Raw genomic sequence first — 115,343 nt, 5'->3', positions numbered from 1 at the left:
GCGCCAGGCGCAGGCTTATCCGATCCTGGTGGTGGTGGAGGCCGAGCAAGTGGTCGGTTATGCCTCGTTCGGCGACTGGCGGCCCTTCGACGGCTTTCGCCATACCGTCGAGCATTCGGTGTACGTGCGCAATGACCAGCGCGGCAAAGGCCTGGGCCCGCTGCTGATGCAGGCCCTGATCGAACGGGCCAGGGCCTGCGACAAGCACGTGATGGTCGCCGCCATCGAAAGCGGCAACCAAGCCTCGATCCGCCTGCATGAGCGCATGGGCTTTGGCATCACCGGGCAGATGGCCCAGGTGGGCACCAAGTTTGGTCGCTGGCTGGACCTGACCTTTATGCAACTGATGCTCAACCCTGGCGCCCAGCCGCCGGCGGTTCACAAGGAGTAACAGCGATGAGCGCCGCCCAACTGCGTCGAGTGAATACCGAAAGTTTTGCCCATTACCGCCAGGGCTTGATTGAACTGTTGCTGGACGCCGTGCAGCACGGCGCATCGGTGGGTTTCATGGCCGATCTCGACGCGGCCCAGGCCCGCGACTATTTCGACGGCGTACAGGCCGGCATCGAGGACGCCAGCCTGCTGCTGTGGGTGGTGGTGCGCGATGAACAGGTGCTGGCCAGCGTACAACTGGCGCTGTGCCAGAAGGCCAACGGCCTCAACCGTGCCGAGGTGCAAAAGCTGCTGGTGCGCAATGACGCCCGACGCCACGGCCTCGGCCAGCAATTGATGAGCGCCCTGGAGCTGTGCGCGCGCCAGCACAAGCGCGGCCTGCTGTACCTGGACACCGAAGCCGGCTCCCCCGCCGAAGCCTTCTACCAGGCGCTGCGCTACACCAAGGTCGGCGAATTGCCGGACTACTGCCAAAGCCCGGACGGGCGCTACAGCCCGACCGCCATCTACTACAAGACCCTGGGGCAACCTGCATGATTCCTGGCCAATACCAGATCCAGCCTGGCGACATCGAACTGAACCTGGGCCGGCGCACCTTGAGCCTGAGCGTGGCCAACAGCGGCGACCGGCCGATCCAGGTCGGCTCCCACTACCACTTTTTCGAGACCAACGACGCACTGACCTTTGATCGCGCCCTCAGCCGCGGCATGCGCCTGAACATCCCGGCAGGCACGGCGGTGCGGTTCGAGCCGGGGCAGAGCCGCGAGGTGGAGTTGGTGGAGCTGGCGGGGTTGCGCCGGGTGTTCGGGTTTGCCGGGAAGATCATGGGTGATCTTTAGGGCCTCATCGCAGGCAAGCCAGCTCCCACATGGGAATGCATTTCAAATGTGGGAGCTGGCTTGCCTGCGATAGCGGATTCACATTCAACACAAATTCTTCAGGACACCCCTATGAAAATCAGCCGCCAAGCCTACGCCGACATGTTCGGCCCCACCGTCGGCGACAAGGTCCGCCTGGCCGATACCGAGCTGTGGATTGAAGTGGAACAGGACTTCACCACCTACGGCGAAGAAGTGAAGTTCGGCGGCGGCAAAGTTATCCGCGACGGCCAGGGCCAGGGCCAACTGCTGGCCGCCGACGTGGTCGACACGGTGATCACCAACGCGCTGATCATCGATCACTGGGGCATCGTCAAGGCCGACGTGGGCCTGAAGAACGGGCGTATCGCCGGGATCGGCAAGGCCGGCAACCCGGATATCCAGCCCGGCGTGACCCTGGCCATCGGCGCCAGCACCGAAGTGATTGCCGGCGAAGGCATGATCCTCACCGCCGGCGGCATCGACACCCATGTGCACTTCATCTGCCCGCAGCAGATCGAAGAAGCGCTGACCAGTGGCGTCACAACCATGATCGGCGGCGGCACCGGCCCCGCCACCGGTACCAATGCCACCACCTGCACCTCGGGCCCATGGCACCTGGCGCGCATGCTGCAGGCCAGCGATGCGTTCCCGATGAACATCGGTTTTACCGGCAAAGGCAACGCCAGCCTGCCTGAGCCTTTGATCGAACAGGTCAAGGCCGGGGCAATTGGCTTGAAGCTCCATGAAGACTGGGGCACCACCCCGGCAAGCATCGACAATTGCCTGAGCGTGGCCGACGAATACGATGTGCAAGTGGCGATCCACAGCGACACCCTCAACGAGTCCGGTTTTGTCGAAACCACCCTCGCCGCACTCAAGGGCCGCACCATCCACACCTACCACACCGAAGGCGCTGGCGGTGGGCATGCGCCGGACATCATCAAGGCCTGTGGCTTCGCCAACGTGCTGCCCAGCTCCACCAACCCGACCCGGCCATTCACCCGCAATACCATCGACGAGCACCTGGACATGTTGATGGTCTGCCATCACCTGGACCCGAGCATTGCCGAAGACGTGGCCTTCGCCGAAAGCCGCATCCGCCGCGAAACCATCGCCGCCGAAGATATCCTGCACGACCTTGGCGCATTCTCAATGATCAGCTCCGACAGCCAGGCCATGGGCCGTGTGGGCGAGGTGATCATGCGCACCTGGCAAACCGCCGACAAAATGAAAAAACAGCGCGGGCCGCTGCCGGGGGACGGGGCAGGCAACGATAATTTCCGCGCCAAGCGCTACATCGCCAAGTACACCATCAACCCGGCGATCACCCATGGCATCAGCCATGAAGTGGGTTCGATCGAGGTGGGCAAGTGGGCCGACCTGGTGCTGTGGCGCCCGGCGTTCTTCGGGATCAAGCCCACGTTGATTCTCAAGGGCGGGGCGATTGCTTCAAGCCTGATGGGCGATATCAACGGCTCGATCCCTACGCCACAGCCGGTCCACTACCGCCCGATGTTCGCCAGCTTCGGCAGCGCGCTGCACGCCACCAGCCTGACGTTTATCAGCCAGGCCGCGCTGGCCGAGGGCCTACCGCAAACCTTGGGCCTGAAGAAGCAGATCGGGGTGGTCAAGGGTTGCCGCCAGGTGCAGAAAACCGACCTGATCCACAACGACTACCTGCCGCAGATCGAGGTCGACCCGCAGACCTATCAGGTCAAGGCCGATGGCGAGTTGCTGTGGTGCGAACCGGCGGATGTTTTGCCGATGGCCCAGCGATACTTTCTATTCTGACCGTTCATCGGCATTAACCCTACGCGCCAGTGAAGCGAAGAGGCGTAAGGCGCTACGATGCGCGTCTTTACTGTCTTGCACTTGGGAACCTGGCTATGGGCCTATCCGAATTCATCGTGTTGCATGCCGAGCGAATCGTCGATGAGTGGGAGCAGTTTGCCGAAACGTTGACTCCGGCGGCCGACAGCCTGAACCGCACGCAACTGCGCGACCATGCCCATTCGATCCTGCTGGCTGCTGCGCAGGACATGAACTCCCGCCAAAGCGCCAGCGAACAGGCGGCCAAGGCCAGGGGCGAAGGCCCGGAAAAAACCCCCAGCCTCGACGCAGCCGCCGCCAGCCATGGCGAACTGCGTCATACGGTAGGCTTTGACCTGGTGCAGATGACCTCCGAATTCCGTCACCTGCGCGCTTGCGTGATCCGGTTGTGGGTCGACAGCTTGACGTCACCGGACCTGGACTATTTCCAGGACATGATCCGCTTCAACGAAGCCATCGACGAAGCCCTGGCCGAATCCACGGCGGCCTACGCCGAGCAGGTCAATCGCTCGCGGGATATTTTCCTCGCCATCCTTGGCCACGACCTGCGCGCACCGTTGCAGGCGGTGAACATGTCCACCGAGATGTTGTTGCGCAAAGTCCCGCTGGACAGCCAAGGCTTGAGCCTGGTGGGCAATATCAAAAATGGCGCCCGGCATATGGGGGCAATGGTCCGAGACCTGTTGGAGTTTGTACGCAGCCGACTGGGCAACAGCCTGCCGATCGACCCCAAGCCGATGAACCTGGCCGACGCCGCGCAGGCCGCCATCGACGAAGCATGTGCCGGCCGCCCGGATTGCCAGGCCCACTTGCATGTCCAGAACGACACCCAGGGGCAGTGGGATCGTGGGCGCATCGATCAAATGTTGCAGAACCTGATTGGCAACGCGTTGCAGCATGGCCTCAACAGTCAGGCCGTGACCCTGACCCTCAAGGGCACGCCCGACTCTGTGGAACTGAGCGTGCACAACTACGGCACCCCGATTCCCCAGGCAGCGCTGGGCACCGTCTTCGACCCACTGGTGCGCAGCGCCACTGAAGAACTGGGCAACACCTCGACCAGCCTCGGGCTGGGGTTGTTTATCGTCAAGGAAGTGGTAGACGCCCATCAGGGCACGATTGAAGTGACGTCCAGCGAGGCGGCGGGCACCACATTTACCGTGGTGCTGCCGCGCCAGAGCTAATGCAATTATTGTGACTAGTGGGCTTGTTGTGGAGAGCGGGCTTGCCCCGCGCTGGGCTGCGAAGCAGCCCTATACCCTGCCACTGAGGTGTATCTGCAAGAATACGGTGGCCTTTATTGGGGCTGCTTCGCAGCCCAGCGCGGGGCAAGCCCGCTCGCCACAACAAGCCCACTCATCACAACAAGCCCGTCTGCCACAACAAGCAAGCCCGCTCGCGCCCTTAGCGGCCCCAGTTTTCCCGCGGATCAAAATCGGCCTTTTTCGCCAGCTCCTGCCACAACGCCTTGACCTCGTCGTCGCTGCTTTTAGGCATCACGGCCTTGAGCTGCACAAATAGATAGCCGCGCTGCCCGGTCTTGTTCAGTAAGCCATGGCCCTTGGCCCGCATGCGCTGGCCATTCTGGCTGCCGGCCGGGACCTTGAGGTTGATCTTGCCGGTCAACGTCGGCACCGCGACTTCCGCGCCCAACGCCAGCTCCCAGGGTGCCAGGGGCAGGTTGATGATCAGGTTTTCGCCGTCGACTTCGAACTTGGGATGCGGCGCAAACTTGATGATCAGGTACAGGTCGCCATTGGCCCCACCGCCAATCCCCGGCGCGCCCTGGCCCTTGAGGCGAATGCGCTCGCCATCGGCCACGCCGGCCGGGATCTTCACGTTCAGGCTCTTGGTGGTGTTGCTGACGTGCTGGCCCGCCGCGTTGTATTGCGGCACCTGGAAGCTGATCGCCTTGGACTCGGTAGACAAGGTCTCTTCCAGGAACACCGGCAGCTCCATCTCCACATCCTGGCCGCGACGACCGGGGCTGCGCCCTTGGGCACCGCCAAAGCCGTTGCCACGGGAGCCAAAGATCGAGCTGAAGAAGTCCGAAAACTCGCCCGTATCCTGGCCACCGCCAAACCCGCCGCGGCTCTGCCAGCCTGGCGGCCCCTGGAAGGGTTGACCGTGCTGGCCATAGCGGCGCAACTCGTCGTATTCGGCGCGCTTGTCGGCACTTTTCAGCGCTTCATAGGCTTCCGAGGCGTCCTTGAACTTCGCTTCCGCGTCTTTTTCCTTGCTGACGTCGGGATGATACTTACGGGCCAGCTTGCGATAAGCGGCCTTGATCTGCTTGTCATCGGCCGTCGGCTCGACACCAAGAATCTTGTAATAGTCTTTGAAATCCATGGGGGCATCACCATCCGTTATCGAGATCGCACGGTCGGGCCCTGCCTGCCGGGGCATCGCGGGGCGATTCGAGGTGCGTCAGAAAATTATCGGCGGCTTGCAGGACAAACTTGATCCTTTCGACAGCCACCAACCGTATGCACAGGAGTTGGGGGCAAAGAGCCGACCTTTCAAGGTAACAAGTCTGCTGTATTTAGCGGATAGTCGGCCTACGCATCTGCACGCGAGTGACATACACTGCGCGGCCGTTTTTTAACCGGAACCTGTTAGACATGAACAACACCTCCCCAGCCCGTGCCTGCGGCATCGACTTCGGCACGTCCAACTCCACTGTCGGCTGGATCCGTCCCGGCATGGAAACGCTTATCGCGCTGGAGGACGACAAGATCACCCTGCCGTCAGTGGTGTTCTTCAACTTCGAAGAACGCCGCCCGGTCTATGGCCGCCTGGCGTTGCACGAGTACCTGGAAGGCTACGAAGGCCGCCTGATGCGCTCGCTCAAGAGCCTTTTGGGCTCCAAGCTGATCAAGCACGACACCAGCGTGCTGGGCACGGCCATGCCGTTCAAGGACCTGCTGGGGTTGTTTATCGGCCAGCTCAAGAACCGCGCCGAAGCCACCGCCGGCCGTGAATTCGAAGAAGTGGTGTTGGGCCGCCCGGTATTCTTCGTCGACGACGACCCGATGGCCGACAAAGAGGCCGAAGACACCCTGGTGGACGTGGCCCGCAAGCTCGGCTTCAAGGAAGTTTCGTTCCAGTACGAGCCGATTGCCGCAGCCTTCGACTACGAGTCCACCATTGAAAAAGAAGAGTTGGTACTGATTGTCGACATCGGCGGCGGTACGTCCGACTTCTCCCTGGTGCGCCTGTCGCCTGAGCGGCGCCAGCACGACAACCGCCACGACGACATCCTCGCCACTGGCGGTGTGCATATCGGCGGTACCGACTTCGACAAACAGCTCTCGCTGGCCGGCATGATGCCGCTGTTCGGCTACGGCAGCCGCATGAAAAGCGGCGCCTACATGCCCACCAGCCACCATATGAACCTGGCCACCTGGCACACCATCAACTCGGTGTACTCGCAAAAATCCCAGATTGCGTTGGGCAGCATGCGCTACGACATCGAGGACACCGGTGGCATTGACCGCCTGTTCAAGCTGATCGAACAGCGCGCCGGGCACTGGCTGGCGATGGAGGTGGAAGAAACCAAGATCCACCTCACCCACGACGACAGCCGCCATGTGCCGCTGGACCGGGTAGAACCAGGCCTGAGCGTGGAACTGAGCCGCGCCCTGTTCGAGTCCTCCATCGACAACCTGTTGGAACGGGTGCGCAACAGCGTGACCCAACTGCTCGACGACGCCTCGGTGGACGTGGCCCAGGTCGACACGGTGTTCTTCACCGGCGGCTCCAGCGGCATCCCGGCCCTGCGCCAGAGCATCTCGGCGATGCTGCCCAATGCTCAGCATGTGGAAGGTAATATCTTCGGCAGCATCGGCAGTGGGTTGGCGATTGAGGCCAGTAAGCGCTACGGCTACTGATCTTTAGTTAAGACCGTGGTGCGCCCTTCGCGAGCAAGCCCGCTCCCACATTTAGACTGCATTCCCAAGGTGGAACTCGGTCTAAATGTGGGAGCGGGCTTGCTCGCGAAAGCGCCAGTCCAGGCCCCCTCAATCCTCAGACCATCCCGCCCAGCTTCAACTCACTCTTCAAATACGCATAGTAGATCGGCCCCGCCACCACGCCCGGCAGGCCGAATGCGGCTTCAAATACCAACATCGCCAACAGCAACTCCCACGACTTGGCACTGATCTGCCCACCGACGATGCGTGCGTTGAGGAAGTACTCGACCTTGTGGATCACGATCAGATAACCCAGCGCCGCCACCGCCACCCAGATCGACATCGACAACGCGACGATGGTGATCAGGGTGTTGGACATCAGGTTGCCGATCACCGGCAGCAGGCCCAGCAGGAATGTGAGGACGATCAGGGTCTTGGTCAGCGGCAGGTGGATCCCCGCCAACGGCAGCACCACCGCGAGGAATATCCCGGTGAACACGGTGTTGAGGGCGGCGATTTTGATTTGCGCGAAGACAATATTGCGAAACGCCTGGACCAGCAGGTGCAAACGATCGAATAGCGCGGCGGCCAGGGGTTTGCGTTTGGTCAGGTCGGGGACCCGCTGCAGGGCGATAATCGCCCCCAGGACCATGCCGATCAGCAGGGTCACGAACATATGCGCTGCGTCCTTGCCCACCAGTTGCAGGTCGCTCAGGTGCTTGCTCAACCATTCGCCGATGGCTACGCGAAACTCGGCGGCGCTGGCCGGCAGGTAGGCGTCGAGGAACGGCGGCAACTGGCCGCGCGCGCGGTCGACCACGCCCATGAATTTATCCAGGGAGGCCCCGGGGTTTTCCGCTTCATGCAGCAAAAAGCTGATGGCGCCGGCGAAGATCAGGGTCAGCACGCTGACAATCACAGTGCCGAGCAATGCCACCGCCAGCCAACGGGCGCGTCGGCCCTCGATCAAGCGCTGCAGCTGTGGGGTGAGCATGTTGACCAGTTCGAAAACCAACAGGCCGGCCAACAGGCTGGGCAGCAGTTTTAACGGTAGGACCAGCAACAACCCGCCGAAAATGATGATGTAGCTGGCCAGCAACAACACATGACGCGAAGAAAACGTTGGCATACAGCCTCTAAACGAACGGCGTTAAAGGACATGTAGGAGCTGGCTTGCCCGCGAAAAACGTCCAGACAACCCGGTCATCCAGAGTGCCGGCGTTATCGTCAACGTTCTTCGCGAGCAAGCTCGCTCCTACAGGGTAAGGGCTGTGCGAGTGTCGCAGCCTTAGGTAGTCCGGGGCTATTAATTCTTCAGGCAGGTGCTCATAAAGGTTTTACGCGCATCGCCGGTCAACGCCTTGGTTTTCGCCGACGCGTTGCAGTCCTTCATTTTTTGCTGCTGCGGGGTCAGGGTCTTGGCGTCGTTGGCGGCCGGGGCCGAGAGGCAGGTTTTCATGAAGGCCTTGCGCTCGTCGCCCTTCAAGGTCTTGGTGGAGGCTTCGGCGTTGCAGGTGGTCATTTTGTTTTGCTGGGCAGTGGCCGCAAACCCTTGGGAACAGAGCAGCAGACCGATCATCAACAACGGAATACGCAACATCTTCATGGAGTTTTCTCCCTGTTACCACGCCGAGGGGCGCGGCCTCCCCTGCAGTGTAGACAAAGCCTGTTACACCTTCACCTGCTTCGTAGATTCGTTCGCCGATACTGCTCCGGTGTGCTGCCGGCCTGGCGCTGGAACATCGCAATAAACGCCGAGGCGGTGCTGTAGCCCAGGTCAAAGGCCACTTCCTGCACGCTGCGGCTGCTTTCCAGTGCTTCGATGGCCGCCAGAAAGCGCAGGCGCTGGCGCCACTCGCCAAAGCTCATGCCCAGTTCGCGGGCAAATTGCCGGGCCAGGGTGCGTTCGCTGACGTGCACCTGCTGCGCCCACTGCGCCAGTGCGCGGTTGTCCCCAGGATCAGCCTGCATGCCTTCGAGCACGCTGAGCAGGCCGGGACTGCTGGCATAGGGCAGGAAACAATCGTGCACCGGCGCCTGGCGCAGTTGGTCCACCAGCACTTGGGCCAGGCGCACGTCGGCTTCGTTGGCCGGGATGTTGACGTCGCGCTCGGCAAAATCACTGAGGATGGCCTTGAGGATGTTGCTGATGGTCAGGGTGCAGGGTTGCGCAGGCAATTGCTCGCACAGCGACGGCGCCAGGTACACCGAGCGGTAGACAATCGCCTGGGCGTTGTAGGAACTGTGCTGGGTGTTGGGCGGGATCCACACCGCGTATTGCGGTGGCGACATAAACCGGTTGCCGCCCACTTCAAAGCGCATCACGCCACGGGCCGAGTAATCCAGGGAGCCCCAGGCATGCTGGTGGCGGGAGGCGCGGCTGTCGGCGGCAAATTCCGAGTAGCGGAAGTACACCGGGGCCGGCAGTACGTCGAAATCGGGCAGGTTGATGTAGGTTTTGGACATGTTGTCTGGATCCAAAGGTGGCTTGGCCGGATCGAAGTATAGGCTTCGATCCAGACAAAGGATAATCAGCCTTCACTAACGTTCCTGGTTCCTTGCAATGCAATACGCTTATCCGCTGCTGGCCATCTTTATCTGGGCCGGCAATACCGTGGTCAACAAACTCGCCGTGGGCTCGATTTTCCCCGCCGAGATCGGTTTTTATCGCTGGTTGCTGGCCGCCATCCTGTTTACCCCGTTCATGCTCAAGCCGGTCATCGCCAACTGGGCACTGATCCGCCCCAACCTGGGCAAGATCGCCGTGCTCGGCGTGCTCGGCATGGCGGTCTACCAGAGCCTGGCGTACTACGCCGCGAGCCTGACCAGCGCCACCAATATGGGGATCATCCTCTCGCTGATGCCGTTGATGGCCCTGACTGCGGCCATTATCAGCCTCGGCCAGCGCCTGACCTTTGGCGCCCTGACCGGTGCGGTACTGTCGTTTGCCGGGGTTGCGGTGGTCGTATCGTCCGGCAGCCTCGGCGCGCTGCTGCAACACGGGGTGAACCTGGGCGACGCGATGATGCTGGTTGCCACCCTGGCCTATGCGATCTACAGCACCCTGCTGAAAAAATGGCAACTGCGCCTGCCGCCGCTGGTGTTGCTGTATTTGCAGGTGTTGGTGGCGGTGGTGGTGCTGTTTCCGCTGTTCCTGGCCTCGGACAAGGTCGGCCTGGGCCCGTCGAATATCGGCCTGGTGGTATACGCCTGCCTGTTGGCCTCGATGATCGCGCCACTGGCGTGGATGCACTCGGTGAAAAATCTGGGACCGAGCCGGACCACGCTGTTTTTCAATCTGCTGCCGTTGATCACTGCGCTGATTGCCGCGGTGGTGCTCAAGGAACAGTTGGCGCTGTATCACTTGGTGGGAGGTGTGCTGACGTTGGGTGGGGTGATTTTGTCGGAGCGGTGGACGACACCGGTCAGGCGCGCTGCCTAGACCCCGGCCGCCTTCAGCCGCTGCGCATGCTCGACAAACAGGCGAATCGGCTCGGCGCCCTTGCCCACCAGGCCCAGGGACTGATTGACGATATCGAAATGGTCCAGCGCATAGTCATCGCCGATCACCGTACCCAGGTGTGAGCTGTAGCGCCCGACCATGCCGTCACACTGGCCCTTCTCCTTGACGAAGGTCCGCGCAAACAGCCGGCAACTGCGGTTTGTGCCGTCCAGCAGGTTGCGCCCGCGATCGGTTTTGCCCGGCTGCAACGTGCCGGACCAGGAGTAATAGCGCACACCGTTCACTTCCTCGGCGCCCTGCCCGCCCCAGGTGTCTGGCAGGCCTTGGGGGTATTGGCGATTGAACAGCGCCACCCCCTCGCTGGTCAGGGATTGATGGGAGGCGTGGATATCCGCCGCAAAACGCGGGCCGCGATAACCGGTTTCGAGCAGGCCCATCACCATGCCCACCAGGCGCAACAGCGCACTCATGATGCGGCCCTTGGCGCTGTCGGCCGGGTAGTGGGTGTGCAGGTAGTCGGCCAATTCCGAACCGTGGTTGGGGCCCGCCACCGAAGTGACCGAGGCCACCCATTCCGGGCGTTTGGCGGCGGCGTAACGGGCAGTGAGCGAGCCCTGGCTATGGCCGATCAGGTTGACCTTGTCGGCGCCGGTCTGGCGGCGTATCTGCTCGATCTGCACCAGCAACTGCTCGCCGCGCACCTCACTGGAGTTGAGCGGCGCCACCTGCACCGCAAACACCCGCGCCCCGCCGGCACGTAAGGCCGGGACGATGCCGTACCAGTAGGGGTACAGCAGCAGCCGCACAAACCCGAGCATGCCCGGCACCAGGACCAGGGGATAACGTGTAGCCAATGTCTGCGCCATGGCGGCGAACATCCTTGAAAGGGGCGATTGAACTGATCCTAGACCAGCCCTGGGGCAATCGATATGACACCCGGCAACATCCAATAAAACTTTTTGCGCCGCGCAGCACTCACAACTTTGAGCGATCACACCCCGAGAGTGTGGCGCAACACCGGATTAGCCTCAGGAGATTGAAATGACCGACAAGCATCTGTCTGACGTAAGCACCCTTCGCGAACGTGCGCGCAAGAATGTGGAAAACGGCGCAGTGACCGAAGGCTACAGCGCCGACCGTGAAGAGATCCTGCGCCTGCTCAATGAATCGCTGGCCACCGAACTGGTCTGCGTCTTGCGCTACAAGCGCCACTACTTCATGGCCAGCGGCCTGAAAGCCAGCGTCGCCGCCGATGAGTTCCTGGAGCACGCCAACCAGGAGCTGGAACATGCCGACAAATTGGCTGAGCGCATCGTGCAACTGGGTGGTGAGCCCGAGTTCAACCCGGACTTGCTGTCCAAGAACTCCCACGCCCAATACGTGGCCGGCAAGACCTTGAAGGAAATGGTCTACGAAGACCTGGTGGCCGAGCGCATCGCGGTGGACAGCTATCGCGAGATCATTCAGTACATCGGCGAGAAAGACCCGACCACCCGCCGGATCTTTGAAGACATCCTGGCCCAGGAAGAAGAGCACGCTGACGATATGGCGGACATTCTCAAAGACCTGTAAGCCTGCCAGCAGCACTCACTAATGTGGGAGCGGGCTTGCTCGCGAATGCGGTGTATCAGTCAACATATTCATCACTGATCTACCGCATTCGCGAGCAAGCCCGCTCCCACCTTTAGCCCTTCACCGTCTTCGGCGCCTTGCCTTCCCTCATCTGCTGCAACAACGGCACGCACTGGTTCGGCTCATCCCCGCTGGGCGCCACCAGCGCCAGCAAGCCCGCCGCTGGTGCGACGATCACACCCAGCGCCACCATCCCCGCGCCACGTAGCAACAGCGGCACTGTCTTGACCCCGGCATTGGGCTTGATGAACGGCCCGTTGACGTACAACGGCGAACGCAGTGAGAACAAGCGAAAGCCCTTGGACTCTGGCGTGATGGTCAGGTCCAGTTGTTCGCTGGCCATGTTTGCGGTGCCGTCGATATAGATGATCGCGTTCTCGGTATCGAACACAAACAGCCGGCTGGTGGCCAGGCCGGTCTTGATCCCGAAGTCTGCCGCCGCGCAGTTGATCTTCACTTCCTTGTCGCCAAACAGCTTGCCGATCACATAGTTGCCCACGTTCAACCCGGCAATTTCCATCAGGCTGCGGCTGATCGCGCCGTCGTTGATGAGCATTTTCAGATCGCCATTGGCACTGCCCAACAGCGCCGCCACCGAGTTGCCGCGCCCGGCGATATCCGCATCGCCGTTGAGCTCGCCGAAGCTGGTCTTCATCGGTTCGAAGGTGGGGAAAAGTTGCTTGAGCTTGAAGTTGCGCGCCGTCAGTTTCGCTCGGCCTTCCAGCGGGGTGATGCGGCCATTGAGGCGGATCTGCGCATCCAGCTTGCCGCCCGCCACGCCGAAGCGCAGGGGTTCGAGGCTCAGTTGGCCATCGTTGAGCACCAGGTGGGTGTAGAGGTCGGTAAAGGGCAGTTCGGCGCTGTGGACGATGCGTTTGCCGGTGAACTCCACATCGGCGTCCATATCGCGCCAGCGCTCGGTGCGAAACTCCTCCACGGGCAGCACTTTGGTCGCCGGTTGCTTGCTTTCACCGCCACGGGCCTTTTGCTTGGCGTTGGAGTCGGCACCGATCAGCGGTGCCAGGTCGGCCAGCAGCAGTTGATTGGACACCAGCGCGCCACTGAGCTTGGGCCGTGGCTGGCTGGCGACATAGGCGAGGTCGCCGTGGATATCGCTGTTGCCGATCTTGCCGTTGAAGTTTTCATAGCGGAACGACGCGCCGCCGGCTTCATGCAACTTGGCGATCAAACGACCATCGGTGGAGTAGGCCGGCGAATCCGGCAGGGTCACGCCGGTCAGCGGGTAAAGGTTGCCCAGGCTGGTGCCGGACAGTTTCAGGCGCAGATCCAGGGCGCCGAGGTTCAGAGGGTCGGTCAGGGTGCCGGCCAGGGCGATGCTGGTATCACCGACTTTTGCCTGGGCCTGCAAGGGGAATGGCTTGGCCGCATCTTGCAAGGCCAGCAGCCCGCCGATCTTGCCGCTACCGGCCAGTTTCTGCCCGTGGTACTGGCCGCTGACCTTGAGGCCGAACGCATAGTCCTGGGGTGTGGCGCCCTGCTCCAGAGCTTTTTTTGCATCGCCCTCGCCGACGATCTCACTGAACGCAATCGGCTTGCCCAGGGGGTCGATCAGCACATCGAGGCGGGTCTTGAGGGTCTGGTCGTCGAGAGTCACATGGCCCTTGTCGAAGCCAATAGCGCCGATATCCACCACCCAGTTGGACGGTTCGGCATTCGGGTCCTTGGGATCAAACGTGAACACCCAGTTGGCGCGGCCATCGGCCAGGCGCTGCAACTCGGCGCTCGGCTGCGTCAGGTCGATGCGCGGGATCACCACGCGCTGGGCCAGCAAGGCCAATGGCGAGATGCGCAGTTCGACGCGTTTGAGGGTGACCATCTGCGGCTGTTTCGACCACTCGGGGTTGCCCAGGCTCAAATCCTCGGCCACCACATGGGGCCACGGCACCCAGGCCCGCCAACCGCCCTCGTCCGGCTCGCGCTGCCAGACCACAGCCAGGTTGCCATTGATGGCAAAGGCGCGGTGCAGCTCTTCGGAAACTTTGGCATTGATTTGCGGCTTGATCCGGTTCCAGTCGAAGAACACCAGGATCAGTACGATTGCGGCGATTAACACAGCGAAGCAGGCACTGCTCCAGGCGAGAATTTTACGAGTGCGCGTCATTGCACAGGGCTCCTGATTACGACTGCGCGTGCCACCGGCAACGCGCGCAAGGACTAAAGCTTATATGGCTACGACTGGCAAATGGCCTGGGGGTTTAACCGCCGCGTGGAATTAACCGCGAAAAGCACTTTTCCTGACTCATCCGCCAGCTTCTTTGATCGACGGCGCACCGTTGTTACCCATCCTCGTGTCGAAAATACCCACCTCGGTGCAAACGCCCGTGCTTGAGAGCCGCGAGTTAGAGCCTCAGCGCAGAACAATCAATTCTGTTGATTATTACCATTGTGTTTATGAACTTTTATATCGAGTTATCGAGAGTAGCATTGGCTCCGTACCCACTTTATCGCCCTCCCAAGGAGCAACTCATCATGAAACGCCAATTACTGCTCAGTGTTGCACTCTCCGTCCTGGCCACCAGTGCTTTTGCCCTGCCAGCCGCAGAACAAGCCATTCCACAAATCAAATCTGACGCTGCACACATCAGCCAGACCGTTGCCGAAGGTGGCCGCGATCGCCTGGAACAAAAAGGTCTGGTTGAAGGGGGTTCCGAGCGTCTGCAACAACGCGAATTCGTCGCCGAAGGTGGCCGTGATCGCCTGGAACAAAAAGGCCTGGTTGAAGGCGGTTCCGAGCGTCTGCAACAACGCGAATTCGTCGCCGAAGGTGGCCGTGATCGCCTGGAACAAAAAGGCCTGGTTGAAGGTGGCTCGGACCGTCTGCAACAACGCGAATTCGTCGCCGAAGGCGGTTCCGACCGTCTGGATGAAATGCACAAAGCAACGAGCTAAGCCGGTGCTGGCCCTGAAAAAAGGTTCTTCACGGATTACCGGGAAAGACGCTCTTGATCTTCATGAAAAAGAATTCGCTGTCCCGGTAGCCGTACGCCATGCGCTTGATGACCTTTATTCGGTTGTTTATTCCTTCCAACTGCCCCGTGTGCATCGGCCAGCGAACTCGGCTTATGACGCCTCTCCAGTAGTTTTTCAGCCTTTTGGCGAACTGGATCAGAGCAGGTATCTCGCTTTCATGGGCGTGACGCAACCATTGCTTCCAGGCCGATCTCCAGTCCCAGGCAGTACTCGGCGACCACAGCGTTTTGAGTTCAGCCTTCATCAAGTAGACCGTCATCAACGATTGATTGGCCGCCAGCAAATCATGCAAGTGAACCTGCTGCTCCGGCTTTTTCAGGTTCTCCGGGTTGCGTAGCAACAGCCATCGCGCTTGTTTGATGACCTTTCGAGCGGGCTTGTCATGACGTAGCCGGTTAGCTTCATCGACACGGACTCGATCAATCACCTCTCGGCCATATTTGGCCACCACGTGGAACAGGTCATAGATCACTCGCGCTTTTGGACAATGTTGGCGAACTTCCAGATCAAAGGCCGTGTTCATGTCCATCGCCACCGCTTCGATTCGAGCACAACCCTCTGGCCCCAGTTCTTCGAAAAAGGGTCTGACCGCCGCCCGGCTGCGGCCTTCGCCGATCCACAGCACCCGCCGCGTATCCGCATCCAGCACCACACTCGCGTAACGATGACCTTTGAACAGCGCGAACTCATCCATCACCAGACGTCGCGGTTGCGCCTTCGGCAGGGCACTTAATGCCGCTTGCAAGGCTCGACGCTCTAGCAACCGAACGGTGTCCCAATGCAGTCCGAACATCTGCGCCACGTGTAGCGTGGGAAGACGCTCACAGGCTTGAATGACCGCCTCTGCCAGACGCCGCGTCATGCGGGCATAGCGATCCAACCAACTGACAGCTTCCATGCGTTTGCCACAGTCGCGACAACCAACGCGCCGGAGCAAAACGTTCAGGCGAACTGCGTGACCGAGAATGGGCAAATCGCGAATGACTCGCTTGCAATACTCATGCGTGGCTGAACAGGGTTTCTGGCACACGCCACAGGACGGGAATCGGTTGGCGTTGGGTGTCAGATCGATCTGGAGGTCGTCACCATCAGGCTTGATCGTGACGATAGAAAAGCCCTCCCAAAAGGGAAGGAAAGTATTAATATCGCGCATAAGAACGCCGGTTTGTTAGATGTGTTTGCTCGCACGAACATCATCAATCAAATCGGCGTTCTTGTTTCTGTGTTTCCCGGGATTCCGTGAAGAACCTGAAAAAAGCCCGATCCCCTGAGATCGGGCTTTGACTTTGTACAACCGGCAGCACCTTTGTCCTGTTTCAAGTTCGACGCCGGCAAAGTTGTTTTGCTAGAGTGCGTCGCTGTCCTTGTCTACAAAGCCCACCCGCCCATGCTCCCCCCGCGCCGAACAGAAGCAACAGACCCGCCTTGCCTTGATGGACGCAGCCCGCCATCTGATGGAGGGTGGCCGAGGGTTTGGCAGCCTGAGCCTGCGGGAAGTGGCCAAGAGCGCTGGGATCGTGCCCACCGGTTTTTACCGACACTTTGCCGATATGGACCAACTGGGCCTGGTGCTCGTCAGTGAGGTCGGCCAGACCTTTCGCGCAACCATCCGCCTGGTACGCCACAACGAATTTGTCATGGGTGGCATCATCGACGCCTCGGTGCGCATCTTCCTCGATGTGGTGACGGCCAACCGTTCGCAATTTTTGTTCCTGGCCCGCGAGCAATACGGCGGCTGCCTGGCCGTGCGCCAAGCCATCGGCGCCTTGCGCGAAGACATCACCTCGGACCTGGCGGCCGACCTGACGCTGATGCCCAAACTCCAGCACCTGGATGCCGAGGGCCTGCATGTGATGGCCGACCTGATCGTCAAGAGCGTGTTCGCCACCCTGCCCGACATCATCGACCCACCCGCCGCGGCCCTGCCGGCGCACCTGACGCCACAGGCCAAGATCACCCAGCAACTGCGCTTTATCTTTATCGGCCTCAAGCACTGGCAAGGCCTGGGCAGCACCGAGTAAAGCGATCAACGCACCGCGTGGAAACGCTTGGCCGTGGTGTAGTTTTTCTTCCAGTAATTGTTGGCCAGCGAGTCGATGCGCACGCTCTTGCCCTTGCGCGGCGAATGAATAAATTTACCCTCGCCCACATACAGGCCGACATGCCCGATCTGGCGACTGCCATTGGCCCGGAAAAACACCGCATCGCCGGGTTGCAGCGCGTTGCGCTTGATCGTCGCCGCCGTTGAACGGTGCATCGCCGCCGTGGTGCGCGGGATGACAATGTTGGCTTCGGTCTTGAACAGATAGACCAGCAAGCCGCTGCAATCAAACCCCTGCTCCTGGGAGGTGCCGCCCCAGGTGTAGGCGGTGCCCAGCAATTGATGGGCGCGGTCGATCACGTTCTCGATGGTCGGTTGCGGCACGGCCTGCAGCGAGGAACCGAACGGCGCCAGGCCAGTGTTGTTGCGCTTATTGAAGTTGGCCGAGGCCGATGAAGTGATGCCAAACAGACCGACAAGAACGACACATAAAAGTGACTTGAACATAATGAACGTCGCAATGGATTAAACACGGGGCGAAATCCTAGTAAAACGACGCGTAGCATGATGAACGGAAAATCCAAGATGCTCGTAGGACAAATCCCAAACATCACCACCGATAAATACCCCACGTTCAAATCGCCCAATTGGAGTGCCTGCACACCCCGTCGCGCACCAAATTGGATCACCCCCTTCCAGAACCCTCGCCCCGTTTAGTGGCGCAACGCCCCGCACCTACGGCGTTTTCCTACATTCAGCCTGGTTGGCAAGCCCCTTGCTCTAGCCTGTTTATCGCTCATAGCTGGAAACTTCCCGATGCTGGTGATCCACCGCAAAATTGCGCCCCAAAACACCTGGGCTGCGGAGTTGCTGCTGAACTTCGAGGCCCGCAGCAAAAGCCGCCTGCGCTGTTTCAGTGCCGAAGGCGAAGACGTCGGCCTGTTTTTGGAGCGTGGCCAGCCGCCGCTGCATGATGGTGAATTCCTACAGGCTGAAGACGGACGTGTCGTACGTGTCTGCGCGCGTCCTGAACAACTGCTGCACGTCACCTGTAGCAGCGCCTTCGAGTTGACCCGTGCGGCCTATCACCTAGGCAACCGCCATGTGGCCCTGCAAGTGGGTGACGGCTGGCTGCGCCTGCTCGATGACTACGTGCTCAAGGCCATGCTCGAGCAATTGGGCGCCCATACCCAAACCCTCGAAGCACCGTTCCAGCCAGAGCACGGCGCCTATGGTGGCGGTCATCATCACTCGCGCCATGGTGATGAAGACTTCAACTACCCGCCCAAACTGCACCAGTTCGGCGTGCGCCTGTGAACCCGGCCTGGGCGCTGCTGCGTCTGGCCAGTCCGCAATTGCCGATTGGCGGCTACAGCTACTCCCAAGGCCTGGAAATGGCCGTGGACAACGCCCGTGTCAGCAATGCCGCCAGCGCCCGACGCTGGATCAGCGACCAACTGTTGCTCAACCTCGCGCGCTTCGAAGCGCCGCTGCTGCTTGCCCATTGCCAGGCCGCTGCGGACCAGGACTGGGAGGCGCTGCGCCAACTGTGTGAAGAACACCGCGCCAGCCGCGAAACCCGCGAGCTGTTCCAGGAGAGCCGGCAAATGGGCTACTCCCTGCAACAACTGCTCAGCGGCCTGCCGGAGCTGGATGAGCCGGCCCGCCGTTTTCTCGACGCCACCCACGAACCCCATCTGGCCCTGGGCTGGGCACTGGCTGCACGCGCCTGGGCGATCAGCCCCGACGATGCCCTGGCCGCCTGGCTGTGGAGCTGGCTGGAAAACCAATTGGCGGTGCTGATGAAGACCCTGCCCCTGGGCCAACAGGCCGCCCAACGCCTGACCAGCGAACTGCTGCCGTTGCTGCAACAGGCCCAGCAGGACGCCAGCCAGCGCGATCCCCATCACTTTGGCAGCGCCGCGTTCGGCCTGTCCCTGGCATGCATGGCCCACGAGCGCCAGTACAGCCGCCTGTTCCGTTCCTAGGAGAGCCCCATGAACACACAACCCCTGCGCGTCGGTATCGGCGGCCCCGTTGGCTCCGGCAAGACCGCCCTGACCCTGGCGCTGTGCCTGGCCCTGCGTGATCGCTACAACCTGGCGGTGGTCACCAACGATATCTATACCCGCGAAGATGCCGATTTCCTGGTGCGCAACCAGGCACTGGCCCCCGAGCGGATCATCGGCGTAGAAACCGGCGGTTGCCCGCACACGGCCATTCGCGAAGACGCGTCGATCAACCTGGAAGCGGTGGACCAGTTGAACCGGCGCTTTCCAGGCCTCGACCTGATTCTGGTGGAGTCGGGCGGCGACAATCTGTCGGCCACCTTCAGCCCCGAACTGTCGGACCTGACGATCTACGTGATCGATGTGTCGGCCGGCGACAAGCTGCCGCGCAAGGGTGGGCCGGGGATCTGTAAGTCGGACCTGCTGGTGATCAACAAGATCGACCTGGCGCCGCTGGTCGGCGCCTCGCTGGAACTGATGAACAGCGACACCCAGCGCATGCGCGGCGGCAAGCCGTTTGTCTTCAGCAACCAGAAAACCGGCGTCGGCCTGGAAGAAATCGTCGCCTTTATCGAACGCCAAGGCCTGCTGAGCGCAGCCTGATCCCCTTACCAAGGAGCTGTTTATGAGCCTCAACAAACTGTTTGCCGCCGCCACCCTGCTACTGGCCCCGGCCCTGGCCTTTGCCCATCCGGGTCATGGCGACAATGGCCTGGTGGCCGGTATCAGCCATCCACTGGGCGGGCTGGACCATTTGCTGGCGATGCTGGCGGTTGGCCTGTGGGCGGCGCAGCAACAAGGCGCAGCGCGCTGGGCGCTGCCGTGTACTTTTGTCGGCACCATGCTGCTCGGCGGCGTGTTGGGTTTTGAAGGGTTGGCCCTGCCGGCCCTGGAAAGCGGGATTGCTGCGTCGGTGCTGGCCCTGGGCCTGGCGGTGGCCTTGGCGATTCGCCCACCGGTGGCGGTGGCCGTGGTTGCCACAGCCGTGTTTGCCCTGTTCCATGGCGTGGCACATGGCCTGGAGCTGCCGGACATGACCAGCCCTTGGGCGTATGCGGCCGGGTTTGTCGGGGCCACTGCTGTGCTGCACGCCGCCGGTTATGCCGTGGTGCGCTTGCTGCCAGCAGCCGCTGCGCCGCTGGTGCGGGTGGCGGGGGGCGGCTTCGGCGGCGACTGGGGTTTGGTTGCTGGCGGGCTGAATCATACAGTGCCTGTAAGGCACTCATCGCAGGCAAGCCAGCTCCCACATTTGAATGGGTTAACACTTCAAATAGGTGGGAGCGGGCTTGCCCGCGATAGCGGTCGCACAGACACCACCGATCACAAGCCTGCTACCATGCGCGGCAAACACCCCTGCCGTGACGACGCCAGCCGATGCCCATCGCTCCAAGCTCTGCCAACAAGCCTCAATTGAACGCTGTGCTCACGCACTTCAACGACCTGATCGTGCCGCTCTGGCAAGGTCCTGGCTGGAATGCCGAGCTGGCGTTGCCCTATGAGGCACTGGATGCCGATCACCGCCCCTTGCCCCCACAGCGCTACCGCGCCATGGCCTGTGCCCGGCAGTTGTACGTGTTTGCCAGCCTGATCGGCGAGCCGGGCCAGGATTTTGCCGAAGAACGTGCAGCGGCATTGTTTCGCTCGCTACAGCGGCACTTCCACGACGCCGAGCATGGCGGCTGGTTCTACAGCATCGACCCGCACGGCAAACCGCTGGACAAGCGCAAAGACCTGTATACCCACGCGTTTATCATCTTCGCCTGCGCCCATTACTGGGCCAAGGTCCGTGAGCCGCTGGTGGAGTCGGTGCTCAATGCTGCCCTGGAAGTCGTCGCCGAACGCTTTGCCACGGGCGACGGCCTGTATGAAGCGGTAGTGGAGCGCAACTGGTCGTCCCTCAAGTCCGGCCCGCTGCAGAACCCGCTGATGCATCTGGCCGAAGGCTTCCTCGCCACCCTCGCGGTGCGTGAAGACGCGGCGGTGCAACAGGCGCTGCTGGCATTGGCGACGGCCATGCAGCAGCGTTTCATCGAGCGCCAGCATGGCGTGATGATGGAGAAGCCGCTGGGCGCTGTGGATAACTGGTTCGAACCGGGGCACCAGTTCGAGTGGTTCTTCCTGCTCGAATCCTCGCCCGTACTGCGTGGCACAGCGCTGCATGCGTCGCTGAGCCGGGCATTTGCCTATGCCGAGCAAACCGGTGTGGATAACTTGAGCGGCGCCGTCAGTGGCATGTTGGCGCTGGACGGTACCGTGCGTGACGGCACCCAACGCATCTGGGCCCAGGCCGAGTATTTGCGCGCGCTGACGCTGCGGCCAGGCAGCGAAGCGGTGCTGGAGCGCCAGTTGCTGGCGTTGCAGCAGCATTTCTTGCATGCCAGGGGCTGGAATGAGTGCCTGGATGCCAAGGGAGAGGTGAGCCGGCGGGATATGCCTTCGACTACGCCCTACCATTTGGCGACGTGCTATCAGGGCCTGATCAAACATCAGGGCTGATCTTTGCGGCCCTATCGCAGGCAAGCCAGCTCCCACACTTGACCGAGTTCCATCTTTGGAATGCAGTCGAATGTGGGAGCTGGCTTGCCTGCGATGGCCGCACCGCGGTCTAACTGACTATCAGGCAATCCACTTGCGATCGCCGGTAAAGCTGATGGTCAACCAACGCGCCTTGTCCGCCGCGCCCAGCCCTGTGGATATCTCTTCACGCAGCTCATCGAGCGTTGCGACTTTATCCAGCGGGTAGTCAGCTGGCAGCACCACATGAATCTCGATAAACCGTGCCCGCCCGTGTTTCTGCACGTAGGACACGTAGTCCTCGAAACCGTGCCGGGCCTGGACCGCGTCCATCACTTCGCGCACTTTGTCGTCCAACTGGTCCGGGGCAATCCCCAGCACATCGCGCAAGGCCGGGCGCAGGATCTTCAAGGCCGGCGCCAGCATGCTCAGGGCCAGTAGAATCAGGATCAAGGGGTCGACATACACCGCCCACTCGCCATAGCCCTGGGACTTGAGCAGCAGCGCGGCCAGGAAGCTCACCAGCAAGCCCACGGAGAGCATCGCGTCCACCAGCCAACTGATGTTGTCGAACTGGATCAGCGACGACTGCAGCGTGCGGTTGCGGTGGCGCACATAGAAGAAATAGGCGAACTCGACCACGGTAAACACCGCGGCATAGATGATCACCAGCCCCAACTCGATCTCGCGCCCGCCATTGATAATGCCGAACACACCGTTGAGAAACGCGTAGATGGCGATCAACAGCAGGAAACTGCCCTCGATCAGCAGCACCATGGGTTCCAGGTGCCAGTAGCCGAACTGGAAGCGGTCGTTGCTTTTCTTGGCGATGAGCTTGGCCGTAATCAGCATCAGCACTTTGATAAAGGTCGCGATCAGCGAGAAAAAGCCATCGAATAAAATGGATTGGGCGCCTGATATCACACCCGTGACAATCCCGGCGATCGCCACGGCGAACATCAGGATGGTCGATTGTTTGAGCAGTGCCTGCTCACCTCGGTTACTCACATATCCTCCTGTCAAAACCTTTAAACCGCTGGGTGCGGTGGGGTTTTCAGGGGCGGAGTGTACCTTATGCCCTGTTTTGACCGATCTGACGCCTTCGTGGGCAAGTCGAATCGTCGCACCAAAGGTGCCACTACTCGACTTGCCCACGAAATAGGCGACGCGGTCTCAAGCCTTACTTGGCCCCACGCTCAATCGCAAACCCCGCCCAGGTCTGGCTCACGGGCATCAGTTCCAGACGGTTGATGTTCACGTGCGCCGGGGTGTTCATCACCCAGAAGATGGTGTCGGCAATGTCCTGTGGCTGGATCGGCTCGGCGCCAGCGTAGGTGGCGTCGTAACGCGCCTGGTCGCCACCAAAGCGCACCAGGGAGAACTCGCTCTCGCACAGGCCCGGTTCGATGTTGGTCACCCGCACGCCGGTGCCTTGCAGGTCGCAGCGCAGGTTCAGGGAGAACTGTTTGACGAATGCCTTGGAGCCGCCATACACATGGCTGCCCGGGTACGGGTAGTTGCCGGCGATGGAGCCCAGGTTGATGATCCCGGCACCACGGCCATGGGCGATCAGGCGCGGCAGCAGCAGGCTGGTGGTGGTCAGCAGGCCCTTGATGTTGGTGTCGACCATGGTTTCCCAATCGTCGAGGCTGCATTTAGGCGCCGGGTCAGTGCCCACCGCCAGGCCGGCGTTGTTGATCAGCCCGCGCAGTTTGCTGAACGACGGTGGCAGGTTGGCAATTGCCTCTTCCATGCCCTTGCGGTCACGCACGTCCACTACCAGGCCATGCACCTCGGTCTGCTTGGAAAGCTCTTCGACCAGGGCATTCAAGCGCTCGGCACGCCGACCGGTGAGCACCAGTTTCCAGCCGGCCTCAGCGAAGCGACGGGCACAGGCTTCGCCGAAACCTGAGGTTGCGCCAGTAATAAACAGCGTGTTGGACATGGTGTTCTCCTTGCGGGCATCGAGAAAAAATCAGCCAGCAGAATGCCCTTACGCCGCCGTCGCGGCAACCGCTATGCACACAATCCCATGCACACCTGGTCATTTTTTAACCACCCAACGTAAAGCCTTATGAACCGTGGCTTACAGCCATGTGCGCGCAGGTTATCCACAGCTGCGCCCACAGTCTTTGGGGGCAACTGCAAAACCCTCCAGGCCGCTATGTACAAGGCTTTCAGCGCGATTCAAAAAGTTTTTTGCTTGACCTTGGAACCGCCCTATGTAGGCCTGTGCAAAGCAACGCGCCGAGGGACATGGCTCCAGACCAGTAAATCCGGCCCCTACGAAGGTCTTTCCAGAGTTTAACCACAGACTTATCCACAGGCTTGGCGGTCATGTTTCAGTCATATACCTGTGTCTATGAACAGGTTGACAAAACCTGCGACCCGCCACAAAAAAGCGCCTGCTCAAAAAACAACCACCACGCTGCAGGCCACGTAAATAAAGGCGTGCAGCCAGCTACTCCCATGTTACCCACAGCCGGTTCCACAGTGGATGGGGACAAGTCATTTGTGTGACAAAACAGGGATTTGCGGCGGCTATATGTCGCGCTTTGGCAGGTGTGTGGATTTGTTTTCCACAATTTGCTGGTGTGCTTGAGAACACCCTAAAACACTGTGGGAGCGGGCTTGCTCGCGATAGCGGTGTGTCAGCCGAATAAGAGCTCAACTGACACACCGCTATCGCGAGCAAGCCCGCTCCCACAGGGGTCTTGCGTACAGCTTGTGATTATCTAGTGCCCGCCGAGGTAGGCGTTGCGCACTTCCTCGTTCACCAGCAGATCCTTGCCAGTACCGGTCAGGCGGATCTCACCGTTGACCATCACATACGCCCGGTCAGACAGGCGCAGCGCATGGTTGGCGTTCTGCTCGACCAAAAAGATGGTCATCCCGGTGGCGGCCAACTCGCGCAGCGTGGCAAAAATCTGCTTCACCACGATCGGCGCCAACCCCAGGCTTGGCTCATCGAGCAGCAACAGCTTGGGCCGGCTCATCAGCGCCCGAGCGATGGCAAGCATTTGCTGTTCGCCACCGGACATGGTCATTGCACGCTGGTTGCGCCGCTCCTTGAGGCGTGGAAACAGCTCGAACATGCGTTGCATATCTTCGCTGGCGTGCTTGTCACCAATGGGGATGGTGCCCATCAGCAGGTTCTCCTCGACGGTCATGTCGGGGAACACCCGCCGCCCTTCCGGGGACTGGGCGATACCGTTGGAGGCGATGTAGTGGGACGACTTGTGGGTAATGTCCACGCCCTGATACAGGATCTGCCCGGACTCGGCGCGCGGCTGGCCGAAGATCGACATCAGCAGCGTGGACTTGCCCGCGCCGTTGGAGCCGATCAGGCTCACGGTCTCGCCTTCGTCGATGTGCAGCGAGACTTTCTTCAGGGCCTGGATCGGGCCGTAAAACACGTCCAGGTCCTTCATTTCGAGGATAGGTGTGCTCATACCAACTCCTCTTCATCGGCACCCAGGTAGGCCGCGATCACTTTCGGGTCGTTGCGGATCGCTTCCGGCCCACCCTCGGCGATGACGTTGCCGTGGTCCAGCACCACAATGTGGTCGGAAATACTCATCACCATGCCCATGTCGTGCTCGATCAGTACCACTGTGAGGTCGTGTTCGTCGCGCAGCAGGCGAATCATCGCGCTGAGGGCTTCGGTTTCCTGGGGGTTGAGGCCCGCTGCCGGTTCGTCCAGACAGATGATCTGCGGCCGGGTGCACATGGCGCGGGCGATTTCCAGGCGCCGCTGCTGGCCGTAGGAGAGTTCTCCAGCCAGGCGGTTGGCGCAGTCCACCAGATCCACCACTTCCAACCAGTAGAAGGCGTGGTCCAGTGCATCGCTTTCGGCCTTGCGGTAGCCCTTGGTGTTGAGGATGCCCGCCAGCATGTTGCGGTTGACCCACATGTGCTGGGCCACCAGCAGGTTTTCCACTACAGACATTTCCTTGAACAGGCGAATATTCTGGAACGTGCGGGCCAGGCCCGCGCGGTTCACCAGGTGGGTGCCGCCGAACATTTTGTAGTACACCCGGCTGAAAAAGCTCTTGGGCGAAACGAAGTCGGTGGGTTTGAAGCGCTCGCCGAGCAACTGGATCACGTTGGTCTGCTTGCCGCGTATGTTGAGTTCGATCTTGCCGCCGCTGGCCGTATAAAAACCGGTCAGGCAGTTGAACACCGTGGTCTTGCCGGCGCCGTTGGGGCCGATCAGGGCGAAGATCGAGTTGCGTTCGACCTTGAGGCTCACATCGCTCAAGGCCTTGATGCCACCGAAGTGCATCATCAGGTGTTCCACGTTGAGAACGACTTCCTTGCTCATGGAGCCACCCCCTTGCGCGGTGTCACACCGGTACGGCTGATCCGGATCAGGCCCCTTGGCCGCCAGATCATCATCACCACCATCAGCACGCCAAACAGCAACACCCGGTATTCGGAGAAGCTGCGCAGCAACTCAGGCGCGACAGTCAGCACGAAGGCGGCAATCACCACGCCCACCGTCGAGCCCATGCCGCCCAGCACCACAATGGCGAGGATCAACGCCGACTCGAAGAAGGTGAACGAAGACGGGTTGACGAAGCCCTGGTAGCTGGCAAAGAACACACCGGCCAGGCCAGCAGTGGACGCACCAATGGTGAACGCCGAAAGCTTCACCAGCACGTGGTTCAAGCCCATGGAGCGGCAGGCGATCTCATCTTCACGCAAGGCTTCCCAGGCGCGGCCCACCGGCATGCGGGTCAGGCGATGCTTGATGTACAGCACCAGCAGCACTACCAGAAACAGCACGATGTAGATGAACAGGAACTTCACGTTGGGGTTATAGGCAATGCCGAAGAACTCATGGAACGGCACCCCGCCCTCCTTGGCCCGCCGGCCGAATTCCAGGCCGAGGAACGTCGGCGATGGCACCGGCATGCCGTTCGGCCCACCGGTAAACGACAGCCAGTTATTGAGTACCAGGCGGATGATCTCACCAAAACCCAGGGTCACGATGGCCAGGTAGTCACCGTGCATTCGCAACACCGGGAACCCGAGGATGCACCCCGCAAGCGCCGCAGCGATGGCCGCCAGTGGCAGCACCGTCCAGAATCCCAGGCCCAGGTATTGGTAACCCAGGGCCAGGCCATAGGCGCCGATGGCGTAGAACGCCACGTAACCCAGATCAAGCAACCCGGCCAGGCCGACCACAATGTTCAGGCCCAGGCCCAGCAACACGTAGATCAGCCCGAGGATCACCACGGTCAGCAGGTACTTGTTGGCAAAGAACGGGAACACGATGGCGATCACGATCAACGCCGGGATGATCCAGCGCAGCCGCGACTTGTAGTCCGGCGCCAGCACATGCACGCCGGAGCCCGAGGTTTCAAAACCCTGGAGAATCTTCAAGCCCTTGGGGGTTTGCAGGAACAGGCTCATGACCAGGCGCCCGGCCATGACAATGGCAACCAGCAGGCCCACGCGGGCCGGTTCCAGGTTGAAGCTGTAGCCGTCCAGGACCACGCCGACGATAGGACCGAACACGATCAGGGAAATCAGCCCGGCGAGGACCGCATCGACCACACTTTTCTTGATATCGATAGATTTGGCAGCAGACATGTTTACACCTTCGCCACGAGCGGGCGACCAAGCAGGCCCTGGGGACGGAAAATCAGAATCACCACCAGCAGGGAGAAACTGAACACGTCTTTGTAGTCAGAGTTGATCAACCCCGAGAACAGCGACTCGGAAATCCCCAGGATAATCCCGCCCAACATCGCCCCAGGCAGGGAGCCGATGCCGCCGAGTACCGCTGCGGTAAATGCCTTGATGCCGATGATAAAGCCGGCATAGAAGTCGAACGTGCCGTAGTTCAGGGTGATCAGCACACCGGCCAGGGCCGCCATGGCCGCACCGATGACAAACACGTAGGAGATCACGCGGTCGGTGTTGATTCCCAGGATCGAGGCCATCTTGCGGTCTTGCTGGGTCGCGCGGCACATGCGGCCCAGCTTGGTGTACTTGATGATGTAGGTCAGCAGCGCCATGCCGGCAAAGGCCGCGACCAGGATAAACACCTTGGTGTAGGTCAACTGTACGAACCCGGTGCCGATATCGACGCGCCAGGCGCCGGCCAGCAGGGTGGGAATGCCTTGTTGCTTGGCGCCCTGGGCGATCTGTGCATAGTTCTGCAGGATCAACGAGATCCCGATGGCACTGATCAGCGGGGCCAGGCGGGTGGAGTTGCGCAACGGTTTGTAGGCGACACGTTCGATGACCCAGCCGTAGACGCCGGTGACGACGACGGTGAATATCAGGGTGCCGAGAATGAGCAGCGGGAAGGATTCGAGGCCGAAGTAAGCCAGCAGTGCCAGACTGATCGCCGCGAGGTAAGCGGAAATCATATAAACCTCGCCGTGGGCGAAGTTGATCATGCCAATGATGCCATAGACCATTGTGTAGCCGATGGCGATCAGGCCATAGACCGACCCGAGGGTCAGGCCGTTGACCAGTTGCTGCAGGAAAATACCATCCATAACGCAATCTCACGCGGTGAGAACCTGCACACCATCAGGTGTGCGGCCCTTCTGGAGGAAAACAGAGGATTAGCCACGTTCCTTGTAGGAGCGAGCTTGCTCGCGAAAAACCCGAGAGCGATGCGGACATTCAGGATGCCTGCGTCATCGTTAACGCTCTTCGCGAGCAAGCTCGCTCCTACAGGAAGATGCCGTCAGTTCGGATTACTTCTGTTTTTCCAACTGGTGGTATTTGCCGTCCTTGTCCCACTGGTACACCACGTAGTCGGAGACCTTCAGGTCGCCCTTGGTATCCCATTCTTTCTTGCCCATCACGGTTTGCACCGGATTGGCCTTGAGCCACTTGGCCGCGTCTTCACCCTTGTTGGACTTGGCGCCATTGAAACCGGCCGCCAGGGCCTGGATCGAAGCGTAGGCGTACAGGGTGTAGCCTTCAGGCTCAGTGCCGTTTTTACGGAACTCTTCGACCACCGCCTTGCTGTCTGGCAGCAGGCGCGGGTCGGCGCCGAAGGTCATGTAGACGCCATCGACGTACTGCGCACCGCCGGCGGTCGCCACCAGTTCGTCGGTCACGACACCATCGTCGGACATGAACTTGACGTCCTTGAGGCCGGCTTCACGGATCTGGCGTACCAGTGGACCGGCTTCCGGATGCAGGCCGCCGAAGTACACCACGTCAGCACCCAGGGAGCGGATCTTGGTGACCAGGGCGCTGAAGTCTTTCTCGCCACGGGTCAGGCCTTCTTCCAGCACCGGTTTGACGCCGCGCTTGGTCAACTGGGCTGCGGTGGCATCGGCCAGGCCTTTGCCGTAGGTGTCCTTGTCGTTGATGACGGCGACTTTCTTGCCCTTGAGCACGTCGACAATGTAGTCACCGGCCACGATGCCCTGCTGGTCGTCACGCCCGCACATACGGAACATGGCGCCTAGGCCACGTTCGGTGACTTGTGGGTTGGTGGAGCCTGGAGTGATGGCGATGATGCCCGCTTCGTCGTACACCTCGGAGGCTGGAATGGTGTTCGAGGAGCAGAAGTGCCCGACCACGCCGATCACTTTGTCCTGGTCAGCCAGGCGGTTGGCCACGGCCACGGCCTGCTTGGGTTCGCACGCATCGTCGCCCGCCACCAGCTTGATCTGCTCGCCGTTGATCCCGCCCGCCTTGTTGATCACATCGGCTGCCGCCTGGGCACCTTTCATGTACTGCTCACCGAAGGCTGCGTTGGCGCCCGTCATCGGCCCCGCCACGCCAATCTTCACATCAGCTTGAACAAACGTAGAAACACCCAGCGCGGCAGCTACCGCGAGGGCCAGGAAACCTTTCTTGTAAAACGTCTGGGACATGAGTGGTGCTCCGAGTTTTTTATTGAATGGGCACTGCAATTTCACTTCAAACTTTCACTTGAAACCTTCACTGGAAAGCTGAGAGCAAGCAGCGTGCCATTGCGTTTTTTTATTTCAGAAAGACACGGTGTCATTGTTATTACAGGTGTTTCGGTGCCTTTTTGGCGGGACGTGCAACCCTCTAACTCACAGAGGTGCAACCAAGGTGAAAAAAAGGTAAAACCCGCTCGATGAACTGATGTCAGCCAGCCATCAAGCGCGCCTTAGAGCATCTGTAACCATGTGCGTAACGGAAGTGCACATTTACAGTGCGTCATTGCTACGACTCGCACCAATACAGATTAGTAGCCGGCTAAGAAAATGCCGGCTTCTGAAGGGTATTTCGCTGATCAGATGACAATTCGCAGGCATTGGCCGGCGTGGTACAGCGAAAAACCAGCCTCGTACAGGCAACTGCGCAGGCCCACGCCGGCCAGCGGCTGCATCGGCGCAAACGGAATCGGCAGGGCCTGGGGATCCTGGTGACACAAATAGTCGGCAAATGCCTTGCCGACCACGCTGCCGGTGGTCACGCCACGTCCGTTGTAGCCAGTGACCGCCACCAAGCCGGGCGCGGGTTCGAAAAGACGCATCAAATGGTCTGGGGTAAAGGCGATGCAGCCGGTCCAGGTGTATTCCCAGTCCACCGCCTTGAGGAACGGGAAGTAGTGCTGCTGCACACGGTCAGCCCAGGCCTTGAGGAACCACACAGGTTTCTGGTTGCCATTGCCCAGGCTACCGAGCAACAAGCGCCCCTCGGCATCGCGGCGGATGCTGCTCAGCACTTGACGTGTGTCCCAGGAACCCTGGCCGCCCGGCAGGATTTGTTGCGCAGCGTCATCACTCAATGGCGCCGAAGCCACCTGGTAGTAATAGCCGGGGAAAAAATTGCGCCGCAGCTCGGTCCACTCGCCTTCGGTGTAGGCATTGGAGGCGATCACCACTTGTGCAGCCTGCACCGCGCCCTGGGCAGTTTGCACCGACCACTGCTGGCCCTGGCGTTCCAGTTGCGTCACCGGGGAATGGTCGAACAACTGCCCGCCCAGGCTCATCGCCGCATTGGCCAGGCCGCTGGTGTAGGCCATCGGGTTCAAGGTGCCTGCACGCCGGTCGAGCAAGGCCGCAGCGATCTTTTTGGTGCCGGTGGCCTGCTCGCACGCAGCGCCGGTCAACAACTCCACGGGCGCACCACGGCGCTTCCATTGTTCTTCGCGGCTGCGCAGGTCGGCTTCGCCACGGGCGTTGTGCGCCATGTGCAATGTGCCCTCGCGGCGCAGTTGGCAATCAATCTTGTACTTGTCGATCAAGCTGAACACCAGGGACGGCGCGGCGCCGAGCATACGGTTGAGCTGGCTGCCCACCGCCGGGCCGAAACCGGCCTCGATGTCGTCCGGGGGAATCCACATCCCGGCGTTGACCAAACCCACGTTACGCCCCGAACCGCCATGGCCGGTGCGATGGGCCTCCAGCACGCAGACACTTTTGCCTTGCTCCAGCAGGTGGATGGCCGCCGACAATCCGGTGATACCGGCGCCGATCACACACACATCCACCTTGACCTCGCCCGTGAGCGCGGCGCGATCTGGCCGGCCAGGGGTCAGTTGTTCCCACAAACACGCTTCGCGTAATGGCATTGCCAGACTCCGGGATGAGACCTAACAAACAATTGTTGAACTGCAAACCCGATCAACTATGGGAGCTGGCTTGCCTGCGATAGCGGTATTGGATTCGCCATCGCAGGCAAGCCTGCTCCCACATTGACCGCATTTCGGCTGGAGGCTCAGTCGAAGGTAATGCCCTGGGCCAACGGCAATTCCAGCGAATAGTTCACGGTATTGGTCTGCCGGCGCATGTACCCGCGCCACGCATCCGAACCCGATTCACGCCCTCCGCCGGTTTCTTTCTCACCGCCAAACGCGCCACCGATCTCCGCACCACTGGGGCCGATATTGACGTTGGCGATCCCGCAATCGCTGCCTACCGCCGACATGAACTGCTCGGCCTCGCGCACATCGGTGGTAAAGATGCACGACGACAAGCCCTGCGGCACCGCGTTGTTCAGGCGCAAGGCCTCGGTAAAGTCCTTGTAGCCGACCACATACAGAATCGGCGCGAACGTTTCATTGCACACCACGTCGCTCTGCTCGGGCATTTCCACAATGGCCGGCGACACGTAGTAAGCGTCGGGGAACTGCTCCTGCAACTGGCGCTTGCCACCAAATACCTTGCCGCCTTCGCTCAGGGCCTGCTCCAGGGCGTCCTGCATGTTTTCAAAGCTGTGTTTGTCGATCAGCGGGCCGACCAGGTTGCCTTGCAGCGGGTGGCCGATGCGCACCTTGGAATAGGCAGCCTTGAGGCGTGTGACGATTTCTTCTTTGACCGACTCATGGGCGATCAACCGGCGCAGGCTGGTGCAACGCTGGCCGGCGGTGCCCACCGCACTGAACAGGATGGCGCGCACGGCCATGTCCAGGTCGGCGCTGGGGCCCAGGATCATTGCGTTGTTGCCGCCCAGCTCAAGAATGCTGCGGGCAAACCGCGCGGCGACCTTGGGCGCCACTTCGCGGCCCATGCGCGTGCTGCCGGTGGCGCTGATCAGTGCCACCCGTGGATCGTCCACCAAGGCGGCGCCGGCGTCACGCCCGCCAATGACCACCTGGCAGAGGTACGGCGGTGCATCGCTGAAGTTTTTCGCGACCCGCTCGAACAGCGCCTGGCAGGCCAGGGCGGTGAGCGGGGTCTTTTCCGAAGGCTTCCAGATCACCGCGTTGCCGCACACCAGCGCCAGCGCGGTGTTCCACGCCCACACCGCCACCGGGAAGTTGAAGGCGCTGATCACGCCGACCACGCCCAGCGGGTGCCAGGTCTCACGCATATGGTGGCCAGGGCGCTCGGAGGCGATGGTCAAGCCGTACAACTGGCGCGACAGGCCCACGGCGAAGTCGCAGATGTCGATCATTTCCTGCACTTCACCCAAGCCTTCCTGGGTGATCTTGCCCGCTTCCCAGGACACCAACTCGCCCAGGTCAGCCTTGTACTCGCGCAGCAGGTCGCCGAACTGGCGCACCAGCTCACCGCGACGGGGCGCCGGCACCTTGCGCCAGGCGTCGAATGCATGCTCGGCGCGACTGACCTGCTGCTCGACCTCGGCGGCCCCTTCCCAGTGCACACTGGCGATGCGGCTGCCATCGATGGGTGAATGCACAGGCTGTTTACCGGCCTGGTACAACGCCGGGTCTACGCCGAGACGATCAAGCAATGCGGCAACCATGGGTCACTCCTTCAATCCACACAAAAATTGCGCCGCGACCAACACGACGATCAGCGCTTATTTGTAGCTGGCCCGGGACTTGCCAACAAACGACGTTTAGGCGAGATATCATTCCGTTTATTCATGCCAAAACAAAAAAGAGGCAGGCCGTGCTCAATAAAAGACATTTGCCCTCGATCACCGCCCTGCAGTGTTTCGAGGCCGTGACCCGCCACCTGAGTTTCACCCGTGCCGCCGAGGAGCTGAACCTCACCCAGAGCGCGGTCAGCAAGCAGGTCGCGCAGTTGGAAGAGCTACTGCAACACCTGCTGTTTCGCCGGGTGCGCCGCCGCTTGCAGATGACCCCGGCGGGCGATCTGTACCTGGTGGAAGTGCGCAAGATCTTGAGCCAGGTGGAGATGTCGACCCACTACCTGCGCTCCTACGGCGGCGAGACCGAAGTATTGCGCGTGTCCACGCCCTACACCTTCGGCGCACGCTGGCTGGTGCCGCGCCTCAAGGGCTGGCGCCTGCGCCACCCGCAGATTCACCTGGACCTGTGCAACGAGCAGACCCCGGACGAGTTGCTGCAAGGCAAGGCCGACCTGGCGTTTTACTTCGGCGCAGGCTCGCGGCCGGGCACCGAGAGCCTCAAGTTGTTTAGCGAGGAACTGGTGCCGGTGTGCGCCCCGGAGAGCCTGCCGGCCCAGCCCTTGCGCGACCCCACGCAACTGAGCGAACTGGTGCTGCTGCAAAACGCCTCGCGCCCCCAGGGCTGGCACGACTGGTTCGCCAGCCTGGGCTACCAGACCGAGCACAGCTACCATGGGCCGCGTTTTGACACCTTCTATATGTGTATCAGGGCGGCGCAGGTGGGTTGTGGCGTGGCGCTTTTGCCGCGTTTTCTGGTGGAAGAAGAGCTGGCGGAAGGCAAGTTGGTGATCCCATGGCAGCATGGGCTGCCCAGCCAGGATGCGTACTACCTGGCGTACCCGGAGCATTCGGCGGAGGTGCCCAAGGTGCGGGATTTTGTGAAGTGGATGATGGAGCAGGTTATTTAGCCCCTGGAATGCTCCCACATTTGGAATGCATTCTCCTGTGGGAGCTGGCTTGCCTGCGATGACGCCAGAGGCCACGACAAAAAAACCTCTGGCAAAACAACACAGGTCTATGCGCCACTAGCGCCATTCTTGTTTGGAGATTCCCGTTATGAGCGAGAGTGTGTTTGCCGATCGCATCGTGCAGAACCTGCTCGACACCGACTTCTACAAGCTGACCATGATGCAGGCGGTGCTGCACAACTACCCCAATGTGGAAGTTGAATGGGAATTCCGTTGCCGTAACAGCGAAGACCTACGCCCCTATCTGGCAGAAATCCGCTACCAGATCGAGCGTCTGGCCGAGTTGAGCCTGAGCCCGGACCAGTTGGGCTTTCTGGAACGCATCAGCTTTATGAAGCCGGACTTCCTGCGCTTCCTCGGCCTGTTCCGCTTCAACCTGCGCTACGTGCAGACCGGCATCGAGAACGGCGAGTTGTTTATCCGCCTGCGCGGCCCGTGGCTGCATGTGATCCTGTTTGAGGTGCCACTGCTGGCCATCGTCAGCGAAGTGCGCAACCGCTATCGCTACCAGACCATCATCCTGGAGCAGGCCCGCGAGCAGTTGTATCGCAAGTTCGACTGGTTGAGCGCCAACGCCAGCAGCGACGAACTGGCCGAGTTGCAGGTCGCGGACTTCGGCACCCGCCGGCGCTTCTCCTACCGCGTGCAGGAGGAAGTGGTGAATGTGCTCAAGCACGACTTCCCCGGCCGTTTCGTCGGCACCAGCAACGTGCACCTGGCCCGCGAGCTGGACATGAAGCCCCTGGGCACCATGGCCCACGAATGGATCATGGCCCACCAGCAACTGGGCCCGCGGCTGATCGACAGCCAGATCGCCGCCCTCGATTGCTGGGTCCGTGAGTATCGTGGCCTGCTGGGTATTGCCCTGACCGATTGCATCACCACCGACGCCTTCCTCAGCGATTTCGATCTGTACTTCGCCAAGCTGTTCGACGGTCTGCGCCATGACTCCGGCGACCCGGTGCAGTGGGCCGAAAAAGCCATCGCCCATTACCATAAGCTGGGCATTGAGCCGATGAGCAAGACCCTGGTGTTCTCCGACAGCCTGACGCTGCCCAAGGCCCTGGAGATTTTCCGTGCGCTGCGCGGTCGGATCAATGTCAGCTTTGGCATCGGCACCAACCTGACCTGTGACATTCCAGGTGTGGAACCGATGAGCATCGTGCTTAAAATGACGGCCTGCAACGGCCAGCCCGTGGCGAAGATTTCCGATGAGGCGGGCAAGACCCACTGCACGGATCCGAACTTCGTCGCCTATTTGCGCCACGTTTTCAAAGTACCTGCCATCTCTAGCGAGGAGTGAATCATGCAAGCCGTACAGCGTGAGATTGCCCAACAGCTCAAGGTCCAACCACCGTTCCAGGACCACGCTGCCCTTGAGGCGGAAGTGGCCCGGCGGATCACCTTTATCCAGGACTGCCTGCTCAACTCGGGGCTCAAGACCCTGGTGCTGGGCATCAGCGGCGGCGTCGACTCCCTGACCGCAGGCCTTCTGGCCCAACGGGCGATCAAAGAGCTGCGCGCCCTCAAAGGCAATGACGCTTACCGTTTTATTGCGGTGCGCCTGCCCTACGACACGCAGTTCGACGAACACGATGCCCAGGCCTGCGTCGACTTTATCAACCCGGACGAGCGCCACACGGTCAATATCGGCCCGGCGGTCAAGGCCCTGGCCAATGAAGTCGCCGCTTTCGAAGGCAAGGCCGCGGCATCCCGTGATTTTGTGCTGGGCAATACCAAGGCGCGGATGCGCATGGTCGCGCAGTACACCATCGCCGGCGCAGCGAGTGGCCTGGTGATCGGTACCGACCATGCGGCGGAAGCGGTCATGGGGTTTTTCACCAAGTTCGGCGATGGCGCTTGCGACCTGGCACCGTTGAGCGGGCTGGTGAAGAACCAGGTACGGGCGATTGCCCGGCACTTTGGTGCGCCCGAGTCGCTGGTGGAGAAGGTGCCGACTGCGGACCTGGAAGACCTGTCACCGGGCAAGCCGGATGAAGCGTCCCATGGCGTGACCTACAGCGAGATCGATGCGTTCCTGCACGGCCAGCCGGTGCGGGAAGAGGCGTTCAGGATTATCTGCGAGACCTATCGCAAGACTGAGCACAAGCGGGTGATGCCGTTTGCGCCTTGAGGTAGGCCTGGTGCTTGTGTATTGATTGTTAGACCGCTATCGCGGGCAAGCCCGCTCCCACATTTGAATGTATTCACAAATCAAAATGTGGGAGCTGGCTTGCCTGCGATGAACGATAACGCGGTCTTGAGCCTTACTTCAGGGTCACAGTGCCTTTCATCATCGCGATGTGGCCTGGGAACGAGCAGAAGAACATGTACTTGCCGTCAGCCTTGAGCTTGGACACATCGAAGGTCACCGAATCGGTTTCACCGGCGCCGATGAGCTTGGTATGGGCGATGATGCGGGTATCGCCTTCTTTCAGGTAGTTCTTGTCGATACCAGCGGCCATGCCGTCGGTTGCAACAGGCTGCATATCAGCTTCAGTGGTCAGCACCCAGTTATGGCCCATGACGTTCTTCGGCAGGTTGCCGGAGTGTTTCAGATCAACGGTGAACGTCTTGCAGCTCTTGTCGATTTCAATGGCCTTGGTGTCGAAAGACATTTGGTCGGTGGAGTCGACAGTGACCTTGCACTCTGCAGCAAGCAACTGGCCGCTAGCCAGCGTCAGCAGGGAAACAGCAACGATTTTGGCAAACATGTGAATCTCCAAGGCAGGGTTTAAAAAACGCATGTGCGACAAGGGTGCCTGAGGCAGGCAAATGTTCCAATGATCTGAATCAACAGATTGTATACAACTTTAGGCTATCAGACTGATCGACAGAATCAACCGGCCAAAGTGCCGCACACGACCTATGATCGGCCCATCTTTACTTCCTGGAGTCCGAGCCATGCACCTCAACAGCCTGTTGCGCAGCTTGCTTGCCACTTACGCCTGTGGCGCCAGCGGTACTTACGAAACGGTTAATGTCGACTAACGTTTAATTGGTAGAGGCAATTCTGAAACCCGATTAACCCTTGGGGCGCGTTTAAAGGCAGAATAGCCGCCGCTCAACCTCACCTTCGACCCCAGAGGATCGCCCATGGCAAAACCTAATTACTCCTTCGCCAAACGTCAGAGAGACTTGGCCAAGGAACAGAAGAAAGAGGAAAAGCTGCAACGCAAGAAAGCTGCGGCCGACGAAGAAGCAGGCGCACTGAACCCGGATGCCGAAGGTGAAGTGACTGCTGATGACACTGAAACCCCGAAAGACCCTGCACCTGAGGCCTGAACACCCGCCTCAATGAATACCTGACCTGTATGTGGCGAGCGGGCTCGCCCTAATGCCGTTCAGTTAAGCCTTTTTGTAGGAGCGAGCTTGCTCGCGAAGAACTTGAGAGCGCCGCGTTTACCTAGCAAACACGCGTTATCGTTGACGTCCTTCGCGAGCAAGCTCGCTCCTACAGAAAGCAGAATCCGCTTAACTGAACGGCATTAGGGCTTGCCCCGCGTTGGGGCGCGACGCGGCCCCAGAAATGGGACTGCTGCGCAGTCCAACGCGGGCGATGCGGCGTTCCGACAAGCCCGCTCGCCACAACACGGGAACCATCGGTTATTCCAGCGGCATCACCGTTACCCGTACTTCCGGGTCATGGCTCCCTCCTCCCAGAATCACCCCGCGCAACGGCGAAACATCTGAAAAATCCCGGCCCCAGGCCAGGGTGATGTGTTCCAGTGCCGGCTGCACATTGTTCGTCGGATCAAAATCCACCCAGCCCGACCGCGGGCAAAACACCGAGACCCACGCGTGCGACGCATCGGCGCCGATCAGCCGTGGCTGGCCGGGCGGTGGCTGGGTCAGCAGGTAGCCACTGATGTAACGTGCCGCCAGGCCCCGTGAGCGCAGGCAGGCGAGCATCAGGTGGGCAAAGTCCTGGCACACCCCCCGTCGACGCTCCAGCACCTCCACCAGCGGCGTGGCGACCTGGGTGGCTTCGGCATCGAAGGTGAACTCGCTGAAGATTTTCTCCATCAACGCCTGCACCCCCAACAACAACGGGCGGCCGGGCGCAAAGCAGCTCTCGGAGAACTCGACGAAGTTTTTCTTCAAGTGCACGTAGGGCGATTCGAAACGATAGCGGCACGCCTCGATCGCCTCGGCCGACAACGGCTGGCCGCTGTAGGTCAGGCTGTTGCGGGTCTGGTCCCAGGGCGGTGACTGGCTGAAATCCAGCACAGGCCGGGCCAGCACTTCCACGGTCAAGCCGGCGTTGACCAGCAATTCATCATGGGGCCGTTCGAATGCCAGCCGGGTGATCGGGTTGCCGAACACGTCCAACTCATCGCGGCGCGCGGTCGGTTCGGGGCTGATCTGCAACTGCCGCGAGGTGCAGCGCTGCCAGGCGCAGGGGCGCGGCCACAAGTGCGCCAGTTGCTGGGCCAGGGACACCGGGCTGTCGTAGTGGTAATGGGTATCGTGGAAAATCTGATAGCGCGCGCTCATTACACCGACACCGTTTGCTGGCTGACATCATCCACGTGGGCAAAATGGCGCAGGGCCAGGCGATCAGAGACCTGCCCGCTTTCATCGGCGACGGCCTGCAACAGGTCCGCCAGGCCATCGAGGGCCGCACGCACGCTGGCGTCGCGAAACAACGGGTTCTCCAGGCAACCCAGGTCAAAGCGCGCCAGGCGCTCCACCAGCGGTGCCAGGCCGGTCTCCCGGGGTACGCCGAAGTCATCGTTGAGCCGGCGCAAGGTGCGGCTCACCAGCTTGAGCTGGAACAACACCGCGTGGGGGTTCTGTTCATCCAGCAGCAACAGGTCCAGCACCGGAATCAATTGCGGCACCGCCAGGTAGCGCGAGCGGTAGGTAATGCTGCTGTTGCCCAGTTCCAGCAGCCATTCCAGCCCCGCCTGGTCGAACACCGCCACCCCGCGCAGGAAGGCCGCGAGGCTGCTGCTGAGAAACTGCAAACGCTCGATGCGCCGGCCCATCATCAAGAAGCGCCAGCCTTCGTCACGGGTCATGTCGTCGAGGGCAAAACCGGACAAGGCCGCCAGGGACATTACCAGGCGGTTGAGGAAGTCCAGCAGTTCGCCAAAATCCGGCGTCTCGCTTTCCAGCTCCAGGGCTTCGCGCTGCAACTCCACCAGAGCCTGCCAGTTCTCCCGGGACAGCTTGCCGCGCACCTGGGACGCCGCCCACTGCAGACGCTGCAGGTTGGCGCGCAGGCTCGATGGCCAGTCATCACCGAGCAGGGCCTGCAGCAGGCGCTCGGGCAACTCGCCCTCCTCCGGCAGCAGGCGCAGGCTTTCCCCCAGCTCCACGGCGGCCTGCAAGGCCAGCGGGTCGTCGCCATCGACATAACGGGCAAGCACGATGCGCAGCCAGCGCGCACTGTTGTCGCAACGCTCGCAGTAACGACCGAACCAGAACAGGTTTTCTACGACCCGCGACGGCAGGTACGGGTCGCGACGCACCAGGTCATGGGTGCCGATCGCCCGCTGCGCGCGCCATTGCTCGCCACCGGGGGCACGCTCGCCCAGCACCCACGTGTCCTTGCTCGCCCCGCCACGCTGCATCGACACCACTTCGGCGTCCGCCTGCGCGGCCACGCGGGTCAGGCCGCCCGGCAGCACCCGGTAGCCATCCTCACCGGCCACCGCGTACACGCGCATGCCGATGGCGCGATGTTGCAGATGATCATCCACGGTGTGCCAGACCGGCGCCTGGGACAGCTGCGCCAGTTCCTGGGCCACATAAGCATATGGGCGCGCCTGCATACGTTCGGCCAGGGCCTGGCGTTGTTCGTCGTTCAGGTCGCGGCCAAACACCGGGGCAAAACTTTGCGACGGGAACGCCGGCTTGATCAGCAGTTCCGGCAGTTTTTCCAGAGCTTCGGCCAGCACCGGCGCTTCGCCGCACCACCAGGTGGCGATGGACGGCAGGATCAATTCTTCGCCAAACAAAAACTGATTGATCTTGGGCAGGAACCCCAGCAGCCCAGGCGATTCCAGCACGCCGGCGCCCAGGGCATTGGCCACCAGCACATTACCCTGGCGTACCGCGTCCAACAGGCCCGGCACACCCAGGGCCGAGTCAGTGCGCAGTTCCAGGGGGTCGCAGAAATCATCGTCCAGCCGGCGCATGATCGCGTGCACACGGCGCAGGCCGCTGAGGGTCTTGAGGTACACGGTGCTGTCGCGCACGGTCAGGTCGCCGCCTTCTACCAATGGGTAGCCAAGCTGACGGGCCAGGTACAGGTGCTCGAAGTAGCTTTCATTGAAGCGTCCCGGGGTCAGCAGCACGATCAGCGGTGGCTGCTCATCGCCGGGCGCCTGGCGGGCCAGGGTTTCCTGCAGGGTGCGGAAGAATCCGGTGAGGTGCTGCACCTGCAAGTCGCGATACAAATCCGGGAATGCGCGGGAAACGATGGTGCGGTTTTCCAGGGCATAACCGGCGCCGGAGGGCGCCTGGGTACGGTCCGCCGTGACCCACCAGCGACCGTCCGGGGTGCGCGCCAGGTCCACCGCATACAGATGCAGGAACACCCCATCGGGCGGCTGGATGCCCTGGCACGGCCACAGGAAGTTGTTATGTCCAAACACCAGCTCTGCCGGCAGCAAGCCTTCGGCAATCAGGCGTTGCGGGCCATACAGGTCGGCCAGCACCGCGTTGAGCAACCGCCCGCGCTGGGCAATGCCCGCCGCCAAATGCGCCCACTCATCCGCCGCCAATACATGGGGTAGCAAGTCCAGCTCCCAGGGACGGTCGGCGCCCTTGGGGTCGGCGTAGACGTTGTAGGTCACGCCGTTTTCCTGGATCTGGCGGGTCAGCAGTGCCTGGCGCTGGGCCAATTGCGCCGGGGTGCTGCGTTGCAGATGGTCGAGCAGGCGCTGCCAATGGGCGCGCACCGCGCCGCTGTCGTCCAGCAGTTCGTGATAAGTGCCCGCAGTCAGCGGGTAACGGTCGAGCAAGTCGGACATGGAACGCTCGGCAGGGGCAAGGGAAGGCAGATTAACTCACAAACACTGCAAATCTACTGCAGGAGCTGGCTTGCCGGCGATGGCGGTGTGTCAGTCAGGCATATTCCAACTGATCCACCGCCATCGCCGGCAAGCCAGCGCCTAGGTAGGATTGTGTTTAGTCATTTTTATGGGCAAAACGCCGTAGGTCCAGGGTCATAGGCAGTTCATCGTTAATCACCACCGGTGGTATCGGCAGCTTCCCGGGGCTATGGCCCAAGCGGAAAAACCGCGCCATGCGCCGGCTCTCCGCTTCATTGGCATTCACCGGCAAGCTGTCGTAATTGCGCCCGCCCGGATGGGCCACGTGGTACTGACAACCGCCCAGGGAACGCTGCATCCAGGTATCGAGCAGATCAAACACTAGCGGTGCATGCACCGGGATAGTCGGCTGCAAGCAATTGGCCGGTTGCCAGGCGCGATAACGTACGCCCGCGACGAACTCACCCACCCGACCGGTGGCGTGCAGCGGCACGGCCACGCCGTTGCAGGTCAGCACATAGCGCTGGGGTGGCAAGCCGCTGAGTTTCACCTGCAAACGCTCAAGGGATGAATCCACATAGCGCACCGTGCCGCCCGCCGCGCCCTCCTCGCCCAGCACATGCCAGGGCTCCAGGGCCTGGCGCAGTTCCAGCTCGATGCCGCTGACGGCATAGTCGCCCACCTTGGGAAAACGGAACTCCAGGTGTGCGGCAAACCATTCGGCACGCAGCGGATAACCGGCCGCGTTGAGTTCGACGATCACGTCGGCAAAGTCCTGCTCGATAAAGTGCGGCAGCAGGAACCGGTCGTGCAGCTCCGTGCCCCAGCGCGCCAGCTTTGGCGGTGCGTAGGGCTCACGCCAGAAGCGCGCCACTAGGGCTCGCAATAGCAACTGCTGGGTCAGGCTCATGCGTGCGTGAGGCGGCATCTCAAAAGCGCGCAGCTCCAGCAGGCCCAGGCGGCCGGTGGCGCCGTCGGGGGAGTAGAGCTTGTCGATGCAAAACTCGGCGCGGTGGGTGTTGCCGGTAACGTCGATCAGCAGGTTGCGCAGCAAGCGGTCCACCAGCCACGGCGGGCATTCCTCGCCCGGCGCGGGCATCTGCGCGAAGGCGATTTCCAGCTCATACAGCGCATCGTTGCGCGCCTCATCCACCCGCGGTGCCTGGGAGGTCGGGCCGATAAATAGCCCGGAAAACAGGTACGACAAGGACGGGTGGTTGTGCCAGTAGCTGATCAGGCTGCGCAGCAGGTCCGGGCGGCGCAGGAACGGCGAATCCTTGGGCGTGGCGCCGCCCAGCACGAAGTGGTTGCCGCCGCCGGTGCCAGTGTGGCGCCCGTCGATCATGAATTTTTCGGTGGTCAGGCGAGTTTGCCGGGCTTCTTCATAGAGGAACTCGGTGCGTTCCACCAATTCATCCCAGGTTGTCGATGGCTGCACGTTGACTTCGATCACGCCTGGGTCGGGCGTGACGCGGAAGTTGCTCAGGCGTGGATCGCTCGGCGGTTCGTAGCCTTCCAGCAGCACCGGGCAATGCAGTTCCTGGGCGGTGGCCTCGATGGCGGCCACCAGTTCCAGGTAGTCCTCGACCCGCTCCAGGGGCGGCATGAACAGGTAGAGCCGCCCCCCTCGCGCTTCGGCACACAACGCGGTACGGGTCAGCCAGTCGGCGGACTCGTCGACCTTGGGCACACGCTCGTCGATGGCGGCGGGCTCGCCAGGCGCTGGCGCGGTGAAGGGCAGCTCCGGCAGGTCCTGATTGGGGTCGATCGGATGCACAAAGGGGTAGTCTGCCGCCGTCACCCAAGGCTGTGAGGCCAGGGGCAAGCGATAGCCCAGCGGCGAGTCACCCGGTACCAGCCGGCAATGGGTGTCGCGCAGGTACCAACGGCCACTCTGCCAGCGATCGTTGGCCGCCGTGCGCGCCAGGGGCAGCACATGGCCGATGACTTTATCCAGGCCCTGACTGAACACCTTGCGCAGGCGCTCGCGCTCCAGCTCATCGTCCAGGCGCGAATCCTGGGCGCTGACGTTCTGCGGCAAGGCACCTTCGCGCCACAGGTAGTAAAAATTGTCCTCGAAGGCCGGGAACACAAAGCGCGCGGAGAGTTTCAGGCGCTCGGCAATGCTCGCCAGGAAGCGCCCGGCCATCACGTCATCAGCGCCGTAGTCTTGCTGCTCGTCGGCAATCAACGCGTCGTTGTGCCAGACCGGCACGCCATCGCGGCGCCAATGGCAATTGAGCGACCAACGCGGCAGTTGCTCGCCGGGGTACCACTTGCCTTGGCCGAAATGCACCAGGCCCTTGGGCGCGTAGTGCTTGCGCATGCGCTGGAACAACTCGGCAGACAGCCGACGCTTGTCCGGGCCGAGGGCGGCGGTGTTCCATTCGGCACCGTCGGGGTCGTCGATGGAAACGAACGTCGGCTCGCCGCCCATGGTCAGGCGCACATCGTCCTTGAGCAGGTCGCCGTCGATCTGCCGGCCCAGGGCCTGGATCGCCAGCCATTGCTCTTCGGTGTAGGGCTTAGTCACCCGGGGGGCTTCCCAGATGCGCTCCACCGACATTTCGTGGGTAAATTCGCACTCGCAGGGTTCTACCAGCCCACTGATCGGGGCGGCGGACGATGGATCGGGACTGCAGGCCAACGGGATATGCCCTTCACCGGCGAACAGACCGGAGGTGGCATCCAGGCCAATCCAGCCGGCGCCGGGCAAATACACCTCGCACCAGGCGTGCAAGTCGGTGAAGTCCACTTCAGTGCCGGACGGGCCGTCGAGGGCCTTGACGTCGGCGGTGAGCTGGATCAGATAACCGGAGACAAACCGCGCCGCCAAGCCCAGGTTGCGCAGCAATTGCACGAGCAGCCAGGCCGAGTCGCGGCACGAGCCGGAGGCGTTTTCCAGGGTGAATTCCGGGGTTTGCACGCCCGGCTCCATGCGGATCAGGTAGCCAATATCCGCCGCCAGGCGCTGGTTGAGGCCGACCAGAAAATCCACGGCCGGCAGCGGCGTGCGGTCGATAGCGGCCAGATACGCGGCGAATTGTGGCGTCAGCGCCAGGGTTTCCAGGTACGGCGCCAGCTCGCGTTGCTCATCGGCGGCGTAGCTGAAAGGGATTTTTTCGGCGTAGGGCTCAAGGAAAAAGTCGAACGGGTTGAACACCGCCATCTCAGCCACCAGGTCGACTTCGATGCGCAGCTCATCGGTTTTTTCCGGGAACACCAGGCGCGCCAGGTAATTGCCCTGGGGGTCTTGCTGCCAATTGATGAAGTGCTGCTCGGGCAGCACCTTCAGCGCATAGGACAGGATCCGCGTGCGGCTATGAGCCGCCGGGCGCAGGCGCACGATCTGCGGGCCAAGCTCCACCGCACGGTCGTAGCGGTAATGCGTAACGTGGTGCAACGCGACATGAATCGACACGGCGGCCTCCTGCGAGCCAGGGCATGGAAACAAAGCGCGCAAGACTTATGCCAGAGCGGCGGTCATTACGCTTTATCGAAGGACCCGGTGCAGTACAGCACCAAAACGGCGCGAGAGTGAACGCCGTGGTGCGAGGGTTGCACATATTTGTGGCGCAAGTGCGGGGCGCAGTGGTGAATCTACCCAGTCAACGCTTTTTGCGCGTTGCGATAAAACCGGTTATCGAAGGCGACGCCTTCACATGCGACTACTCGATCTAGCCGTTGATTTGACAGACTGCCGAATGCGACGGATTCCAACGAGTTTTGTACGCATCTCTCGTTGGACCTTGCTGTTAAGTATCAACAATCCAAGGAGTGGGAATAACAGCGCCAACCCGTAGAGAACTTTATGAGGCGGGTACTGAACCATTGGAACTACAAACACTAGACAGGCGAGGTAGATACCGACCATCACCCAAACCCAGGAGGGTCGGCCCCGCAAAATCATAAAGTTGCTATGGACCGTCAACAGAATGAGCAGCGCCCCGACCAACATGATCTTGAGCCCCACTTGATCCAGCGGCACATCACGAAAATAAGTGACGAACGCCAGCGCCACAGCCAATGCCAACGAAAAACACGCAGCAAATACGCCGCCCATAAACGTCAGAAAGTATTGCCTGAAAAAGTCGCGTAGCGTCATTAACTCGTTCATTCGTTTATTTCCTCGTACAACCCTATCGCGATGGTATTGACGTTTCCGGAGTACGCACTCCCGCCAAACCCTATGCTTGCGCCCAGGACGTCTTTGATCTGGGTAGTGGTGCTGTGCTTGAGCTGCGTAGGGGTAAAACGCTTGGTGAGTTCACCCGACGCCTGCTTCAATTTGAGCATCTTCGCAGTCAAGCTGGGATGGTTGATGCTGAGTAGCTCTTTCGTGAGCTTGGCTCTTTCCTGGCGATTCAACCCTCGAAGCACGTCACGCAGGCTCTTGCCCGTCGATGCTTTGGCGGCCCTGACCAGCTTGACCGTCGTCAGGGTCGAAGCGCTCACGCCTGCCAGTGATACTGCGTCCAGCACAATGGAAGCATTCTGGTACCAGCCCTCACTGTCGAGCCAATCCTTTACCTCAGGTTTGGCGACCTCCAGCGCTGTTCGGGCAATGCCGTTGAAACACTGAAGCAAACTTGCACCGGCAGCCGCATATCCCACCACAACGATGACGGAACTGGCGCCGCCACTGAAAGGCACCAGAATTGTTCCACTGGCGATTGCAGCCCAACTGATGACAGCGCCCAAGCAGGAGACACCGGTATTTACGGCTTCGCCAATCAGTCGGGATTCTCGAGGATTGCTCACGACATGATGGGCAAACTGCGTCGGCGCAATGTACTTCTGCGCCTCACGCAAAATGATGCGCTTGGGCTTGATGCTGCAGATCGGCTTGAACTCGCGCAGGGTAATGACATTGAAGTCAGCGTCGATATACACCACCCCCGCGCCGACAATGCCGGGGTCAGCGTCGATGGCTGCGAACAGGCGTGGCAGGTTGATTTGGCTTTCGATGCGCTGGCGTGCCATGAACTGGGAGCGGTTGGAGTCCATGCCGATGTTGAGCAGGGGGTTGCTCATGGGGTGTTCTTCCTTGAAATAGGTGATGTCTGAACTGGCGCCTTCGCGAGCAAGCCCGCTCCCACAGTTGACCGAGTTCCAGCATGAGAATGCGGTCGAATGTGGGAGCGGGCTTGCTCGCGAAGGCGATTCAATGGGCGCCACCTTAACAAACAGGTCCCCCACCCGCTAGAAAGCAAAACGCCAGCACGAGGCTGGCGTTTTGCATGTTCAGGCTGCGATCAACGCGGCACAACAGGCTTGCGCGCAGGCTTGCCGCCCTTGCCCTTGGCCGCATCAGCGCGCTCCTTGGCCGCCTGCTTGTTACGCGCCTGGGCCGCGGCCTTGGCTTGTTCGCGCTTGTCCCACGGGTTGCTGCCATCGCTGCCACGGGGCGGCAGACCGGTGTGCTGGGTGAGGATCTTGGTGGTGGTTTCCTTGGCGACCTTATGGCTGCCCACCGGCGTCGAGTTCTTGCGACGGGCGCTCTGGTAGCTGTCGGTGGACGGCTGGTGCAGTGGGATCAGTTGGTCCTTGCCCGGCCCGATCAGATCAGCGCGGCCCATGCGGGTCAGTGCTTCACGCAGCATCGGCCAGCCCTTCGGGTCGTGGTAACGCAGGAACGCCTTGTGCAGGCGGCGCTGTTCTTCGCTCTTGACGATGGTCACCGCGTCGCTCTTGTAGGTGACCTTGCGCAGCGGGTTCTTGCCCGAGTGGTACATCGCGGTGGCGGTGGCCATTGGCGACGGGTAGAACGCCTGCACCTGGTCGGCACGGAAGCCATTGCCCTTGAGCCACAGGGCCAGGTTCATCATGTCTTCATCGGTGGTGCCCGGGTGGGCGGCGATGAAGTACGGGATCAGGTACTGCTCCTTGCCCGCTTCCTTGGTGTACTTCTCGAACATGCGCTTGAACTTGTCATAGCTGCCGATGCCCGGTTTCATCATCTGGTTGAGCGGACCTTCCTCGGTGTGTTCCGGGGCGATCTTCAGGTAGCCACCCACGTGGTGGGTCACCAGTTCCTTGACGTACTCCGGCGACTCGACAGCCAGGTCATAGCGCAGGCCGGAAGCGATCAGAATCTTCTTCACACCCGGCAACGCGCGGGCGCTGCGGTACAGCTGGATCAAGGAGGAGTGGTCGGTGTTCAGGTTCGGGCAGATGCCGGGGAACACGCACGATGGCTTGCGACACGCGGATTCGATTTCCGGGCTCTTGCAGGCGATGCGGTACATGTTCGCGGTCGGGCCGCCAAGGTCGGAAATCACGCCGGTAAAGCCCGGGACCTTGTCGCGGATCTCTTCGATCTCGCGAATGATCGACTCTTCGGAACGGTTCTGGATGATCCGGCCTTCGTGCTCGGTGATCGAGCAGAAGGTGCAGCCGCCGAAGCAGCCACGCATGATGTTCACCGAGAAGCGGATCATGTCGTAGGCCGGGATCTTCTCCTTGCCATACACAGGATGCGGGACACGTGCGTAAGGCATGCCAAACACGTAGTCCATTTCTTCGGTGGTCATGGGAATGGGCGGCGGGTTGAACCACACGTCCACTTCACCGTGCTTCTGCACCAGAGCGCGGGCGTTGCCAGGGTTGGTTTCCAGGTGCAATACGCGGTTGGCGTGGGCATACAGCACCGCGTCGCCACGCACTTTTTCTACGGAAGGCAGGCGGATCACGGTCTTGTCGCGGGTCATGCGCGGGCTGGCGAGGATCTGTACGACCTTGGCTTCTTCCGGATCTTCAACCGGGCCCTTTTCCTGCTCGATGGCGCAGGCCTGGGTGTCCTGGGTGTTCACGTACGGGTTGATGATCTTGTCGACCTTGCCCGGGCGGTCGATGCGGGTGGAGTCCACCTCGTACCAGCCTTCGGGCGTGTCACGGCGGATGAACGCAGTACCGCGTACATCGGTGATGTCTTCGATCTTGTGGCCCCACGACAGGCGCTGGGCGACTTCGACAATCGCCCGCTCGGCGTTGCCGTACAGCAGGATGTCGGCGGTGGCATCGATCAGGATCGAGTTGCGCACCCGGTCCTGCCAGTAGTCGTAGTGAGCGATGCGGCGCAGGGAAGCCTCGATGCCTCCGAGTACGATCGGCACATTCTTGTAGGCTTCCTTGCAACGCTGGCTGTACACCAGGCTGGCGCGGTCCGGGCGTTTGCCGGCCATGCCGCCAGGGGTATAGGCGTCGTCAGAGCGGATTTTCTTGTCGGCGGTGTAGCGGTTGATCATCGAGTCCATGTTGCCGGCCGCGACGCCGAAGAACAGGTTCGGCTCGCCGAGCTTCATGAAATCGTCTTTGGACTGCCAGTTGGGCTGGGCAATGATCCCGACGCGAAAGCCCTGGGCCTCCAGCAGCCGGCCGATGATTGCCATGCCGAACGACGGATGGTCAACGTAGGCATCACCGGTGACGATGATGATGTCGCATGAATCCCAGCCAAGCTGATCCATCTCCTCCCTGCTCATGGGCAGGAATGGCGCTGGACCGAAACATTCGGCCCAGTACTTGGGATAGTCAAATAACGGCTTGGCTGTTTGCATGACGGTGACCGGTGTTGAGATGAAAAATCGCGGGCGCGGAATATAGCACAAATTTTGACCAATTCCGACGGTAATGGTAGGAATTGTGGACTGCCCTGAATTGTGAATACATTTTCAATGTGGGAGCGAGCTTGCTCGCGAAAGCGGCGGATCAGTCAGTCGATATATTGACTGACACACCGCCTTCGCGAGCAAGCCCGCTCCCACATTGGATGGCGCTTATTCGTCGTCGTCGAAGTTGTAGCTGCCCGGCGCCAGGTTCTCGAAGCGCGTGTACTTACCGATGAACGCCAGGCGGATAAAGCCGATCGGCCCGTTCCGCTGCTTGCCGATGATGATTTCGGCAATACCTTTGTGCTCGGTCTCGGGGTGATACACCTCGTCGCGGTACACGAACATGATCACGTCGGCATCCTGCTCGATCGCTCCGGATTCCCGCAAGTCGGAGTTCACCGGGCGCTTGTTTGGACGTTGCTCCAGGGAACGGTTGAGCTGGGACAAGGCCACCACCGGGCAGTTGAATTCCTTGGCCAGGGCTTTGAGGGAACGGGAGATTTCGGAAATCTCGTTGGTGCGGTTATCACCGCTGGAGCCAGGGATCTGCATCAACTGCAGGTAGTCGATCATGATCAGGGCGATGTCGCCGTGCTCACGCACCAGGCGCCGGGTACGCGCCCGCATCTCGGAGGGGCTGATACCGGCGGTGTCGTCGATGAACAGCTTGCGGTCGTTGAGCAGGTTGACCGCCGAGGTCAGGCGCGGCCAATCGTCGTCTTCCAGACGACCGGCACGCACCTTGGTCTGGTCGATCCGCCCCAACGAGGAAAGCATACGCATGATCAGCGATTCGCCTGGCATCTCCAGGGAGTACACCAGAACGGCCTTGTCGCTACGCAACACGGCGTTTTCCACCAGGTTCATCGCAAAGGTGGTTTTACCCATGGATGGACGGCCGGCGACGATGATCAGGTCGGACGGCTGCAGGCCGCTGGTCTTCTCGTCGAGGTCGGTGTAGCCGGTGGAGATGCCGGTGATGGCGTTATCGGTATTGAACAAGGTGTCGATGCGGTCGATAGCCTTGGTCAACAGGTCGTTGACGCTGACCGGGCCGCCGGTTTTCGGGCGGGCTTCGGCAATCTGGAAGATCTGGCGCTCGGCTTCGTCGAGGATCTCGGCGGCGGTGCGGCCTTCGGGGTTGAAGGCGCTGTCGGCAATTTCGGTGCTGATACCGATCAACTGGCGCAGGGTCGCCCGCTCGCGCACGATTTGGGCGTAGGCCTTGATGTTGGCGACGGATGGCGTGTTCTTTGCCAATTCACCGAGGTAGCCGAGGCCGCCGACTTGTGAGGTCTGGCCTTCCTTGTCCAGTTGCTCGGCCAGGGTCACCACGTCGATCGGTGAGTTCTGGTCGGCCAGCTTGGCAATGGCGCGAAAGATCAGGCGGTGGTCATGGCGATAGAAGTCACCGTCCGAGACTTGATCGAGCACGCGTTCCCAGGCGTTGTTGTCCAGCATCAAGCCACCGAGCACGGCCTGTTCGGCCTCGATGGAATGCGGCGGCACCTTCAGGGCAGCGGTTTGCAGATCGTATTGCTCAGGAGCTGAAATATCGTTCATGGCCACTTGGAATTAGGGGTGTGTAGAAAAACAAAAGGCACGACCTGTAAACAGGATCGTGCCCGATGTTAACTGGCTGACACGCGAGGTGCCAGTCAGTTAGGTGCTTCTTAAGCTGCTACCACGACAACGCGTACGGTGGCTTCAACTTCAGCGTGCAGGTGCACGGCTACGTCGAATTCGCCTACGTTGCGGATGGTGCCGTTCGGCAGACGAACTTCGCTCTTCTGCACTTCAACGCCGGAGGCGGTCAGTGCGTCAGCGATGTCGTGAGTACCGATCGAACCGAACAGCTTGCCTTCGTCGCCAGCGGTGGCAGTGATAGTCACTTCCAGCTCGGCCAGTTGGGCAGCACGGGTTTCAGCCGAAGCTTTCTTGTCTGCTGCAGCTTTTTCCAGCTCAGCGCGACGCTCTTCAAACGCAGCCAGGTTGGCAGCGGTTGCAGCGGTAGCTTTGCCGTATGGCAGCAGGTAGTTACGACCGTAGCCGGCCTTAACGTTTACTTTGTCGCCCAGGTTGCCCAGGTTGGCGACTTTTTCCAGAAGGATCAGTTGCATGTGAAAATCCTCTAACTTTTAACCTTCACCGTTCGCGTTATCGGCGTCTTTCGGCGCCAGACGACCGCGAAAATCAATCAGGCCGTCGACAATGGCCAAGACCACGAGTAACGGATAGATCAGTTGCATAAACAGCAACAGCGTCACGTACAACCCCACCAGCCAGAACTTGGCCAGGCGCTTTTGCGCCACCAGCCCGTGCATCAGGGCCAGTCCGGCAATCACCAGCGGTACGCTGCACAACGGCGTCAACATGGCCATTTGCGAGCCGAAGTTCGGCCCTACAAGCATGCACGCCAGCAGCAACATCGCTGGTCCTGCGGGGATTCTGATACTGCGAAACTCGCGACCAAAACCGCCCGGGTTATACAACAACGCCTGCCAGTAGCGCCCAAGAATCAGGCTCAGCACACTGACGATCTGCAACAGTGCCGCTATCAGGCCGGTAAGGACCGGGGCAATCAGCGTGGCCATGCGCGCTCGCTCATCTACCGACAATTGCTGGTAGAGATCCCCGAGAGCCAGTGGCAGGATTTTTACCAACTCCTGCGACAGCGCCTCGATTTGCGGGCGGAAAGCCGCGCCAAGCACCACTGAATACACCAATCCCAATGCCACGCTGACCAGCAGCGTACGGACCCAGGACTCACTTGCGCGCAGAACCAACGCAAGGCTCGAAGACCCCAGCAGTACCAGAAGTACCCGCGGATCGTCGAATTGCAGCCACCAGATCAAGGCCGGCAGCAACCCCAGGGCAAGAACGCCAAGGGCGTCCTTCAAACCGCGCCGCAGCAGCACAAGGCTTCCTGCGGCAGCACCCAACCAATACAACAACGGCAATGCTGCACATCCAGCCACTACCAGAGTGGCCTGCACACGACCGCGCATGATGAACTCAGCTAAGGCGCGCATGCATTCAATCCCTTACTACTTGTCGACTGCCCGGTCTCAGCGGCCGTGGCTGTCGGTGTAGGCCAGCAGGGCCAGGAAGCGGGCGCGCTTGATAGCGGTGGCCAGCTGACGCTGATAACGAGCTTTGGTACCGGTGATACGGCTTGGAACAATTTTGCCGGTCTCGGATACGTAGGCTTTCAGAGTGTTGAGATCTTTGTAGTCGATCTCCTTCACTTCTTCAGCGGTGAAGCGGCAAAACTTACGACGACGGAAGAAACGTGCCATTTGATAGGCTCCTTAATAAGGTCCGTGGATTACTCGTCAGCGTTATCGCTGTTGTCGCTGTCATCACTATCAGCGCTTTCAGCGCCTTCGTGCTCAGGACGGTCGCGACGCTCACGGCGCTCACTGCGGTTTTCTTCAGCCTTGAGCATCTCGGATTGGCCGGTTACGGCTTCTTCGCGACGGATGACCAGGTTACGGATCACTGCATCGTTGTAGCGGAAGTTGTCTTCCAGCTCGGCCAGGGCCTTGCCAGTGCACTCAACGTTCAGCATCACGTAGTGAGCCTTGTGAACATTGTTGATTGCGTAGGCCAGTTGACGACGGCCCCAATCTTCCAGACGGTGGATTTTGCCGCCGTCTTCTTCGATCAGCTTGGTGTAACGCTCAACCATGCCGCCGACTTGCTCGCTTTGATCCGGGTGGACCAAAAAGATGATTTCGTAATGACGCATGAATGCTCCTTACGGGTTGTAGCCTGCCGCTCAAAAACGGTCAGACAAGGAGTGAATGACACTTAGGAATCTTGCCGCTGGTAGGCACATGCGTGCCCGCCGGGAAGGCAAGGGGCGCAATTGTAGAGAAGGGGAAGAAAGGGCGCAAGGCAATTGGTGATTATTTGAACAACCTTTCAAGCGATGCAAAACCAGTGTGGGAGCGGGCTTGCTCGCGAATACGTTAGGCCAGCCAACATTTATGGCGACTGACACTGCGCATTCGCGAGCAAGCCCGCTCCCACATTTGGGCCTGCGTCAGGCCTGATTACTTCTTGGTCTTGGCCTTGGCGCCACGCTGGCGCTGGGCTTCGAACAGGCAGACGCCCGTTGCGACTGAAACGTTGAGGCTGCTGACGCTACCGGCCATCGGCAAGTGCACCAGGTAGTCGCAATGCTCACGGGTCAGGCGACGCATACCCTTGCCTTCAGCCCCCATGATCAGGATGGTCGGGCCGGTAAGATCCTGGTCATAGATACTGACCTCGGCCTCCCCCGCCGTCCCCACGACCCACAAGCCGCGCTGCTGGAGTTTTTCCAGGGTGCGTGCCAGGTTGGTCACGGCCACCAGCGGAATCACTTCCGCCGCACCGCAGGCGACTTTACGTACAACCGGCGTCAACGTGGCCGACTTGTCTTTAGGCACGATCACCGCCAGCGCACCGGCAGCGTCCGCCGAACGCAGGCAGGCGCCGAGGTTATGCGGGTCGGTCACGCCGTCGAGCACCAGCAACAGCGGCGCGCCTTCGGTGCGATCAAGCAATTCGTCGAGCATCGCCTCGCCCCAGACCTGGCTCGGACTCACGTCCGCGACCACGCCCTGGTGCACGCCTTCGACCCACACGTCCATTTCACGACGCTCGGCCTGGCCGATGGCAACCTTGTTCTGGTTGGCCAGTTCGACCAGCGCTTGCACACGCGGCTCGCTGCGACCTTCGGCCAGCCACACTTGCTTGACGCGCTTGGGATGGTGACGCAGCAACGCTTCTACGGCGTGCACGCCGTAGATTTTTTCCAGACTCATGACTTGGCCTTAGGTTTGCGCGACCCGCTGCTTTTCGCAGGGGCCGAACCCGCTTTAGGCGGGCCTTTACGGTGTTTACTCGGTTTGCTCGACGGCTTGTCGGCGCCCTGGGACTTTCCCCCAGACGCCGCTTTACCACCGCTTTTGGCTTCGTTGAGCAACTGTTGCTTCAATTCGCGGCTCTTGCGCAGTTCGGCGTTTTTCGCCGCGGCATCGCTAGGACGGTAAGCATCGCTGACCTTTTCCTTGGTCGACGAGCGACGAGCAGGCTTGGCGGCGGGCTCGGCTGCAGCGGCAGCTTTCGCCGGAGCGCCTTTTTTCGCCGGTGCTGCAGTTTCAGCACCACGCTTCTTGCGGCCAATCGGAGCGTCGATGGTTTTTTCAGCCATCTCGAAGTCGATCTTGCGCTCGTCGAGATCGACGCGCATGACCCGCACTTCCACGGTATCGCCCAAGCGGAAGCTGCGACCGGTGCGCTCGCCCGCCAGGCGGTGATGCACAGGGTCGAAGTGGTAGTAGTCACCCGGCAAGGCGGTGACGTGTACCAGGCCTTCGACGTAGATGTCGGTCAGCTCGACGAACAGGCCAAAGCCGGTCACGGCGGTAATCACGCCCGGGAACGACTCGCCTACGCGGTCTTTCATGAACTCGCACTTGAGCCAGTTCACCACATCGCGAGTGGCTTCGTCGGCGCGGCGCTCGCTCATGGAGCACTGCTCGCCCAACTGTTCCAGGGCCGCTTCGTCGTACGGATAGATCCGTGCCTTCGGAATGGTCATGGCACCGGCGCGCTTGACGTGCGGGGTGTTCTGCTTGGAATGGATCACACTGCGGATTGCGCGGTGCGTGAGCAGGTCCGGATAGCGACGGATCGGCGAGGTGAAGTGCGTGTACGCCTCGTAATTCAGGCCGAAGTGGCCCTGATTGTCGGCGCTGTACACCGCCTGGCTTAGGGAACGCAGCATCACGGTCTGGATCAGGTGGAAGTCCGGACGATCCTTGATGCTGGCCAGCAGAGCCTGGTAATCCTTCGGCGACGGGCCGTCCTTGCCTTTGTGCAGCGACAGGCCAAGCTCGCCGAGGAAGGCGCGCAGTTTTTCCAGGCGCTCCGGCGGCGGACCATCGTGAACCCGATACAAGGCAGGAATCTCGTGCTTTTTCAGGAACTCAGCGGTAGCCACGTTGGCCGCCAGCATGCATTCCTCGATCAGCTTGTGCGCGTCATTACGGGTAGTCGGCGTGATTTCGGCGATTTTGCGCTCGGAACCGAAGATGATCCGAGTTTCCTGAGTTTCAAAATCAATCGCGCCACGCACATGACGTGCGCCCAGCAACACCTTGTACAGCGAATACAGCTGCTTGAGGTGCGGGACTACGTATGCATACTGGGTGCGCAAAGCCTTGGCTTCGCTGGTCTTCGGCGCTTCCAGGATGGTGCTGACCTTGTTGTAGGTCAGGCGCGCCTGGGAGTGGATCACTGCTTCGTAGAACTGGTAGTCGGTCATTTCGCCGGTTTTCGAGATGGTCATCTCGCACACCATGGCCAAGCGGTCGACTTTCGGGTTCAGGGAGCACAGGCCGTTGGACAGCTGCTCAGGCAGCATCGGGATCACGCGCTCAGGGAAGTACACGGAGTTGCCGCGCACCTGGGCTTCGTTATCCAGAGCCGAACCGATCTTCACGTAGCTGGATACGTCGGCAATCGCGACGAACAACTTCCAGCCGCCGGAGAACAGGCGCAGTTTGCCGGGTTTGGCTTCGCAGTAGACCGCATCGTCGAAGTCGCGGGCATCTTCGCCGTCAATGGTGACGAACGGCAGATGGCGCAGGTCGATGCGCTTCTCTTTGTCTTTTTCTTCGACTTCCGGCTTGAGCTTGGCGGCTTCCTTGAGCACAGCCTCTGGCCAGACATGAGGAATATCGTAGGTGCGCAGCGCAACATCGATTTCCATGCCCGGCGCCATGTAATTGCCGACCACTTCGACGATATCGCCCTGTGGCTGGAAGCGTGGGGTTGGCCAGTGGGTGATTTTCACCTCGACAAATTGACCGACCTTGGCGGCGCCATTGCGGCCCGGGGTCACCAGCACTTCTTGCTGGACCTTCGGGTTGTCCGGGATCACAAAGCCGATGCCGCCTTCTTCGAAGTAACGGCCGACGATGGACTCGTGGGCACGGGACACCACTTCGACGATCACGCCTTCACGGCGACCACGACGGTCCAGGCCAGACACGCGCGCCAGGGCACGGTCGCCATCGAACACCAGGCGCATTTGCGCCGGGCTCATGAACAGATCATCGCTGCCATCGTCAGGGATCAGGAAGCCGAAGCCATCACGGTGACCAGCAATGCGGCCAAGGATCAGGTCGAGCTTGTCCACCGGGGCGTAAGTGCCACGACGGGTGTAGATCAACTGTGCATCGCGCTCCATGGCGCGCAGGCGGCGGCGCAGTGCTTCGAGTTGGTCTTCGGTGGTCAGACCGAATTCTTCAACCAGCTGCTCGCGGCTAGCAGGCGAACCCCGATCGGCGAGATGCGCCAGGATCAGTTCGCGGCTAGGAATAGGGTTTTCATATTTTTCCGCTTCACGAGCGGCCTCGGGATCGAGGGACTGCCAATCGGCCATTAGAGAGTTTTCACCTTGTCTATATGTGGGTTAGTTTGGCATACGCGTATTGAAACGGGAAATTTCCAGCAATAACTAGCCGGGAAATGCGTTTTATAGCCCCGATAAGCCACCTTGCGCGACCGCCCGCGAAATTTTCCAGGCTTTTTTGATGACGGGGGTTTACAGCTCAAAAGTCACTCCGTATAGTGCGCGCCATCGACGACGGCAACGTTGAAGATACTGCCCAGATGGTGAAATTGGTAGACACGCCAGCTTCAGGTGCTGGTGACCGCAAGGTCGTGGAAGTTCGAGTCTTCTTCTGGGCACCAATTCAAAACCCAAGGTCAGCCTTGGGTTTTACAAAAACCCGCGAAAGCGGGTTTTTTCGTTACAGGCCTTTGATTTTTAACCGAAAATTTGATTTATAAAATCAAATCAGGGGTTTACAGATCAAAAAGCCCGCCGTATAGTTCGCCTCATCAACAGCGGCAACGTTGCTTGATAATGCCCAGGTGGTGAAATTGGTAGACACGCCAGCTTCAGGTGCTGGTGATCGCAAGGTCGTGGAAGTTCGAGTCTTCTCCTGGGCACCAAATTCAGATCAAACCCGCGAAAGCGGGTTTTTTCGTTTCTGGGGTTTAAAAACTCCACCCGTAATTCTTGCCCTGCCCGCACTTGAGAAGTTTTATCGTTTATCCTTGCAATGATTTGTTGCACTCAAGTGAGGAAAACCCCGGATGATGATCCGCGATACCCGTCTCAAGACATCCCTTCTGCGTGGCCTGACCATCACTCTGCTCGGCCTGACCCTACTCTCGCCCACTGCCTATTCCGCCGACAAGGTTGAACTGACCCTGTACAACGGCCAGCACAAGGAAGTCGGCGACGAACTCGCCAAGGCCTTCGAAGCCAAGACCGGCATCCATGTGAATGTGCGCAAGGGCAGCAGCAACCAACTGGCCAGCCAGGTCGTTGAAGAGGGTGAGCGCTCCCCTGCCGACGTGATCTACACCGAAGAGTCCCCGCCGCTGAACAAACTCGGCGAACAAGGCCTGCTGGCGACCATCGATGCCAGCACGCTTGATGTATTACCCAAGGAATACGTGGCCGCCAACGGCGCCTGGATGGGCGTGACCGCACGCACTCGGGTCGTAGCCTTCAACCCGAAACTGATCAAGGAAGACGAACTGCCCAAGTCGGTGCTGGATTTTGCCGGCCCCGAGTGGCAAGGCAAGGTTGGCTTCGTCCCAACCAGCGGCGCCTTCCAGGAACAGGCCGTGGCGATCATCAAACTGCATGGTCGCGAAGCCGCCGAGGAATGGCTGACGGGCCTGCGTGCGTTCGGCAAGGTCTACAGCAACAATATGGTCGCCCTCAAAGCCGTGGAAAACGGCGAAGTAGCGACGGTACTGGTGAACAACTACTACTGGTTTGCCCTGAAGAAGGAAAAGACCAATCTGGATTCGCAACTGCACTACTTCACCGATGGCGATGCCGGCGGCCTGATTACCGTATCCGCAGCGGCAGCACTGAAATCCAGCAAGCACCCCAAGGAAGCGCAGCAGTTGCTGGCGTTCATGGCCAGCGAAGAAGGCCAGCGCGTGATCACCAACACGTCCGCCGAATATCCGCTGCGCAAAGGCATGGAATCCAATCGCGGCCTCAAGCCATTTAGCGAACTGCAACCGCCGAAAATCACTCCCGCCGACCTGGGCAATGCTGAAGAAGCCCTGGAGCTGGAACGTGAGGTTGGCCTGAACTGATGAACCCATCGCTACCGACCCCCGCCTTACGCGGGGGTTTTAGTCCACGGCGCAAGCGCCCCTCAATCTGGTTGCTACTGCCGGTCTTGCTGTTGGTGGGCCTGAGCCTGCTGCCCTTGGTGTATGTGGGCCTCAAGGCCTGGCAAGCCGGCTGGGCCGAGGCGGTGCATCTACTGTGGCGACCGTATGTATTCGGATTGCTGCGCAACACGTTGGCACTGATGATCGGTGTAACCGTGGCCTGCGCGGTGATCGGTTTGTCGCTGGCCTGGCTGCTGGAGCGCAGCAACCTGCCGGGCCGGCGCATCTGGGGGGTGATTCTGTGCCTGCCGTTTGCCGTGCCGGCGTTTGTCAGCAGCTTTACTTGGGTGTCGCTGAGCGCCCAGTTCGAAGGCCTGGGCGGCGCGATTCTGGTCATGACCCTATCCAAGTACCCACTGGTATTCCTGCCAGTGGCGGCCACCCTGCGCAACCTGGATCCATCCCTGGAAGAGTCGGCCCGCACCCTGGGGCTCAATCGTTGGGGCGTGTTCTTTCGCATTACGCTGCCGCTGCTGTGGCCGTCGCTGCTGGCCGGCGCCCTGCTGATTGCCTTGCATATGCTGGTGGAGTTCGGCGCCCTGTCGATCATTGGCCTGCAAACCTTCACCACAGCGATCTACCAACAGTTCGAACTGGAGTTCAGCAACGCCAACGCGGCGATGCTGTCGGCGGTGTTGCTGCTGATGTGCCTGACTCTGCTGTGGCTGGAGTTGCGCGTGCGCGGCAAGGGCCGCCATGTGCGCACCGGGCAAGGCGCAGCGCGGCATGCCGAGCAGGTTCGACTGGGTAAATGGGCGCCACTGGGCCAGCTTTATTGCTTGATGCTGGCGATCATTGGCAGCGGCATTCCACTGGGGATGCTTGGTTACTGGCTGGCCGTGGGCTCTTCGGCCGCCTTCCCGGTCGCGCAAATCAGCGAGGCGTTGCTGTCCTCCCTGGCCTTGTCCCTGGGCGGCGCCGCACTCTGCCTGGCACTGGCGGTGCCGGTGGGCCTTTTGGTAGTGCGCTACAAGGGCCAACTGGCACTGTGGGCCGAACGCCTGCCCTACCTGCTGCACGCCCTGCCAGGCTTGGTGATTGCCCTGACCCTGGTGTATTTCGCCCTGCATTACGTGCCGGCGCTGTATCAGACTTCGGCGCTGCTGCTGATCGCCTATGCATTGTTGTTCTTGCCGCTGGCCCAGGCGCCGATCCGGACCGCGCTGAACAAGGCGGCGCCCCAACTGGAGGAAGCGGCCCGCACGTTGGGCGCGTCATCATTCAGCGCATTTTGCCGGGTGACCTTGCCGATTATCTTTCCAGCACTGGGGGCGGCGTTTGCGCTGGTGTTCCTTGATGCGATGAAGGAGCTGACGGCGACGTTGCTGTTGAGCCCGACCGGGCTGAACACCTTGGCCACTGCCGTGTGGGCGCACACCTCGAATGTGGAGTTTGCGGCGGCGGCGCCTTATGCGGCGTTATTGATTCTGGTGTCGGGGTTGCCCGTCTACCTGCTCACGACGCGGATGTATCTGAGCCGCTGAGACCGCAATCGCGGGCAAGCCCGCTCCTACAGGTGTGTGCGATCTCTTGGAGCAGGCTTGCCCGCGACGAGGCCCGAGCAGCCAACCTCAGGCCCGAAACTGCCCCAGGCTGGCCTTCAACTGCGCCGCCAACCCATCCAGCACCTTGCCACTGGCGGTAGTTTCCACCACCGCTTGCGCCGCACGCTCGGCCTGGGCGTGGATCACCTCGACCCGACCACGCACCGCATGCGCGCCCTGGGCCTGATGCTCGGCAGCCCGGGTCGCCAGGCCAATCGCCGCATGCACCTGCTCCACCGAGTCTTGTACCGTTTGTTGCAAGCGCACACTTTCGCGCAACACCAACAGCCCCTCGCTGGCCTGGCGCCCGGCCTTGCCGATGGTTTCCACCGCCTCGCGCGCGCCTTGCTGCAACGCCACGATATGCGCCTGGATATCACCGGTGGAGCTTTGGGTTTTACTGGCCAGCGCGCGCACTTCGTCCGCCACCACCGCAAAACCACGCCCGGTCTCACCGGCCCGCGCCGCTTCGATGGCCGCGTTCAAGGCCAGCAGATTGGTCTGCTCGGCAATGCCGTGGATCACCGTCAGCACTACTTCAATCTGCTCGCTTTGCTGGGCCAGGCGCTCGATCACCTTGGAGCCGGCCTGCACCTGACCTGCCAGCGCCTCGATCAAACTGCCGACTTCGGCCGAGGTGCGGGAGTTTTCATCAGTGGCCTGGCGAATATCCACCACCTGCTGCAACGCGGCCTGCATGGCATGGCTTTCGGCCTGGGCCTCATCGGCCATTTGCGACAGCGCCCGCAAGCTCTCGGCCACTTCATCGCGCTGCAGGCCCGCCGCCGCATCGGCACCGGCGTTGCGCAGAGTCATCGCGCCGATTTCCACACCGGTACGCTGCGCCACATCACCCGCCTCCCGCACAATGGGCTGCAACTTATCCACAAACCGGTTGACCGCCGAGGCCATGGCGCCGATTTCATCCTGGCTGTTGATCTGCACGCGCTTGGTCAGGTCGCCCTCACCCGCCGCCAGATCATCCATGGCCGCAATCAGCAGTTTCAAGCGGTTGACCACACGCCGCCCAAGCACCACGGCAATCAGCAACAACACGCCCAGGCCAACCACCGCCAGACCCAGGCCGATGCGCCAGCGCAGGGCTTGCGCGGCCTCCTGCACGGCACCCGAGGTATTAGCCGTCATTTCCGTGGCCGTGGCTTGCGCCGACTGCAGGCGGGCGCCCATGGCTGCCGCACTGTCCGCCGCTGCGCCCTTGAGGCTATCTCCCACCAATTGACCGCCGCTGGCGATCAGCGCAGCAAAGCGCTGGTCCAACGCCGTCAGGTCAGCCTCTACCGCAGCGGTGGAAACCCCCATGAGCACCTTGCCGATCTCCACGCCATTAGGGCTGATGGACGCTTCGACGTAGTACACCGATGGGTCGTTTTTCGCCGCATTCAACACTTTATCCAGCGCACGATCACCCTCGCCTTTCTCCAACAGCGCCTTGTTGATCGGGTTTTCCCGGTTCAGATAACGGGTCAGATGCTGGCCAGTAGCGTCGTCATACACCACAAACAACACATTGGGATTGCGCTGGGCGCGCCGGGCGAATTCCGACAGTGCCGGAACATCACTGTCCCACATCGCACGCGGGGCAACCGAGGCCAGCAACTGCGCCATGTCATTGGCAGAGTCCTTCAGGTCCTTTTCCAGGGTCGTACGCAGTTGCTGCTGCTCTTGCTTCAACCGCGCAGAAAGCCCGGCCGTCAGGCGGTCGCTGGTGCTGGCCGACAAGCTATCCAGGCTGGACGTCACTTCTTTGCCCGCCTGGGTCAATTCGCCCGACAGTTTCTGACTGTCCGCGCCCAGGCGCTTGCCCAAATCGGCTTCCAGGGCCGTGACTGTGCTCCGGGTCAGGGCGACCGCCACCAGCACTTGCACCAAAAGAGCGATACCAAGGGTAACGAACACCGGTCGCAACAGCCGGCTTTGTAACAATGAGAGAACGGCAGACATCGGGAATCCCTCCACCACGGGTGCCATTAAATTGATAGCACCGCGAAAGAGAGAAACATAGCAAGGGTCGTGCCGTGCCCGAGGCAGAAACGACAAAGGGCCCCCGAAGGGACCCTTTGCTTTTTACATCAACAGCTTATTAAGCGAACGGATGACGCAGGACGATGGTCTCGTTGCGGTCCGGGCCCGTCGAAATAATGTCGATCGGCGCGCCGATCAGCTCTTCAACACGCTTGATGTAGGCACGGGCGTTAGCTGGCAGTTCTTCCAGGGTCTTGGCACCCACGGTCGATTCGGTCCAACCCGGCACTTCTTCGTACACCGGCTGCAGGCCCACGTAGCTGTCAGCGTCAGTCGGGGCAACATCGTTACCGTCTGCATCTTTGTAGCCGATGCAGATGTTGATGGTTTCCAGACCGTCGAGCACGTCCAGCTTGGTCAGGCAGATGCCCGAGATGCTGTTCACATCGATAGCGCGACGCAGGATAACGGCGTCGAACCAGCCACAACGACGAGCACGACCGGTAGTCGCGCCGAATTCGTGGCCCTGTTTGGCCAGGTGCGCACCGACGTCGTCGAACAGCTCAGTCGGGAAAGGACCCGAACCTACGCGAGTGGTGTAGGCCTTGGTGATGCCCAGGATGTAGTCCAGGAACATCGGGCCAACACCCGAACCGGTCGCCACGCCACCAGCGGTGGTGTTGGAGCTGGTCACGTACGGGTAGGTACCGTGGTCGATGTCCAGCAACGAGCCCTGGGCACCTTCGAACATGATGTCTTTGCCGGCGCGACGCAGGTCGTGCAGCTCGGCCGTCACGTCCAGCATCAGCGGCTTGAGCAGCTCAGCGTACTCTTTGCACTCAGCCAGGGTCTTGTCGAACTCGATGGCTGGCTCTTTGTAGTAACCAACCAGCATGAAGTTGTGGTAATCCACCAGCTCACGCAGCTTGTCTTCAAAGCGCGGCATGTTGAGCAAGTCGCCCACACGCAGGCCACGACGTGCAACTTTGTCTTCGTAGGCCGGGCCGATGCCGCGACCGGTAGTACCGATCTTCAGCTCGCCACGGGCCTTTTCACGGGCCTGGTCCAGCGCAACGTGGAAGGACAGGATCAGCGGGCAGGACGGGCTGATACGCAGGCGCTCGCGCACCGGTACGCCTTTCTCTTCCAGCTTGGTGATCTCGCGCAGCAGGGCGTCAGGTGCAACCACCACGCCATTGCCGATCAGGCACTGCACGCCTTCGCGCAGGACGCCCGACGGGATCAGGTGCAAGACGGTTTTTTCGCCATCGATGACCAGGGTGTGGCCAGCGTTGTGGCCACCTTGGTAGCGCACTACGGCGGCAGCATGTTCGGTCAGCAGATCAACGATCTTGCCTTTGCCCTCATCACCCCATTGGGTGCCCAGGACTACGACATTCTTACCCATAACACTTGTCCTCATTCGCGCAAACTTGGTGCCGGCGTTGGCCGGCAGGAAAACTCAAGAAGCCAGTGGCGATACTTGCCAAAGCCCGTTCTGCTGAATCAATTGCCGGTCGCAGTCCGCTTCACGGGCGGCGGCCAATGGCTGCCCAGGCAAGGCCTGGACGACACGCTGACCCTCGCTGCGCAACTGGCAGACCTGCTGCCAGAGTGCCGCGTCCGTACTGTCTGGCATCCAGATACCGCCAGACGGTAGCTCGACTTCAGCACGCCCCAGGGTCACCAGGGTTTTCAAATCGGTAGAAAATCCAGTCGCCGGACGGGCACGACCGAAGTCGGCGCCGATATCGTCATAACGACCGCCCTGGGCGATGGCTTGGCCAACACCCGGCACAAACACGGCGAACACCACACCGGTGTGGTAGTGGTAGCCGCGCAACTCACCCAGGTCGAAATACAAAGGCAACTGCGGGAAGCGCGCCGACAACTGCTCGGCAATCGCCAGCACGTCATCCAGGGCCGCCAATACCGGGGCCGGAGCCTTGGCCAGGCGATCACGGGCGGCGGTCAGTACTTCGCGACCACCACACAGCCCCACCAGCGCACGCAGCATGTCAGCCAGATCGGCAGGCACACCTTCGGTCAGGGCGATCACTTCATCGATAGCCTTGCGCTGCAGAGCATCGAACAACTGTTGCTCAACTTCGCCGGACAAGCCAGCCGCACGGGCCAGGCCACGGTAGATACCGACATGCCCCAGGTCCATGTGCACATCCGGCACATCAGCCAACTGCAGCATCGCCAGCATCAGGCTGATGACTTCGACGTCGCTGCTCGGGCTGGCATCGCCGTACAACTCGGCGCCCAACTGGATCGGGCTACGGGAAGATGACAAGGCGCGCGGTTGCGCATGCAGCACGCTGCCGGCGTAGCACAGGCGGCTCGGCCCTTCACGGCGCAAGGTATGCGCATCGATGCGCGCCACTTGCGGCGTGATGTCGGCACGAAAGCCCATTTGCCGGCCCGATTGCGGGTCGATGACCTTGAAGGTGCGCAGATCCAAGTCCTGGCCCGCGCCGGTCAGCAGGGATTCCAGGTACTCGATATGGGGAGTCACGACAAACTCGTAACCCCAGCTCTGGAACAGATCCAACACCTGGCGACGCGCGATTTCGATACGCGCAGCCTCTGGTGGCAGTACTTCTTCGATGCCATCTGGCAGCAGCCAGCGGTCTACCGTTGCCATTACGCCATTCCCCTATGACCCGGCCTGCCCTTGGGCGAGCCTTGAGTGAAGCAGAAAATACCCGGCCCCTGCATAAACCACGCGCAAGTGCGACGTGACGAATGGCCTGTAACGGGCCTCGTCGGGCACTTTCCTCGAAAAACCTGTCACGCCTGCAGCGCACAACAACAATCAAACATGCAGACGCAAAAAAGCCGGGAATTTCCCGGCTGCCGCATCATACACCCGTTTTCCGAAAGGATCACCCCGCCGAACGTTTTAGCCGCCCGACGGAGTGAAACCAGCCAGTCAGCGGGTTACTTGGACTTTTCCAGGTAGCGGAAGAAATCGCTACTTGGGTCCAGCACCATGACATCGGTTTTGTTCGCGAAGCTTTCACGGTAGGCACGCAGGCTACGATAGAACGCGTAGAACTCCTGGTCCTGGCCGTAAGCCTTGGCGTAGATCGCCGCGGCTTGAGCATCACCATCACCGCGAGCCTCTTCAGACTCACGATAGGCTTCTGCCAACAGTACGCGACGCTGACGGTCGGCATCCGCACGGATACCCTCAGCCAGTTCGTTACCCTTGGCGCGGTGCTCACGAGCCTCACGCTCACGCTCGGTGCTCATACGCTCGAACACGCTGCGGTTCACTTCCTTGGGCAGGTCAATGGCCTTGACCCGAACATCGACCACTTCGATGCCCAGCTCTTTTTCCGCCATGGTGTTCAACGAACGCGTGATGTCAGCCATCAGCGCATCACGTTCACCCGATACCACCTCGTGCAGGGTGCGTTTACCAAACTGGTCACGCAGGCCCGATTCCAGACGACGGGACAAACGCTCGTCGGCAATCTGCTTGAGGCCGGAAGTCGCAGTGTAGAAGCGCTCGGCATCCTTGACGCGCCACTTGGCGTAGGCGTCAACCATCACGGCTTTCTTTTCCAGGGTCAGGAAGCGCTGCGTCGGTGCATCCAGGGTCATCAGGCGGGCGTCGAACTTGCGCACCTGGTTGACGTAGGGGACTTTCACATGCAGGCCCGGCTGGACATCCGCCTGGACCACACGCCCGAATTGCAGCAACACCGCACGCTCGGTCTGAGCCACGATGTAGAAGCAGTTCCAGGCAGCGATGACCACGACGACACCCACAATCAGGGCGGTCAGCGATTTATTGCTCATCAACGACTCTCCCTGGAACGTGTTTGCTGTTGCTGCAAGTCAGCAGCCGCACGGGCGCTCGCTTCGTTGGCAGCGGCAGTCGAACTGGCAGAAGACGAAGTGTTACCAGCGCTACGACCACCTTCGATCATCTTGTCCAGCGGCAGGTACAGCAGGTTGTTCTGCCCACCCTTGTTGCCGGTCACGAGAACCTTGCTGGTGTTGGTGAAGACTTCCTGCATGGTGTCCAGGTACAGACGCTCGCGGGTGACTTCCGGTGCCTTGCGGTACTCGGCCACCAGCTTGGTGAAGCGGTCAGCCTCACCCTTGGCGCGGGACACGACTTCGTCGCGATAACCGTTGGCATCCTCAAGGATGCGCTGGGCCTGACCACGGGCTTCCGGCACGACGCCGTTGGCGTAGGTTTCAGCCTGGTTGCGCGAACGCTGCTCGTCTTCACGGGCGCGGATCACGTCATCGAAGGCTTCCTGCACTTCACGCGGTGCAGCTGCGCTCTGTACGTTGACCTGGGTAACGGTGATACCGGTGCGATAAGTATCGAGGAACCGTTGCAGGCGCTCCTTGATCTCGCTGGCCATCAGTTCACGGCCTTCGGTCAGCACCTGGTCCATCGCGGTGGAACCCACTACGTGGCGCAGGGCGCTTTCGGTCGCATGCTGCAAACTGACCTCCGGCTGGTCGACGTTAAGCACGAAGTCCTGCAGGTTGGTGATCTTGTACTGCACGGTCAGCGGCACTTCGACGATGTTCTCGTCTTCGGTCAGCATCTGGCCCTGCTTGGTGTAGGCACGCTCACGCGTGACGTTCTCCATGTACTTCTTGTCGATCGGCGGGAGGTAGATGTTCAGGCCTGGACCGACAGTCTCGTAGTACTTGCCGAAGCGCAGCACCACGGCTTGCTCCTGCTCGTCGACCACATAGACAGCGCTGTACAGCCAGACAGCCGCCAGCGCCACGAGACCGAGGCCAAGCAGGCCGTAGCCGCCGCCCTTGCCTGTGCGACCACCGTCGTCACCACCACGTTTTTTTCCACCACCGAACAACCCATTCAGGCTTTCCTGCAGCTTTCGGAAGGCCTCGTCGAGATCTGGTGGCCCCTTGCGGTCGCCATTATTGCGGCGTTTACCACCCCAAGGATCCTGATTATTCGAGTTGCCACCCGGCTCATTCCAAGCCATAGCGCTCTCCATCTGATAAAGCAAAGACGCACCCACGGCGCGCCGACCAATGCTACAGAATGCCTGCCACAGCGGCACAACCGCTTTCTCAGGCTTTTATTGCAAAGTGTGTTGTTCGAGGAACTCCGTCGGTACCACACCCTCCCGGCTCACCAGCCGATTGAGTTCCGAACGAGGCAAACGAACAGCCAGCAGGCTGACACCTTCTTCGTCGTGTTCTTCTTTCTGTACGGCGCCCAACTCAAAAAACTGAGCACGCAGTCGAGCAAAACGTTGCGGCAAGCGCAAGGTGCCGACGAACAAATCGCCACCGAGCAACTCGGCAATCGCCTGTTCGAGCAGCTCCAGACCGCTGCCATCGCGCGCCGAGAGCCAGACCCGCTGGGGCCTGCCATTTTCGTCGCGCTGAATTTGCGGCTCTACACCCTCAAGCAAATCGAGTTTGTTATAGACCTCAAGGATCGGCAAGTCCTGGGCACCAATCTCGCCCAGTACCACCATGACCTGTTCGATCTGCAACATCCGGTCTGGCTCGGCCGCATCGATTACGTGCAGCAGCAGGTCAGAGTTGCTCGACTCTTCGAGCGTAGACCGGAATGCCTCGACCAGCTTGTGGGGCAAGTGGCGAATGAAGCCCACGGTGTCGGCCAGCACAATCGGCCCCAGGTCGTCGAGTTCCAGACGGCGCAAGGTCGGATCGAGGGTGGCGAACAGCTGGTCCGCCGCGTACACATCCGACTTGGTCACGTTGTTGAACAGCGTGGATTTGCCGGCGTTGGTGTAGCCCACCAGGGACACGGTAGGGATATCCGCACGTGTACGGCCACGGCGCGATTGCTCACGCTGGCTGCGTACTTTTTCCAGGCGGCCCTTGATCTGGCGCAGGCGAACCCGCAGCAGGCGTCGGTCGGTTTCAAGCTGGGTTTCACCCGGGCCACGCATGCCGATACCACCACCCTGACGTTCAAGGTGAGTCCAGCCGCGAACCAGGCGGGTGCTCATGTGGTCAAGCTGGGCCAGTTCGACCTGGAGCTTGCCCTCATGGGTACGGGCGCGCTGGGCGAAAATATCGAGAATCAGACCGGTGCGGTCAATCACGCGACACTCGAAGACACGTTCGAGGTTACGTTCCTGACTGGGCGTGAGGATGTGATTGAAGATCACCAGATCGGCTTCTTCGGCATGGACCAGGTCGCGCAGTTCCTCGACCTTGCCGCTGCCAATCAGAAATTTGGCGGTTGGCCGATGACGCGGCACGTTAAAAAACGCAACGGTCTCGGCGCCGGCCGAATTTGCCAGCTCCTGAAACTCCTGCGGATCTTCGCGCGCCTCAGGGTCCTGTCCATCCAAGTGAACGAGGATTACTCGCTCACCACCACCGTGGCGCTCAAAGAACAAAGGAGACTCCTATCAGGCGTTACCTGGCTCAGCGTCACCCTGTTCGGATTCGGTTGCGCTAGGCAGACGAATTGGACGAACCGGCACTACTGTCGAGATAGCGTGTTTGTAGACCATCTGGCTGACGGTGTTTTTCAGCAGGATAACGAACTGGTCGAAAGACTCGATCGTACCTTGCAGCTTGATGCCGTTGACCAGATAGATGGAAACCCCAACTTTCTCTTTACGTAAAGTATTCAAGTAAGGGTCTTGTAGCGAATGCCCTTTTGACATGTGCCGCACTCCTTTAAGGATCAATAATAAAAAATCGGAAAAATAGATAGTTTGTAACCGTCACACCCCCAAGGATAGACGGCAATTGCAAGGACTCAGCTCAATATGGAGACCGTTCCCAAGTATTTCAAGGCGCGTGACAGATTGTCGCAATCCAGACTGTCCAGCCAATGCAAGTCAGTCCAGCTGCGCAGCCAAGTGAACTGGCGCTTTGCCAATTGGCGCGTGGCAATAATGCCGCGCTCCTGCATTTCGGCTGACGTCAGCTTGCCATCCAGATGATCCCAGACTTGGCGGTAGCCTACAGCACGTATCGAAGGCAATCCTGGATGCAGATCACCTCTTGAACGCAGTGCTACGACCTCCTCTACGAACCCCTGTTCCAACATAATTGTGAATCTTTGTGCAATTCGCTCATGCAGCACCTGGCGATTCGCCGGAGCGATAGCCAGATTTGCGACAGTATAGGGCAATTGTCCCGCTCCAGAGGTGCCTGCATCAGTACTTTGCGCAGATTGTCTGAGGCGGTGGGCTGTCATGGTCTGACCACTCACGCGCCAGACTTCCAGCGCCCGACTCAGGCGCTGAGGGTCGTTGGGATGAATGCGCGCGGCAGATACCGGGTCAATCGCCGCCAATTGCTCGTGCAGGGCCTGCCAGCCAAGGCGTGCAGCCTCTTCTTCGATTTCGGCGCGCACCTGAGGATCAGCCGGCGGCATGTCTGCCAGACCTTCCTGCAGCGCCTTGTAATAGAGCATCGTGCCGCCCACCAGCAGCGGGATATTACCCCGCGCGGTGATCTCAGCCATGGCAGCGAGGGCATCGGTACGAAAATCCGCTGCCGAATAGCTTTGGGATGGATCAATAATGTCGATCAGACGATGGGGATGGGCGGCCAACAGTTCTTTGGACGGTTTGGCAGTGCCGATATCCATGCCCCGGTACACCAGGGCCGAATCGACGCTGATCAACTCGCAGGGCAGAACCTTGGTCAGTTCGATAGCCAGGTCGGTCTTGCCGGCGGCCGTCGGGCCCATCAGGAAGATGGCGGGTGGTAGAGAGCTCATCAACGGCCGCGCAGGAATAGTTTGTCCAGATCATCCAGGCCCATTTGGGTCCAGGTCGGTCGGCCGTGGTTGCACTGGCCGCTGCGCTCGGTGTTTTCCATATCCCGCAGCAAGCCGTTCATTTCTGGCAGGGCCAGGCGCCGGTTGGCGCGGATCGCACCGTGGCAGGCCATGGTGCCGAGCAGTTCGTTGATATGCGCCTGGATCCGGTCACTGGTGCCGTATTCCATCAAGTCCGCCAGCACATCGGCCACCAAGCGATTGGCCTCGGCCTGCTTGAGCAAAGCGGGAATCTGCCGGATGGCCAGGGTTTCCGGGCCCAGGCGCTGCAATTCAAAGCCCAGTTTCTGGAACACCGCGTGGTGCTCCTCGGCGCAATCGGCTTCACGCTGACTGACCGCCAGGGACTCTGGCACCAGCAGTGGCTGGCCGCTCAGGCCTTCGCTGGCCATGGCGATCTTCAGGCGCTCGTACATGATCCGTTCGTGGGCGGCGTGCATGTCCACCAGCACCAGGCCGTGGGCGTTTTCCGCGAGGATATAGATGCCCTTGAGCTGGGCCAGGGCATAACCCAGGGGGGGAACATCCCCGCCACCTTCCGGCAGGGCCGCTGCGCCCGGCTCGGCACCGGGCAGCGGCGCAAAGAATTCGCGATAGGCCGCCTGGGCCTCGGCCACCGGTACCGCCGATTGCGGTCGCGGGGTGTATTGATATTGATAGCTCGCACCGGCACCGGAGCCCGCTGCCGGGTAACTTGGCTGGGCTGGTGGCGATTGCAGCAGGTTGGCCGCCAGGCTCATTTCGCCCTGAGGCCCGAATTCACCAGCCTCCGGCCCTGTCGGGCGGACAATGGCGGTGACAATCGGCGCGGCCAGTTGATCATCCGGGCGCACATCGCCCAGGGCACGGTGCAAGGTGCCATAGAGGAAGTCGTGGACCATGCGCCCGTCACGGAAACGCACCTCGTGCTTGGTCGGGTGCACGTTGACGTCAACGACCGCCGGGTCCACTTCAAAAAACAGCACGAAGGTCGGATGCCGGCCATTGAACAGCACGTCGCGATAGGCTTGGCGTACCGCATGGGCCACCAGTTTGTCGCGCACCGCACGGCCATTCACAAAGAAATACTGCAAGTCCGCTTGGCTGCGGGAGAACGTTGGCAGGCCCACCCAGCCCCACAAATGCAGGCCATTGCGCTCGATTTCAATCGGCAGCGCCTGCTCCAGGAAGCCCGCGCCACAGATCGCCGATACGCGTCGGGCGCGCGCAGCATCGTCGTTGGCCTCGTGCAGGCTGAGGATGGTCTTGCCGTTGTGGCGCAGATGGAACGCCACATCGAAACGGGCCAGAGCCAGGCGCTTGATGACTTCTTGCAGGTGATCGAATTCGGTTTTTTCGGCCTTGAGGAATTTGCGCCGCGCCGGGGTATTGAAGAACAGGTCGCGCACTTCCACCGAGGTGCCCACCGGATGGGCCGCCGGCTGGACCCGGGGGGCCATGTCGCGGCCTTCGGTCTCTACCTGCCAGGCCTGTTCGGCGCCACGGGTGCGGGAAGTCAGGGTCAGGCGCGCCACGGAGCTGATCGAGGCCAGCGCCTCACCACGAAAGCCCAGGCTCATCACCCGCTCAAGGTCTTCCAGGTCACGGATCTTGCTGGTGGCATGTCGCGCCAGGGCCAGCGGCAGGTCATCGGAGGAAATCCCGCTGCCATCGTCGCGCACCCGCAGCAACTTGACCCCGCCCTGCTCCACATCCACGTCAATACGCTTGGCACCAGAATCGAGGCTGTTCTCCAACAGTTCCTTGATCACCGAGGCCGGGCGCTCGACCACTTCGCCGGCAGCGATCTGGTTGGCCAGTCGCGGGCTGAGCAGTTCGATGCGCGAGGCGCTGTTCAATACCGATTCACTCATTACTGTGCTGCCAATTCAGTGCCGGGGATGGTCAACACCTGGCCGACTTTCAATTCGTCCGTTTTCAGGCTATTGGCGCTGCGCAACGTAGCAGCCGACACCTGGAAGCGTACGGCCAGCATGGCCAGGGTGTCGCCGGGTTGCACCCGGTGATCGCGTGGGCCCTGGGCGATTTTCCCGGAATCACGCAGCCAGGCGATATAGGTACCCGGTGGCGGGTTCTGCTGGAAGAACTGACGCACGCCGGAACTGATAGAGCGCGCCAGCGCCTGTTGGTGGCTGGCGGACGCCAGCTTGTTGGCTTCGTTGGCGTTGGAGATAAAACCGGTTTCGACCAGGATCGACGGAATATCCGGCGACTTAAGCACCATAAACCCGGCCTGCTCCACCCGCTGCTTATGCAACGGCGTGACGCGGCCCATGTTAGTCAGGACTTTCTGCCCGACGTTCAGGCTGGAGGTCAGCGAGGCGGTCATCGACAGATCCAGCAACACACCTGCGAGCATGCGGTCTTTGTCATCCAGGGACACGTTGCCAGCACCACCGATCAAGTCGGAGCGGTTTTCGCTATCAGCCAGCCAGCGTGCAGTCTCGGACGTGGCGCCGCGATCCGACAGGGCAAACACCGAGGCGCCAAAGGCGGCCTTCGACGGTGCGGCGTCGGCGTGGATCGAGACAAACAGGTCGGCGCCCTTCTTGCGGGCGATTTCGGTACGCCCACGCAATGGAATGAAGTAGTCACCCGTACGGGTCAATTCGGCACGATAGCCTTTCATCCCATTGATCTGGCGCTGCAATTCCCGGGCAATGGCCAAGACCACGTCTTTTTCGTGCTGACCACGGGAGCCGGAGGCGCCGGGGTCTTCACCGCCGTGGCCGGCGTCGATCACCACGATCACATCACGCTTGCCCGCTGGCGCTGGCGGCAGGGGTGGCAACTTGACCTGGGGCTGCGCAGGATTGACCGGCACGGCGGGCGTCGTGGCAACCGCAGGTGCGGGCGCAGGGGCTGGCGCTGCGTCGGCCGGGTTGTCAAACAGGTCGACCACCAGGCGGTTGCCATACTGGGCGTTCGGCGCGAGGGAAAAACTCTTGGGCGTGACGACCTTCTTCAGGTCGATGACCACCCGCAGGTCGGTCGGCGTGCGCTGGGCCGAGCGCATCGCGGTAATCGGCGTATTGGCGGTGGAGACCTTCAAGGGCGCGGCCAGGGTCGCGCCGTTGATATCGATCACCAGGCGATCAGGCGCCGTCAGGGTAAAGACACTGTGCTGGACCGGGCCAGACAGGTCGAACACCAGTCGCGTGTTATCCGGCGCTCGCCACAGGCGCACACTTTTTACCTGTGAAGCGGCCAGAGCATTGACAGTCATTGCCGCAAGCAACACCCCCACGACAGCAACCAACGCGCGAAAGCGCATACCTAACCCACCCATTATTAGAATTCCAAAGCCAAAGCGGCACACCAGGACTTACTGCGCTCGCTCTGGGACAACAATTTCAACTGACGCCCATTGTCATGCGGGGTAATGGTAATGGTCAGGTCAGGCTTTGGCAAAAAGCCTGTGCCCTTGTCCGGCCACTCGATCAGGCATAACGCATCGCCATCGAAGTAATCGCGGATGCCCATGTACTCCAATTCCTCAGGATCCACCAGGCGATACAGGTCGAAATGAAACGCGCGTATATCACCTATTTCGTATGGCTCTACCAGGGTGAACGTCGGACTTTTCACCGCACCGGTATGCCCAAGCCCACGGATGATGCCGCGCGACAGCGTGGTTTTACCGGCCCCCAGGTCACCCTGTAGAAAAATCAGACCAATGCCTTTAGTGATTTCAGCAATGCGCTTACCAAAAGCCACCATGGCCTCTTCATCCGCAATAATCAGCGTTACTTCAGACACGGTGACTGCTCCTCCAGCAACTGACGAATGGCGGGAATCAAGTCGCTGGCAGCCAGGCCGCGACCAAAACTACCCTGACGGTCGCCCGCCGTGGCATGCAACCACACCGCTAGGCTGGCGGCCTCGAACGCCGGCAGGCCCTGGGCCAGCAGCGCGCCGATCAGGCCGGCGAGCACATCACCCAGGCCTGCCGAAGCCATGGCCGGATGCCCCTGATCACAACGCGCCACCCGCCCATCCGGGCTGGCGATCAAGCTGCCAGCGCCCTTGAGCACCGTGATGGCATTGAATTTCTGGCTCAGCGCGCGCGCCACCTTAAGCCGGTCGGCCTGAACCTCGGCTGTCGAGATCCCCATCAACCGCGCCGCTTCACCCGGGTGCGGAGTGATCACGCAATCGGCCGGCAAAGCTACATGGCCTGCGGCCAGCATGTTCAGTGCGTCAGCATCCCAGACCTGGGGTTGCCGGGCATTGGCGGCCACCGACAGCAGGCTTTTGCCCCAGGCCATGTCGCCTAGGCCAGGACCAATGACGATCACCGAGACTTTTTCCAGCAAGGCCATCAACTGATTAGCCGAATGCACGCCCCGCGCCATGACTTCCGGCAAGCGAGTCAGGGCTGCCGGGACATGTTCGCTGCGGGTCGCCAGGGACACCAGGCCAGCCCCACTGCGCAGCGCGCTCTCGGCACTCAGCAGCGACGCGCCGCCAAAGCCATGGTCGCCGCCAATGACCAGGACATGGCCAAACTGGCCCTTGTGGGCCGCTGGGGAACGCACAGCCAGTTGCGGCAAATGGCCAGGCAACAGGGGCTGAACGTCGGTTATTTCGTGTTTTGTCTGCGGCATGCGTCTTCAAGCTCCGATGTCTGGCAGAATTATACGCATCTAACCTGCGGTTTCTCTCGTCTCATGCCTGCTATTAACACCGATCTGCCTGCCCTCGCCCAATCGATCAAAGACTGGGGCCGCGAGTTGGGCTTTCAACAAGTCGGCATCAGCGGCCTGGACCTGGCTGAGCATGAACAGCACCTGCAGCGCTGGCTCGACGCGGGCTATCACGGCGAGATGGACTACATGGGCGCCCATGGCAGCAAGCGCTCGCACCCGGACGAGTTGGTACCCGGTACTTTGCGCGTAGTGTCCCTGCGCATGGATTACCTGCCCGGCGACACGCAAATGGCGCAACTGCTGGCCCAACCCGAAAAAGCCTACATCTCCCGTTACGCCCTGGGCCGTGACTACCACAAGCTGATCCGCAAGCGCGTGCAGCAACTGGCCGACCGCATCCAGGCACAGATCGGCCCGTTTGGCTTTCGCGCCTTTGTCGACAGCGCCCCGGTGCTGGAAAAAGCCATCGCCGAAAAGGCCGGCCTGGGCTGGATCGGCAAAAACACTCTGGTCCTCAACCGCAAGGCCGGCAGTTACTTCTTCCTCAGCGAACTGTTTGTCGACCTGCCGCTGCCTATCGACCCGCCCCACAGCACCGAACATTGCGGCCGCTGCACCGCTTGCCTGGATATCTGCCCGACCAATGCGTTCGTCGGGCCCTATGTGCTGGACGCCCGGCGCTGTATTTCCTACCTGACCATTGAGCTTAAAAGTGCGATCCCCGAAGACCTGCGGCCATTGATTGGCAACCGCGTGTTCGGCTGCGATGACTGTCAGATCGTTTGCCCGTGGAATCGTTTCGCCCGGCCTTCAGGAGAAAGCGATTTCAAGCCACGCCACAATCTGGATAACGCCGAACTGGCCGAGTTATTTATGTGGGACGAGGATAAATTCCTCAGCAGCACCGAAGGCTCGCCGCTGCGCCGCGCCGGTTACGAGCGCTGGCTACGCAACCTGGCCGTGGGCCTGGGGAATGCGCCCTCCAGCATTCCGGTGCTCGAAGCGTTGAAGGCGCGCCGGGATTACCCCTCTGAACTGGTCCGCGAACATGTGGAATGGGCGCTGAACCAGCACGCGATCCGTCAGTGCTCGTCGTTGTAGACGAACTTGGGCATTTCCCAATGAAAGCGGATCGCCAGCAGGCGTAACAGAAAACCGCTGAACAGGGTGAGCAGGATAGCTTGCTCACTGGGCAGTTCGAGGTAGATGCACAGCATGTAGCACCAGGCCGCGAGGAACGACACGCTGGCATACAGTTCGCGGCGGAAGATCAGCGGAATGTCGTTGCAGAAGATATCCCGCAGGATGCCGCCAAACACCCCGGTAATCACGCCGCTGACCGAGGCCACCAACATGCCGTGGCCCATTTCCAGGGCCGTCATGCAGCCGATCAGAGTGAAGGCCACCAGGCCCACGGCGTCCAGCGCCAAAAACAACGAGCGCAAATGGCGCATCAGTGGCGCGATAAAGATCGTCACCAAGGCCGCAACCGAAGTCAGCACCAGATATTCCGGGTGCTTGACCCAGGTCAGCGGGTAGTGGCCGAGCAGCACATCACGCACCGAACCGCCGCCAAGAGCTGTGACGCACGCGATCAGCACCACGCCAAACCAATCCATGCCGCGCCGACCGGCGGACAAGGCACCGGTCATGGCTTCGGCGGTGATGGCGATGAGGTAGAGCATCAACAGCATGATGGCGATCCTTGCAAGAATATTGTGCAGAGCGGGCGTGTTGTGGCGAGCGGGCTTGCCCCGCGCTGGGCTGCGTAGCAGCCCCGATAGTGGGCGATGATATCCGACCGAAGGGTTGCAGTGGCTGAATTAGGGCCGCTGCGCGCCCCAGCGGGGGCAAACCCGCTCGCCACGACATACCCACAACAAACCTGCCAAACGGTAGGATCAGGCCTTGATGAAATGCTTGCGGTAATGCTGCAGCTCGGCAATCGACTCGCGGATATCGTCCAGGGCCAGGTGGGTGCTGCCCTTGTGGAAGCTGTCCTTGACCTCCGGCGCCCAGCGCGCAGCCAGTTCTTTCAAGGTCGACACATCAAGGTTGCGGTAGTGGAAGTAGCTTTCCAGCGCCTTCATATGGGTATAGAGGAAGCGGCGGTCCTGGCAGATGCTGTTGCCACAGATCGGCGACTTGCCCTTGGGCACCCATTTTTCCAGGAAGGCAATCGTCTCGGCCTCAGCCTCGGCCATGCTGATGCGGCTGTCGCGCACACGCTGGGTCAGGCCCGAGTTGCCGTGGGTGCGGGTGTTCCATTCGTCCATAGTGGCCAACACCGCGTCGCTATGGTGGATGGCGATCACCGGACCTTCGGCCAAGGTGTTGAGGTTGCTGTCGGTGACAATGGTCGCCATCTCGATGATGACGTCGGTGTCAGGATTCAGACCGGTCATTTCCAGATCGATCCAAATCAGGTTTTGTGGGTTTTGCATGTCGTAGTTCCTTGGCACCTTGGCGTAGCTGCGCAGTTTAGCAGGCGGCGGCGTGCTAGACTCGCGACCGTTTTACCCAACCTTTTGCATTATCGACACGGAACACCAATGGCCAAACGCCAGCTCAACCGCCGCCAAAACTGGCGCATCGAAAAAATCCAGGGTGAACGCGCTGCCCGCGCCGCCAAACGTGAGTCCTCTGCCGTGGAAGCGCTGGAGGGCGGCGATCTGGGCCCCGAACAAACGGGCCTGGTGATCGCACACTTTGGGGTGCAGGTCGAAGTCGAAGCCCTGGAAGGCGAACTGGCCGGCGCAGTGTTCCGCTGCCACCTGCGCGCCAACCTGCCCGCGCTGGTAACCGGCGACAAGGTGGTCTGGCGTGCCGGCAACCAGGGTATCGGGGTGATCGTCGCGCAACTGCCGCGCACCACCGAACTGCGTCGCCCCGACAGCCGCGGCCAACTCAAGCCGGTAGCGGCCAACGTCGACATGATTGTCATCGTCTTCGCCCCGCTGCCCGAGCCCCACGCCAACCTGATCGACCGCTACCTGGTGGCTGCCGAACACGCCGGCATCCGCCCGCTGCTGCTGTTGAACAAATTCGACTTGATCGACGAACACAACGCGCCAGCGCTGAATGCGCTGCTCGCGGTTTACCGGCATCTGGGTTACCCGGTACTGGAAGTCTCGGCGCACCATGGCAATGGCATGGAACAGCTGCAACAGCAGTTGGACGGGCGCATCAGCGTGTTCGTCGGCCAGTCGGGCGTGGGCAAGTCGTCGCTGGTCAACAGCCTGTTGCCGGAAGTCGAGACCCGCGTCGGTCCGCTGTCGGAGTTGTCTGGCCAGGGCACGCACACCACCACCACCGCTCGCCTGTTTCACTTCCCGGGCGGTGGCGAGTTGATCGACTCACCGGGCATCCGTGAGTTCGGCCTGGGCCACGTCAGCCGCAGCGATGTGGAGGCCGGTTTCATCGAGTTCAACGACTTGATCGGCACCTGCCGCTTCCGCGACTGCAAGCACGATCGCGAGCCGGGCTGTGCCTTGCTCAAGGCCTTGGAAGACGGGCGCGTGCAGCAGCAGCGGATGAACAGCTATCGCTCGATCATCGCCAGCTTGCCAGAGAGCAGCTATTAAGTTGTAGGCACACGCATGTGTGGGAGCGGGCTTGTGTGGGAGCGGGCTTGCTCGCGAAAGCGGTGGGTCAGCCAACCTCAATGTTTACTGGGCCGACGTCTTCGCGGGCAAGCCCGCCCCCACACAAGCCCGCTCCTACACAAAGCGCATCAGCTCCCGGCCGGGGCTTCTCCGGGAGCCTTCACCCCGCCCTCATCAAACAGATTGAGCTTCTGGCGCAACTCATGGGCCGGCAACGGCTGCTGCTCTGGCGGCAGGGCGTTCGGGTCCACCGGCACTTCACCCGGTGCGCCATCGCCCTGGGTCGGTACCGGCGGTGTGGCGCCCTGCTCACCTTCAATGGCGCGCTGGGCCTTTTTGGTCAGCACCACAATATCAATGCGCCGGTTGATCGGGTTGAACGGGTCCTTCACATCAAACAGCTGCGATGACGCAAAACCCACCACGCGCGCTACCTGGGTATCCGGATAACTGCCGGCCACCAGGGCACGGCGCGCAGCGTTGGCGCGGTTGGCGGACAGCTCCCAGTTGCCGAAATCACCCAGGCCCGAATATGGCTTGGCATCGGTGTGGCCGCTGACGCTGATCTTGTTCGGCACCGCCTTGATGGTGTCGGCCATGGCCAGCAGGATGTCTTCGAAGTAAGGCTTCAAGCGCGCACTGCCAGAATCGAACATCGGTCGGCTGGCCGCATCCATGATCTGGATACGCAAGCCGTCCGGAGTGATCTCGAAGTGGATCTGATCCTTGAATTTCTGCAGTTGCGGATTCTCGTCAACCTTGTTCTGCAGTTCTTGCAGCAACAATTCCAGGCGTTCCTGCTCGACCTGTTCGGCCATGCTTTCGACGGTCTGGCGTTCGATCGGGATGTTTTCCTGGGGCGCTTCGGTCTGCACTTCCGGGTTGATGGTGCGCTCAGGAGCCAACTCTGGCGAACCACCGAGGTCGATCACAAACGGCGTGCCACTCTCGGAGAAGCCGATGGGATCCTTGAAATAACCGGCAATGGCGATCTTCTGTTCCGGCGTCGCGGTGGACATCAGCCACAGCACCAGGAAGAACGCCATCATCGCCGTCGCAAAGTCGGCAAACGCAATTTTCCAGGCGCCGCCGTGGTGCCCGGCAGCGAAGCGCTTGACGCGCTTGATGATGATTGGCTGGTTGTTTTCCATGGCTTAGCGACCGCGAACTGCTTGTTCCAGCTCGGCAAAGCTCGGACGATGCTTCGGATACAACACTTTGCGCCCGAACTCCACGGCCAGGGACGGCGGCATGCCGGAAGCGGATGCCACCAGCGACGCTTTGATGGCTTCGTAGATATTGAGCTCTTCCTTGGCATCGTGGGCCAGGGAGGTGGCCAGCGGACCAAAGAAACCATACGCCGCGAGAATACCGAAGAAGGTCCCCACCAACGCTGCACCCACGTGCATGCCGATCGCGGCCTGGTCGCCTTCGCCCAGAGACGCCATGGTCACCACGATACCCAGTACTGCCGCGACAATACCGAAGCCGGGCATGCCGTCGGCGATGCCGGTCACAGCGTGGGACGGGTGTTCGAGTTCTTCCTTGAGGCTGAACAGCTCCATGTCGAACAAGCCTTCCAGCTCGTGCGGGGCCATGTTGCCGGAGGACATGATGCGCAGGTAGTCGCAGATGTAGGCCGTCATGCGGTCGTCTTTGAGCACGGCCGGGTACTTGGCGAAGATCGGGCTGGCCGCAGCGTCCTCGATATCCCCCTCGATAGCCATCATGCCTTCACGGCGGCTCTTGTTGAGGATCTCGTAGACCAGGCCCAGCACTTCCAGGTAGAAGGTGTGGGAAAAGCGCGAGCTGAACATGCCCAGCGACTTTTTGACCACGTGCATCGTCATGTAGCCGGGGTTAGCCTGCAGGAAAGCGCCAAACGCCGCACCGCCGATGATCAGCACTTCGAAGGGCTGGATCAGCGCAGCAATTTTACCGTGGGACAGAACGTATCCGCCGAGCACGCTCGCGATGACGACGATGATGCCGATAATTTTAGCCATAGGGGATGAGTACTTGCGCCGTCGGGTTCATGGACATATTCGGAAGATCTAAAAACTCTTCTTCTACTTATCGGCAAAACTGCGCCAGACTATAGCCCGTTAAGGCGAAAAGCCAGTTCGGCCCGCTCCGGGCGTGTTGACCGCAAGTGATGATCGCGCCCCAATCATGGCAAACGAAACGACAGTCCCAACGACAAAACCCAACTCTCTGGCTGGCTGGATAAAGCGCCTGGACGAGATTCGCCTGCCCGTCCCGCAAGCGAGCCACATGGCCGTGTGCAAGGCCATCGGCGATAGCCGCCGTTCGTTGCGAGATATTGCAGAGCTGATGCAAGACAGCCCGGCACTGGTCCTGAGCGTCATGCGCGAAGCCAACAACCAGGCCCACGGCAGCCTGGCAGAACCCGCAGAAAACCTTGAAGTGGCGATCAACCGCCTCGGCCTCAAGCGCACCGAAGAATTGCTCGCGCGCCTGCCGTCAGTGCCACTCAATGAAATCCCCGTGGCCCTGCGCCAACTGCAACTGATCAGCCAACATGCCTCGCAGCAAGCCAGCGGCCTGTTCGCCAGCCGCCTGGCGCGCCTTTGGCAGGATATCCATTGGGGCAGCCTGCTGTTTCTCTCGCCGCTGTGGCCGATGGCCGTGGCCTACCCCAAGCTCCTGGAAGAATGGGAACTGCGGGTGATCCACAAGGGCCAGTCGGCACGCAAGGTCGAGCAGGAGCTGTTTGGCGTGCGCCTGCTGGAGCTGTGCCTGGGGCTGACCGAGGCCTGGCGCCTGCCCATCTGGGTGTCCCAGGGCTACCAACTGCTGCTCAAGGAACAACGCTTGCTGGTCAAGGCCCTGCACATCGCCCGCGATGAAGTGCCGCTGAGCCAGCAGCAAAAACTCGATGACGACCCCGCGTTGCGCCGCTGGCTGAACCAGCCGGCCAACACCGTGCTACTGGCCAATGGCATGGCACTGGCGGCGCAAGAGTCCTGGACCTGCCCGCACACCCAGCGCTGGCAGTACCTTACCGCGCTGTACCTGCAGCAACCGCTGGCTGATGTGCAGCAGCAAGTGCACCAACAGGCCGCCACCAGCGCCCGCCATACCCTGACCGCTGGTCTCTGGCATCCGGCGTTGGCGCTGATCTGGCCGTGGCACGTGCAGCGTGTGCATCGCGGCCTGCTGCCAGCACCGCCACCCACAGCCGAAGCCCTGGCAATCTGGCGCAAGCGGTGCAGCGAGTTGTTGGTAGAGCCGAGCCGCTTCGCCAACGCCATGCACTTGACCACCTGCGCCAAGGAAGCCCTGGTGGCCAGCGGCATGCAGCGCGTCATGCTGCTGATGGCCGACAAGGCCTTGGCCACGTTGCGCGTGCATCAGGTCGACGGCCTGCCCAAGGACGCCGCCAACCTGAGCCTTGAGACCGCACAAAGCACGCTGCTGCAACGCCTGCTGGAGAAGTCTGCGCAGGTGCGCCTGACCCCGGACAATCACGCACAATTCGCGGCGCTGCTGCCTGCCTCAGTGCGACGTCTGTTCGTGGGCGAGCACCTGCTGTTGCGTTCCCTGAGTTGTAATGGCCGGGTGGTGATGCTGATGATTGCCGACCAGGGTGGCGGGCCGTTCTCCGAAACCACCGTGCAGGCCTTCGGCAAAACCGCCCAATGCATCGAGAAAGCCCTGCACTGCTTTACCAACCGCACCACCTGATGCTTGCGTTACAATCGCCCTCTTTTATCGCCCAAACCTAGTGCCCGGGAGACCTCACATGCCTGACTTTTCTGGCTTGCCGCTGGTGATCGAGCCCAGCGATCTGCTGGATCGCCTCGCCGCCGAGCAGTTGATTCTGGTGGACCTCACCAGCGCCGCACGCTACGCCCAAGGGCATATCCCCGGCGCGCACTTCGTTGATCCCAAGCGCACCCAACTGGGCCAGCCACCCGCACCGGGGCTGCTGCCGGCCAAGGCCGACCTGGAAAAGCTGTTCGGCGAACTGGGCCACACCCCGGATGCCACCTACGTGGTGTACGACGACGAAGGCGGCGGCTGGGCCGGGCGGTTCATCTGGTTGCTCGACGTGATCGGCCACAAGAAATATCACTACCTCGATGGCGGCCTGCTGGCTTGGCTGGATGAACAGCACCCGGTGTCCACCGAGGTCGCCGCCGCCGTTACAGGGCCGGTCAGCCTGACCCTGCACGACGAACCCACCGCCACCCGCGAGTACCTGCAAAGCCGCCTCGGCGCGGCCGACCTGGGCATCTGGGATGCCCGTGGCCCGCTGGAGTACTCCGGCGAAAAAGTCCTCGCTGCCAAAGGCGGGCATATTCCCGGCGCGGTGAACTTCGAGTGGACTGCCGGCATGGACAAGCCGCGCAACCTGCGGATCCGCCGCGACATGCCGCAGATCCTCGAAGCCCTGGGCCTGACCAAAGACAAAGAAATCATTACCCACTGCCAGACTCACCACCGTTCTGGCTTCACCTATCTGGTGGCCAAGGCACTCGGTTATCCGCGAGTCAAAGGTTATGCCGGTTCCTGGGGCGAATGGGGCAACCACCCCGACACCCCCGTCGAGATTTAAGGTTTAAGGACAGTTCATGAAAAAGCGTTTGTTTATCCTCAGCCAGTACCTGCTGCCCCATCACCTGCTGTCGCGCCTGGCCGGCTGCATTGCCGAGTGCCGCGTGCGCTGGTTCAAGAATGCCTTCACCACCTGGTTCGCCAAGCGTTACCAAGTGGATATGTCCCAGGCACTGGTGGAAGACGTGACCGCTTACGAGCACTTCAACGCCTTCTTCACCCGCGCCTTGAAAGACGGCGCGCGCCCACTGGACCCAACCCCGGGCGCAGTGTTGAGCCCGGCAGACGGTGCGGTCAGCCAGCTCGGCCCGATCGAGCATGGCCGTGTATTCCAGGCCAAGGGCCACAGTTTCAGCGTGCTGGAATTGCTCGGTGGCGACGCCGCCGTTGCTGCGCCCTTCATGGGCGGTGACTTTGCCACCATCTACCTGTCGCCGAAGGACTACCACCGCGTGCACATGCCATTGGCCGGCACCCTGCGGGAAATGGTCTACGTGCCTGGGCGGATTTTCTCGGTCAACCAGACCACCGCCGAAAACGTGCCGGAGTTGTTTGCGCGCAATGAGCGAGTTGTCTGCCTGTTCGATACCGAACGCGGCCCGATGGCCGTGGTATTGGTTGGCGCGATGATTGTGGCGTCGATCGAGACCGTATGGGCTGGGTTGGTAACACCACCCAAGCGCGAGTTGAAAACCTTCCGTTACGACGAAGCCGCCCGTGCGCCGATCCACTTGGAAAAAGGCGCGGAACTGGGGCGCTTCAAGCTGGGTTCGACGGCTATCGTGCTGTTTGGCCCAGGCCAGGTGCAGTGGGCGCAAGAGCTGGCGGCAGGCACGCCGGTGCAGATGGGCCAGGGTATCGCGCTGCCAAAAGCCTGATCCGAATACAGCGAAAATCAAATGTGGGAGCGGGCCTGCTCGCGAAAGCGGTGTGACAGTAGACACCTTAGTTGACTGACACACCGCCTTCGCGAGCAAGCCCGCTCCCACATTTTTGACCGCGTTCCTGTCGTTATTGGCCGTCGCGGTCGCGAAAGCCCAACAGATACAGCACACCGTCCAACCCCAAGGTCGAAATCGCCTGCTTGGCCGATTGCTTGACCAACGGCTTGGCACGGAACGCCACGCCCAACCCGGCGATAGCCAGCATCGGCAAGTCGTTGGCACCGTCGCCGACCGCAATGGTCTGCTCCAGACGCAAACCTTCCTTGTGCGCCAGTTCCTTGAGCAAGTCAGCTTTGCGTTGTGCGTCGACAATCGGCTCGACCGCCACGCCCGTCACCTTGCCATCCACCACTTCCAGCTCGTTGGCAAACACATAGTCGATGCCCAGCTTGGCCTGCAATTGCTTGGCGAAGTAGGTAAAGCCGCCCGACAGAATCGCCGTCTTGTAGCCCAGGCGCTTGAGTTCGGCGAACAGGGTCTCGGCACCTTCGGTCAAGCGCAGGGACGCGCCGATGGAATCCAGCACGCTGACGTCCAGGCCCTTGAGCAGCGCCAGGCGCTCCTTGAAGCTGGCGCGAAAGTCCAACTCACCCGCCATGGCGCGCTCGGTGATCGCGGAAACTTGCTCGCCAACGCCCGCAGCCTTGGCCAACTCGTCGATGACCTCGGCTTCGATCAGGGTCGAGTCCATGTCGAATACCGCCAGGCGGCGATTGCGACGGAACAGCGAGTCTTCCTGAAAGGCGATATCGACGTTCAACTCTTGGGCGACGCTGAGGAACTCGGCGCGCAATGCCTGCGGATCGGCTGGCTCACCGCGCACCGAGAATTCGATACAGCCCTTGCCCTGGTCCGCCGGCATGTCCAGCGGCATGCGGCCCGACAGACGGTCGATATGATCGATGTTCAGACCATATTGCGCGGTGATCGAACTGACCCGCTGCAATTGTTCGGCGGTCACCCGGCGCGTCAACAGCGTGACGATATGGCGTTTTTTGCCTTGGCCGGCCACCCAATGCTGGTAATCCTCTTCGGAAACCGGGGTGAAACGTACCTGCTGATCCAGCTTGTAGGCAGTAAACAGGATGTCCTTGAGCACGGACGAGGCCTGCTCAGTGCTCGGGATCTCGACCAGGATGCCGAACGACAGGGTGTCGTGGATCACGGCCTGGCCGATGTCGAGAATGGTCACACCACCCTGGGCGAGCACACCAGTAATGGCTGCGGTAAGACCCGGACGGTCCTCACCTGTGATGTTAATCAGGACAATTTCGCGCAAAGCGCACCCCCGGGCTGGAAAAAAACCGCATTCTACCCACTTTCAGTGACCATCGGGCACAGCCAGCGCTTTGCCGGTCTTGGGCCTGTCGCTATACTGCGCGTCAACTTCACGGACCAAGAGCCGAGCGCAAGTGAACCGGCCCACGCCAGTAAAAACCGATAACTTCTTCCTGCTGATCTTCCGGGCACTGCGCCACCGCCGTGTACCGATCGCATTACGCATTGCCAGCCATAACGTGATCCTGGTCGCCTTGGCCCTGGTGATCTATGCCTGCGTGATGGGGCTGCAGTTCAAACAGGCCATGCACGAGCAAGCCGACGCCCTGGGCGAAAGCTTGACGACCCAGACCGCAACGTCGGCGACCGAACTGTTGGTGTCCAATGACATCCTCAGCCTCAACGTGCTGCTCAACAACCTGACCAAGAACCCGCTGGTGGCCCACGCCGCCATCTACAGCGTGGACAACCGGATCATGGCCGAAGCCGGGCAGCGCCCGAAAAACGGCCTGCTGGGTGAGGCCGAAGGCCTGTACCAGAGCAATATCACGTTTCAGGATGTGAAGGCCGGCCAATTGCGCATCAGCCTGGACATGCAACAGTTCCAGCAGCCGATGACCATCAGCCTGCAAAGCATGGGCATCCTCAGCGCGATCCTGCTGGCCTTGGCCCTGGCCTTGAGCCTGCGCCTGGGCCGGCATATCTCCACGCCCCTGATGCAACTGCGTATCTGGCTGCGCGATATCGACGAACATACCCCGGCCACCGACCGCCAGGATGAGATCGGCGACCTTGCCCGCCAGCTGCACACAAGCTTTGCCCCGGAACCGGCGGTGCAGCAAGTCGAGCCTGAACCGGAGTTTGACGACGCCGATTACGACGACGAACCCGAGTTTGAAGTGCGCAACCTGCGTGACCCGAGCTTCGACGAGTCGGCGCCGGTCGCGGGCCTCAAGCCAGTACCGCGCACAGCCATCAAGGCCGACGAAGACAGCCTGGACGGTGACGACCCGTTTGCCGACCTGCGCGACGAGTCCGCGCCTGCCCCGCTGTCGGCACCCAAGGCTGCGGTCTCGCAGAACACCCAGCCACAGCACAGCGCCGTACTGGCCGTGCAACTGGGTGCCCAGGAGCAATTGCGCCGCCTGCCCCGCGCCCGCCTGACCGAGTTGCTGGAACGCTACCGCGACTGCCTCGACCAGGCTGCTTCGCTGTACCAGAGCGAGCTGCACACCCTAAATGATGGCAGCACGCTGATGCTGTTCCACAGCGAAGACAGTGGCGAAGACTACCTGACCAATGCCATCTGCTGCGGTGAGCTGCTGCGCGCCCTGGGCCATGCGTTGCAAATTGAAGTCGCTGACAGCGGCATCACCCTGCAACTGCAACTGGGCCTGACGTTGGGCGACGACCTGTATGGCATGAGCCAGATCGATCTGCTGCTGACCGAAAACGCCCAGGACGCCCTGGCCTTGTCGCAACACAGCCGCAACCTGCTGCTGGTGGAGCGCAAGATCAGCGACGACGCACTGATCCGCCAACGCGCGCGCATCCGCCCGATTGCCAGCCCGGAAGGCGCGTGCTGTGTCGAGCGGTTGATGGAGCCTTATCCGTCGATGCTGGAGCGCCAGTTGGCGCGGATGCATGAGACCCGCAACAAGGGGTGAATCCTTCCCCAACAAAAAGCCCACCCATGATCACTCATGGGTGGGCTTTTTATTGGCTCTGTATAGGAGCGAGCTTGCTCGCGAAGATCGTCAACGATAACGCGCTTATCCTGAATGAGCGCGGTGCCCTTGAGTTTTTCGCGAGCAAGCTCGCTCCTACAAGGGGCTTTTACCTCAGAAGCGGAACACTTCCATGTCCGTGCGAATCGGCGAAGCCATCGGGATCTTCGGCTTTTCCGGGGCCGCCGGCTTGGCGGGGGCCGGGGCCTGTTTGCGCGGGACCTCGGCAATCGGTGGCTGGTTGGCCAGCGGCTTGAGGGCTACCGACAGCTGTTCTGCCAAACGCTGCAACAACACACCCTGGGCCTGGACCTGGGAGGCCGTGCTGCCCGCATGCTGTTCCTGCAGATGCACGATGCGGTTGTCCCGCACCTGGCCGCGGCGGTCGATCAGGCGCCATTGCGCATCGAGGATGGCCGGCTGCGAAGCTCCGGAGTCCAGGCGCGTGATGGTCAACAATACCTGCACATCGGGCGTAAAGCTGGTGGGCGCCGGCGACAGCACCACACGCTGGCTGTCCAGATGACCGGCCACCTGGCGCAGCATCAATTGGTTGATATCCGACGACAAGCTACCGGCCCAACGGCCGTCGATGGAGCCTTGCAGGCTGCCATCGTCCTGGCGTTGCAGCAGGGTTTCACGCTGCAGGTAATCGGCAACCACTACCGGCCCGAGCAAGACCGCCATGCCAGCACTTTGCGCTGGTTGCGCCGGATTTCCGCTATCCAGCTGGTACAGCGACACCGGTTGGTGCGTAGTGCAACCCGCCAACCCCAAAAGGCCAGCGAGCATCAAAAATAAAGGAAGGCGTGGAGCAGTCATCATCCCATCCAGGTGGCTGCCACAAGGCAAACCACAATGTAATACTAAAAATAACCTATACGCGCTCAGCCACGCCGGCGCTGGAAAGGCCATATCATCCGTGAATATGCGCCATGACTCCAGCGCGAAACCGCCGATCTACGCGTTAAATCGTAGATCGGGCGCTCTATATCGCTTTAAGCGGGTGTTTCTACCAGCAATGCATCCACTCGCTGGAAGCCACGGGGCAATTTATTCCCACGGCGTCCACGTTCGCCCTTGTAGTGCTCCAGGTCGTCGGGACGCAGGGACAACGTGCGCTTGCCGGCCTGCAGCACCAGGGTCGAGCCTTCCGGGATCACTGCGATGTCGGTCACGTACTCTTCGCGACTGGCCACCCGCTCCCCTGGAATACCAATGATCTTGTTGCCCTTGCCCTTGCCCAACTGCGGCAGGTCGCTGATCTTGAACACCAGCAAGCGCCCTTCGGTGGTCACCGATGCCAGCCAATTGCCTTCGCGGTCCTCGACCGGACGAGGCAAGATCACCTTGGCGTTGTTCGGCAAGCTCAACAGGGCCTTGCCCGCCTTGTTCTTGGCCTGCAAGTCCTCGCCCTTGACCACGAAGCCGTAACCAGCGTCGGAGGCGATGACGTACAGCGAGTCATCATCAGGCAGCAATACACACTCAAAACTTGCCCCTGGCGGTGGCGCCAGGCGACCGGTCAACGGTTCGCCCTGGCCTCGTGCAGACGGCAGGGTATGAGCCGGCACCGAATAACTACGCCCCGTGGAGTCGATAAACACCGCAAACTGGTTGGAACGCCCGGCGGCGGCGGTCTTGAACCCATCCCCCGCTTTGTACGACAAGCCAGTGGCATCAATATCATGCCCCTTGGCGGAGCGAACCCAACCCTTTTCCGACAGAACGACGGTAATTTTCTCGTTGGGCAACAGCTCTGTTTCGGTCAGGGCCTTGGCCTCGGCACGCTCGACAATCGGCGAGCGGCGGTCGTCGCCATAGGTCTCTGCATCTTTGATCAACTCGCTGCGCACCAGCTTCTTGAGCTTGGCTTCGCTACCCAGCAGCGCTTGCAGCTTGGCTTGTTCCTTGAGCAACGCGTCCTGCTCGTCACGCAGCTTCATTTCTTCCAAGCGCGCCAACTGGCGCAGGCGGGTATCGAGGATGTAGTCGGCCTGGATTTCGCTCAGTTGGAAACGAGCGATCAACTCGGCCTTCGGGTGCTCGGCGGTACGGATGATGTGGATCACTTCATCCAGGTTGAGGTAGGCAATCAGCAAGCCGTCCAACAGGTGCAGGCGACGCTCGACCTTGTCCAACCGGAACTGCAGGCGGCGGCGTACGGTATTGACCCGGAACTCCAGCCACTCCACCAGCAGGTTGCGCAGGTTTTTCAGCTGCGGCTTGCCGTCCAGACCGATGATGTTGACGTTGACCCGGTAGCTGGATTCCAGCTCGGTGCTGGCAAACAGATGCTGCATCAGCACTTCGTGATCGACCCGGCTATTGGTCGGGATGATCACGATGCGGCAAGGGTTCTCGTGGTCGGACTCGTCACGCAGGTCAGCGACTTGCGGCAATTTCGACGGCTTGGCCTGCATCAGTGCAGCAATCTGTTCCAGCACTTTGGCGCCGGAGACCTGGTGCGGCAAGGCGGTGACGATGATGTCGCCATCTTCGATGTGGTACACGGCACGCATGCGCACCGAGCCCTTGCCGGTCTCGTACATTTTCAGCAGGTCGGCGCGCGGCGTGATGATTTCCGCTTCGGTCGGGTAATCCGGGCCCTGGATATGCTCGCACAGCTGCTCGACCGTGGCCTTGGGCTCATCGAGCAGACGCACGCAGGCGGTGGCGACTTCGCGCAGGTTGTGCGGCGGTACGTCGGTGGCCATGCCCACGGCGATGCCGGTGGTGCCGTTAAGCAGGATATTGGGCAGGCGCGCCGGCAAGACCAGCGGCTCGTCGAGGGTGCCGTCGAAGTTCGGGCCCCAGTCTGCGGTGCCCTGGCCCAGCTCGCTGAGCAGTACTTCGGAGTAGCGCGACAGCCGCGCCTCGGTGTAACGCATGGCGGCGAAGGACTTGGGATCATCCGGCGCACCCCAGTTGCCCTGACCATCGACCAGGGTGTAGCGGTAGCTGAACGGCTGGGCCATCAGCACCATGGCTTCGTAGCACGCCGAGTCGCCGTGGGGGTGGAACTTGCCGAGCACGTCACCAACGGTACGCGCCGACTTCTTGTGCTTGGAATCCGCGTCCAGGCCCAACTCACTCATGGCGTAGATAATGCGCCGCTGTACCGGTTTCAGGCCATCGCCGATATGCGGCAGGGCACGGTCCATGATCACGTACATGGAGTAGTTGAGGTAGGCATTTTCGGTGAAGTCAGCCAGCGACCGGCGCTCTACGCCGTCTAAGCTGTCTGCAAGGATGTCACTCATGCGGGCCTCATCATTGTCTGGTCTGGCGCAGCAGCATGGTGCCGCCGCGCTGGGTAAATTCAAGTTGTTTCAATGCGCTCATGCCCAACAGCACTTGCTCGCCACCCAGGCCCGGCGCCACCAGGGCGCGTACGTCCTGCAGGACGATATCGCCCAACTGCAGGCGGTCGAGGTGGGTGCGATAGCCCTGGCTGCGGCCGTTGGCGGTGCTCAAGGTCACCGGCAAACCGCGTTTGAGCCCCAGGCGTTCGGCCAACTCGGCCGGTACCGCCACGTCGGTGGCACCGGTATCGAGCATGAAATCCACCGGCTGGCCGTTGATCTGGCCAGTGGCGACAAAATGCCCCTGGCCGTTGCCGACCAGTTTCACTTCTATATAACCCGCGTGTTGCTGCGAGGTAACTACGGCGTTGGGATTTTCCTGACGCGCTTCCCATTGCCCAAAAAACCGTGTTGCCAGAAACAGCCCGGCGCCCCACGCCACGAACATCAATAGGCGTCCGGCGCGCTTGCCAGGCGGCTGCGTACTCACGGCTGGGCGCTCCAGCCACCGGCCGGAGCGGCAAAACGATAGACCATCGGGCGTTTTTCACCGTCGGCCCGGGCGCCGAAATTGTTGTCGATGCCAATCCAGGCTCCGTCGGCGTCAATCAGCAAGGCTTCCGCCAGACCATAACTCTGGGAGTAACGTCGATTTGGCAGCAATGCCTCATCGGCATACGACCAGCACAGCTCGACTTTGGCCGTTACGCTGTCGCGCCGGCAGATCTGGAACGCATTGCGCTCCAAGGTAAACAGCTTGCCATTGAACAGCGCCAGGTCGGCAAAGTCCTTGGACACCGCCTTGGCTCCCGGAAACTGCGCCGGCTGCATTTCCTGGCCGGCTTCGCTCAACAGTACACACGGACCATCACAATCCCAAACGCTCTGCCCGCGCCTGATCGAAATCAGCCCGCGCCGCTCACGTTCGGCCGCCAGCCAGATCTGATTGCCCTCGGGGTTGACCGCCAAGCCTTCAAACAAGGCATTGAAGTGCAGCAACAGACCACTGGCCCGCGCCTCGCGAACCATGCCAGGGGCAATCTTCAGCCACTCTGGATCGCCGCTTGCCGGCACCTGCAGCACCGCCGCGTGGGCTTCGCTGACGATATAGCGATTACCCGCGGCGTCACAGCTGATGCCTTCAAAATCCAGGTCACCGCCGCGAATCACCGACGCCGCCGTGGTGCGTGCGCGCAAGCCCCAGGGCAGGCCCGATTCAGGCACCGGCGGCACATCGATCTTTACCGTCTCGGCCTGCCAGGTGTCGGCGCGGGTATCGAGGCGGTAGATCTGGTCGTCGTCGCGGTCAGAGACCGTCCACAACTCCTTGCCACACAAGGCCAGGCCCGACAGGTTGCCGCCGCGCATGCCGTCTACCGGGTGTTCGGACAGCAATTTGAGCTCGGCCGCAGGCTGGGCCACGACCTGGGTCGCTGCCAACCCACTCAACAACAGTATCGCCAGGGCGAAACCGCTGCGCATCAGCCCAATACCTCGGCCAGGTTGCCTTTGGACTCCAGCCAGGCCTTGCGGTCGCCAGCGCGCTTCTTGGCCAGCAACATGTCCATCATTTCCGAGGTGGCGGCGTAGTCTTCCAGGGTCAACTGCACCAGGCGCCGGGTGTTCGGGTCCATGGTGGTTTCCCGCAGTTGCGGTGGGTTCATTTCACCCAGGCCCTTGAATCGGGTGACTTGCGGCTTGCCACGTTTCTTCTCGGCCACCAGGCGATCAAGGATGCCGTCGCGCTCGGCTTCGTCCAAGGCGTAGTAGATTTCTTTGCCCAGGTCGATACGGTACAGCGGCGGCATCGCCACGTAGACGTGCCCGGCATCCACCAGCGGGCGGAAATGCTGAACGAACAATGCGCAGAGCAAGGTAGCAATGTGCAAGCCGTCGGAGTCGGCGTCGGCGAGGATGCAGATCTTGCCGTAGCGCAACTGGCTCATGTCCTCGGCGCCTGGATCGACGCCAATGGCCACGGCGATATTGTGCACTTCCTGGCTGGCCAGGACTTCGCTGCCATCGACTTCCCAGGTATTGAGGATCTTGCCACGCAGCGGCAGGATCGCCTGGAACTCCTTGTCCCGTGCCTGCTTGGCCGAACCGCCGGCAGAATCACCTTCCACCAGGAACAGCTCGGAGCGCATCGGGTCCTGCCCGGCGCAGTCCGCCAGCTTGCCGGGCAATGCCGGGCCTTGGGTAATGCGCTTGCGCTCGACCTTTTTGCTGGCCTTGAGCCGACGGCCGGCGTTGTTGATCGCCAGCTCCGCCAAGGCCAGGCCCAGTTCCGGATGCTCGTTGAGCCAGAGGCTGAACGCGTCCTTGACCACACCCGAGACAAACGCCGCCGCCTCGCGGGACGACAGGCGTTCCTTGGTCTGGCCGGAGAATTGCGGCTCCTGCATTTTCATCGACAGAACGAAGGCGATGCGCTCCCAGACGTCTTCCGGCGCCAGCTTCACGCCCCGCGGCAACAGGCTGCGGTACTCACAGAATTCGCGCATGGCATCCAGCAGGCCCTGGCGCAGACCGTTGACGTGGGTGCCGCCCTGGGCGGTGGGGATCAGGTTGACGTAGCTTTCCTGGACGCTGTCGCCACCCTCGGGCAACCACAGCAAGGCCCAGTCCACGGCCTCCTTGTTACCGGCCAGGCTGCCGCAGAAGGGCTCGTTGGGCAGGCGTTCGAAGTCGCTGACCGAGTCTTCCAGATAGGAGCGCAGGCCGTCTTCGTAGTGCCACTCGACCTTTTCGCCGGTGCCTTTGTCTTCAAAACTGACCAGCAAGCCCGGGCACAACACGGCCTTGGCCTTGAGTACGTGCTTGAGGCGGCTGATGGAGAATTTCGGGGAATCGAAGTATTTCGGATCCGGCGCGAAGTACACGCTGGTCCCGGTATTGCGCTTGCCGACAGTGCCGACCACTTCCAGCTCGGTGGCCTTGTAGCCATCGGCGAAGGTCATCTGGTATTCGTTGCCGTCGCGCTTGACCTTGACCCGCACCTGCGTGGACAGGGCGTTGACCACGGAAATACCCACACCGTGCAAGCCGCCGGAGAATTGGTAGTTCTTGTTGGAAAACTTGCCGCCGGCGTGAAGCTTGGTGAGGATCAGCTCGACACCCGACACCCCTTCTTCGGGGTGGATGTCCACCGGCATGCCGCGCCCGTCGTCGGACACTTCCAGGGAATGGTCGGCGTGCAAAATGACCTGGACCGACTTGGCGTGCCCGGCCAAGGCTTCGTCGACGCTGTTGTCGATGACTTCCTGGGCAAGGTGGTTCGGCCGACTGGTGTCGGTGTACATGCCGGGGCGTTTGCGCACCGGGTCGAGGCCCGAGAGGACTTCGATGGCGTCGGCGTTATAAGAGCTAGCGCTGGGAGTGGCCATGGGGTCTCGTCGTGAGTCGTTCGATTAAAAAGTAACCTGCGGTTTCACAATGCGGTGAAATCGAAGGATTGGTACTGATCTGCGCCAATGCCGGCAAAACTCAACAGCGCCGGCAACTGTCGGCCAAAGCCCTGGTAACCGTGGTCGCCGCCAGCCTGGATACGCAAGGCACAGGCCCGGTAATACTGCTCGGCGAGGCGATAATCCAGCGTTTCGTCCCCGGTCTGCAACCACACCTGATAGCGCTGGGCATCCTGGGGCGCTGCAACCTCAAGCACAGCCAGGGCTGCGACGTGATCGTGGGTCAGTTCCCAGGTTTCATCGGTGTAGAGATTCTTCTGGGTGCCCAGGTAACCGTCGAACATGCGATGGGGCCTGACCGCCGGGTTGACCAGCAGGGCCTTGAGGCCATGGCGTTCAGCAAGATGGGTTGCATAGTAGCCGCCGAGTGAGCTGCCGACCAGCAGTGGCCGCCCCAGCTCGCCGATCGCCTGCTCCAACTGGGCAATCGCCTGGCGGGGGTGGTGATGTAGGGCCGGCACCCGCAGTTGGTCGGCCAGCCCGAGACTGTCCATCACGCCCATCAGGTAACTGGCCTTGGTCGAGGCCGGCGCGCTGTTGAAACCGTGGATATACAAGATCGAAGCGGACATGCCGGGCTCTCCGTGCGTTATCGGCCAAAGGGGCGCAGTTTACAGGGAATGGCGCGGTGTGAGCAGGGTTACTGCCGAACGCGGCTTGCCAGGGGAAACGGGGCCAGTGTGGGAGCTGGCTTGCCTGCGATAGCGGTATATCCGTCATGGATGGGTTGGCTGACACCGCTATCGCGGCATAGGCATCTACACAACTTTCAGAAACTGACGATCTTCCCTGTGGCGAGCGGGCTTGCCCCGCGCTGGGTGGCGAAGCCGCCCTAAACCAGGCTATCGCGGTTTACCTGAAGAAACGCGGCGGGCTTATTGGGGCTGCTTCGCAGCCCAGCGCGGGGCAAGCCCGCTCGCCACAACAGCCCTATCTGCCTGGGGTTATGCGATGCAGCAAAATTGTGTAGATACCTATGCCTATCGCGGGCAAGCCCGCTCCTACATTGTGATGTGTGTTTGCAGGTTTAGTAGCCGTTGCTGCCGTAATCCAAGGTAAAGGTGAAGCCTTCGATCCGTTCTACCCCTGTTTCCAGCAGCCCATCCGGATGCAGACGCAACCAACGATAGCCGGGGGCCTCTTCGCTGACCTTGAAATCCTCACTGCCGGGGGCGAACTGGATGCAGGTGGACGGCGACGCCAGCAAGCGCACGCCATTACGCTGGCGGTCGATTTCCTGGTGCACATGCCCCCACAACACCGCCCGCACCTGGGGAAAACGGTCGAGCACGGCAAACAGCGCCTCGGGGTTACGCAAACCGATGGGCTCCATCCAGGCACAGCCAATGGGCACGGGGTGATGATGGAAGCACACCAGATGATGGCGACCCGGCGCTTCACTCAAGGCCTGGGCCAGGAGTTGCAACTGCACATCCGCCAGATAACCCGGCACCGAGCCCGGCACGGCGGAGTCCAGCAAAATGACCCGCCAGTTGCCCACATCCACCACCTGCTCCAGCAACGCACTGCCCATGGTCGCCTGGGCCATGACCTGCGGCTCATCGTGATTGCCCGGAATCCAGCGCGCCGGGGCGCCAATCTGCTGGCTCAGGTCGCGAAACAGCTGGTAGGACTCAAGCGTACCGTCCTGGGACAAGTCGCCGGTGGCCAGCAGCAAATCAATCTGCGGTTGCCGGGCTCGCACCAGCTCGATCACCCGTTGCAGGCTGTCGCGGGTGTTCATGCCCAGCAGCGTGCCATCGGCCTCGGCAAACAGGTGGCTGTCAGACAGTTGCACCAGCAACGCCGGCGCATCGGGGTTCACGGTGGATACGCTCGGCAAGGCGTTCTCCCAGGGCAATCACATAGATGGACAATGGGTGCAATTATGCTGGGGCAGGACACAAAGAGGAAAGCCGTGAAACGCACACCGTTGAACGCTATCGAACGACTTCAAACTCATGGCCCAGGGCCAGGCAATGGCTCAACCATTCACCGAGGAACACATTGAGCTGTGCTTTCTCATCGGGCTGGTGCATGAACACATTGGGGTAAGGATAGATGCTGCGAAAGCGCCGTGCATGTTCGGCACTGACCACTTCGGCCATCCGCGCATCGTGATACACCTGCACTTCCAGCTGCGGCACCGGCAGCCACGGCAGGCTGTGCTCCTGGCGTACGCGCAGGGTGCTGGTGTATGGGCAGGTGAGGATGACCTCCAGGGTCAGCACACCGAGCATCTGGTCGCCGTGGGTCACGGCGATCCGCCGCGCTTGGGGGGTATGGCGCATGTCCGGCAACAGGCGCATCAGCCGCGCATAGTTAGCCTCGCAAGCGGCTTGCAAGCCGATCAGGTCGACCCGGTAGCGTTCCCGTGCCTTTACTGCCATAGCCCCCTCACTTCCGCGCGATTAAGCGCAAGCCATTGCAGGGCGATAATGCTGGCTGCGTTGGAAATTTTACCGTCGCGCACCGCTTGCAGGGCATCTTCAAAGGCCCACACGGTAACGCGGATATCTTCTGCTTCTTCGGCCAGGCCATGGATACCGCCAGCACCGCTACTGTCGCAACGTCCCAAAAACAGGTGGACGAATTCGGTGCTGCCCCCCGGCGACGGGAAATATTTGGTGATCGGCCACAGCGCAGAGAAGGTCAGCCCAGCTTCCTCCTCGGCTTCGCGGTGCGCAACCTCCTCCGGTTGCTCGTCTTTATCGATCAGACCGGCAACCATCTCCACCAACCATGGATTGTCAGTGCGGCCCATGGCGCCAACCCGGAACTGTTCGATCAACACCACTTCATCGCGTTGCGCATCGTAGGGCAGGACACAGACGGCATCGTGACGGACAAAAATTTCGCGGTTGATCACCGGGCTCATGCCGCCTTCGAACAGCTCGTGGCGCAGCTGTACACGATCAAGCTTGTAGAAGCCCTGGTAGGCATTGTCGCGCTGAACCACTTCAAATCTGTTCGGCGTCGATTTCGCACTGTCGGTCATATCAACCCTCGTTTATTGCGGTGTGTGTCTCGGCATCGCGCCATCCTACAGCGCCCGCCCCCGTCGGTGCAGCCCCTTTCCTGTTGCCGGGACAGGCGGCGGCGGTCAAACTCACTGTAATCAGCTTAGTGGCGAACTGACTGGGATGCCGACAGTCGAAGCCCCATATCTTTCGCTCTTCTCCGCTTTATGAAGGACGCCCATGTCGCTGTTAAAAGTCGCCTCCGTGGCCTGTATTGCCTTGACGCTCGGCGCTTGCCAGAGCCTGTTCCAACCCAACTACCGCGCGCCGCTGGAAGCCACCCGCGATGCATCCGAAGTGGTGCAACCGGGCTGCACCACTGCCGATTGCCCACTGGTGAACATCGATACGGTGCATTTCGCCAACGAGCCCAAGCTCGACGCATTGATCGAGCAGCGCCTGCTGGAAATGACTCGCACCTCTCCCGGCACGCCACTGCCCGCGTCACTGAATGCCTATCGGGAAAAATTCCTGCGCGAGTCCGGCCCGCGCAACAGCATGTATTTGCAGGCCAAGGTACGGGAGCAGCATGACGGCTTGGTGATCATCGAACTGTCCAGCTACCTGGACACCGGCGGCGCCCACGGCGAACCTGGCCGCGGCTTCATCAACTACTCGCGCCAGCAACAAAAAAACCTGACCCTGGCGGACATGCTGCGCCCCGGCAAGGAAGACGCGTTCTGGAAAGCCGCCCAAGTGGCCCACAACAGCTGGCTGATCAGCACCCGCCTGAGCCTGGAACCGGACTACGTGAAAAGCTGGCCCTTCCAGAAAACCCCGAACGTGGCACTGACCTATGGCGCGGTGGTGCTCAAGTACCCTACGACCACCATTGCGCCCTACGCCATGGGCCACGTCGAGTTGCAGATTCCTTACGCGCGTCTCGACGGCATCATCAAGCCTGAGCTGGTGCCCGTGCGCCACTGAAGGCACGCCCAAGGATAAATTGCAGCAGCCCTGCCAGCGCCAGTGCCGGCAGGGTCGCACCGACATCCGGATACAGATTGGCCAGCAGATGATAGGTGCTGATACCGCCCAGCCAGGCCAGCAGCGCCGGCCAGCGCAGGCTTGCAGGCAGCGCCTGGCCACGTCGGCGCAGGATGAAGTGATCCACCAGCACCACGCCAAACAGCGGCGCGAATACCGAGCCGATCAACAGCAGGAAATTCTGATACTGGGCCAAGGGCGCGAAGCAGGCGATCAGCGTGCACACCACGCCAATAGCCAACGCCAGGTGCTCGACTTTAAGGCGCAGCAGCATGCCGCTGGACACCGCCGCCGAGTGGATATCCGCGAAGGCGTTTTCCGACTCATCCAACAGAATCAACAGCAGCGGAATCCCCAGGCCAGCTCCGGCCAATGCCAGCAACAGCGCGTTGACTTCACCACTGGGCGCAAACGCCAGGGTGTAGGCCACGCCCAGGCTCATCAGCCAGAAGTTACCGATAAAAAAGCCCAGGGCCGTGCCGCCGAACACTCGGGTTGCGCGCTTGCCGAAGCGTGAGTAGTCGGCAATCAGCGGCAGCCAGGACAACGGCATGGCAATGGCGATATCAAACCCGACGGCAAACGGCAGCGAACCATCGCCCGCCTGGGCCCACAACGCGGCCAGGTCGGCCTTGGCGAACAGGTTCCAGGTCAGCCACAGACAGGCCGCCAGCAGCAGCCAGATCCCCCACTTGCGCAGGATCTGCCGTACGAAGGTCAACGGGCCGCTGACCGCCAGCAAGGTGGCGAGGCCGCCAAAGAACAGCGTCCAGAGCAATGGGCTGGCCCACAGGCTGCCTTCGCTGAAAGCACGGGTGCCGAGCAGGCTGGCGGCATCGCGCATGACGATGATCTCGAACGAGCCCCAGCCGATCAACTGCAGCAGGTTCAACAGCGCCGGCAGGCTAGCGCCTTTGGCACCCAGGCTGAGCTTGAGGGCGGCCATGGACGATAGGCCGGTGTCACTGCCGATCACCCCGACGGCGGCCAGCAACAGCACACCCACCAGGGTACCGAGGAAGATCGCCAACAACGACCCCGACAGGCCCAACCCCGGCGCCAGCAGCGCGCCGGTTTGCAGGACCATCAGGCCGATGCCGAGGGAGAACCACAGGGAGAACAGATCGCGGGCGCCGAAGACACGTTTGTCTATGGGCACGGCAATGTCGGGAGAGTAGGTACTCGGTTGAATGCTCAAGGGTGGAATCTCTGAGGAGTATTTGTTGTTTGAGAGGTCGCTTTCGCGAGCAAGCCCGCTCCCACATTCGACCGCATTCCAGAGGTGGAACTCGATCGAATGTGGGAGCGGGCTTGCTCGCGATGAGGCCCTTGCAGGCGCCCGCGATCTTGGATCAGACCTTTTTGTAGAGCTGACTACCTTCCTGCTTGAACCGCTCTGCCTGCTCGGCCAAGCCCTTGGCCACATCCACGTCCACAGCCTCGATGCGCTGGTTGGCCGCGTACTCACGCACTTCCTGGGTAATCTTCATCGAGCAGAATTTCGGCCCGCACATCGAGCAGAAATGCGCGACCTTGGCCGAATCCTTGGGCAGGGTTTCGTCGTGATAGGAGCGTGCGGTGTCCGGGTCCAGGCCGAGGTTGAACTGGTCCTCCCAACGGAACTCGAACCGCGCCTTGCTCAAGGCGTTGTCGCGGATCTGCGCGCCTGGATGGCCCTTGGCCAAATCCGCCGCATGGGCCGCAATCTTGTAGGTGATGATGCCGGTCTTCACGTCATCCTTGTTCGGCAAGCCCAGGTGTTCCTTGGGCGTGACGTAGCAGAGCATCGCGCAACCGAACCAGCCGATCATCGCCGCGCCGATGCCTGAGGTAATGTGGTCGTAGCCCGGAGCAATGTCAGTAGTCAGCGGGCCGAGGGTGTAGAACGGCGCCTCGTCACAGCACTCCAGTTGCTTGTCCATGTTCTCCTTGATCAACTGCATCGGCACATGGCCCGGGCCTTCGATCATGGTTTGTACGTCGTGCTTCCAGGCGATCTTGGTCAGTTCGCCGAGGGTTTCCAGCTCACCGAACTGCGCCGCGTCGTTGGCGTCGGCAATCGAGCCCGGGCGCAGGCCATCGCCGAGGGAGAAGCTGACGTCATAGGCCTTCATGATTTCGCAGATTTCGTCGAAATGGGTGTAGGTGAAGTTCTCTTTGTGATGCGCCAGGCACCACTTGGCCATGATCGAGCCGCCACGGGAAACAATACCGGTGACACGCTGGGCGGTCAGCGGTACATAGCGCAGCAGCACGCCGGCGTGGATGGTGAAGTAGTCGACACCCTGCTCGGCCTGTTCGATCAGGGTGTCGCGAAACAGCTCCCAGGTCAGGTCTTCGGCGGCGCCGCCGACTTTTTCCAGGGCCTGGTAGATCGGCACGGTGCCGATCGGTACCGGCGAGTTGCGGATGATCCACTCGCGGGTTTCGTGGATGTGCTTGCCGGTAGACAGGTCCATCACCGTGTCCGAACCCCAGCGAATGCCCCAGGTCAGTTTCGCCACTTCTTCTTCGATGGACGAGCCCAGGGCGCTGTTGCCGATGTTGCCGTTGATCTTCACCAGGAAGTTACGGCCGATGATCATCGGTTCCAGTTCGGTGTGGTTGATGTTGGCCGGGATGATGGCGCGGCCACGGGCGATTTCTTCGCGCACAAACTCGGGGGTGATGATTTTCGGCACGCTGGCGCCGAAGCTGTGGCCGGCGTGTTGCGGGGTCAGCAGGCCGGCAGCGCGGGCTTCTTCGAGCTTCATGTTTTCGCGGATGGCGACGTATTCCATCTCGGCGGTAATGATGCCCTGGCGCGCGTAGTGCATTTGCGTGACGTTGGCCCCGGCCTTGGCGCGGCGCGGGTTTTTCACGTGGGCAAAACGCAAGGCGGTCAGTTCGGCGTCGCTCAGGCGCTGTTGGCCGAAGTGAGAACTCAAGCCCGGCAGGCGCTCGGTATCGCCACGGGACTCGATCCACGGCGAGCGCACATCGCCCAGGCCTTTACGCACGTCGATAATCACGTTGGGGTCGGTGTACGGGCCGGAGGTGTCGTAGACCACCACGGGTGCATTGATCTCGCCGCCGAAGTCGGTGGGCGTCACGTCGAGGCTGATTTCGCGCATCGGTACGCGGATATCCGGGCGAGTGCCCTGCACATAGACTTTTTGCGAGCGGGTAAACGGCTGCACGGATCCCGAGTCAACTTTGGCCGACTCACTCAAATGCACGGTGTTTTTTAGTTTTGTACTCATCACGGGCTCTCCAGACACATCCAGGCAGTGGATTTTTGTCGGAGCGAACCTGTGACGGATGGACGCACTGCAAGCAGTGCTGTGCTTGACGCACGAGGGCCGTTCGATTGTCGAACAACATCCCGGACGAAGCACAAGAGGACTCGCCGGGTGACGAGAAATCTTGTTCCCTACGCAGGCGCTAACCTGATCAGGTTCAACGGGATCCGGTATTTACCGATCTCAGCCTCATAGCAAGGCACCCCGACAAGAACGCGGCCAGTCTAGACCATGGAGCAGGCAAATTGCCAATAGCGGTGCATTCAGCGTGATGAATGGCGCAATTACAGGATTGTTGTGCCGCAGTGCGGCCACTACACTCGGCTACTGCCTCAACGCCTTGACGCTATGGATTGCTCGTCGTAGCCTTGGGCGCTAAATTATCGCCGTAATATTTATCTAGGGATCGCCTCATGCTGCGCAAACTTTCACTGGCTCTTGCCGTGTCTTGTGCGACCAATGGAATGGTCTGGGCAGCAGAAGCGCCCTTGTCGACCAAAACCGATCTGGTCAGCGTCTACCAGGAAGCGGTGGACAACAACGCCGACCTGGCCGCCGCCCGCGCCCAATACGGCGCGCAGAAAGAAGTGGTGCCCCAGGCCCGCGCCGGCTTGCTGCCCAACCTCTCGGCCGGCGCCGACGTGAACAACGTGCGCACCCAGATCGACACACCCTCGGCCACTGCCAATCGCGACGCCCACACCTGGCGCGCAACCCTCAGCCAGCCGCTGTTTCGCGCCGACCGCTGGTTCCAGTTGCAGGCTGCCGAAGCCGTCAATGAACAAGCGGCCCTGCAACTTTCGGCTACCGAGCAGGAACTGATCCTGCGAAGTGCAGAAAACTACTTCGCCGTGCTGCGTGCCCAGGACAACCTGGCCTCGACCAAGGCCGAGGAAGCTGCCTTCAAACGCCAACTGGACCAGTCCAACGAGCGTTTCGACGTGGGCCTGTCGGACAAGACCGACGTGCTGCAATCCCAGGCCAGCTACGACACCGCACGGGCCAACCGGATCCTTGCCCAGCGCCAGGTGGATGACGCGTTTGAAGCGCTGATCACCCTGACCAACCGCCAGTACAACGCGATCCAGGGCATTGTCCACACGCTGCCGGTGTTGCCACCGGCGCCGAACGACGCCAAGGCCTGGGTCGACACCGCCGGGCGGCAGAACCTGAATCTTCTGGCCAGCAACTATGCGGTCACGGCCGCCGAAGAAACCCTCAAGCAACGCAAGGCCGGTCACGCGCCGACCCTGGACGCGGTGGCGCAATACGAGAAAGGCGATAACGACGCCCTCGGTTTCAGCAACCCCAATGCCTTCGGCCAACCCTATCGTGGCGATGTCGAACAACGCACCATCGGGCTGCGCCTGAATATCCCGCTGTACAGCGGCGGCCTCACCAGCTCCCAGGTGCGCGAATCCTATTCGCGCCTGGGCCAGACCGAACAGCAACGCGAAGGCCTGCGCCGCCAAGTGGTGGAAAACACCCGCAACCTGCACCGTGCAGTGAATACCGATGTGGAACAGGTACAGGCGCGACGCCAGTCGATCATCTCCAACCAGAGCGCAGTGGAAGCCACGGAAATCGGTTACCAGGTGGGTACGCGCAATATCGTCGACGTGCTCGACGCCCAGCGCCAGCTGTACACCTCAGTGCGCAACTACAACAACAGCCGCTATGACTACATCCTCGACAACCTGCGCCTCAAGCAGGCGGCGGGGACGTTGAACCCGGGGGATCTGCAGGATCTGGCGCGGTACCTGAAGGCAGACTACAACCCGGACAAGGACTTCCTGCCGCCGGACCTGGCCAAGGCTGCGGCCGAACAACTCAAGGCCCGCCCCGGCAACTAAACCCACCGCATAACAAATGTGAGAGCGGGCTTGCTCGCGAAGGCAGTGTGTCAGTCAGCACATGTATTGACTGACACACCGTCTTCGCGAGCAAGCCCGCTCCCACAAGATCAGCGGTTGATCAGGCGATCGAGACCCTCGAGCAAGCGCTTCAATGCCCCCTGATTGGCCTGCATCACCTTAAGCCCCGCCTGTGCCATCTTCTGTGCATCCTGCGGCAGCTCAAACAACTGCCGCACCACCTCGGCCAGCCCTTCGGCATCCTCCACCTCCCGCAACGCTCCGGCTTCGCGCATCATCGCGGCGATTTCGAGGAAGTTGAACAGGTGCGGGCCGCTGATCACCGGCTTGGCCAGCGCTGCGGGCTCCAACAGGTTATGCCCGCCGTTGGGCACCAGGCTGCCGCCGACAAAGGCGCTGTCGGCCAAGGCGTAGAGAAACAGCAACTCCCCCATGGTGTCGCCCAGCAATACCGACGTATCGGCACTCACCGACGCGCCGCTGGAGCGCTGTACCGTGGCAAAACCCTGTTGCTGGCAAAGCTCCAGCACCGCGTTGAAACGCTCCGGATGCCGGGGCACCAGAATCAACAGGGCATTGGGGTAGCTGGCGAGCAACTGCCGATGGGCAGCCAGCACCACTTCATCTTCGCCCGCATGGGTACTGGCGGCGATCCACACCGGGCGTTCGCTGGCCTGCCACTGCTCGCGCAGCGCGGCAGCGCGTACCAGCAGTTGTGGGTCGATGGTCAGGTCAAACTTGATCGAGCCGGTGACTTCGACCGTTTCCGGGCGCGCACCCAGGCTGCGAAAACGCTCGGCCTCGGTGGCGGTCTGCACGGCGAACAGGCTCATTTCTGCCAGCATCGGCGCAGTCAGTTTGGAGAAACGTGCGTAGCCCTTGGCCGAGCGTGCCGACAGCCGCGCATTGGCCAGGACCACGGGAATCCCGCGCTTGGCGCACTGATGGATATGGTTGGGCCACAACTCGGTTTCCATGATCACCGCGAGTTTAGGCTGGACCCGGTCCAGAAAACGCTTGGCGGCGCATGGCAAATCGTAGGGCAGGTAGCAATGCTGGATGCGCGGCTCATTGGCGAACAAGGCCTGGATCCGCTCGGAACCGGTGGGCGTCATGCAGGTGACGGTGATCGGCAGCTGTGGATGACGCTCCAGCAGGCCGCGGATCATTGGCGCGGCGGCGATGCTCTCGCCCACCGACACCGCGTGTACCCAGATCCCACCGGGTTTGAGTACCGGCAAACCGTAGGAAAAGCGCTCACTGACGCGCTTGGCGTAGGCCGGCGCCTTGCGGGCCCGCAGCCATAGACGTAAGGCCACCAACGGCAGCGCCAGGTAAAACAGACAGCTGTAGAGAGTTCTATTCATGGCGGCGGAGTTTATCGGCTTTTTCAGCCGATCGCCTGCAAACACGCGGTAAAACGTTCGGCCAGAAAGCGCGCCGCCGGGCCCAGGGGCTCATCGCGCCGCCACACCAGTTCCACCACCAGGGCCGGCGGGGTCCATTCGCTATCGAGCTCGACCATCTGCCCGTGATAGGTCGGATATTGCACCACATGCCGGGGCAACCAGGCCCAGCCCAGACCACGCGCCAACCATTCGGCCAGCACGTAGAAGCTGTCGGCGCGCCACACCTGCGGGCTGGCCGCCTCACTGCCGGGGTAGACGCTGGTCTGGGTCGACATCAGCAACTGGCGAAACTGCGCCAGGCGCTGGCAATCGACAAAACCATCCCTGGCCAGCGGATGCCCGACGCCACACACCGTGACCATCTCCACACTGCCGACCACCCGCCGCTCAAGGGCTTCAGGGATCTGGTCGTGGTAGAACAGCAACCCCAGGTCCGCTTTGCGCTCGACTAATTTACGTGCGACATCACCTTGGGCCGTGCTCGACAATTGCACTTCCAGGCTAGGAAATTTCCCGGCCAGCGCCTCAAGGCTATCGAGTACCGGCTGATATAACATGGCTTCGTCCTGGGCCAGGCGCAGCCGCGCTTCTTCACCCCGCATCAGGGACAAAGCGCGGCCGTTGAGACGCTCGCACTGGCGCAGCACTTCCCGGGCTTCCTCCAGCAGGACCGTGCCGGCCTCGGTCAAACGGGGCTGGCGACCGCTGCTACGATCGAACAGGCTCACGCCCAAGTCGGCCTCCAGCAAGGCAATCCCATTGCTCACCGCTGACTGCGCCTTGCGCTGGTCCCGCGCCACCGCCGAAAACGAACGTTGTTCGGCGACGCTGACAAACAAGCGCATCTGATCCAGGTTCCATTGCACGCTCATCGGCTAAACCCATCTTAAATTCGGATAGGTAATGACTTTACCCCATCTGATAACGCACTAAAATGCCAGCCTTTGTAGGAGCGAGCTTGCTCGCGAAAAACCCAAGAACACCACGTTCAACCAGGCTATACGCGTAATCGTTAACGATTTTCGCGAGCAAGCTCGCTCCTACAGTATTGAGCCCATCCCGAGGATTGCCCCATGAACGTCGCCTACTACTACCTGGCCATTGCCATTTGCTCGGAAGTGATCGCCACCGTTTCCATGAAAGCGATCAAGGGCTGGAGCACGCCGATCCCACTGCTGCTGGTTATCGTCGGCTATGGCGTGGCCTTCTGGATGCTGACCTTGGTAGTGCGCACTGTGCCGGTGGGCGTGGCCTACGCGGTATGGGCGGGGATGGGGATCGTCATGGTCAGCATCGCTGCGCTGTTTATCTATGGGCAGAAGCTCGATCTGCCAGCGATGCTGGGGATGGGCTTGATTGTGCTGGGAGTGGTGGTGATTCAGTTGTTTTCGAAAACTGCCGGTCACTGACCTCCTACGTTGTTGATCCTGAGCAAAGATCCCGCCGTCGAGTCTGTATACTTGGCCTCTTGTTCTGAACACTGAGGTCGCCCCATGCCATCCGTTATTTCCACCGACGTCCTGATTGTCGGCGCCGGGGTTGCCGGCCTCTGGCTCAATGCGCGCCTGCGCAGCCAGGGGTTCTCCACAATCGTGGTGGAGAACGCAACCCTGGGTGGCGGGCAGAGCGTGAAGTCCCAGGGGATCATTCACGGTGGTGCGAAATACGCCTTGCACGGTGCCCTGACCGGCGCTTCCGAAGCCATTGCCGATATGCCACGACGCTGGCGTGAAGCGCTGGCCGGCACCGGCGAACTGGACCTGACGGGCGTGCGCCTGCTGTCCCAGGCCCATTACCTGTGGTCGCCTGGCACCCTCGCCGGCAACCTCACCAGCTTCTTCGCCAGCAAGGCGGTGCGTGGCCGCGTCGACCAGGTCAAGGGCGACGATTTGCCGCCGGCCCTGCAAGACCGTCGCTTCAAGGGCAAGGTCTATCGCCTGGCCGAGTTGGTGGTGGACGTACCGAGCCTGATCGAACGCCTGGCGCAACTGGCCGGCGATGGCCTGCTCGCCGGGCAACAGATCGAGCCGCTGCTTGAGGGTGGCATCCTGGTTGGCCTGAAAGTCGATGGCCGGGCGATTCGCGCCCAGCGCATCGTGCTGAGTGCCGGCGGCGGCACCGCCGAGCTGCTCACGGCCCTGGGCCTGAGCCAGCCGGCCATGCAAAAGCGCCCGCTGCATATGATCATCGCCAAGGGCCCCGGCCTCAAACCTCTGTACGCGCACTGCCTGGGCGGCGGCACCAAGCCACGGATCACCATCACCACGCACCCGGCCGCCGATGGCAATTGGGTGTGGTACATGGGCGGTGATATTGCCGAGACCGAAGGCGTGCACCGCACGCCCGCCGAGCAGATCGCCACGGCGCAAAAGGAGCTGGCGCACCTGCTGCCGTGGATCGACATGAGCCAGACCCAGTGGGCGACCCTGCGGGTGGATCGCGCCGAGCCCCTGCAAACGGGCCTGACCCGACCGGACAACGCGTTCCTCGCCGAGCAGGGCCGGCTGTTGGTGGGCTGGCCAACCAAGCTGGCCCTGGCCCCGGACTTCGCCGATCGGGTGCTCTACGCCCTGGAACGTGACGGCGTCCAGCCAACGCCAAGCACGCCACTGCCTGAACTGCCTCGCCCCGCCGTAGCCCAACCCGCCTGGGAGCAACTGTTGCCATGAGCCTGCCGACCCTGCATGACCTTCATCGCCCCCTGGGCAGCACCGGCCTGCTGGTGTCGCCACTGGGCCTGGGCACCGTGAAGCTGGGGCGCGACCAGGGGGTGAAGTACCCCAATGGCTTCCAGATCCCCAACGATGAGGAGGCGCGGATGTTGCTGCGCCAGGCGCGCGAGCTGGGGATCAACCTGATCGACACCGCCCCCGCCTATGGGCACAGCGAAGAACGCCTGGGCCCGCTACTGCGTGGCCAGCGCCAGGACTGGGTGATTGTCAGCAAGGTCGGCGAAGAATTTGCCGACGGCGTGTCCCGTCACGACTTCAGCGCGGCCCACACCCGGCTGTCCGTGGAACGCAGCCTGAAACGCCTGGAAACGGATTTTATCGACCTGGTGCTGGTGCATTCCGACGGCAACGACTTGCATATCCTCAACGATTGCGAGGTCTACCAGACCCTGGCGGACCTCAAGGCCGAGGGCAAGATTCGCGGTTTCGGCTTCTCCGGAAAAACCGTCGAAGGCGGCGTGAAGGCTCTGGAACAGGGCGATTGCGCCATGGTCACCTACAATCTGAACGAGCAAAACGAAAAAGCCGTGATTGATTATGCCGCCGCCCATGGCAAAGGCATCCTGGTGAAAAAGGCCCTGGCCAGTGGCCATGCGTGCCTGGAGCCGGGAGTGGATCCAATTCACGCCAGTTTCATCTTGTTGTTTGCGCAAACGGGCGTGGCCAGTGCTATTGTCGGGACCATCAACCCGCTGCACCTTGCCCATAATGTGGCAACCGCTGCCAAGATCATTCGCCAATCCTGATGCCGCCGACGCGGCCGACCCCGACGCAAGAAGGAGCCGACATGCCGCGAACGCTCATAAGAAAAAACCCCAGTAACTTTAAAACTCTGCCCCTGTACGTCGAAGCCACCCCCGAAGGCCTGAGCTACCAGAGCGTGGGCATGCCGCTCAACTTTGCCCAGACTTTGCAGCGACGCAAGCCGGTGGAGGTGGCGGATGCCGAGCGCTTCGCACTGGAACTGGCCAACCTCGGGGTGTCGGTGCGCCTGACACTGCACTGGCAAAACCGCGATTACTGGGTACTGGTGCGCCAACGTCGCCAAGACCGTGGCGATGTGGTGCTCAAGCTGATTTCCGGCTACGTGCCGGCCCACGAACTGAACCTGCCGCTGCACACCGCCATTCAGGAAATCGCCGAGGAATGCCTGCTGGAAACCCCGGAAGGTTGGCTGGGCGGGCGTTTCAACGACACCTGGCTACCGGCGCCCTACTCCAGCGCGCTGCATTACCGCGAGGCCTTGCCGTTTCGCCTGTCGCCGTTGTCAGGTGCCGCCCGCCCGGTGCGCTGCGCCAGCATGCAGTTGATCGAACGCCCCCGGGCCTATGTGCACCTGCCCACGGCGTCACTGCAATTGATCTACGACCTGCGCCTGGAAGTGCCGAAGGAAGCCAAGTCCTTGAGTCTGTTCCATGTGGACGAACGCCTGGAAGGCGACCAACTGGTGGCACGCCTGGACCGCCAGCGCCCGGATTTGTACCTGATGCCCCTGAAGGACGGCCAGCCGTGCGCCGAGCTGTATACCCTGAAGAAGGATCAACTGATCCCGGCGAGCACCCGCGGGTTATACCTGGCTGAGAGTTTTGCCCAGCAGGAGGGTTGGCTGGTGCGTGATGAGCGGATCCGCTGGAAGGACTGGCTCAGGCAACAGGGCCTGAGCACGCCGGAGAAGGAATCGAAGTTGAAGCAGTTGACCGGGCGGGCCAGGCAGATCTTGCGCAAGATGGTGCCAAAAAAAGCAGGACGCTGACGCCTCCCCTGTAGGAGCCGGCTTGCCGGCTCCTAAAGAGAATAAGGGCTCAGCCGTGCAGCAGTTTCTCCAGGCCCGTCTTCAGCGGCGTCGGCTCAGGCAAGGTGAAGCTCGCTGCCAAACGCTGGTTGTTGGCCCTGGAGTGCCGGATATCCCCTGAACGCGGCTCTGTGTAGCTGACAGCCGGCAACGAGCCGACAATTTCCGACAGTGCCTGCAGCAACTGCTTGAGCGTGGTGGTGCGGTTCCAGCCGACATTGATCGCGCCCAGAGGCGCTTCGGCCATTTCCACCGCTTGTACCAGCACCGCCACCAAGTCCCCGACGTACATGAAGTCACGGGTTTGCTCACCGTCGCCGAATACGGCAATCGGCAGGCCTTTCTGCGCGCGCTCGCTGAAGATGCTGATCACCCCGGAATACGGCGATGAAGGATCCTGGCGCGGGCCAAAGATGTTGAAGAAGCGGAAAATCACCGGCTCCAGGCCATGCTGGCGACGGTAGAAGTCAAAGTAGTGCTCGCTCGCCAGCTTGTCCGATGCATAAGGCGTCAACGGTGCCTTGGCGGTTTGCTCGTCGATAGAGTCGCCTTCGCCGTTGTTGCCATACACCGCGGCACTGGAAGCAAACACCACGCGCTTGACCCCAGCCTGACGCATGGCTTCGCAGACATTCAGGCTACCCACGAAGTTGCTCTGGTGTGTACTGACCGGGTCATCCACCGACGCCTGCACCGACGCGACTGCCGCCAGGTGCACTACCGCCGTCGCCCCCAGCGCCGCACGGGCGACGAGAGCAGCGTCGGCCACATCGCCTTCGAGCAGTTGCAGGCGCGGGTTGTCCAGCGGCAGGTTGCTGCGCTTGCCGGTGGACAGGTTATCCAGTACCCGCACCGCATAACCCTTGGCTAGCAGTGCATCGACCAGATTGGAACCGATAAAGCCAGCACCGCCGGTAATCAGTACAAGAGCATCAGACATAGCGGTAAAACCTATTGGGCGGCATCGTTGGTTTGGCGAATTTTTTCGACAATCGCGGTGGTCGAGCTGTTCTCTACCAACCCCAGGACTTTGACCTTGCCGCCATAGGCGTTGACGATATCGGCGCCGACCACCTGGTCGACCGAGTAGTCACCACCCTTGACCAACACATCCGGCTTGACCTGGGCCAGCAGGTTTTCCGGGGTCCCCTCGGAGAAGCTGATCACCCAATCCACCGCGCCCAACCCAGCCAGGACCGCCATGCGCCGGTCCACGCTGTTGATCGGTCGGCCAGGGCCTTTCAGGCGGCTGACCGAAGCATCATCGTTGATCGCCACGATCAGGCGATCACCCTGAGCGCGAGCCTGCTCCAGGTAGGTCACATGGCCGGCGTGCAAGATATCGAAGCAGCCGTTGGTGAAGACAATGCGCTCGTTATGGGCCCGGGCATCGTCAATCGCCAGCAGCAATTGCTCCAGGCTCAACACGCCACGCTCCGAGCCTTCCTCGCGCTGGATCGCACGACGCAGTTCCGGGGCGCTGATGGACGCCGTGCCCAGCTTGCCCACCACGATGCTCGCGGCCAGGTTGGCCAGGGCCACCGCATGGGGCAACTCCTCGCCCGCCGCAATCGCTGCCGCCAGGGTGGAAATCACTGTGTCACCGGCGCCGGTGACGTCGAATACTTCCCGCGCCCGCGCCGGAAGGTGCATGGCCGGGTGACCGGGGCGCAGCAGAGTCATGCCGTGTTCGCCACGGGTCACCAGCAAGGCGCCGAGGTCGAGATCGGCCATCAGGCTTGCGCCTTTGCTCACCAAGTCATGCTCATCGACGCAACCGCCGACGATGGTTTCAAATTCGCTGAGATTCGGCGTGATCAGGCTGGCCCCCCGGTAGACCGAGAAGTCCTTGCCCTTGGGATCGGCCAGCACTGGGATGCCACGGGCCTTGGCAGCCTGGATCAGCACCTGGTGGTTTTTCAACGCGCCTTTGCCGTAATCCGACAGCACCAATACCTTGATGCCTTCGAGCAACGCGTCGACCTGGTCACTGAGGGCCAGGGCGTCGGTGGCGAAGGGTTCTTCAAAATCGATACGCAGCAATTGCTGGTGACGGCTCATGACCCGCAGCTTGACGATGGTCGGCTGGTGGGCAATGCGCTGGAACAGGGCACGCACGCCGGCGCCGCGCAGGCTGTTGGTCAGGCTGTCGGCGGCTTCATCGTCGCCGGTCACGCCGACCAGGGAGGCCGGGGCGCCGAGTGCGGCGATGTTAAGGGCAACGTTGGCAGCGCCGCCTGGACGGTCTTCGATTTGCTCGACCTTGACTACCGGTACCGGTGCCTCAGGGGAAATCCGTGAGGTACCGCCATGCCAGTAACGGTCGAGCATGACATCGCCGACCACCAAGACAGGGGCTTGATCGAATCGCGGCATGGACAACTTCATGGAGCAACCCACATACAAAATGAACAGGGGCGCGATATTAGCACAGGGAAAAGCATCGACCGATTCAATCCTGGCGGTCGATCCCAGCCCGGCGGCAATGGCGCCTCAATAGGCATCCGTCACATGGGAGGGCGCCACTGGGTCGCCTTCTTCGAACTCCTTGGCGTGCAAGCGGGCGTAGTAACCATTCTTCGCCAGCAGCTCGACATGGGTCCCGCGCTCGACAATCTGGCCGTCGTCCATCACCAGGATCAGGTCGGCTTTCTCGATGGTGCTCAGGCGGTGGGCGATCACCAGGGTCGTGCGGTTCTTCACCACATGGTCCAGGGCCGCCTGGATATGGCGCTCGGACTCGGTATCCAGGGCCGAGGTGGCCTCGTCGAGAATCAGCAGCGGCGCATCCTTGAGCAAGGCACGGGCAATCGCGATGCGCTGGCGCTGGCCACCGGACAGCAGCACGCCGTTCTCGCCGACCAGGGTTTCATAGCCCTGGGGCATCTTCACGATGAACTCATCGGCGTACGCTTCGCGAGCGGCGTGGTGCACCGCGTCAGCTGGCGCGCCGGCCAGGTCACCATAGGCAATGTTGTTGGTCACGGTGTCGTTGAACAAGGTGACCTGCTGGGTCACCAGGGCGATTTGCCGGCGCAGGTTGCGCAGGGTGAAATCCTGCACGCGTACGCCATCGAGCAGAATCTGCCCCTGCTCATGCTGATAGAAACGAGGGATCAAGCCAGCCAGGGTCGACTTGCCGCTGCCCGAACGCCCCACCAGCGCGACCATTTGCCCAGGCTCGACGATAAAGCTGATGTCGTTGAGCACCTTCTTGTCGCTTTCCGGGTATTGGAAGCTGAGGTTGCGCACTTCAATGCGCCCAGCCAGACGCTCATGCTCAATCACGCCCTGGTCGACTTCTACCGGCTCATCCAACTGCTCGAAAATACTCTCGGCACCGGCCACGCCCTTCTGGATGGTCGAGCTGACCTCGGAAAGCTGGCGAATCGGCTTGGGCAGCAGGCCGGCCATGGTGATATAGGCCACCAGGTCGCCCGGAGACGCATCGCCTCGCAAATACAGGACCAGGAACATGACCACGGCCATCGCACTGTAGGTCACCAGTTGCAACATTGGCGTGTACACCGCGCCGGTCTTGGTCATCGCCAGTTGCTTCTCGGTATTGCTCAGGCTTGCCTGCTCGAAGCGCACCTTTTCATACTGCTCGCCGCCAAAGCTGCGGACCACGCGGTAGCCGTGGATCGTCTCGGAGGCCACATGGGTCACATCGCCCATGGATACCTGGATCTTCTTGCTTTGCTTGCGGAATTTACGGCTGGTGCTGTTCACCATCATGCCGATCACCGGCAGGATCGCCAGCATCACCAAGGTCAGCTTCCAGTTCATCCAAACCAGGGTGCAGAACAGGAAAATCACGGTCATGCCTTCACGGATAACCACCTTGATAGCATCGGTGGCAGCACCGGTGACCATGGTGACGTTGAAGGTAATACGGGAAATCAGGTGGCCGGAGTTGTTCTTGTCGAAGAAGCGGTTTGGCAACTCCAACAGCTTGTTGAACAGCACCACGCGCAGGTCATGGACCAATCCCAGGGAAACCCGGGCCAGGAAGAAGTTACCGAGGAAAGAACCCACGCCCTGCCAGGCCGCAATCAGCACGATCATCAGCGGCACAGTTTCCAGCAACTGCAACTTGCCCAGATAGGGGTTGCCGGGGAACAGGCTGGCCTCGGGGTTCGCCAGGCCATCGACGAAATACTTGAGGATATAAGCGAGCATCGGCTGGGTCGATGCGAAGATCAGGAACCCGACGATACTCAGGATGAACAGACCCACATAAGGCCGTACGTAAGTCAGGAGGCGAAAGTAAATCGCCAGCGTCGACTGGGTTTTCGGTTCAGGACTGCTCATGGGAATCCGCGCAAATCAGTAAGGCGCGGATCATATCACAGGCCTCTTCGCCCCAAAAAACATGAGCAGGGGCCAGCCTTGCACCAAGTCGGTTAAGATAACCGGCTATTGATGGGAGTCAGGCATGCAAGTAATCGATCACAACACCTATGAGGCATTGCGCGCCGGTGCGCAGGTGCTGGAAGCCGATGGTTCTGGCGACAAGGTGCTCCGGTTGACCGATGGTTGCATGCTCAAACTGTTCCGGCGCAAGCGCCTGCTCAGTTCGGCGCTGTTCTACCCCTATGCACAACGCTTCGCCAACAACACCCGCGCGCTGCAGCAACGGGACATCCCCTGCCCGCGCATCATTGCGGTGTATCGCATCCCCAGCATTGCGCGGGACGCGGTGTACTACAGCCCACTGGCCGGGGAAACCATCCGCCAGTTGAAACTCGCCAAGGCCGACGCCGAGGCCCTGCGTGGGCGCCTGGGCTGCTTCATTGCGCAACTGCATGAGAAGGGCGTGTACTTTCGCTCGCTGCACTTTGGCAACGTCGTCCTGACACCGGAAAACACCCTGGGTTTGATCGACATTGCCGACCTGAGCTGCCAGGCCAGCCCACTGAGCCAGAGCAAGCGGCGGCGCAACTTCAGCCATCTGCGACGCTATGCGCAGGATCGGCAATGGCTGCTGGGTGATGATGCCGGGCAAGCCTTTTTCGACGGCTATCGCCAGGGCTTGCCGGCAGGCAGTCAACAGGCGCCACTGATTGAGCGCCTGCGACAACTACTGGACTGATCTCACTGGGTGATGATCAGTACTGTGGCGCCTCGGCGATTGGCGAAGCGCTCGACGATACGCAGGTTGCGCTCGGCGAGCCAACTGGTGAGCCAGGGCTCGTTGCCACGGGCTTCGATCAGGAAGTAGCGGAATTTCCCTGCATGCGCCGGTGACATCGCGGCTTCCCGGGTCAATTGCTTGAGCAGGTAACCACGCCCTGCGTAATAACCAATACGCCCATCATCGAAATACGCAGGAACATCCGGTTCGACATTCGCCGCCATCCAACGCCCCGCCTCGACGTACTGGACCTTGCCCGGCCCAGTGGACACCACATTGGACAACATCACCAACAGGCCGACCGCCACCAGGGCCTTGCCCAGGCGCGGGAACTGTTGCGCAAACATCTGCAGCGCAAGCGCCAGCGCCGGTACAAACAGCAGGTTCAAGAAGCTCATGTAGCGTGTGTTCATGAACTGCTGCTGGATAAAGAACAGCAGCAACACCAACAGATACAACACCGCCGCCCAAGCAAAAGGCCGGTACTCATACCAGTAGAGCTTGATTGCCTGCCAATTGCGCCCCCGTAGAAACGGCACGGCAAAGGGTCCGCAAATACTCACAAAACTGATGACCATGGCCGCCAGGATGCCAAAAAAGATGATGCGCCCCGTTTCATCCTGGGAGTACTTGTTGATCAGCGAGTTGGCGAACTGCTCGCGCAGCAAATCAAACGACGCCAAGACACTGCTCGGATTGATCAAATCCAGATAGTAGGCAACGCGGGCCGATGAAAAACCGCCCGTGGACGAGACCAGCACCACCCCCGCCACCACACCCAGCAGCGGCAGCGCGACAAATTGCAGGAGTGCCAGGCGCCGTTCGCGGACCCACAGGCCAGGCAACTGCCACAAGCCCAACGCCGGCAACAGCAACAACGCCTCCAACCGGAACGCTGCTGCCGCGACAATCGCCAGATGGATGATTGCCGCCCGCAGCCATCCACCACGGGCCTGCCAGCGCATGGCCAGCCACAGCGTCAGGATGCAGAAAAACCAGAAGCCGAACTCACGCAGGATCTCGCCACGAAACTGGTTGAACGCCGGCATCGCCAGCACCACCAGGCAGGCCCAGGGTGCAACCTGCACTGAGCGCTGGCGAACGCAGTCAACCAGAAGCGCACAGGTTCCAGCGGCAAACAGCGAACACCACAAGTAAGCACTCAGTTCTATGGGCAGGCCTGAAACCGAATGGGTACCCGCCAGGAGCAGGGAGAACCAGGGCCAGTTGAATACGGCAAAGGCGGATTTCGGGCCGTGGACTTGGACGTCCTGGGCAATGGTCAGGTAGAAAGCAGCATCACGCCCGACAGTCGCGGCGCCCAATACGGCGATCAGGGATAGCAGCAGACTCCCGAAAAAAGCCACTCGAACGGGATGTTCGACGACAACACTCAAAACCCGGGCCCACAACTTACTGCCTATACCAACCACACCCCGCTCCTTAAAACCTGGCGTCACATCGTGTGCACAAGATTTGAAAACATATGTTCCAGAAAACCACTGCACCGCCAAAACCCAACGCCTAGTCAATGCAATCAACCCAGGCGTTGTACAGGTAACTCTCGGCGTAGCGTAACAGGCTATAAAACGCTTACTTGAACATCAGCTGAAGTGCCTTGCGTGTGTACGACCAGCGCGTCAGAGCACGCCAGTCTGTACGTACCGCCTGGCAGTAAAACTGCTTGGCAAGCGCGTATTCCCCAGCACTGAAGCAATTGCGAAACAAAGACAGGCAGCGCTGCGCGAGAAACGCACTGCGCAAGCCTTGCAGCTCTGCCGGCATGCGCACTGGCGAAAACACCTCGTCCACCAGGCTCACGCCTGCCGCGACACTGTGATTGATGTCATGGCGCAAGCTGTCCGCATGCTTGTAGATCAGCACCAGAGGCTGGTCTATGACACTGCATGAAAAACGCGCCAAGGCCTGAGCAAATACAGGAATATCTTCAGCATTACGCAAACTCTCCGGATAGTTGCCCACGCTAAAAATATCTTTATGCATCGCGCAAGCACCATTGGAAAGCGCTATCGTCTTGTCCAGCAAGTAACCACGCACCCGCAGATAGGCGCTGGCTGGAAGCTGCTTGACCATATGCAAGCGGCGCTTGCCATCCCCGAACACAGACCAGTGGCCGCCGACGATCAAACGACTCTCCGGATGTGCGGCAATATGCTGAGCTACCGAAAGCAGTGCGCCTGGCGCCATTTCATCATCGGCATCCAAGAACATCAGGTACTCGCCCGCAGACTCTTCAAGCCCCAGGTTGCGGGCCGAGGCCGCACCTCCATTGGGTTTGCGCAATGCCCGAAAACGCCCCGGGTACTTTTCCATCATCGCTGCCAGCACCTGCGGCGTCTCATCGGTCGAGCCATCATCAATCACCAGTAACTGTGCATTCGCCTCATCGAGCTGTGCCAGCACCGATTCAACCGCGCGTCCCAA

Annotated in this window: 99 protein-coding genes, 2 tRNA genes, 1 pseudogene and 1 riboswitch (2 of these 103 cut by a window edge); of the genes and pseudogenes, 36 read left to right on the top strand and 66 right to left on the bottom strand. The window is 61.2% G+C overall.

Annotated elements, in window-relative coordinates; genetic code table 11:
* The 5 genes from JTY93_RS02710 to JTY93_RS02690 form a co-directional block, all read left to right on the top strand.
* Positions 1-391, top strand: the 3' portion of a protein-coding gene (locus JTY93_RS02710; protein WP_205477536.1) for a GNAT family N-acetyltransferase. The gene continues 137 nt to the left of window position 1, outside the view; only the last 391 of its 528 coding nucleotides appear in the window; its start codon lies off the left edge, out of view; the stop codon is at positions 389-391.
* A gap of 5 nt (positions 392-396) precedes the next feature.
* Complete coding sequence (locus JTY93_RS02705) at positions 397-930, top strand: GNAT family N-acetyltransferase (protein WP_205477535.1); 534 nt, start codon at positions 397-399, stop codon at positions 928-930.
* Positions 927-1,232 carry an urease subunit beta gene (locus tag JTY93_RS02700; protein WP_205477534.1) on the top strand — a complete coding sequence of 102 codons (306 nt, stop codon included), beginning with the start codon at positions 927-929 and terminating at the stop codon, positions 1,230-1,232. Before JTY93_RS02705 ends, JTY93_RS02700 begins: the two co-directional genes overlap by 4 nt.
* A gap of 111 nt (positions 1,233-1,343) precedes the next feature.
* Positions 1,344-3,044, top strand: a complete 1,701-nt coding sequence (gene ureC, locus JTY93_RS02695) for an urease subunit alpha (RefSeq protein ID WP_205480181.1) — start codon at positions 1,344-1,346, stop codon at positions 3,042-3,044.
* 95 nt (positions 3,045-3,139) lie between these two features.
* A complete protein-coding gene (locus JTY93_RS02690; RefSeq protein ID WP_205480179.1) occupies positions 3,140-4,267 on the top strand; it encodes a sensor histidine kinase in 1,128 nt (375 codons plus the stop codon).
* Positions 4,268-4,487: 220 nt separating this feature from the next.
* Here JTY93_RS02690 and JTY93_RS02685 read toward each other — a convergent pair whose 3' ends face one another.
* On the bottom strand, positions 4,488-5,432 hold the full coding sequence (locus JTY93_RS02685) for a DnaJ C-terminal domain-containing protein (RefSeq protein WP_205480177.1): 945 nt from the start codon (positions 5,430-5,432) through the stop codon (positions 4,488-4,490).
* Positions 5,433-5,704: 272 nt separating this feature from the next.
* Here JTY93_RS02685 and JTY93_RS02680 point away from each other — a divergent pair, with 272 nt between their 5' ends.
* Positions 5,705-6,973, top strand: coding sequence for an Hsp70 family protein (locus JTY93_RS02680; protein ID WP_092233113.1), 1,269 nt, complete (start codon positions 5,705-5,707; stop codon positions 6,971-6,973).
* 136 nt (positions 6,974-7,109) lie between these two features.
* Here the strand turns inward: JTY93_RS02680 and JTY93_RS02675 are convergent, their stop codons facing one another.
* The 3 genes from JTY93_RS02675 to JTY93_RS02665 all read right to left on the bottom strand — a co-directional run bounded on the left by JTY93_RS02675 (position 7,110) and on the right by JTY93_RS02665 (position 9,460).
* Entirely contained in the window at positions 7,110-8,123 is a 1,014-nt protein-coding gene (locus tag JTY93_RS02675) for an AI-2E family transporter (RefSeq protein WP_029297762.1), read from the bottom strand.
* Positions 8,124-8,300: 177 nt separating this feature from the next.
* On the bottom strand, positions 8,301-8,600 hold the full coding sequence (locus tag JTY93_RS02670) for a PsiF family protein (RefSeq protein ID WP_169998480.1): 300 nt from the start codon (positions 8,598-8,600) through the stop codon (positions 8,301-8,303).
* 71 nt (positions 8,601-8,671) lie between these two features.
* Positions 8,672-9,460 carry an AraC family transcriptional regulator gene (locus JTY93_RS02665; protein ID WP_205480165.1) on the bottom strand — a complete coding sequence of 263 codons (789 nt, stop codon included), beginning with the start codon at positions 9,458-9,460 and terminating at the stop codon, positions 8,672-8,674.
* A 97-nt stretch (positions 9,461-9,557) separates the two neighbouring features.
* On the opposite strand from JTY93_RS02665, the gene JTY93_RS02660 reads away from it, so the two are divergent.
* Positions 9,558-10,436 (top strand): DMT family transporter, encoded by an 879-nt coding sequence (locus JTY93_RS02660; RefSeq protein WP_169998485.1) that lies wholly within the window; start codon positions 9,558-9,560, stop codon positions 10,434-10,436.
* Here JTY93_RS02660 and JTY93_RS02655 read toward each other — a convergent pair.
* Positions 10,433-11,323, bottom strand: a complete 891-nt coding sequence (locus tag JTY93_RS02655) for an esterase/lipase family protein (protein WP_205480163.1) — start codon at positions 11,321-11,323, stop codon at positions 10,433-10,435. The two genes, JTY93_RS02660 and JTY93_RS02655, sit on opposite strands and share 4 nt — an antisense overlap.
* Positions 11,324-11,498: 175 nt before the next feature.
* Here JTY93_RS02655 and JTY93_RS02650 point away from each other — a divergent pair, with 175 nt between their 5' ends.
* Entirely contained in the window at positions 11,499-12,029 is a 531-nt protein-coding gene (locus JTY93_RS02650; RefSeq protein ID WP_169998489.1) for a ferritin-like domain-containing protein, read from the top strand.
* A 112-nt stretch (positions 12,030-12,141) separates the two neighbouring features.
* Here the strand turns inward: JTY93_RS02650 and JTY93_RS02645 are convergent, their stop codons facing one another.
* Positions 12,142-14,211, bottom strand: a complete 2,070-nt coding sequence (locus JTY93_RS02645) for an AsmA family protein (protein WP_205480900.1) — start codon at positions 14,209-14,211, stop codon at positions 12,142-12,144.
* Positions 14,212-14,579: 368 nt separating this feature from the next.
* Between JTY93_RS02645 and JTY93_RS02640 the strand changes: the two genes are divergently transcribed.
* Positions 14,580-14,999 (top strand): hypothetical protein, encoded by a 420-nt coding sequence (locus JTY93_RS02640; RefSeq protein WP_205518970.1) that lies wholly within the window; start codon positions 14,580-14,582, stop codon positions 14,997-14,999.
* 28 nt (positions 15,000-15,027) lie between these two features.
* Here the strand turns inward: JTY93_RS02640 and JTY93_RS02635 are convergent, their stop codons facing one another.
* Positions 15,028-16,233: an ISL3 family transposase gene (locus JTY93_RS02635; protein ID WP_205480964.1), complete on the bottom strand. Its 1,206-nt coding sequence runs from the start codon at positions 16,231-16,233 to the stop codon at positions 15,028-15,030.
* Between the two features lie 280 nt (positions 16,234-16,513).
* On the opposite strand from JTY93_RS02635, the gene JTY93_RS02630 reads away from it, so the two are divergent.
* Positions 16,514-17,101 carry a TetR family transcriptional regulator gene (locus JTY93_RS02630; protein ID WP_205519031.1) on the top strand — a complete coding sequence of 196 codons (588 nt, stop codon included), beginning with the start codon at positions 16,514-16,516 and terminating at the stop codon, positions 17,099-17,101.
* Between the two features lie 5 nt (positions 17,102-17,106).
* On the opposite strand, the gene JTY93_RS02625 is transcribed toward JTY93_RS02630, so the two are convergent.
* The gene (locus tag JTY93_RS02625) at positions 17,107-17,628 is read right to left on the bottom strand and encodes a C40 family peptidase (RefSeq protein ID WP_205480621.1); all 522 of its coding nucleotides are present in this window, start codon (positions 17,626-17,628) and stop codon (positions 17,107-17,109) included.
* 309 nt (positions 17,629-17,937) lie between these two features.
* Here JTY93_RS02625 and ureE point away from each other — a divergent pair, with 309 nt between their 5' ends.
* From ureE to JTY93_RS02600, 5 genes and pseudogenes are all read left to right on the top strand, one after another.
* A complete protein-coding gene (gene ureE, locus JTY93_RS02620) occupies positions 17,938-18,438 on the top strand; it encodes an urease accessory protein UreE (RefSeq protein WP_205480619.1) in 501 nt (166 codons plus the stop codon).
* Entirely contained in the window at positions 18,435-19,109 is a 675-nt protein-coding gene (locus JTY93_RS02615; protein ID WP_205480617.1) for an urease accessory protein UreF, read from the top strand. The genes ureE and JTY93_RS02615 overlap by 4 nt, the downstream gene beginning before the upstream one ends.
* 9 nt (positions 19,110-19,118) lie before the next feature.
* A complete protein-coding gene (gene ureG, locus JTY93_RS02610) occupies positions 19,119-19,733 on the top strand; it encodes an urease accessory protein UreG (protein WP_029300789.1) in 615 nt (204 codons plus the stop codon).
* A gap of 22 nt (positions 19,734-19,755) precedes the next feature.
* Positions 19,756-20,329, top strand: a pseudogene (locus JTY93_RS02605) (HupE/UreJ family protein).
* Between the two features lie 175 nt (positions 20,330-20,504).
* Positions 20,505-21,626, top strand: coding sequence for an AGE family epimerase/isomerase (locus tag JTY93_RS02600; protein WP_205480613.1), 1,122 nt, complete (start codon positions 20,505-20,507; stop codon positions 21,624-21,626).
* Between the two features lie 120 nt (positions 21,627-21,746).
* On the opposite strand, the gene JTY93_RS02595 is transcribed toward JTY93_RS02600, so the two are convergent.
* The 9 genes from JTY93_RS02595 to amaB all read right to left on the bottom strand — a co-directional run bounded on the left by JTY93_RS02595 (position 21,747) and on the right by amaB (position 32,810).
* Positions 21,747-22,652 carry a cation diffusion facilitator family transporter gene (locus tag JTY93_RS02595; RefSeq protein ID WP_205480610.1) on the bottom strand — a complete coding sequence of 302 codons (906 nt, stop codon included), beginning with the start codon at positions 22,650-22,652 and terminating at the stop codon, positions 21,747-21,749.
* Between the two features lie 172 nt (positions 22,653-22,824).
* Positions 22,825-23,589: an SDR family oxidoreductase gene (locus JTY93_RS02590; RefSeq protein ID WP_057437457.1), complete on the bottom strand. Its 765-nt coding sequence runs from the start codon at positions 23,587-23,589 to the stop codon at positions 22,825-22,827.
* 790 nt (positions 23,590-24,379) lie between these two features.
* On the bottom strand, positions 24,380-25,096 hold the full coding sequence (locus JTY93_RS02585; protein WP_169998515.1) for an ABC transporter ATP-binding protein: 717 nt from the start codon (positions 25,094-25,096) through the stop codon (positions 24,380-24,382).
* Positions 25,093-25,968, bottom strand: a complete 876-nt coding sequence (locus tag JTY93_RS02580; RefSeq protein WP_029300504.1) for an ABC transporter ATP-binding protein — start codon at positions 25,966-25,968, stop codon at positions 25,093-25,095. Before JTY93_RS02580 ends, JTY93_RS02585 begins: the two co-directional genes overlap by 4 nt.
* Complete coding sequence (gene livM, locus JTY93_RS02575; RefSeq protein ID WP_169904761.1) at positions 25,965-27,242, bottom strand: high-affinity branched-chain amino acid ABC transporter permease LivM; 1,278 nt, start codon at positions 27,240-27,242, stop codon at positions 25,965-25,967. Before livM ends, JTY93_RS02580 begins: the two co-directional genes overlap by 4 nt.
* Positions 27,243-27,244: 2 nt before the next feature.
* The gene (locus JTY93_RS02570; protein ID WP_029300506.1) at positions 27,245-28,159 is read right to left on the bottom strand and encodes an ABC transporter permease subunit; all 915 of its coding nucleotides are present in this window, start codon (positions 28,157-28,159) and stop codon (positions 27,245-27,247) included.
* Positions 28,160-28,363: 204 nt separating this feature from the next.
* Positions 28,364-29,500 carry a branched-chain amino acid ABC transporter substrate-binding protein gene (locus tag JTY93_RS02565; RefSeq protein WP_104911477.1) on the bottom strand — a complete coding sequence of 379 codons (1,137 nt, stop codon included), beginning with the start codon at positions 29,498-29,500 and terminating at the stop codon, positions 28,364-28,366.
* 389 nt (positions 29,501-29,889) lie between these two features.
* A complete protein-coding gene (gene amaA / locus JTY93_RS02560) occupies positions 29,890-31,173 on the bottom strand; it encodes an L-pipecolate oxidase (RefSeq protein WP_205476159.1) in 1,284 nt (427 codons plus the stop codon).
* 146 nt (positions 31,174-31,319) lie between these two features.
* A complete protein-coding gene (amaB, locus tag JTY93_RS02555) occupies positions 31,320-32,810 on the bottom strand; it encodes an L-piperidine-6-carboxylate dehydrogenase (protein ID WP_205476160.1) in 1,491 nt (496 codons plus the stop codon).
* Between the two features lie 149 nt (positions 32,811-32,959).
* Between amaB and JTY93_RS02550 the strand changes: the two genes are divergently transcribed.
* From JTY93_RS02550 to nadE, 3 genes are all read left to right on the top strand, one after another.
* Positions 32,960-33,850, top strand: a complete 891-nt coding sequence (locus tag JTY93_RS02550) for a LysR family transcriptional regulator (RefSeq protein WP_205476161.1) — start codon at positions 32,960-32,962, stop codon at positions 33,848-33,850.
* A gap of 148 nt (positions 33,851-33,998) precedes the next feature.
* Positions 33,999-35,213 (top strand): nicotinate phosphoribosyltransferase, encoded by a 1,215-nt coding sequence (gene pncB / locus JTY93_RS02545; RefSeq protein ID WP_029300515.1) that lies wholly within the window; start codon positions 33,999-34,001, stop codon positions 35,211-35,213.
* Positions 35,214-35,216: 3 nt separating this feature from the next.
* On the top strand, positions 35,217-36,044 hold the full coding sequence (nadE, locus tag JTY93_RS02540; protein WP_205476162.1) for an NAD(+) synthase: 828 nt from the start codon (positions 35,217-35,219) through the stop codon (positions 36,042-36,044).
* Positions 36,045-36,177: 133 nt separating this feature from the next.
* Here the strand turns inward: nadE and azu are convergent, their stop codons facing one another.
* Positions 36,178-36,624, bottom strand: a complete 447-nt coding sequence (azu, locus tag JTY93_RS02535; RefSeq protein WP_205476163.1) for an azurin — start codon at positions 36,622-36,624, stop codon at positions 36,178-36,180.
* A gap of 382 nt (positions 36,625-37,006) precedes the next feature.
* Between azu and JTY93_RS02530 the strand changes: the two genes are divergently transcribed.
* Positions 37,007-37,195 (top strand): hypothetical protein, encoded by a 189-nt coding sequence (locus JTY93_RS02530; RefSeq protein ID WP_205476164.1) that lies wholly within the window; start codon positions 37,007-37,009, stop codon positions 37,193-37,195.
* Positions 37,196-37,516: 321 nt separating this feature from the next.
* On the opposite strand, the gene JTY93_RS02525 is transcribed toward JTY93_RS02530, so the two are convergent.
* The 13 genes from JTY93_RS02525 to rnr all read right to left on the bottom strand — a co-directional run bounded on the left by JTY93_RS02525 (position 37,517) and on the right by rnr (position 55,968).
* Positions 37,517-38,407, bottom strand: a complete 891-nt coding sequence (locus JTY93_RS02525; RefSeq protein ID WP_169992264.1) for a transglutaminase family protein — start codon at positions 38,405-38,407, stop codon at positions 37,517-37,519.
* Positions 38,407-40,893, bottom strand: coding sequence for a circularly permuted type 2 ATP-grasp protein (locus tag JTY93_RS02520; RefSeq protein ID WP_205476165.1), 2,487 nt, complete (start codon positions 40,891-40,893; stop codon positions 38,407-38,409). Before JTY93_RS02520 ends, JTY93_RS02525 begins: the two co-directional genes overlap by 1 nt.
* A 157-nt stretch (positions 40,894-41,050) precedes the next feature.
* Positions 41,051-44,335: a transglutaminase family protein gene (locus JTY93_RS02515; RefSeq protein ID WP_205476166.1), complete on the bottom strand. Its 3,285-nt coding sequence runs from the start codon at positions 44,333-44,335 to the stop codon at positions 41,051-41,053.
* Between the two features lie 237 nt (positions 44,336-44,572).
* Positions 44,573-45,031 (bottom strand): hypothetical protein, encoded by a 459-nt coding sequence (locus JTY93_RS02510; RefSeq protein ID WP_205476167.1) that lies wholly within the window; start codon positions 45,029-45,031, stop codon positions 44,573-44,575.
* On the bottom strand, positions 45,028-45,948 hold the full coding sequence (gene ssp4, locus JTY93_RS02505; protein ID WP_205476168.1) for an Ssp4 family T6SS effector: 921 nt from the start codon (positions 45,946-45,948) through the stop codon (positions 45,028-45,030). The genes JTY93_RS02510 and ssp4 overlap by 4 nt, the downstream gene beginning before the upstream one ends.
* A gap of 221 nt (positions 45,949-46,169) precedes the next feature.
* Complete coding sequence (locus tag JTY93_RS02500) at positions 46,170-48,473, bottom strand: YgiQ family radical SAM protein (RefSeq protein WP_205476169.1); 2,304 nt, start codon at positions 48,471-48,473, stop codon at positions 46,170-46,172.
* Positions 48,474-48,692: 219 nt separating this feature from the next.
* Complete coding sequence (gene dnaB, locus JTY93_RS02495) at positions 48,693-50,090, bottom strand: replicative DNA helicase (protein ID WP_017138451.1); 1,398 nt, start codon at positions 50,088-50,090, stop codon at positions 48,693-48,695.
* Between the two features lie 110 nt (positions 50,091-50,200).
* Complete coding sequence (gene rplI / locus JTY93_RS02490) at positions 50,201-50,647, bottom strand: 50S ribosomal protein L9 (protein ID WP_003171376.1); 447 nt, start codon at positions 50,645-50,647, stop codon at positions 50,201-50,203.
* A gap of 18 nt (positions 50,648-50,665) precedes the next feature.
* Entirely contained in the window at positions 50,666-51,559 is an 894-nt protein-coding gene (locus JTY93_RS02485; RefSeq protein WP_170060847.1) for a YybS family protein, read from the bottom strand.
* A gap of 36 nt (positions 51,560-51,595) precedes the next feature.
* Positions 51,596-51,826: a 30S ribosomal protein S18 gene (gene rpsR / locus JTY93_RS02480; protein WP_003171373.1), complete on the bottom strand. Its 231-nt coding sequence runs from the start codon at positions 51,824-51,826 to the stop codon at positions 51,596-51,598.
* Between the two features lie 29 nt (positions 51,827-51,855).
* On the bottom strand, positions 51,856-52,278 hold the full coding sequence (rpsF, locus tag JTY93_RS02475) for a 30S ribosomal protein S6 (RefSeq protein ID WP_003217491.1): 423 nt from the start codon (positions 52,276-52,278) through the stop codon (positions 51,856-51,858).
* Between the two features lie 307 nt (positions 52,279-52,585).
* On the bottom strand, positions 52,586-53,341 hold the full coding sequence (rlmB, locus tag JTY93_RS02470) for a 23S rRNA (guanosine(2251)-2'-O)-methyltransferase RlmB (RefSeq protein ID WP_032862039.1): 756 nt from the start codon (positions 53,339-53,341) through the stop codon (positions 52,586-52,588).
* Positions 53,338-55,968 carry a ribonuclease R gene (gene rnr, locus JTY93_RS02465; protein WP_205476170.1) on the bottom strand — a complete coding sequence of 877 codons (2,631 nt, stop codon included), beginning with the start codon at positions 55,966-55,968 and terminating at the stop codon, positions 53,338-53,340. The genes rlmB and rnr overlap by 4 nt, the downstream gene beginning before the upstream one ends.
* Positions 55,969-56,192: 224 nt before the next feature.
* Here rnr and JTY93_RS02460 point away from each other — a divergent pair.
* The 4 genes from JTY93_RS02460 to JTY93_RS02445 all read left to right on the top strand — a co-directional run bounded on the left by JTY93_RS02460 (position 56,193) and on the right by JTY93_RS02445 (position 59,278).
* A tRNA-Leu gene (locus JTY93_RS02460) sits at positions 56,193-56,279 on the top strand.
* Between the two features lie 177 nt (positions 56,280-56,456).
* Positions 56,457-56,543 (top strand) — tRNA-Leu (locus JTY93_RS02455).
* Positions 56,544-56,687: 144 nt separating this feature from the next.
* Positions 56,688-57,713: an extracellular solute-binding protein gene (locus JTY93_RS02450; RefSeq protein ID WP_205476171.1), complete on the top strand. Its 1,026-nt coding sequence runs from the start codon at positions 56,688-56,690 to the stop codon at positions 57,711-57,713.
* Positions 57,713-59,278 carry an ABC transporter permease gene (locus JTY93_RS02445; RefSeq protein WP_205476172.1) on the top strand — a complete coding sequence of 522 codons (1,566 nt, stop codon included), beginning with the start codon at positions 57,713-57,715 and terminating at the stop codon, positions 59,276-59,278. The genes JTY93_RS02450 and JTY93_RS02445 overlap by 1 nt, the downstream gene beginning before the upstream one ends.
* Positions 59,279-59,365: 87 nt before the next feature.
* On the opposite strand, the gene JTY93_RS02440 is transcribed toward JTY93_RS02445, so the two are convergent.
* From JTY93_RS02440 to JTY93_RS02385, 12 genes are all read right to left on the bottom strand, one after another.
* The gene (locus JTY93_RS02440; protein ID WP_205476173.1) at positions 59,366-61,300 is read right to left on the bottom strand and encodes a methyl-accepting chemotaxis protein; all 1,935 of its coding nucleotides are present in this window, start codon (positions 61,298-61,300) and stop codon (positions 59,366-59,368) included.
* Between the two features lie 139 nt (positions 61,301-61,439).
* The gene (locus tag JTY93_RS02435; protein WP_205476174.1) at positions 61,440-62,729 is read right to left on the bottom strand and encodes an adenylosuccinate synthase; all 1,290 of its coding nucleotides are present in this window, start codon (positions 62,727-62,729) and stop codon (positions 61,440-61,442) included.
* Positions 62,730-62,783: 54 nt separating this feature from the next.
* Positions 62,784-63,971 (bottom strand): ATP phosphoribosyltransferase regulatory subunit, encoded by a 1,188-nt coding sequence (locus JTY93_RS02430; protein ID WP_169992229.1) that lies wholly within the window; start codon positions 63,969-63,971, stop codon positions 62,784-62,786.
* 296 nt (positions 63,972-64,267) lie between these two features.
* Positions 64,268-65,134: a protease modulator HflC gene (gene hflC, locus JTY93_RS02425; RefSeq protein WP_010213607.1), complete on the bottom strand. Its 867-nt coding sequence runs from the start codon at positions 65,132-65,134 to the stop codon at positions 64,268-64,270.
* On the bottom strand, positions 65,134-66,312 hold the full coding sequence (gene hflK, locus JTY93_RS02420) for an FtsH protease activity modulator HflK (RefSeq protein WP_205476175.1): 1,179 nt from the start codon (positions 66,310-66,312) through the stop codon (positions 65,134-65,136). The genes hflC and hflK overlap by 1 nt, the downstream gene beginning before the upstream one ends.
* Before the next feature lie 96 nt (positions 66,313-66,408).
* Positions 66,409-67,710, bottom strand: a complete 1,302-nt coding sequence (hflX, locus tag JTY93_RS02415) for a ribosome rescue GTPase HflX (protein WP_029299582.1) — start codon at positions 67,708-67,710, stop codon at positions 66,409-66,411.
* 12 nt (positions 67,711-67,722) lie between these two features.
* Positions 67,723-67,983 (bottom strand): RNA chaperone Hfq, encoded by a 261-nt coding sequence (gene hfq / locus JTY93_RS02410; protein WP_010221594.1) that lies wholly within the window; start codon positions 67,981-67,983, stop codon positions 67,723-67,725.
* Between the two features lie 95 nt (positions 67,984-68,078).
* On the bottom strand, positions 68,079-69,050 hold the full coding sequence (miaA, locus tag JTY93_RS02405) for a tRNA (adenosine(37)-N6)-dimethylallyltransferase MiaA (protein ID WP_169992225.1): 972 nt from the start codon (positions 69,048-69,050) through the stop codon (positions 68,079-68,081).
* Positions 69,050-70,948 (bottom strand): DNA mismatch repair endonuclease MutL, encoded by a 1,899-nt coding sequence (gene mutL / locus JTY93_RS02400; RefSeq protein WP_205476213.1) that lies wholly within the window; start codon positions 70,946-70,948, stop codon positions 69,050-69,052. Before mutL ends, miaA begins: the two co-directional genes overlap by 1 nt.
* Before the next feature lie 14 nt (positions 70,949-70,962).
* Positions 70,963-72,384 (bottom strand): N-acetylmuramoyl-L-alanine amidase, encoded by a 1,422-nt coding sequence (locus tag JTY93_RS02395; RefSeq protein WP_205476214.1) that lies wholly within the window; start codon positions 72,382-72,384, stop codon positions 70,963-70,965.
* 17 nt (positions 72,385-72,401) lie between these two features.
* Positions 72,402-72,869: a tRNA (adenosine(37)-N6)-threonylcarbamoyltransferase complex ATPase subunit type 1 TsaE gene (gene tsaE / locus JTY93_RS02390; protein WP_205476176.1), complete on the bottom strand. Its 468-nt coding sequence runs from the start codon at positions 72,867-72,869 to the stop codon at positions 72,402-72,404.
* Positions 72,857-73,717 (bottom strand): NAD(P)H-hydrate dehydratase, encoded by an 861-nt coding sequence (locus JTY93_RS02385; RefSeq protein ID WP_205476177.1) that lies wholly within the window; start codon positions 73,715-73,717, stop codon positions 72,857-72,859. Before JTY93_RS02385 ends, tsaE begins: the two co-directional genes overlap by 13 nt.
* Positions 73,718-73,780: 63 nt before the next feature.
* Here JTY93_RS02385 and queG point away from each other — a divergent pair, with 63 nt between their 5' ends.
* Entirely contained in the window at positions 73,781-74,860 is a 1,080-nt protein-coding gene (gene queG, locus JTY93_RS02380; protein ID WP_205476178.1) for a tRNA epoxyqueuosine(34) reductase QueG, read from the top strand.
* On the opposite strand, the gene JTY93_RS02375 is transcribed toward queG, so the two are convergent.
* Positions 74,842-75,456 carry a trimeric intracellular cation channel family protein gene (locus JTY93_RS02375; protein WP_169851492.1) on the bottom strand — a complete coding sequence of 205 codons (615 nt, stop codon included), beginning with the start codon at positions 75,454-75,456 and terminating at the stop codon, positions 74,842-74,844. The genes queG and JTY93_RS02375 overlap by 19 nt on opposite strands.
* Positions 75,457-75,660: 204 nt before the next feature.
* On the bottom strand, positions 75,661-76,203 hold the full coding sequence (orn, locus tag JTY93_RS02370) for an oligoribonuclease (RefSeq protein ID WP_010213620.1): 543 nt from the start codon (positions 76,201-76,203) through the stop codon (positions 75,661-75,663).
* Positions 76,204-76,311: 108 nt separating this feature from the next.
* Here orn and rsgA point away from each other — a divergent pair, with 108 nt between their 5' ends.
* The gene (rsgA, locus tag JTY93_RS02365; protein WP_169992219.1) at positions 76,312-77,343 is read left to right on the top strand and encodes a small ribosomal subunit biogenesis GTPase RsgA; all 1,032 of its coding nucleotides are present in this window, start codon (positions 76,312-76,314) and stop codon (positions 77,341-77,343) included.
* Positions 77,344-77,492: 149 nt separating this feature from the next.
* Here rsgA and motB read toward each other — a convergent pair whose 3' ends face one another.
* Together motB and motA are read right to left on the bottom strand one after the other, a co-directional pair.
* On the bottom strand, positions 77,493-78,515 hold the full coding sequence (gene motB / locus JTY93_RS02360) for a flagellar motor protein MotB (protein WP_205476179.1): 1,023 nt from the start codon (positions 78,513-78,515) through the stop codon (positions 77,493-77,495).
* A gap of 3 nt (positions 78,516-78,518) precedes the next feature.
* Complete coding sequence (gene motA / locus JTY93_RS02355) at positions 78,519-79,370, bottom strand: flagellar motor stator protein MotA (RefSeq protein WP_205476180.1); 852 nt, start codon at positions 79,368-79,370, stop codon at positions 78,519-78,521.
* 166 nt (positions 79,371-79,536) lie between these two features.
* Between motA and JTY93_RS02350 the strand changes: the two genes are divergently transcribed.
* From JTY93_RS02350 to asd, 3 genes are read left to right on the top strand one after another with little or no spacing between them, the layout of a single operon-like run.
* Positions 79,537-81,072 carry an HDOD domain-containing protein gene (locus tag JTY93_RS02350; protein WP_205476181.1) on the top strand — a complete coding sequence of 512 codons (1,536 nt, stop codon included), beginning with the start codon at positions 79,537-79,539 and terminating at the stop codon, positions 81,070-81,072.
* 58 nt (positions 81,073-81,130) lie between these two features.
* Positions 81,131-81,946, top strand: a complete 816-nt coding sequence (locus JTY93_RS02345) for a rhodanese-like domain-containing protein (protein ID WP_205476182.1) — start codon at positions 81,131-81,133, stop codon at positions 81,944-81,946.
* A gap of 16 nt (positions 81,947-81,962) precedes the next feature.
* Entirely contained in the window at positions 81,963-82,823 is an 861-nt protein-coding gene (gene asd / locus JTY93_RS02340) for an archaetidylserine decarboxylase (protein ID WP_104911461.1), read from the top strand.
* Between the two features lie 133 nt (positions 82,824-82,956).
* Here asd and serB read toward each other — a convergent pair whose 3' ends face one another.
* The gene (gene serB, locus JTY93_RS02335; protein ID WP_169877657.1) at positions 82,957-84,168 is read right to left on the bottom strand and encodes a phosphoserine phosphatase SerB; all 1,212 of its coding nucleotides are present in this window, start codon (positions 84,166-84,168) and stop codon (positions 82,957-82,959) included.
* 133 nt (positions 84,169-84,301) lie between these two features.
* Between serB and JTY93_RS02330 the strand changes: the two genes are divergently transcribed.
* Complete coding sequence (locus JTY93_RS02330; protein WP_205476183.1) at positions 84,302-85,834, top strand: AhpA/YtjB family protein; 1,533 nt, start codon at positions 84,302-84,304, stop codon at positions 85,832-85,834.
* Positions 85,835-86,008: 174 nt separating this feature from the next.
* Here the strand turns inward: JTY93_RS02330 and JTY93_RS02325 are convergent, their stop codons facing one another.
* The 9 genes from JTY93_RS02325 to JTY93_RS02285 all read right to left on the bottom strand — a co-directional run bounded on the left by JTY93_RS02325 (position 86,009) and on the right by JTY93_RS02285 (position 95,664).
* A complete protein-coding gene (locus JTY93_RS02325; protein WP_205476184.1) occupies positions 86,009-86,716 on the bottom strand; it encodes a PqiC family protein in 708 nt (235 codons plus the stop codon).
* 176 nt (positions 86,717-86,892) lie between these two features.
* A complete protein-coding gene (gene parC / locus JTY93_RS02320; protein WP_205476185.1) occupies positions 86,893-89,157 on the bottom strand; it encodes a DNA topoisomerase IV subunit A in 2,265 nt (754 codons plus the stop codon).
* Positions 89,158-89,167: 10 nt separating this feature from the next.
* Complete coding sequence (locus tag JTY93_RS02315; protein WP_205476186.1) at positions 89,168-89,689, bottom strand: retropepsin-like aspartic protease family protein; 522 nt, start codon at positions 89,687-89,689, stop codon at positions 89,168-89,170.
* A complete protein-coding gene (locus tag JTY93_RS02310; protein ID WP_205476187.1) occupies positions 89,686-90,681 on the bottom strand; it encodes an esterase-like activity of phytase family protein in 996 nt (331 codons plus the stop codon). Before JTY93_RS02310 ends, JTY93_RS02315 begins: the two co-directional genes overlap by 4 nt.
* Positions 90,681-92,585, bottom strand: a complete 1,905-nt coding sequence (gene parE, locus JTY93_RS02305) for a DNA topoisomerase IV subunit B (RefSeq protein ID WP_032862074.1) — start codon at positions 92,583-92,585, stop codon at positions 90,681-90,683. The genes JTY93_RS02310 and parE overlap by 1 nt, the downstream gene beginning before the upstream one ends.
* A 44-nt stretch (positions 92,586-92,629) precedes the next feature.
* Positions 92,630-93,238: a YqiA/YcfP family alpha/beta fold hydrolase gene (locus JTY93_RS02300; protein ID WP_205476188.1), complete on the bottom strand. Its 609-nt coding sequence runs from the start codon at positions 93,236-93,238 to the stop codon at positions 92,630-92,632.
* Between the two features lie 455 nt (positions 93,239-93,693).
* Complete coding sequence (cpdA, locus tag JTY93_RS02295) at positions 93,694-94,509, bottom strand: 3',5'-cyclic-AMP phosphodiesterase (protein WP_205476189.1); 816 nt, start codon at positions 94,507-94,509, stop codon at positions 93,694-93,696.
* A 97-nt stretch (positions 94,510-94,606) separates the two neighbouring features.
* Positions 94,607-95,056: a DUF1249 domain-containing protein gene (locus JTY93_RS02290; protein WP_169992198.1), complete on the bottom strand. Its 450-nt coding sequence runs from the start codon at positions 95,054-95,056 to the stop codon at positions 94,607-94,609.
* Entirely contained in the window at positions 95,047-95,664 is a 618-nt protein-coding gene (locus tag JTY93_RS02285; RefSeq protein ID WP_205476190.1) for an NUDIX domain-containing protein, read from the bottom strand. The genes JTY93_RS02290 and JTY93_RS02285 overlap by 10 nt, the downstream gene beginning before the upstream one ends.
* A 202-nt stretch (positions 95,665-95,866) precedes the next feature.
* Between JTY93_RS02285 and JTY93_RS02280 the strand changes: the two genes are divergently transcribed.
* On the top strand, positions 95,867-96,613 hold the full coding sequence (locus tag JTY93_RS02280) for an RsiV family protein (protein ID WP_205476191.1): 747 nt from the start codon (positions 95,867-95,869) through the stop codon (positions 96,611-96,613).
* Here JTY93_RS02280 and cytX read toward each other — a convergent pair.
* The gene (gene cytX, locus JTY93_RS02275) at positions 96,582-97,871 is read right to left on the bottom strand and encodes a putative hydroxymethylpyrimidine transporter CytX (RefSeq protein ID WP_205476192.1); all 1,290 of its coding nucleotides are present in this window, start codon (positions 97,869-97,871) and stop codon (positions 96,582-96,584) included. The genes JTY93_RS02280 and cytX overlap by 32 nt on opposite strands.
* Positions 97,872-98,025: 154 nt before the next feature.
* Positions 98,026-99,915, bottom strand: coding sequence for a phosphomethylpyrimidine synthase ThiC (gene thiC, locus JTY93_RS02270; RefSeq protein ID WP_205476193.1), 1,890 nt, complete (start codon positions 99,913-99,915; stop codon positions 98,026-98,028).
* Between the two features lie 150 nt (positions 99,916-100,065).
* Positions 100,066-100,171, bottom strand: a riboswitch (TPP riboswitch).
* Between the two features lie 196 nt (positions 100,172-100,367).
* Between thiC and JTY93_RS02265 the strand changes: the two genes are divergently transcribed.
* A complete protein-coding gene (locus tag JTY93_RS02265) occupies positions 100,368-101,807 on the top strand; it encodes a TolC family outer membrane protein (protein ID WP_205476194.1) in 1,440 nt (479 codons plus the stop codon).
* 110 nt (positions 101,808-101,917) lie between these two features.
* Here the strand turns inward: JTY93_RS02265 and waaA are convergent, their stop codons facing one another.
* Positions 101,918-103,195 (bottom strand): lipid IV(A) 3-deoxy-D-manno-octulosonic acid transferase, encoded by a 1,278-nt coding sequence (waaA, locus tag JTY93_RS02260; RefSeq protein ID WP_205476195.1) that lies wholly within the window; start codon positions 103,193-103,195, stop codon positions 101,918-101,920.
* Positions 103,196-103,218: 23 nt separating this feature from the next.
* The gene (locus JTY93_RS02255; protein ID WP_169992184.1) at positions 103,219-104,109 is read right to left on the bottom strand and encodes a LysR family transcriptional regulator; all 891 of its coding nucleotides are present in this window, start codon (positions 104,107-104,109) and stop codon (positions 103,219-103,221) included.
* 201 nt (positions 104,110-104,310) lie between these two features.
* Between JTY93_RS02255 and JTY93_RS02250 the strand changes: the two genes are divergently transcribed.
* The 4 genes from JTY93_RS02250 (at position 104,311) to JTY93_RS02235 (ending at position 107,722) form a co-directional block, all read left to right on the top strand.
* A complete protein-coding gene (locus tag JTY93_RS02250) occupies positions 104,311-104,646 on the top strand; it encodes a DMT family transporter (protein ID WP_029299169.1) in 336 nt (111 codons plus the stop codon).
* Positions 104,647-104,730: 84 nt separating this feature from the next.
* Positions 104,731-105,906: an NAD(P)/FAD-dependent oxidoreductase gene (locus JTY93_RS02245; RefSeq protein ID WP_205476196.1), complete on the top strand. Its 1,176-nt coding sequence runs from the start codon at positions 104,731-104,733 to the stop codon at positions 105,904-105,906.
* Positions 105,903-106,715: an aldo/keto reductase gene (locus JTY93_RS02240; protein WP_169992180.1), complete on the top strand. Its 813-nt coding sequence runs from the start codon at positions 105,903-105,905 to the stop codon at positions 106,713-106,715. Before JTY93_RS02245 ends, JTY93_RS02240 begins: the two co-directional genes overlap by 4 nt.
* A gap of 41 nt (positions 106,716-106,756) precedes the next feature.
* A complete protein-coding gene (locus JTY93_RS02235; protein ID WP_205476197.1) occupies positions 106,757-107,722 on the top strand; it encodes a metal ABC transporter ATPase in 966 nt (321 codons plus the stop codon).
* A 49-nt stretch (positions 107,723-107,771) separates the two neighbouring features.
* On the opposite strand, the gene JTY93_RS02230 is transcribed toward JTY93_RS02235, so the two are convergent.
* The 3 genes from JTY93_RS02230 to msbA all read right to left on the bottom strand — a co-directional run bounded on the left by JTY93_RS02230 (position 107,772) and on the right by msbA (position 112,075).
* A complete protein-coding gene (locus JTY93_RS02230) occupies positions 107,772-108,701 on the bottom strand; it encodes an NAD-dependent epimerase/dehydratase family protein (protein WP_205476198.1) in 930 nt (309 codons plus the stop codon).
* A gap of 11 nt (positions 108,702-108,712) precedes the next feature.
* On the bottom strand, positions 108,713-110,149 hold the full coding sequence (hldE, locus tag JTY93_RS02225) for a bifunctional D-glycero-beta-D-manno-heptose-7-phosphate kinase/D-glycero-beta-D-manno-heptose 1-phosphate adenylyltransferase HldE (RefSeq protein WP_169992174.1): 1,437 nt from the start codon (positions 110,147-110,149) through the stop codon (positions 108,713-108,715).
* Between the two features lie 105 nt (positions 110,150-110,254).
* A complete protein-coding gene (gene msbA / locus JTY93_RS02220; RefSeq protein ID WP_169992172.1) occupies positions 110,255-112,075 on the bottom strand; it encodes a lipid A export permease/ATP-binding protein MsbA in 1,821 nt (606 codons plus the stop codon).
* 124 nt (positions 112,076-112,199) lie between these two features.
* Between msbA and JTY93_RS02215 the strand changes: the two genes are divergently transcribed.
* Positions 112,200-112,856: a phosphotransferase gene (locus tag JTY93_RS02215; RefSeq protein ID WP_205476199.1), complete on the top strand. Its 657-nt coding sequence runs from the start codon at positions 112,200-112,202 to the stop codon at positions 112,854-112,856.
* A 2-nt stretch (positions 112,857-112,858) separates the two neighbouring features.
* Here the strand turns inward: JTY93_RS02215 and JTY93_RS02210 are convergent, their stop codons facing one another.
* Both JTY93_RS02210 and JTY93_RS02205 read right to left on the bottom strand, forming a co-directional pair.
* Positions 112,859-114,265: a hypothetical protein gene (locus JTY93_RS02210; protein WP_240357265.1), complete on the bottom strand. Its 1,407-nt coding sequence runs from the start codon at positions 114,263-114,265 to the stop codon at positions 112,859-112,861.
* 226 nt (positions 114,266-114,491) lie between these two features.
* On the bottom strand, positions 114,492-115,343 hold the 3' portion of the coding sequence (locus JTY93_RS02205; RefSeq protein WP_205476201.1) for a glycosyltransferase family 2 protein. The gene runs 75 nt beyond the window's last position; only the last 852 of its 927 coding nucleotides appear in the window; its start codon lies off the right edge, out of view; it ends in the stop codon at positions 114,492-114,494.

This window comes from Pseudomonas hygromyciniae (assembly GCF_016925675.1).
GTDB classification, from domain to species: Bacteria; Pseudomonadota; Gammaproteobacteria; order Pseudomonadales; family Pseudomonadaceae; genus Aquipseudomonas; species Aquipseudomonas hygromyciniae.
The sequence above is the reverse complement of the archived record's forward strand: the minus strand, read 5'-3'. Positions and strand labels throughout refer to the sequence as shown.

What these genes read in the sequence shown, in the direction of transcription:
- JTY93_RS02290 (WP_169992198.1), bottom strand. Translation starts at nt 95,056, where the DNA reads ATGGCAGTAAAGGCACGGGAACGCTACCGGGTCGACCTGATCGGCTTG.
- queG (WP_205476178.1), top strand. Translation starts at nt 73,781, where the DNA reads ATGCCTGCTATTAACACCGATCTGCCTGCCCTCGCCCAATCGATCAAA.
- JTY93_RS02645 (WP_205480900.1), bottom strand. Translation starts at nt 14,211, where the DNA reads ATGACGCGCACTCGTAAAATTCTCGCCTGGAGCAGTGCCTGCTTCGCT.
- JTY93_RS02670 (WP_169998480.1), bottom strand. Translation starts at nt 8,600, where the DNA reads ATGAAGATGTTGCGTATTCCGTTGTTGATGATCGGTCTGCTGCTCTGT.
- ssp4 (WP_205476168.1), bottom strand. Translation starts at nt 45,948, where the DNA reads ATGAGCAACCCCCTGCTCAACATCGGCATGGACTCCAACCGCTCCCAG.
- hldE (WP_169992174.1), bottom strand. Translation starts at nt 110,149, where the DNA reads ATGAAGTTGTCCATGCCGCGATTCGATCAAGCCCCTGTCTTGGTGGTC.
- amaB (WP_205476160.1), bottom strand. Translation starts at nt 32,810, where the DNA reads ATGGTTGCCGCATTGCTTGATCGTCTCGGCGTAGACCCGGCGTTGTAC.
- JTY93_RS02685 (WP_205480177.1), bottom strand. Translation starts at nt 5,432, where the DNA reads ATGGATTTCAAAGACTATTACAAGATTCTTGGTGTCGAGCCGACGGCC.
- JTY93_RS02640 (WP_205518970.1), top strand. Translation starts at nt 14,580, where the DNA reads ATGAAACGCCAATTACTGCTCAGTGTTGCACTCTCCGTCCTGGCCACC.
- JTY93_RS02435 (WP_205476174.1), bottom strand. Translation starts at nt 62,729, where the DNA reads ATGGGTAAGAATGTCGTAGTCCTGGGCACCCAATGGGGTGATGAGGGC.
- pncB (WP_029300515.1), top strand. Translation starts at nt 33,999, where the DNA reads ATGAGCGAGAGTGTGTTTGCCGATCGCATCGTGCAGAACCTGCTCGAC.
- parE (WP_032862074.1), bottom strand. Translation starts at nt 92,585, where the DNA reads ATGGCCACTCCCAGCGCTAGCTCTTATAACGCCGACGCCATCGAAGTC.
- hflK (WP_205476175.1), bottom strand. Translation starts at nt 66,312, where the DNA reads ATGGCTTGGAATGAGCCGGGTGGCAACTCGAATAATCAGGATCCTTGG.
- JTY93_RS02300 (WP_205476188.1), bottom strand. Translation starts at nt 93,238, where the DNA reads ATGTCCGCTTCGATCTTGTATATCCACGGTTTCAACAGCGCGCCGGCC.
- orn (WP_010213620.1), bottom strand. Translation starts at nt 76,203, where the DNA reads ATGCAAAACCCACAAAACCTGATTTGGATCGATCTGGAAATGACCGGT.
- JTY93_RS02345 (WP_205476182.1), top strand. Translation starts at nt 81,131, where the DNA reads ATGCCTGACTTTTCTGGCTTGCCGCTGGTGATCGAGCCCAGCGATCTG.
- JTY93_RS02250 (WP_029299169.1), top strand. Translation starts at nt 104,311, where the DNA reads ATGAACGTCGCCTACTACTACCTGGCCATTGCCATTTGCTCGGAAGTG.
- JTY93_RS02430 (WP_169992229.1), bottom strand. Translation starts at nt 63,971, where the DNA reads ATGGCAACGGTAGACCGCTGGCTGCTGCCAGATGGCATCGAAGAAGTA.
- ureE (WP_205480619.1), top strand. Translation starts at nt 17,938, where the DNA reads ATGCTGGTGATCCACCGCAAAATTGCGCCCCAAAACACCTGGGCTGCG.
- rplI (WP_003171376.1), bottom strand. Translation starts at nt 50,647, where the DNA reads ATGCAACTGATCCTTCTGGAAAAAGTCGCCAACCTGGGCAACCTGGGC.
- thiC (WP_205476193.1), bottom strand. Translation starts at nt 99,915, where the DNA reads ATGAGTACAAAACTAAAAAACACCGTGCATTTGAGTGAGTCGGCCAAA.
- amaA (WP_205476159.1), bottom strand. Translation starts at nt 31,173, where the DNA reads ATGCCATTACGCGAAGCGTGTTTGTGGGAACAACTGACCCCTGGCCGG.
- JTY93_RS02635 (WP_205480964.1), bottom strand. Translation starts at nt 16,233, where the DNA reads ATGCGCGATATTAATACTTTCCTTCCCTTTTGGGAGGGCTTTTCTATC.
- JTY93_RS02255 (WP_169992184.1), bottom strand. Translation starts at nt 104,109, where the DNA reads ATGAGCGTGCAATGGAACCTGGATCAGATGCGCTTGTTTGTCAGCGTC.
- dnaB (WP_017138451.1), bottom strand. Translation starts at nt 50,090, where the DNA reads ATGAACGATATTTCAGCTCCTGAGCAATACGATCTGCAAACCGCTGCC.
- JTY93_RS02530 (WP_205476164.1), top strand. Translation starts at nt 37,007, where the DNA reads ATGGCAAAACCTAATTACTCCTTCGCCAAACGTCAGAGAGACTTGGCC.
- JTY93_RS02625 (WP_205480621.1), bottom strand. Translation starts at nt 17,628, where the DNA reads ATGTTCAAGTCACTTTTATGTGTCGTTCTTGTCGGTCTGTTTGGCATC.
- JTY93_RS02520 (WP_205476165.1), bottom strand. Translation starts at nt 40,893, where the DNA reads ATGTCCGACTTGCTCGACCGTTACCCGCTGACTGCGGGCACTTATCAC.
- nadE (WP_205476162.1), top strand. Translation starts at nt 35,217, where the DNA reads ATGCAAGCCGTACAGCGTGAGATTGCCCAACAGCTCAAGGTCCAACCA.
- msbA (WP_169992172.1), bottom strand. Translation starts at nt 112,075, where the DNA reads ATGAGCAGTCCTGAACCGAAAACCCAGTCGACGCTGGCGATTTACTTT.
- JTY93_RS02665 (WP_205480165.1), bottom strand. Translation starts at nt 9,460, where the DNA reads ATGTCCAAAACCTACATCAACCTGCCCGATTTCGACGTACTGCCGGCC.
- JTY93_RS02580 (WP_029300504.1), bottom strand. Translation starts at nt 25,968, where the DNA reads ATGAGCAAGGAAGTCGTTCTCAACGTGGAACACCTGATGATGCACTTC.
- JTY93_RS02585 (WP_169998515.1), bottom strand. Translation starts at nt 25,096, where the DNA reads ATGAGCACACCTATCCTCGAAATGAAGGACCTGGACGTGTTTTACGGC.
- rpsR (WP_003171373.1), bottom strand. Translation starts at nt 51,826, where the DNA reads ATGGCACGTTTCTTCCGTCGTCGTAAGTTTTGCCGCTTCACCGCTGAA.
- JTY93_RS02700 (WP_205477534.1), top strand. Translation starts at nt 927, where the DNA reads ATGATTCCTGGCCAATACCAGATCCAGCCTGGCGACATCGAACTGAAC.
- hfq (WP_010221594.1), bottom strand. Translation starts at nt 67,983, where the DNA reads ATGTCAAAAGGGCATTCGCTACAAGACCCTTACTTGAATACTTTACGT.
- azu (WP_205476163.1), bottom strand. Translation starts at nt 36,624, where the DNA reads ATGTTTGCCAAAATCGTTGCTGTTTCCCTGCTGACGCTGGCTAGCGGC.
- JTY93_RS02675 (WP_029297762.1), bottom strand. Translation starts at nt 8,123, where the DNA reads ATGCCAACGTTTTCTTCGCGTCATGTGTTGTTGCTGGCCAGCTACATC.
- JTY93_RS02600 (WP_205480613.1), top strand. Translation starts at nt 20,505, where the DNA reads ATGCCCATCGCTCCAAGCTCTGCCAACAAGCCTCAATTGAACGCTGTG.
- JTY93_RS02245 (WP_205476196.1), top strand. Translation starts at nt 104,731, where the DNA reads ATGCCATCCGTTATTTCCACCGACGTCCTGATTGTCGGCGCCGGGGTT.
- JTY93_RS02510 (WP_205476167.1), bottom strand. Translation starts at nt 45,031, where the DNA reads ATGAACGAGTTAATGACGCTACGCGACTTTTTCAGGCAATACTTTCTG.
- JTY93_RS02630 (WP_205519031.1), top strand. Translation starts at nt 16,514, where the DNA reads ATGGACGCAGCCCGCCATCTGATGGAGGGTGGCCGAGGGTTTGGCAGC.
- JTY93_RS02385 (WP_205476177.1), bottom strand. Translation starts at nt 73,717, where the DNA reads ATGCCGCAGACAAAACACGAAATAACCGACGTTCAGCCCCTGTTGCCT.
- JTY93_RS02265 (WP_205476194.1), top strand. Translation starts at nt 100,368, where the DNA reads ATGCTGCGCAAACTTTCACTGGCTCTTGCCGTGTCTTGTGCGACCAAT.
- JTY93_RS02280 (WP_205476191.1), top strand. Translation starts at nt 95,867, where the DNA reads ATGTCGCTGTTAAAAGTCGCCTCCGTGGCCTGTATTGCCTTGACGCTC.
- JTY93_RS02285 (WP_205476190.1), bottom strand. Translation starts at nt 95,664, where the DNA reads ATGACCGACAGTGCGAAATCGACGCCGAACAGATTTGAAGTGGTTCAG.
- JTY93_RS02325 (WP_205476184.1), bottom strand. Translation starts at nt 86,716, where the DNA reads ATGACTGCTCCACGCCTTCCTTTATTTTTGATGCTCGCTGGCCTTTTG.
- JTY93_RS02680 (WP_092233113.1), top strand. Translation starts at nt 5,705, where the DNA reads ATGAACAACACCTCCCCAGCCCGTGCCTGCGGCATCGACTTCGGCACG.
- JTY93_RS02440 (WP_205476173.1), bottom strand. Translation starts at nt 61,300, where the DNA reads ATGTCTGCCGTTCTCTCATTGTTACAAAGCCGGCTGTTGCGACCGGTG.
- rlmB (WP_032862039.1), bottom strand. Translation starts at nt 53,341, where the DNA reads ATGAGTCTGGAAAAAATCTACGGCGTGCACGCCGTAGAAGCGTTGCTG.
- waaA (WP_205476195.1), bottom strand. Translation starts at nt 103,195, where the DNA reads ATGAATAGAACTCTCTACAGCTGTCTGTTTTACCTGGCGCTGCCGTTG.
- rpsF (WP_003217491.1), bottom strand. Translation starts at nt 52,278, where the DNA reads ATGCGTCATTACGAAATCATCTTTTTGGTCCACCCGGATCAAAGCGAG.
- JTY93_RS02350 (WP_205476181.1), top strand. Translation starts at nt 79,537, where the DNA reads ATGGCAAACGAAACGACAGTCCCAACGACAAAACCCAACTCTCTGGCT.
- miaA (WP_169992225.1), bottom strand. Translation starts at nt 69,050, where the DNA reads ATGAGCTCTCTACCACCCGCCATCTTCCTGATGGGCCCGACGGCCGCC.
- rsgA (WP_169992219.1), top strand. Translation starts at nt 76,312, where the DNA reads ATGGCCAAACGCCAGCTCAACCGCCGCCAAAACTGGCGCATCGAAAAA.
- JTY93_RS02650 (WP_169998489.1), top strand. Translation starts at nt 11,499, where the DNA reads ATGACCGACAAGCATCTGTCTGACGTAAGCACCCTTCGCGAACGTGCG.
- JTY93_RS02445 (WP_205476172.1), top strand. Translation starts at nt 57,713, where the DNA reads ATGAACCCATCGCTACCGACCCCCGCCTTACGCGGGGGTTTTAGTCCA.
- JTY93_RS02660 (WP_169998485.1), top strand. Translation starts at nt 9,558, where the DNA reads ATGCAATACGCTTATCCGCTGCTGGCCATCTTTATCTGGGCCGGCAAT.
- JTY93_RS02485 (WP_170060847.1), bottom strand. Translation starts at nt 51,559, where the DNA reads ATGCGCGCCTTAGCTGAGTTCATCATGCGCGGTCGTGTGCAGGCCACT.
- JTY93_RS02240 (WP_169992180.1), top strand. Translation starts at nt 105,903, where the DNA reads ATGAGCCTGCCGACCCTGCATGACCTTCATCGCCCCCTGGGCAGCACC.
- motA (WP_205476180.1), bottom strand. Translation starts at nt 79,370, where the DNA reads ATGGCTAAAATTATCGGCATCATCGTCGTCATCGCGAGCGTGCTCGGC.
- JTY93_RS02500 (WP_205476169.1), bottom strand. Translation starts at nt 48,473, where the DNA reads ATGCAAACAGCCAAGCCGTTATTTGACTATCCCAAGTACTGGGCCGAA.
- ureC (WP_205480181.1), top strand. Translation starts at nt 1,344, where the DNA reads ATGAAAATCAGCCGCCAAGCCTACGCCGACATGTTCGGCCCCACCGTC.
- JTY93_RS02655 (WP_205480163.1), bottom strand. Translation starts at nt 11,323, where the DNA reads ATGGCGCAGACATTGGCTACACGTTATCCCCTGGTCCTGGTGCCGGGC.
- JTY93_RS02395 (WP_205476214.1), bottom strand. Translation starts at nt 72,384, where the DNA reads ATGCGCTTTCGCGCGTTGGTTGCTGTCGTGGGGGTGTTGCTTGCGGCA.
- JTY93_RS02690 (WP_205480179.1), top strand. Translation starts at nt 3,140, where the DNA reads ATGGGCCTATCCGAATTCATCGTGTTGCATGCCGAGCGAATCGTCGAT.
- asd (WP_104911461.1), top strand. Translation starts at nt 81,963, where the DNA reads ATGAAAAAGCGTTTGTTTATCCTCAGCCAGTACCTGCTGCCCCATCAC.
- JTY93_RS02230 (WP_205476198.1), bottom strand. Translation starts at nt 108,701, where the DNA reads ATGTCTGATGCTCTTGTACTGATTACCGGCGGTGCTGGCTTTATCGGT.
- JTY93_RS02450 (WP_205476171.1), top strand. Translation starts at nt 56,688, where the DNA reads ATGATGATCCGCGATACCCGTCTCAAGACATCCCTTCTGCGTGGCCTG.
- rnr (WP_205476170.1), bottom strand. Translation starts at nt 55,968, where the DNA reads ATGGCCGATTGGCAGTCCCTCGATCCCGAGGCCGCTCGTGAAGCGGAA.
- ureG (WP_029300789.1), top strand. Translation starts at nt 19,119, where the DNA reads ATGAACACACAACCCCTGCGCGTCGGTATCGGCGGCCCCGTTGGCTCC.
- JTY93_RS02310 (WP_205476187.1), bottom strand. Translation starts at nt 90,681, where the DNA reads ATGCGCAGCGGTTTCGCCCTGGCGATACTGTTGTTGAGTGGGTTGGCA.
- JTY93_RS02570 (WP_029300506.1), bottom strand. Translation starts at nt 28,159, where the DNA reads ATGGATGGTATTTTCCTGCAGCAACTGGTCAACGGCCTGACCCTCGGG.
- JTY93_RS02215 (WP_205476199.1), top strand. Translation starts at nt 112,200, where the DNA reads ATGCAAGTAATCGATCACAACACCTATGAGGCATTGCGCGCCGGTGCG.
- JTY93_RS02705 (WP_205477535.1), top strand. Translation starts at nt 397, where the DNA reads ATGAGCGCCGCCCAACTGCGTCGAGTGAATACCGAAAGTTTTGCCCAT.
- livM (WP_169904761.1), bottom strand. Translation starts at nt 27,242, where the DNA reads ATGTCTGCTGCCAAATCTATCGATATCAAGAAAAGTGTGGTCGATGCG.
- JTY93_RS02235 (WP_205476197.1), top strand. Translation starts at nt 106,757, where the DNA reads ATGCCGCGAACGCTCATAAGAAAAAACCCCAGTAACTTTAAAACTCTG.
- JTY93_RS02590 (WP_057437457.1), bottom strand. Translation starts at nt 23,589, where the DNA reads ATGTCCAACACGCTGTTTATTACTGGCGCAACCTCAGGTTTCGGCGAA.
- motB (WP_205476179.1), bottom strand. Translation starts at nt 78,515, where the DNA reads ATGGAAAACAACCAGCCAATCATCATCAAGCGCGTCAAGCGCTTCGCT.
- hflC (WP_010213607.1), bottom strand. Translation starts at nt 65,134, where the DNA reads ATGAGCAATAAATCGCTGACCGCCCTGATTGTGGGTGTCGTCGTGGTC.
- JTY93_RS02565 (WP_104911477.1), bottom strand. Translation starts at nt 29,500, where the DNA reads ATGTCCCAGACGTTTTACAAGAAAGGTTTCCTGGCCCTCGCGGTAGCT.
- JTY93_RS02525 (WP_169992264.1), bottom strand. Translation starts at nt 38,407, where the DNA reads ATGAGCGCGCGCTATCAGATTTTCCACGATACCCATTACCACTACGAC.
- parC (WP_205476185.1), bottom strand. Translation starts at nt 89,157, where the DNA reads ATGAGTGACATCCTTGCAGACAGCTTAGACGGCGTAGAGCGCCGGTCG.